112 protein-coding genes, 1 pseudogene and 2 riboswitches (2 of these 115 cut by a window edge) are annotated in these 113,737 nt (G+C 64.0%); of the genes and pseudogenes, 74 read left to right on the top strand and 39 right to left on the bottom strand.

The genetic code is table 11. From position 1 onward, the window contains the following. Window positions 1-846: the 3' portion of a D-arabinono-1,4-lactone oxidase gene (locus AC25Y4_RS00740; protein WP_488118459.1), read on the top strand. 468 nt of this gene lie to the left of the window's left edge; only the last 846 of its 1,314 coding nucleotides appear in the window; its start codon lies beyond the left edge, outside the window; its stop codon occupies window positions 844-846. After that, entirely contained in the window at window positions 843-2,351 is a 1,509-nt protein-coding gene (locus tag AC25Y4_RS00745; RefSeq protein ID WP_488118460.1) for a glycoside hydrolase family 1 protein, read from the top strand. The genes AC25Y4_RS00740 and AC25Y4_RS00745 overlap by 4 nt, the downstream gene beginning before the upstream one ends. A gap of 13 nt (window positions 2,352-2,364) precedes the next feature. On the opposite strand, the gene AC25Y4_RS00750 is transcribed toward AC25Y4_RS00745, so the two are convergent. After that, window positions 2,365-3,099, bottom strand: coding sequence for an ABC transporter permease (locus AC25Y4_RS00750; protein WP_488118461.1), 735 nt, complete (start codon window positions 3,097-3,099; stop codon window positions 2,365-2,367). Continuing rightward, window positions 3,096-3,839, bottom strand: a complete 744-nt coding sequence (locus AC25Y4_RS00755; protein ID WP_488118462.1) for an ABC transporter ATP-binding protein — start codon at window positions 3,837-3,839, stop codon at window positions 3,096-3,098. Before AC25Y4_RS00755 ends, AC25Y4_RS00750 begins: the two co-directional genes overlap by 4 nt. Before the next feature lie 205 nt (window positions 3,840-4,044). Here AC25Y4_RS00755 and AC25Y4_RS00760 point away from each other — a divergent pair, with 205 nt between their 5' ends. Beyond that, complete coding sequence (locus AC25Y4_RS00760) at window positions 4,045-4,611, top strand: LemA family protein (RefSeq protein ID WP_488118463.1); 567 nt, start codon at window positions 4,045-4,047, stop codon at window positions 4,609-4,611. Between the two features lie 12 nt (window positions 4,612-4,623). Continuing rightward, on the top strand, window positions 4,624-5,505 hold the full coding sequence (locus tag AC25Y4_RS00765) for a M48 family metalloprotease (protein ID WP_488118464.1): 882 nt from the start codon (window positions 4,624-4,626) through the stop codon (window positions 5,503-5,505). A 9-nt stretch (window positions 5,506-5,514) separates the two neighbouring features. Here the strand turns inward: AC25Y4_RS00765 and AC25Y4_RS00770 are convergent, their stop codons facing one another. After that, complete coding sequence (locus tag AC25Y4_RS00770; RefSeq protein WP_488118465.1) at window positions 5,515-6,816, bottom strand: winged helix-turn-helix domain-containing protein; 1,302 nt, start codon at window positions 6,814-6,816, stop codon at window positions 5,515-5,517. A gap of 158 nt (window positions 6,817-6,974) precedes the next feature. Here AC25Y4_RS00770 and AC25Y4_RS00775 point away from each other — a divergent pair, with 158 nt between their 5' ends. The 6 genes from AC25Y4_RS00775 (at window position 6,975) to ilvA (ending at window position 13,586) form a co-directional block, all read left to right on the top strand. Continuing rightward, window positions 6,975-8,108 carry an ABC transporter substrate-binding protein gene (locus tag AC25Y4_RS00775; RefSeq protein ID WP_488118466.1) on the top strand — a complete coding sequence of 378 codons (1,134 nt, stop codon included), beginning with the start codon at window positions 6,975-6,977 and terminating at the stop codon, window positions 8,106-8,108. Continuing rightward, window positions 8,005-8,958, top strand: coding sequence for an ABC transporter permease (locus AC25Y4_RS00780; RefSeq protein ID WP_488118467.1), 954 nt, complete (start codon window positions 8,005-8,007; stop codon window positions 8,956-8,958). Before AC25Y4_RS00775 ends, AC25Y4_RS00780 begins: the two co-directional genes overlap by 104 nt. Beyond that, entirely contained in the window at window positions 8,955-9,863 is a 909-nt protein-coding gene (locus AC25Y4_RS00785; protein WP_488118468.1) for an ABC transporter permease, read from the top strand. The genes AC25Y4_RS00780 and AC25Y4_RS00785 overlap by 4 nt, the downstream gene beginning before the upstream one ends. Window positions 9,864-9,865: 2 nt before the next feature. After that, entirely contained in the window at window positions 9,866-10,981 is a 1,116-nt protein-coding gene (locus AC25Y4_RS00790) for an ABC transporter ATP-binding protein (protein WP_488119498.1), read from the top strand. 69 nt (window positions 10,982-11,050) lie between these two features. Then, window positions 11,051-12,358 (top strand): AI-2E family transporter, encoded by a 1,308-nt coding sequence (locus tag AC25Y4_RS00795; RefSeq protein WP_488118469.1) that lies wholly within the window; start codon window positions 11,051-11,053, stop codon window positions 12,356-12,358. Beyond that, window positions 12,351-13,586: a threonine ammonia-lyase gene (gene ilvA, locus AC25Y4_RS00800; RefSeq protein ID WP_488118470.1), complete on the top strand. Its 1,236-nt coding sequence runs from the start codon at window positions 12,351-12,353 to the stop codon at window positions 13,584-13,586. Before AC25Y4_RS00795 ends, ilvA begins: the two co-directional genes overlap by 8 nt. Window positions 13,587-13,696: 110 nt before the next feature. On the opposite strand, the gene greA is transcribed toward ilvA, so the two are convergent. Both greA and AC25Y4_RS00810 read right to left on the bottom strand, forming a co-directional pair. After that, the gene (gene greA, locus AC25Y4_RS00805; RefSeq protein ID WP_488118471.1) at window positions 13,697-14,188 is read right to left on the bottom strand and encodes a transcription elongation factor GreA; all 492 of its coding nucleotides are present in this window, start codon (window positions 14,186-14,188) and stop codon (window positions 13,697-13,699) included. A 126-nt stretch (window positions 14,189-14,314) separates the two neighbouring features. Continuing rightward, window positions 14,315-14,716, bottom strand: a complete 402-nt coding sequence (locus AC25Y4_RS00810) for a DUF4307 domain-containing protein (RefSeq protein ID WP_488118472.1) — start codon at window positions 14,714-14,716, stop codon at window positions 14,315-14,317. A gap of 70 nt (window positions 14,717-14,786) precedes the next feature. Between AC25Y4_RS00810 and mca the strand changes: the two genes are divergently transcribed. Then, entirely contained in the window at window positions 14,787-15,650 is an 864-nt protein-coding gene (gene mca, locus AC25Y4_RS00815; RefSeq protein ID WP_488118473.1) for a mycothiol conjugate amidase Mca, read from the top strand. Beyond that, the gene (locus tag AC25Y4_RS00820; protein ID WP_488118474.1) at window positions 15,647-15,883 is read left to right on the top strand and encodes a hypothetical protein; all 237 of its coding nucleotides are present in this window, start codon (window positions 15,647-15,649) and stop codon (window positions 15,881-15,883) included. The genes mca and AC25Y4_RS00820 overlap by 4 nt, the downstream gene beginning before the upstream one ends. 24 nt (window positions 15,884-15,907) lie before the next feature. Here AC25Y4_RS00820 and trhA read toward each other — a convergent pair whose 3' ends face one another. After that, window positions 15,908-16,609, bottom strand: a complete 702-nt coding sequence (trhA, locus tag AC25Y4_RS00825) for a PAQR family membrane homeostasis protein TrhA (protein WP_488118475.1) — start codon at window positions 16,607-16,609, stop codon at window positions 15,908-15,910. 71 nt (window positions 16,610-16,680) lie between these two features. On the opposite strand from trhA, the gene AC25Y4_RS00830 reads away from it, so the two are divergent. The 3 genes from AC25Y4_RS00830 to phoH2 all read left to right on the top strand — a co-directional run bounded on the left by AC25Y4_RS00830 (window position 16,681) and on the right by phoH2 (window position 20,202). Further along, window positions 16,681-17,466: an isoprenyl transferase gene (locus AC25Y4_RS00830; protein WP_488118476.1), complete on the top strand. Its 786-nt coding sequence runs from the start codon at window positions 16,681-16,683 to the stop codon at window positions 17,464-17,466. A gap of 74 nt (window positions 17,467-17,540) precedes the next feature. Next, complete coding sequence (locus AC25Y4_RS00835; RefSeq protein WP_488118477.1) at window positions 17,541-18,662, top strand: aminotransferase class V-fold PLP-dependent enzyme; 1,122 nt, start codon at window positions 17,541-17,543, stop codon at window positions 18,660-18,662. Window positions 18,663-18,912: 250 nt separating this feature from the next. Further along, the gene (gene phoH2 / locus AC25Y4_RS00840) at window positions 18,913-20,202 is read left to right on the top strand and encodes an RNA 5'-3' helicase PhoH2 (RefSeq protein WP_488119499.1); all 1,290 of its coding nucleotides are present in this window, start codon (window positions 18,913-18,915) and stop codon (window positions 20,200-20,202) included. A 76-nt stretch (window positions 20,203-20,278) separates the two neighbouring features. Here phoH2 and AC25Y4_RS00845 read toward each other — a convergent pair whose 3' ends face one another. From AC25Y4_RS00845 to xseA, 5 genes are read right to left on the bottom strand one after another with little or no spacing between them, the layout of a single operon-like run. Beyond that, entirely contained in the window at window positions 20,279-21,694 is a 1,416-nt protein-coding gene (locus AC25Y4_RS00845) for a class II fumarate hydratase (protein ID WP_488118478.1), read from the bottom strand. Between the two features lie 43 nt (window positions 21,695-21,737). Next, a complete protein-coding gene (locus AC25Y4_RS00850; protein WP_488118479.1) occupies window positions 21,738-22,409 on the bottom strand; it encodes a carbonic anhydrase in 672 nt (223 codons plus the stop codon). Between the two features lie 13 nt (window positions 22,410-22,422). Further along, window positions 22,423-23,079 carry a DUF4245 domain-containing protein gene (locus tag AC25Y4_RS00855; RefSeq protein ID WP_488118480.1) on the bottom strand — a complete coding sequence of 219 codons (657 nt, stop codon included), beginning with the start codon at window positions 23,077-23,079 and terminating at the stop codon, window positions 22,423-22,425. After that, a complete protein-coding gene (locus AC25Y4_RS00860) occupies window positions 23,076-23,309 on the bottom strand; it encodes an exodeoxyribonuclease VII small subunit (protein WP_488118481.1) in 234 nt (77 codons plus the stop codon). Before AC25Y4_RS00860 ends, AC25Y4_RS00855 begins: the two co-directional genes overlap by 4 nt. A gap of 1 nt (window position 23,310) precedes the next feature. Then, complete coding sequence (xseA, locus tag AC25Y4_RS00865; protein ID WP_488118482.1) at window positions 23,311-24,513, bottom strand: exodeoxyribonuclease VII large subunit; 1,203 nt, start codon at window positions 24,511-24,513, stop codon at window positions 23,311-23,313. Between the two features lie 89 nt (window positions 24,514-24,602). Here xseA and AC25Y4_RS00870 point away from each other — a divergent pair, with 89 nt between their 5' ends. Further along, window positions 24,603-25,655: a 4-hydroxy-3-methylbut-2-enyl diphosphate reductase gene (locus tag AC25Y4_RS00870; protein ID WP_488119500.1), complete on the top strand. Its 1,053-nt coding sequence runs from the start codon at window positions 24,603-24,605 to the stop codon at window positions 25,653-25,655. Between the two features lie 93 nt (window positions 25,656-25,748). On the opposite strand, the gene AC25Y4_RS00875 is transcribed toward AC25Y4_RS00870, so the two are convergent. Next, entirely contained in the window at window positions 25,749-26,363 is a 615-nt protein-coding gene (locus AC25Y4_RS00875) for a DUF6264 family protein (RefSeq protein ID WP_488118483.1), read from the bottom strand. A gap of 9 nt (window positions 26,364-26,372) precedes the next feature. After that, window positions 26,373-27,398 carry a class II fructose-bisphosphate aldolase gene (gene fbaA, locus AC25Y4_RS00880; RefSeq protein WP_488118484.1) on the bottom strand — a complete coding sequence of 342 codons (1,026 nt, stop codon included), beginning with the start codon at window positions 27,396-27,398 and terminating at the stop codon, window positions 26,373-26,375. 141 nt (window positions 27,399-27,539) lie between these two features. Here fbaA and glpX (AC25Y4_RS00885) point away from each other — a divergent pair, with 141 nt between their 5' ends. From glpX (AC25Y4_RS00885) to AC25Y4_RS00895, 3 genes are all read left to right on the top strand, one after another. Next, entirely contained in the window at window positions 27,540-28,496 is a 957-nt protein-coding gene (gene glpX, locus AC25Y4_RS00885; RefSeq protein WP_488118485.1) for a class II fructose-bisphosphatase, read from the top strand. A 208-nt stretch (window positions 28,497-28,704) separates the two neighbouring features. Beyond that, a complete protein-coding gene (glpX, locus tag AC25Y4_RS00890) occupies window positions 28,705-29,637 on the top strand; it encodes a class II fructose-bisphosphatase (RefSeq protein WP_488119501.1) in 933 nt (310 codons plus the stop codon). A gap of 48 nt (window positions 29,638-29,685) precedes the next feature. Next, window positions 29,686-31,263 carry a helix-turn-helix domain-containing protein gene (locus tag AC25Y4_RS00895; protein WP_488118486.1) on the top strand — a complete coding sequence of 526 codons (1,578 nt, stop codon included), beginning with the start codon at window positions 29,686-29,688 and terminating at the stop codon, window positions 31,261-31,263. Here AC25Y4_RS00895 and AC25Y4_RS00900 read toward each other — a convergent pair. Further along, entirely contained in the window at window positions 31,247-31,753 is a 507-nt protein-coding gene (locus tag AC25Y4_RS00900; RefSeq protein WP_488118487.1) for a PPC domain-containing DNA-binding protein, read from the bottom strand. The genes AC25Y4_RS00895 and AC25Y4_RS00900 overlap by 17 nt on opposite strands. Before the next feature lie 453 nt (window positions 31,754-32,206). Here AC25Y4_RS00900 and AC25Y4_RS00905 point away from each other — a divergent pair, with 453 nt between their 5' ends. From AC25Y4_RS00905 to AC25Y4_RS00925, 5 genes are all read left to right on the top strand, one after another. Then, complete coding sequence (locus AC25Y4_RS00905; RefSeq protein ID WP_488118488.1) at window positions 32,207-33,424, top strand: amidohydrolase family protein; 1,218 nt, start codon at window positions 32,207-32,209, stop codon at window positions 33,422-33,424. Between the two features lie 101 nt (window positions 33,425-33,525). Further along, entirely contained in the window at window positions 33,526-35,109 is a 1,584-nt protein-coding gene (locus tag AC25Y4_RS00910; protein ID WP_488118489.1) for an ABC transporter substrate-binding protein, read from the top strand. Between the two features lie 46 nt (window positions 35,110-35,155). Continuing rightward, a complete protein-coding gene (locus AC25Y4_RS00915; protein WP_488118490.1) occupies window positions 35,156-36,214 on the top strand; it encodes an ABC transporter permease in 1,059 nt (352 codons plus the stop codon). Continuing rightward, the gene (locus tag AC25Y4_RS00920) at window positions 36,211-37,008 is read left to right on the top strand and encodes an ABC transporter permease (RefSeq protein ID WP_488118491.1); all 798 of its coding nucleotides are present in this window, start codon (window positions 36,211-36,213) and stop codon (window positions 37,006-37,008) included. The genes AC25Y4_RS00915 and AC25Y4_RS00920 overlap by 4 nt, the downstream gene beginning before the upstream one ends. After that, window positions 37,005-38,774, top strand: coding sequence for a dipeptide ABC transporter ATP-binding protein (locus tag AC25Y4_RS00925; protein ID WP_488118492.1), 1,770 nt, complete (start codon window positions 37,005-37,007; stop codon window positions 38,772-38,774). The genes AC25Y4_RS00920 and AC25Y4_RS00925 overlap by 4 nt, the downstream gene beginning before the upstream one ends. On the opposite strand, the gene AC25Y4_RS00930 is transcribed toward AC25Y4_RS00925, so the two are convergent. After that, complete coding sequence (locus AC25Y4_RS00930; protein ID WP_488118493.1) at window positions 38,745-40,142, bottom strand: DNA recombination protein RmuC; 1,398 nt, start codon at window positions 40,140-40,142, stop codon at window positions 38,745-38,747. The two genes, AC25Y4_RS00925 and AC25Y4_RS00930, sit on opposite strands and share 30 nt — an antisense overlap. Window positions 40,143-40,315: 173 nt before the next feature. Next, entirely contained in the window at window positions 40,316-40,933 is a 618-nt protein-coding gene (locus AC25Y4_RS00935) for an exonuclease domain-containing protein (protein ID WP_488118494.1), read from the bottom strand. 108 nt (window positions 40,934-41,041) lie between these two features. Between AC25Y4_RS00935 and ychF the strand changes: the two genes are divergently transcribed. From ychF to AC25Y4_RS00965, 6 genes are all read left to right on the top strand, one after another. Beyond that, window positions 41,042-42,115 (top strand): redox-regulated ATPase YchF, encoded by a 1,074-nt coding sequence (gene ychF, locus AC25Y4_RS00940; protein ID WP_488118495.1) that lies wholly within the window; start codon window positions 41,042-41,044, stop codon window positions 42,113-42,115. A 129-nt stretch (window positions 42,116-42,244) separates the two neighbouring features. Further along, window positions 42,245-42,625, top strand: coding sequence for a hypothetical protein (locus tag AC25Y4_RS00945; protein WP_488118496.1), 381 nt, complete (start codon window positions 42,245-42,247; stop codon window positions 42,623-42,625). 656 nt (window positions 42,626-43,281) lie between these two features. Next, entirely contained in the window at window positions 43,282-43,956 is a 675-nt protein-coding gene (locus tag AC25Y4_RS00950; RefSeq protein WP_488118497.1) for an SDR family NAD(P)-dependent oxidoreductase, read from the top strand. 101 nt (window positions 43,957-44,057) lie between these two features. After that, on the top strand, window positions 44,058-44,462 hold the full coding sequence (locus AC25Y4_RS00955; protein ID WP_488118498.1) for a VOC family protein: 405 nt from the start codon (window positions 44,058-44,060) through the stop codon (window positions 44,460-44,462). 152 nt (window positions 44,463-44,614) lie between these two features. Further along, window positions 44,615-45,049, top strand: coding sequence for a DUF2695 domain-containing protein (locus tag AC25Y4_RS00960; RefSeq protein ID WP_488118499.1), 435 nt, complete (start codon window positions 44,615-44,617; stop codon window positions 45,047-45,049). A 100-nt stretch (window positions 45,050-45,149) separates the two neighbouring features. Further along, window positions 45,150-45,560, top strand: coding sequence for a hypothetical protein (locus AC25Y4_RS00965; RefSeq protein WP_488118500.1), 411 nt, complete (start codon window positions 45,150-45,152; stop codon window positions 45,558-45,560). A gap of 586 nt (window positions 45,561-46,146) precedes the next feature. On the opposite strand, the gene AC25Y4_RS00970 is transcribed toward AC25Y4_RS00965, so the two are convergent. The 3 genes from AC25Y4_RS00970 to AC25Y4_RS00980 form a co-directional block, all read right to left on the bottom strand. Next, the gene (locus AC25Y4_RS00970; protein ID WP_488118501.1) at window positions 46,147-46,731 is read right to left on the bottom strand and encodes a DapH/DapD/GlmU-related protein; all 585 of its coding nucleotides are present in this window, start codon (window positions 46,729-46,731) and stop codon (window positions 46,147-46,149) included. A gap of 110 nt (window positions 46,732-46,841) precedes the next feature. Next, window positions 46,842-47,882 carry an LLM class flavin-dependent oxidoreductase gene (locus AC25Y4_RS00975; RefSeq protein ID WP_488118502.1) on the bottom strand — a complete coding sequence of 347 codons (1,041 nt, stop codon included), beginning with the start codon at window positions 47,880-47,882 and terminating at the stop codon, window positions 46,842-46,844. A 204-nt stretch (window positions 47,883-48,086) separates the two neighbouring features. After that, a complete protein-coding gene (locus tag AC25Y4_RS00980) occupies window positions 48,087-48,944 on the bottom strand; it encodes an SDR family NAD(P)-dependent oxidoreductase (protein ID WP_488118503.1) in 858 nt (285 codons plus the stop codon). A gap of 104 nt (window positions 48,945-49,048) precedes the next feature. Here AC25Y4_RS00980 and AC25Y4_RS00985 point away from each other — a divergent pair, with 104 nt between their 5' ends. Further along, on the top strand, window positions 49,049-49,675 hold the full coding sequence (locus AC25Y4_RS00985) for a TetR/AcrR family transcriptional regulator (protein WP_488118504.1): 627 nt from the start codon (window positions 49,049-49,051) through the stop codon (window positions 49,673-49,675). A gap of 22 nt (window positions 49,676-49,697) precedes the next feature. Here the strand turns inward: AC25Y4_RS00985 and AC25Y4_RS00990 are convergent, their stop codons facing one another. Both AC25Y4_RS00990 and AC25Y4_RS00995 read right to left on the bottom strand, forming a co-directional pair. Further along, on the bottom strand, window positions 49,698-50,303 hold the full coding sequence (locus AC25Y4_RS00990; protein WP_488118505.1) for a class I SAM-dependent methyltransferase: 606 nt from the start codon (window positions 50,301-50,303) through the stop codon (window positions 49,698-49,700). Window positions 50,304-50,486: 183 nt separating this feature from the next. Beyond that, complete coding sequence (locus tag AC25Y4_RS00995) at window positions 50,487-51,023, bottom strand: phenolic acid decarboxylase (RefSeq protein ID WP_488118506.1); 537 nt, start codon at window positions 51,021-51,023, stop codon at window positions 50,487-50,489. A 131-nt stretch (window positions 51,024-51,154) separates the two neighbouring features. On the opposite strand from AC25Y4_RS00995, the gene AC25Y4_RS01000 reads away from it, so the two are divergent. Then, window positions 51,155-51,691: a MarR family winged helix-turn-helix transcriptional regulator gene (locus AC25Y4_RS01000; protein WP_488118507.1), complete on the top strand. Its 537-nt coding sequence runs from the start codon at window positions 51,155-51,157 to the stop codon at window positions 51,689-51,691. 41 nt (window positions 51,692-51,732) lie between these two features. Here AC25Y4_RS01000 and AC25Y4_RS01005 read toward each other — a convergent pair whose 3' ends face one another. Beyond that, window positions 51,733-52,170, bottom strand: a complete 438-nt coding sequence (locus AC25Y4_RS01005) for a MarR family winged helix-turn-helix transcriptional regulator (protein ID WP_488118508.1) — start codon at window positions 52,168-52,170, stop codon at window positions 51,733-51,735. Between the two features lie 93 nt (window positions 52,171-52,263). On the opposite strand from AC25Y4_RS01005, the gene AC25Y4_RS01010 reads away from it, so the two are divergent. From AC25Y4_RS01010 to AC25Y4_RS01035, 6 genes are all read left to right on the top strand, one after another. Further along, complete coding sequence (locus AC25Y4_RS01010) at window positions 52,264-53,712, top strand: MFS transporter (RefSeq protein ID WP_488118509.1); 1,449 nt, start codon at window positions 52,264-52,266, stop codon at window positions 53,710-53,712. 202 nt (window positions 53,713-53,914) lie between these two features. Next, window positions 53,915-54,409, top strand: a complete 495-nt coding sequence (locus AC25Y4_RS01015) for a hypothetical protein (protein ID WP_488118510.1) — start codon at window positions 53,915-53,917, stop codon at window positions 54,407-54,409. After that, window positions 54,409-55,443, top strand: coding sequence for a DUF6545 domain-containing protein (locus AC25Y4_RS01020; protein ID WP_488118511.1), 1,035 nt, complete (start codon window positions 54,409-54,411; stop codon window positions 55,441-55,443). Before AC25Y4_RS01015 ends, AC25Y4_RS01020 begins: the two co-directional genes overlap by 1 nt. Further along, complete coding sequence (locus AC25Y4_RS01025; protein ID WP_488118512.1) at window positions 55,421-55,891, top strand: hypothetical protein; 471 nt, start codon at window positions 55,421-55,423, stop codon at window positions 55,889-55,891. Before AC25Y4_RS01020 ends, AC25Y4_RS01025 begins: the two co-directional genes overlap by 23 nt. 37 nt (window positions 55,892-55,928) lie before the next feature. Next, window positions 55,929-56,771 carry an oxygenase MpaB family protein gene (locus AC25Y4_RS01030; RefSeq protein WP_488118513.1) on the top strand — a complete coding sequence of 281 codons (843 nt, stop codon included), beginning with the start codon at window positions 55,929-55,931 and terminating at the stop codon, window positions 56,769-56,771. Window positions 56,772-56,939: 168 nt separating this feature from the next. Beyond that, window positions 56,940-57,440, top strand: coding sequence for a hypothetical protein (locus AC25Y4_RS01035; protein ID WP_488118514.1), 501 nt, complete (start codon window positions 56,940-56,942; stop codon window positions 57,438-57,440). 62 nt (window positions 57,441-57,502) lie between these two features. On the opposite strand, the gene AC25Y4_RS01040 is transcribed toward AC25Y4_RS01035, so the two are convergent. Together AC25Y4_RS01040 and AC25Y4_RS01045 are read right to left on the bottom strand one after the other, a co-directional pair. After that, window positions 57,503-59,614: an FAD-dependent oxidoreductase gene (locus AC25Y4_RS01040; protein WP_488118515.1), complete on the bottom strand. Its 2,112-nt coding sequence runs from the start codon at window positions 59,612-59,614 to the stop codon at window positions 57,503-57,505. Between the two features lie 162 nt (window positions 59,615-59,776). Next, complete coding sequence (locus tag AC25Y4_RS01045; protein WP_488118516.1) at window positions 59,777-60,634, bottom strand: alpha/beta fold hydrolase; 858 nt, start codon at window positions 60,632-60,634, stop codon at window positions 59,777-59,779. Between the two features lie 98 nt (window positions 60,635-60,732). Between AC25Y4_RS01045 and AC25Y4_RS01050 the strand changes: the two genes are divergently transcribed. The 4 genes from AC25Y4_RS01050 to AC25Y4_RS01065 all read left to right on the top strand — a co-directional run bounded on the left by AC25Y4_RS01050 (window position 60,733) and on the right by AC25Y4_RS01065 (window position 63,571). Continuing rightward, a complete protein-coding gene (locus tag AC25Y4_RS01050; RefSeq protein ID WP_488118517.1) occupies window positions 60,733-61,323 on the top strand; it encodes a TetR/AcrR family transcriptional regulator in 591 nt (196 codons plus the stop codon). 44 nt (window positions 61,324-61,367) lie between these two features. Then, entirely contained in the window at window positions 61,368-61,847 is a 480-nt protein-coding gene (locus AC25Y4_RS01055) for a DUF6194 family protein (RefSeq protein ID WP_488118518.1), read from the top strand. Window positions 61,848-62,078: 231 nt separating this feature from the next. Then, window positions 62,079-62,864 (top strand): Gmad2 immunoglobulin-like domain-containing protein, encoded by a 786-nt coding sequence (locus AC25Y4_RS01060; protein WP_488118519.1) that lies wholly within the window; start codon window positions 62,079-62,081, stop codon window positions 62,862-62,864. A gap of 44 nt (window positions 62,865-62,908) precedes the next feature. Next, window positions 62,909-63,571 (top strand): hypothetical protein, encoded by a 663-nt coding sequence (locus AC25Y4_RS01065; protein WP_488118520.1) that lies wholly within the window; start codon window positions 62,909-62,911, stop codon window positions 63,569-63,571. 31 nt (window positions 63,572-63,602) lie between these two features. Here the strand turns inward: AC25Y4_RS01065 and AC25Y4_RS01070 are convergent, their stop codons facing one another. After that, window positions 63,603-64,178, bottom strand: coding sequence for a GNAT family N-acetyltransferase (locus AC25Y4_RS01070; RefSeq protein ID WP_488118521.1), 576 nt, complete (start codon window positions 64,176-64,178; stop codon window positions 63,603-63,605). A gap of 12 nt (window positions 64,179-64,190) precedes the next feature. Then, window positions 64,191-64,625, bottom strand: a complete 435-nt coding sequence (locus AC25Y4_RS01075) for a hypothetical protein (RefSeq protein ID WP_488118522.1) — start codon at window positions 64,623-64,625, stop codon at window positions 64,191-64,193. Between the two features lie 107 nt (window positions 64,626-64,732). Between AC25Y4_RS01075 and AC25Y4_RS01080 the strand changes: the two genes are divergently transcribed. Then, window positions 64,733-65,596: a serine hydrolase gene (locus AC25Y4_RS01080; RefSeq protein ID WP_488118523.1), complete on the top strand. Its 864-nt coding sequence runs from the start codon at window positions 64,733-64,735 to the stop codon at window positions 65,594-65,596. Window positions 65,597-65,685: 89 nt separating this feature from the next. On the opposite strand, the gene AC25Y4_RS01085 is transcribed toward AC25Y4_RS01080, so the two are convergent. From AC25Y4_RS01085 to AC25Y4_RS01100, 4 genes are all read right to left on the bottom strand, one after another. Further along, window positions 65,686-67,236 (bottom strand): leucyl aminopeptidase, encoded by a 1,551-nt coding sequence (locus tag AC25Y4_RS01085; protein ID WP_488118524.1) that lies wholly within the window; start codon window positions 67,234-67,236, stop codon window positions 65,686-65,688. A gap of 4 nt (window positions 67,237-67,240) precedes the next feature. Beyond that, entirely contained in the window at window positions 67,241-67,555 is a 315-nt protein-coding gene (locus tag AC25Y4_RS01090) for an SHOCT domain-containing protein (protein WP_488118525.1), read from the bottom strand. A 79-nt stretch (window positions 67,556-67,634) separates the two neighbouring features. Next, window positions 67,635-69,191 (bottom strand): SLC13 family permease, encoded by a 1,557-nt coding sequence (locus tag AC25Y4_RS01095; protein WP_488118526.1) that lies wholly within the window; start codon window positions 69,189-69,191, stop codon window positions 67,635-67,637. Window positions 69,192-69,194: 3 nt separating this feature from the next. After that, window positions 69,195-70,886, bottom strand: coding sequence for an MFS transporter (locus AC25Y4_RS01100; protein ID WP_488118527.1), 1,692 nt, complete (start codon window positions 70,884-70,886; stop codon window positions 69,195-69,197). A gap of 135 nt (window positions 70,887-71,021) precedes the next feature. Between AC25Y4_RS01100 and AC25Y4_RS01105 the strand changes: the two genes are divergently transcribed. The 6 genes from AC25Y4_RS01105 (at window position 71,022) to AC25Y4_RS01130 (ending at window position 75,029) form a co-directional block, all read left to right on the top strand. After that, complete coding sequence (locus AC25Y4_RS01105) at window positions 71,022-71,510, top strand: helix-turn-helix transcriptional regulator (protein WP_488118528.1); 489 nt, start codon at window positions 71,022-71,024, stop codon at window positions 71,508-71,510. Between the two features lie 10 nt (window positions 71,511-71,520). After that, complete coding sequence (locus AC25Y4_RS01110; RefSeq protein ID WP_488118529.1) at window positions 71,521-71,922, top strand: VOC family protein; 402 nt, start codon at window positions 71,521-71,523, stop codon at window positions 71,920-71,922. 75 nt (window positions 71,923-71,997) lie between these two features. Beyond that, window positions 71,998-72,594 carry a helix-turn-helix domain-containing protein gene (locus AC25Y4_RS01115; RefSeq protein WP_488118530.1) on the top strand — a complete coding sequence of 199 codons (597 nt, stop codon included), beginning with the start codon at window positions 71,998-72,000 and terminating at the stop codon, window positions 72,592-72,594. Between the two features lie 7 nt (window positions 72,595-72,601). Then, entirely contained in the window at window positions 72,602-73,864 is a 1,263-nt protein-coding gene (locus AC25Y4_RS01120) for an MFS transporter (protein ID WP_488118531.1), read from the top strand. A gap of 54 nt (window positions 73,865-73,918) precedes the next feature. Then, window positions 73,919-74,425 (top strand): GNAT family N-acetyltransferase, encoded by a 507-nt coding sequence (locus tag AC25Y4_RS01125; RefSeq protein ID WP_488118532.1) that lies wholly within the window; start codon window positions 73,919-73,921, stop codon window positions 74,423-74,425. A 43-nt stretch (window positions 74,426-74,468) separates the two neighbouring features. After that, complete coding sequence (locus AC25Y4_RS01130; RefSeq protein ID WP_488118533.1) at window positions 74,469-75,029, top strand: hypothetical protein; 561 nt, start codon at window positions 74,469-74,471, stop codon at window positions 75,027-75,029. Here the strand turns inward: AC25Y4_RS01130 and AC25Y4_RS01135 are convergent. Together AC25Y4_RS01135 and AC25Y4_RS01140 are read right to left on the bottom strand one after the other, a co-directional pair. Continuing rightward, window positions 74,978-75,748, bottom strand: a complete 771-nt coding sequence (locus tag AC25Y4_RS01135) for a DUF2071 domain-containing protein (protein ID WP_488118534.1) — start codon at window positions 75,746-75,748, stop codon at window positions 74,978-74,980. The two genes, AC25Y4_RS01130 and AC25Y4_RS01135, sit on opposite strands and share 52 nt — an antisense overlap. Further along, window positions 75,745-76,077, bottom strand: a complete 333-nt coding sequence (locus tag AC25Y4_RS01140) for a metalloregulator ArsR/SmtB family transcription factor (RefSeq protein ID WP_488118535.1) — start codon at window positions 76,075-76,077, stop codon at window positions 75,745-75,747. The genes AC25Y4_RS01135 and AC25Y4_RS01140 overlap by 4 nt, the downstream gene beginning before the upstream one ends. 133 nt (window positions 76,078-76,210) lie before the next feature. Between AC25Y4_RS01140 and AC25Y4_RS01145 the strand changes: the two are divergent. Both AC25Y4_RS01145 and AC25Y4_RS01150 read left to right on the top strand, forming a co-directional pair. After that, window positions 76,211-76,693: pseudogene (locus tag AC25Y4_RS01145) on the top strand (DJ-1/PfpI family protein); the annotation flags it as partial. Window positions 76,694-76,891: 198 nt separating this feature from the next. Then, window positions 76,892-77,338 (top strand): RidA family protein, encoded by a 447-nt coding sequence (locus AC25Y4_RS01150; protein WP_488119502.1) that lies wholly within the window; start codon window positions 76,892-76,894, stop codon window positions 77,336-77,338. Window positions 77,339-77,381: 43 nt separating this feature from the next. Here AC25Y4_RS01150 and AC25Y4_RS01155 read toward each other — a convergent pair whose 3' ends face one another. Beyond that, complete coding sequence (locus AC25Y4_RS01155) at window positions 77,382-79,121, bottom strand: HNH endonuclease signature motif containing protein (RefSeq protein WP_488118536.1); 1,740 nt, start codon at window positions 79,119-79,121, stop codon at window positions 77,382-77,384. 258 nt (window positions 79,122-79,379) lie between these two features. Between AC25Y4_RS01155 and abc-f the strand changes: the two genes are divergently transcribed. Then, the gene (gene abc-f / locus AC25Y4_RS01160) at window positions 79,380-81,098 is read left to right on the top strand and encodes a ribosomal protection-like ABC-F family protein (RefSeq protein ID WP_488118537.1); all 1,719 of its coding nucleotides are present in this window, start codon (window positions 79,380-79,382) and stop codon (window positions 81,096-81,098) included. 136 nt (window positions 81,099-81,234) lie between these two features. On the opposite strand, the gene AC25Y4_RS01165 is transcribed toward abc-f, so the two are convergent. Next, complete coding sequence (locus tag AC25Y4_RS01165; RefSeq protein ID WP_488118538.1) at window positions 81,235-81,582, bottom strand: LysR family transcriptional regulator; 348 nt, start codon at window positions 81,580-81,582, stop codon at window positions 81,235-81,237. A 104-nt stretch (window positions 81,583-81,686) separates the two neighbouring features. Here AC25Y4_RS01165 and AC25Y4_RS01170 point away from each other — a divergent pair, with 104 nt between their 5' ends. The 7 genes from AC25Y4_RS01170 to gcvP all read left to right on the top strand — a co-directional run bounded on the left by AC25Y4_RS01170 (window position 81,687) and on the right by gcvP (window position 90,244). Further along, a complete protein-coding gene (locus tag AC25Y4_RS01170) occupies window positions 81,687-82,037 on the top strand; it encodes a metallopeptidase family protein (protein ID WP_488118539.1) in 351 nt (116 codons plus the stop codon). An 84-nt stretch (window positions 82,038-82,121) separates the two neighbouring features. Continuing rightward, on the top strand, window positions 82,122-83,531 hold the full coding sequence (locus AC25Y4_RS01175; RefSeq protein WP_488118540.1) for a sensor histidine kinase: 1,410 nt from the start codon (window positions 82,122-82,124) through the stop codon (window positions 83,529-83,531). After that, complete coding sequence (locus AC25Y4_RS01180) at window positions 83,528-84,169, top strand: response regulator (protein ID WP_488118541.1); 642 nt, start codon at window positions 83,528-83,530, stop codon at window positions 84,167-84,169. Before AC25Y4_RS01175 ends, AC25Y4_RS01180 begins: the two co-directional genes overlap by 4 nt. Window positions 84,170-84,313: 144 nt before the next feature. Beyond that, window positions 84,314-85,189, top strand: a complete 876-nt coding sequence (locus AC25Y4_RS01185; protein ID WP_488118542.1) for a hypothetical protein — start codon at window positions 84,314-84,316, stop codon at window positions 85,187-85,189. Window positions 85,190-85,371: 182 nt separating this feature from the next. Continuing rightward, window positions 85,372-85,469, top strand: a riboswitch (glycine riboswitch). Then, window positions 85,470-85,577: riboswitch (glycine riboswitch) on the top strand. A gap of 65 nt (window positions 85,578-85,642) precedes the next feature. Then, window positions 85,643-86,806, top strand: a complete 1,164-nt coding sequence (gene gcvT, locus AC25Y4_RS01190; RefSeq protein WP_488118543.1) for a glycine cleavage system aminomethyltransferase GcvT — start codon at window positions 85,643-85,645, stop codon at window positions 86,804-86,806. 45 nt (window positions 86,807-86,851) lie between these two features. Then, on the top strand, window positions 86,852-87,229 hold the full coding sequence (gene gcvH, locus AC25Y4_RS01195) for a glycine cleavage system protein GcvH (protein WP_488118544.1): 378 nt from the start codon (window positions 86,852-86,854) through the stop codon (window positions 87,227-87,229). An 84-nt stretch (window positions 87,230-87,313) separates the two neighbouring features. Beyond that, window positions 87,314-90,244: an aminomethyl-transferring glycine dehydrogenase gene (gene gcvP / locus AC25Y4_RS01200; RefSeq protein WP_488118545.1), complete on the top strand. Its 2,931-nt coding sequence runs from the start codon at window positions 87,314-87,316 to the stop codon at window positions 90,242-90,244. Between the two features lie 333 nt (window positions 90,245-90,577). Here gcvP and AC25Y4_RS01205 read toward each other — a convergent pair whose 3' ends face one another. Then, window positions 90,578-91,432, bottom strand: coding sequence for a CPBP family intramembrane glutamic endopeptidase (locus tag AC25Y4_RS01205; RefSeq protein ID WP_488118546.1), 855 nt, complete (start codon window positions 91,430-91,432; stop codon window positions 90,578-90,580). After that, the gene (locus tag AC25Y4_RS01210; protein ID WP_488118547.1) at window positions 91,408-91,815 is read right to left on the bottom strand and encodes a thiol-disulfide oxidoreductase DCC family protein; all 408 of its coding nucleotides are present in this window, start codon (window positions 91,813-91,815) and stop codon (window positions 91,408-91,410) included. Before AC25Y4_RS01210 ends, AC25Y4_RS01205 begins: the two co-directional genes overlap by 25 nt. Window positions 91,816-92,083: 268 nt before the next feature. Here AC25Y4_RS01210 and AC25Y4_RS01215 point away from each other — a divergent pair, with 268 nt between their 5' ends. From AC25Y4_RS01215 to AC25Y4_RS01265, 11 genes are all read left to right on the top strand, one after another. After that, window positions 92,084-93,766, top strand: a complete 1,683-nt coding sequence (locus AC25Y4_RS01215; RefSeq protein WP_488118548.1) for a peptide ABC transporter substrate-binding protein — start codon at window positions 92,084-92,086, stop codon at window positions 93,764-93,766. 203 nt (window positions 93,767-93,969) lie between these two features. Beyond that, window positions 93,970-94,899 (top strand): ABC transporter permease, encoded by a 930-nt coding sequence (locus AC25Y4_RS01220; protein WP_488118549.1) that lies wholly within the window; start codon window positions 93,970-93,972, stop codon window positions 94,897-94,899. Beyond that, window positions 94,889-95,875 carry an ABC transporter permease gene (locus AC25Y4_RS01225; protein WP_488118550.1) on the top strand — a complete coding sequence of 329 codons (987 nt, stop codon included), beginning with the start codon at window positions 94,889-94,891 and terminating at the stop codon, window positions 95,873-95,875. Before AC25Y4_RS01220 ends, AC25Y4_RS01225 begins: the two co-directional genes overlap by 11 nt. Next, window positions 95,872-97,617 carry a dipeptide ABC transporter ATP-binding protein gene (locus AC25Y4_RS01230; protein ID WP_488118551.1) on the top strand — a complete coding sequence of 582 codons (1,746 nt, stop codon included), beginning with the start codon at window positions 95,872-95,874 and terminating at the stop codon, window positions 97,615-97,617. The genes AC25Y4_RS01225 and AC25Y4_RS01230 overlap by 4 nt, the downstream gene beginning before the upstream one ends. Before the next feature lie 111 nt (window positions 97,618-97,728). Continuing rightward, window positions 97,729-98,304 carry a PH domain-containing protein gene (locus AC25Y4_RS01235; RefSeq protein WP_488118552.1) on the top strand — a complete coding sequence of 192 codons (576 nt, stop codon included), beginning with the start codon at window positions 97,729-97,731 and terminating at the stop codon, window positions 98,302-98,304. Window positions 98,305-98,690: 386 nt separating this feature from the next. Next, a complete protein-coding gene (locus tag AC25Y4_RS01240) occupies window positions 98,691-99,674 on the top strand; it encodes an ABC transporter permease (protein WP_488118553.1) in 984 nt (327 codons plus the stop codon). Window position 99,675: 1 nt separating this feature from the next. After that, window positions 99,676-100,611 carry an ABC transporter permease gene (locus tag AC25Y4_RS01245; protein ID WP_488118554.1) on the top strand — a complete coding sequence of 312 codons (936 nt, stop codon included), beginning with the start codon at window positions 99,676-99,678 and terminating at the stop codon, window positions 100,609-100,611. 13 nt (window positions 100,612-100,624) lie between these two features. Next, window positions 100,625-102,820 carry an ABC transporter ATP-binding protein gene (locus AC25Y4_RS01250; protein WP_488119503.1) on the top strand — a complete coding sequence of 732 codons (2,196 nt, stop codon included), beginning with the start codon at window positions 100,625-100,627 and terminating at the stop codon, window positions 102,818-102,820. Window positions 102,821-102,849: 29 nt separating this feature from the next. Further along, entirely contained in the window at window positions 102,850-104,532 is a 1,683-nt protein-coding gene (locus tag AC25Y4_RS01255) for an ABC transporter family substrate-binding protein (RefSeq protein ID WP_488118555.1), read from the top strand. Between the two features lie 227 nt (window positions 104,533-104,759). Further along, window positions 104,760-106,670, top strand: a complete 1,911-nt coding sequence (typA, locus tag AC25Y4_RS01260) for a translational GTPase TypA (RefSeq protein ID WP_488118556.1) — start codon at window positions 104,760-104,762, stop codon at window positions 106,668-106,670. Between the two features lie 154 nt (window positions 106,671-106,824). Further along, window positions 106,825-107,280: a hypothetical protein gene (locus tag AC25Y4_RS01265; protein WP_488118557.1), complete on the top strand. Its 456-nt coding sequence runs from the start codon at window positions 106,825-106,827 to the stop codon at window positions 107,278-107,280. A 213-nt stretch (window positions 107,281-107,493) separates the two neighbouring features. Here AC25Y4_RS01265 and efeB read toward each other — a convergent pair whose 3' ends face one another. The 3 genes from efeB to efeU form a co-directional block, all read right to left on the bottom strand. Beyond that, window positions 107,494-108,909 carry an iron uptake transporter deferrochelatase/peroxidase subunit gene (gene efeB, locus AC25Y4_RS01270; protein WP_488118558.1) on the bottom strand — a complete coding sequence of 472 codons (1,416 nt, stop codon included), beginning with the start codon at window positions 108,907-108,909 and terminating at the stop codon, window positions 107,494-107,496. Window positions 108,910-108,916: 7 nt separating this feature from the next. Then, window positions 108,917-110,098 (bottom strand): iron uptake system protein EfeO, encoded by a 1,182-nt coding sequence (gene efeO, locus AC25Y4_RS01275; protein ID WP_488118559.1) that lies wholly within the window; start codon window positions 110,096-110,098, stop codon window positions 108,917-108,919. Window positions 110,099-110,159: 61 nt separating this feature from the next. Further along, on the bottom strand, window positions 110,160-111,017 hold the full coding sequence (efeU, locus tag AC25Y4_RS01280) for an iron uptake transporter permease EfeU (RefSeq protein ID WP_488119504.1): 858 nt from the start codon (window positions 111,015-111,017) through the stop codon (window positions 110,160-110,162). Window positions 111,018-111,193: 176 nt separating this feature from the next. Here efeU and AC25Y4_RS01285 point away from each other — a divergent pair, with 176 nt between their 5' ends. From AC25Y4_RS01285 to AC25Y4_RS01300, 4 genes are all read left to right on the top strand, one after another. Then, entirely contained in the window at window positions 111,194-111,625 is a 432-nt protein-coding gene (locus AC25Y4_RS01285; RefSeq protein WP_488118560.1) for a hypothetical protein, read from the top strand. 36 nt (window positions 111,626-111,661) lie between these two features. Continuing rightward, entirely contained in the window at window positions 111,662-111,985 is a 324-nt protein-coding gene (fdxA, locus tag AC25Y4_RS01290) for a ferredoxin (protein WP_488118561.1), read from the top strand. Between the two features lie 8 nt (window positions 111,986-111,993). After that, a complete protein-coding gene (gene dapC / locus AC25Y4_RS01295; protein ID WP_488118562.1) occupies window positions 111,994-113,109 on the top strand; it encodes a succinyldiaminopimelate transaminase in 1,116 nt (371 codons plus the stop codon). A gap of 151 nt (window positions 113,110-113,260) precedes the next feature. Then, a protein-coding gene (locus AC25Y4_RS01300) for a citrate synthase (protein ID WP_488118563.1) crosses the window boundary here: on the top strand, window positions 113,261-113,737 show its 5' portion. Its footprint extends 828 nt past the window's final position; only the first 477 of its 1,305 coding nucleotides appear in the window; the start codon lies at window positions 113,261-113,263; its stop codon lies off the right edge, out of view.

Below are 113,737 nucleotides of genomic sequence, written 5' to 3' on the forward strand. Positions count from 1 at the left end.
GAGAACGCGGAACTGCTCCCGGCCGCACGCCTCGGTCTCGGCTCTCTGGGCATCATCGTCGACGTGACCATCCAGTGTGTTCCCGCCTATCTGTTGCACGCGGTGGAAGCGGCTGAACCCCTTGAGGAGACCCTGGCGTCGTTCCAGGAGCGGGTACTCGCCAACGACCACTTCGAGTTCTACTGGTTCCCGCACACCGAGACCGCGCTCACCAAGACCAATACCCGGCTGCCGATCGGCGCGCAACGCGCACCCCTTGGCCGGGTGTCGCGATGGGTTGACGACGAGGTGCTCGCCAACGGGCTCTACCGTGTCACCTGCGCCGTCGGCACCGTCGTACCGCCTCTCGTTCCCAGCTTCAGCCGCATGGCGGAGAAGCTGAGCGGCAGGCGCGAGTTCACCGACGTCTCTCCCCGGGTCTTCATCACGAATCGCACTGTGCGGTTCCGTGAGATGGAGTACGCCCTGCCCCGCGCGGTGATTCCAGACGCCCTGCGAGAGGTCAAGGCGCTGATTGAGCGTCGCGGGTGGAATGTCTCGTTCCCCATCGAGGTGCGTGCCGCTGCGGCCGATGACGTGTGGATGTCGACGGCGCACGGCAGGGAGACCGGCTACATCGCCGTGCACCGTTACTACCGGGAGGACCACACGGCGTACTTCAGGGACGTCGAGGCGATTATGCGATCGCACGGTGGTCGCCCACACTGGGGAAAGATGCACACTCAGGATGCTGACGCGTTGCGTGAGGTCTACCCCCGCTTCGACGACTTCCTGGCTGTGCGCGATCGGCTCGACCCCGAGCGCCGATTCGCAAACCCCTATTTGGAACGAGTACTCGGTCGATGACCACAACGCCACAGGCCCCAGGTCCACGCAACACGAACAACGGCAGCGTGTCGAAGCGCCAGGCGAGGGCCTGGCAGCACCGCGCGGGTGAACTCGGAGACAGGCTGCCCGCTGGTTTCGTCATGGGTACATCGACGGCGGCATTCCAGATCGAGGGCGGTGCGCGTGATGGCGGTCGGTCTGAGTCGATCTGGGACTGGTTCACCGCCCAGCCTGGTCGCGTGCTCGACGGCAGCAACGCCTCAGTGGCCACCGATCACTACCACCGGTACGCCGAAGACGTGGCGTTGCTCCGCGATCTCGGCGTCGATGCGTACCGGTTCTCGTTTGCCTGGCCTCGCCTGCAACCGGATGGCCGTGGCCGGCTGAATCAGGCCGGCATCGCCTTCTACGACCAGCTTCTCGACGGACTCCTGGCCGCCGGTATCAGCCCGATGGCCACGCTGTTCCACTGGGACACCCCGCTGGCCCTCCGTGGCGGCTGGATGAACCGTGACACGGCTATGCGCTTCGGTGACTATGCGCACAGCGTCGGTGAGGTCTTCGGCGACCGCATCGACTCCTGGATCACCATCAACGAGCCGGCCACCGTGACCCTGAACGGCTACGCACTCGGCCTGCACGCCCCCGGCGATCCGCTGCTCTTCGACGCACTGCCGAGCGCGCACCACCAGCTCCTCGGCCACGGCATTGCGGTGCAGGCGCTCCGCTCTGTCGGGGTCAGCGGCCAGATCGGCATCACCAATGTGCACTCCCCGGTGTTGCCGTACAGCGACCGCGATGAGGATGTCGTCGTCGCCGACCTGTTCGATGCGCTGCACAACCGGATCTTCGCCGACCCAGTGCTGCTTGGACGCTACCCGACCCTGCCAGAGCCGTTCGACGCACTCGGCCGTTTCCTCGATGAGGTCGACCAGGACGACCTGGCCACCATTTCCCAGCCGCTGGATTTCTACGGCCTCAACTACTACATGCCGTCCCGCGTCAAAGCGGCACACGGCAGTGCGGCACGCGGCAGCGCCAGCTCACGCAGCCTGGCGACGCCAGACGGCGAATCCGCGGCCATGGCGGCGCTGCCCTTCAGCCTCGAGCCCTTCCCCGAGTACCCGGTCACCGGATTCGGCTGGCCCATCGCGCCCGAATTCCTCGCCGTGAGCCTGGCGGAGATGAAGGAGCGGTACGGAGATTCGCTGCCCCCTGTTTACATCACAGAGGGCGGCGCAAGCTTTCCAGACGTCGTTGACATCCGGGACAACGTCGACGACCCCGCGCGCATTGACTACCTCGCAGAGCACGTGCTCGCCGCCGTGGACGCCGTGGCTCCCGGCAAGGCAGCGGATGGCGTTGACCTCCGTGGCTACTTCGTGTGGTCGCTGCTCGACAACTTCGAGTGGGCTGCCGGCTACACGCAGCGGTTCGGCCTGGTGCACGTTGACTTCGCCGACCAGAAGCGCACGCCCAAGTCGTCGTATCGCTGGCTGCAGCAGGTGCTGTCCGCGCGCTGACGCAGCGAGCAGGTCAGGGCGTCCGTCGGCGCAGGGTGATCGACCCGAGGATGACGGCGCCCACCACCCAGGCGAGAATGATGAGCAGTTCTCCCGCGATGTATCCGGCATCCTCTGAATTGGTGGCGACGGCCTGCAGCGCGTCGATGGCGTGCGACAGCGGCAGCCAGTCGCTGATCTCCTTCAGGCCAGGCGGCAGCTGGTCGCGCGGCAGAAAGATGCCGCCGAGCAGGATCTGCGGAAAGACCAGCAGCGGCATGAACTGCACAACCTGGAATTCGGTGCGGGCGAAGGCGCTGGCCAGCAGGCCGAGGGTTGTGCCGAGCAGGGCATCCGCTACGGCAACGGCGAACAGGAGCCAGATGGATCCCTCGATCTCCAAGCCGCACACCCAGGTCGCAAAGGCCACGGCAATGGCCGACTGCACGACGGCGAGCAGACCGAAGGCGAGCGTGTAGCCAAGGATCAGGTCTCCCTTGCCGAGCGGCATCGACAGGAGGCGCTCCAGGGTGCCGGTGCGCCGCTCGCGCAGCGTGGTGATGCTGGTGACCAGGAACATCACGATGAACGGGAACAGCGCGATCATCGACGGCCCGATGACCTGGAATGTGTCGGTGTCGGAAAAGATCCACGCCACGAGCCCGATGAGCAGGCTCGGCACGATAAGCAGCAACACGATCGTGCGTGGATCGTGCCTGATCTGGGTGAGGATTCGCCCCGTGGTGGCGAACGTACGCTGCAGGTTCATGACAGATCGCCTTCAGGCGGTCTCGGCCGACGACGGATGAGCGTCAGAAAAGCGCTCTCGACATCCCCTGCCCCTGTTTTCAGCAGGATGCCGGCCGGGGTGTCGTCCGCGAGGATCTCGCCGTCGCGCATCAGCAACAACTGGTCGCAGCGGGTGGCCTCATCCATGACGTGGCTGGAGACGAGGAGACTGGTGCCGGTGGCGGCCAGCCGATGGAACATCGACCACAGTTCGACGCGCAGCACTGGATCGAGTCCGACGGTGGGCTCATCGAGCACCAGCAGGTCTGGCGAACCGAGGAGGGCGCCGGCCAGCGACACCCGGCTGCGCTGCCCTCCTGACAGGGAGCCAACCAGCTGCCCGGTCACGGAGCCGAGGTCGGTCTCGGTGATCACCCGGTCGACGTCGGAGCGGGGAGCCGCGAGCACTGTGCGGAAATACGCCAGGTTCTCGCGCACCGTCAGGTCGTCGTAGATGCTGGGGGACTGCGTGACATACCCGACGCGGCCACGCCGTGACTTGCTGCCCGCTGGCCGGCCAAGCACGGTCACCGTGCCTGACTTCACCACCTGAACGCCAACGATCGCGCGCATCAGCGTCGTCTTGCCACAGCCACTCGGGCCGAGCAACCCAATCACCTGTCCGCTCGGAACGGTGAGCGTCAGACCGTCAAGAACCAGGTTCGAACCGCGTCGCACCGTCAGGTCTGTGACCACCACCGCGGCCGGTCGATCGCTCATATCTGCAGAGCCTACGTCGCCGGTCGGCGGAGAGGTAGGCGGAGAGGTAGGCGGATGCCAGCCTTGACTTAGCTTCGAGTGTGGTGGGAAGCGGATGGGAGGCTCAAGCTGCCCCGTTAGGATAGTGCTGAATACGTCGAGACCACGGTTTCGATCACCCGTTTCGCACAGTACACGTTCGCTCAATCGCAAGGAGACAGCTGCCATGGAATGGCTCATCCCGGTCATCATTGTTGTGGCACTCATCGTCATCGTCGGTATCTACCTGTGGGCGACGTACAACTCCCTGGTCACGCTCAACGTTCGCGTTGAAGAGGCGTGGAGTGACATCACGGTGCAGCTGAAGCGACGGGCTGATCTGATCCCGAACCTCATCGAGGCGGTCAAGGGCTACGCGGCTCATGAGAAGGGCGTCTTCGAAAACGTCACGAAGGCCAGGGCTGAGACCCTGTCCGCACAGGGGCCGGCCGACGCATCCGTCGCTGAGAACCACATGCAGAACGCGCTGAAGAGCATCTTCGCCGTGGCTGAGGCTTACCCGCAGCTGCAGGCGAGCCAGAACTTCCTGCACCTGCAGTCAGAGCTGGTCGACACCGAAGACAAGATCCAGGCGTCGCGCCGGTTCTACAACGGCGGCGTTCGTGAGCTCAACACCAAGATCAAGACGTTCCCGAACAACCTGTTCGCTCGCAACCTCGGCTTCACAGAGCACGACTTCTTCGAGGTCTCCGACTCTGCAGCAATCGCGGAGCCCCCGCGCGTCCAGTTCTAGCGGCGGGCGCAGATGTATAGCGCGATCGCGCGCAACAAGCGCAACACGGTCTTCATCCTGCTGTTCTTCTTCGTCCTGATCGGCGCCCTTGGCTGGCTGGCCCAGGTGGTCTACGGGCCGGGCAGCTACGGAATCATGATCTCGACGATCGTGATCGCCGCACTGTACGCGCTGTTCCAGTACTACATGGCCGGCAAGCAGGCCGTGGCGATGAGCGGCGGGATCAAGCTCGAAAGCCAGGCGGATCACCCGCGATTGTGGCGCACCGTTGAAAACCTGTCGATCACCACCGGAACGCCGATGCCGGAGATCTACATCATCAACGACCCAGCTCCCAACGCTTTTGCGACAGGGCGCGACCCTGAGCACGCCATCGTCGCAGCTACCACTGGTCTGCTCGACATCATGGACGACTCTGAGCTCCAGGGTGTCATGGCTCACGAGCTGGGCCACGTGCAGAACTACGACATCAGGGTCTCCACCATCGTGTTCGGGCTCGTGGTCGCCGTCGGCTTCATCGCCGACATGTTCATGCGCATGGCGTTCTTCGGGCGCAATAACAACAACAGCAACCCCGTGGTGCTGGTGTTCGGTCTCGCCGCGATGATCGTTGCCCCTTTGGTGGCCACGATGGTGCAGCTGGCGGTGTCCCGTCAGCGCGAGTACCTCGCCGACGCCACGAGCGCGATGACGACCAGGCACCCGGATGCACTGGCCAGCGCCCTCGCCAAGCTCGAAGCCTATGGCCGTCCGATGCAAAAGCAGAACACATCGATGTCGCACCTCTGGATCGCCGACCCGCTGAAGCCCGGCCTGGTCGACAAGCTGTTCAGCACCCACCCGCCGATTGCAGAGCGCATCGAACGCCTGCACACGATGGGCCGGAAGTTCTAGCAGCGTAATTCAGCTGCGTAATTCAGTACTGAGGGCCTCGGCCAGGTTGCCGCGCTGCACAACTTCGATATCGGCGAGTCCCTGCCAGGCTGCCGTCTCTCGAAGCACAGCAGCCAGGCGGGCCGCGGTCTCTGGCGGGGCGCCGTCTTCGGCCCAGGCTGCCTGCACGCGCAGCACGCCCGCCTGCCGATCGTTCTTGAGATCGACTCGACCGACGATGGAATCGCCGATCAGGACGGGCAGCACGTAGTAGCCGAAGACCCGCTTCGGAGCCGGGGTGTAGATCTCGATGCGATAGTGGAAGTTGAATATGCGGAGCGCCCTGGCTCGTTCCCAGACCACGGGGTCGAACGGCGAGAGCACTGCCGCGGCATCCATGCGGCGGGGGAGCCTGGCCGCGGAATGCAACCACGCCTGCACCGGCCTGTCGTTCTTTCCCCAGCCGGGCACCGTGACCGGCAGCAGCTCACCGCTGTCTTCGAGATCCCGGATCGCAGCCAGAGCCGGCACGCTCTTCAGCCGGAAGTAGTCGGCGAAGTCGGCGGCTGTTCCGATGCCGTGGGCGAGAGCCGACCTGCGAATGAGCTCGCGGTGGGCATCCGCTGCATTCACGTCCCGATTGAGGATTGCCGCAGGGAAGACCTGTTCTGGCAGGGCATAGACCCGTTCGAAGCGCGTGCGGCCGGCGCTGACGACGTCGCCCCAGCGGAACAGCACTTCCAGCCCGGTCTTGACGTCTGACCATCCCCACCACGGGCCACTGCGCTTGTTGGAGTCGTGCTCGATCTCGCTTGCACGGAGCGGACCCTTCTCCGCGAGTTCGGCACGCAGCCACTCAAGCATCGGCCGGTGTGTACTCGCCCAGGAGTCGGCGTCGACAGACCATTTGTCGCGATAGTGCTGCATCCGCCAGCGGAGGAGTGGCCAGGTGTCGAGCGGCACGAAGGACGCCTCATGCGCCCAGTACTCGGTGAATTTGGCGCCGCCTGACGACGTGCCAGTGCCATACGTGAGTCGGTCGAGCAGCGCCTTGTCGTAGGTGCCGAGTCGGCTGAACGCCGGCATATAGTGGCTGCGCTCGAAGACGTTCACAGAGTCGATTTGCAGGAGCTGCAGCCGGTTCACCAGTGCGTCGAGCTGGCGAACACCGGGCTGGCGATCACCGAGTGCAGGCGTGGTGGGTCGGCCAAAGCCCTGCGCGGCCAGCGCGATGCGCCGTGCCAGCGCGGGCGAAATGCTCTGCGTCGCCGAAATACGCTGCGTCGCCGAAATACGCTTCGTTGCGGGGCGAAACTCCGTTGTCTGTGTCATCGCTTCGAGAGTAGCGCTGACCACTGACGTTCATGTGCCGTTCAGCAGGCGGGCTCCAACTGGATGCCTGTGCTTCCTAACCTCTGATCGACCCGACAACTCGGCATCCAACAGTTCGCTCCACAGCGCGAACGGCCAGGCGTGGGTCTGGAGGAACTGTGATCACCACACGCACCCTGGTCGCGACACTCGCTGCCACTGCTGCACTCGCCCTCACGCTCACAGGATGCGCGAGTGCTACGACTGCATCGAGCGGAGACGGCGTCGATGCAGCATCCGCTACCAGCCTGAGCGCGTTCGGCGATCTGGCCGGGCTAGAGGAAGCCGCCAAAGCCGAAGGCGCACTGAACGTCATCGCATTGCCGCGCAACTGGGCGAACTACGGCGCAGTCCTCGACGCCTTCGCAGAGAAGTACCCTGAGATCACCATCACAGAGGCATCGCCAGACGGATCAAGTGCAGAGGAGATCCAGGCGGCAGAGAACCTCGCCGGCCAGGACACGGCCCCGGACGTCTTCGACCTCGGGCTTGCCGTCGCGCTGTCGAGCACGGATCACTTTGCGCCGTACCAGGTCGCGACGTGGGCCGACATCCCGGATGCCCTGAAGGAAGAGAGCGGCCTCTACGTCGGCGACTACGGCGGATACATGGCCGTTGGCTATGACCCGGATGCAGTTCCGGCACCGACCTCGCTCGATGATCTCCTGGGCGCGAAGTACAAGGGCAAGGTCTCCATCAACGGTGACCCCACCCAGGCCGGTGCGGCATTCGCCGCTGTCGGTCTTGCGACAGTGCAGAGCGGTGGCACAGTCGATGACTTCCAGGACGGTATCGACTTCTTCCAGAAGCTGAATGCGGCGGGAAACCTGGTCAAGATCGACCCGACCACCGCGACCATTGCGTCGGGTGAGACCCCCGTCGTCTTTGACTGGGATTACCTGAACGTCGGCTACGGCGCACAGCTCGATGGTCAGCGCAACTGGGAAGTAGTCGTGTTCCCCGGAACCGGTTACGCCGGGTACTACAACCAGGCCATCAACGTCGACGCCCCGCACCCGGCCGCTGCACGACTCTGGCAGGAGTTCCTCTACAGCGACGACGCGCAGAACCTGTGGCTCGAGGGCGGCGCCCGCCCGGTGCGCGCGGAGGCAATGGCCAAGGCCGGAACCATCGACGCCAAGCTCTTTGATGCTCTCCCCGCTGCTCCGGAGGAGACCGTCGTGCCAACGGCGGCACAGAGCGACGCTGCAGCAACGCTGCTCGGCAACAAGTGGGCGGCGGCTGTCCAGTAAGTCCCGCGATGCGGCAGCAGCCCTCTGGCTGCTGCCGTTCGCGGCCTACGTCGTACTCTTCCTCGCCATCCCGACGCTGATCGCGATCAGCACGGGGTTCTTCGATGCGTCCGGCGCCTTCACCTGGGACACGGTCGCCGCACTGGCCGATCCGCTGATCCTGCAGACCTTCTTCAATTCATTCTGGCTATCGGCATTGACCGCGATCGTCGGTGCGATCACCGGCGCCGTCGCCTGCTACGCCCTGCTCGGATCCGCCCCCGACGGTGCGCTCCGATCAGCTGTTGACTCGCTGAGCGGGGTACTCGCCCAGTTCGGCGGTGTCATGCTCGCGTTCGCCTTCGTGGCGACCATCGGCATCCAGGGCATGGTCACCGTGCTCCTGCGCGACACGATGGGTATCGACATCTACGCCGACGGAGTGTGGCTGTATGAACTACCGGGCCTCATCCTGCCCTACCTGTACTTCCAGGTTCCGCTGATGATCATCACCTTCATGCCGGCGCTGCACGCGTTGAAGCCGCAGTGGGCCGAAGCGAATGCCACCCTGGGCGGCAGCAGGGCCTCATACTGGCTGCGCATCGCATTCCCGGTGCTCGCACCCTCGTTCCTCGGCAGCCTGCTCCTGCTGTTCGCCAACGCGTTCTCCTCGTATGCCACCGCAGCGGCTCTCACCAGCCAGGGCTCGCAGATCGTTCCGCTGCAGATCAGGGCTGCGCTCACGAGTGAGACACTGCTCGGCAGGGAGAACCTCGCCGGGGCGCTCGCGCTCGGCATGGTTATCGTGGTGGCCGTCGTCATGTTCGGTTACTCGGTGCTGACATCACGGGCATCGAGGTGGCAGGGATGAGCCGCACTACGCCGCAGGCACGCCAGCCAGGGCTCGGTATGCGCAACGGCGTCGCGCACGCGCCGACATCGCGCACTCAACGCCTGATCCTCAGTCTGCTCGGACTGGTGTTCGTGATCCCCTTCGTGGCGATGCTCGAATTCACCCTGCGCAAGGGGCTCGGTGGCGGCTACGACTTCTCACGCTGGCAAGCCCTGTTCGGTGGTGGGCTGACGGGGGAGTACCGGCCGGTGCTCACCGCTCTCGGAAACTCCGTGGCGCTGGCCATCGGCACGGTGGCGATCATGCTGCTCATACTCGTGCCGACCATGGTGCTGGTACAGGTGCGGTTCCCTCGCCTGCGACGGGCCCTTGAGATCATCTGCGTGCTGCCGATCAGCATCCCGGCGATCGTGCTCGTGGTCGGCCTGGCGCCGGTCTACTCGGTGGTCTCACGGATGTTCGGCAGCGGTGTGTGGACGCTGGCATTCGCATACGGAATCACGGTGTTGCCGTACGCATACCGGGCGATCCAGTCGAACCTCGATGCGGTCGATGTCAGAACCCTCAGCGAGGCGGCGCAGACGCTTGGTGCAGGGCCGCGCACGGTCTTCCTCTCAGTGCTGTTGCCGAACCTGAAACGCGGCGTCCTGGCTGCGTCGTTCATCGCCGTCGCCGTCGTGCTCGGTGAATTCACAATTGCCTCGCTGCTGAACCGCACCAACCTGCAGACGGCGCTGGTCGTTGTCAGCAAGAACGACCCGTACACCGCCGTGATCCTGTCACTGCTGGCTCTGTTGTTCGCCTTCGTCCTGCTGCTCGTGATCGGACGTCTCGGCGCCATCACTCCCGGCACCAGGCGTGTGTCGCGCACGGCGCGGGTCCGGCGTGCGGCATCCGTTTTCACCATGAAAGGCACCCCATGACCATGCAACGACAGCGTGAAACGCAACACACCGAACCGCGGCGTACGGGAGCGGCCGTGCAGTTTACTGGCGTCGTGAAAGACTTCGCCGGCCACCGGGCGCTGAACGGCGTTGACCTCACGCTGCATTCCGGTGAATTCGTTGCCCTGCTCGGGCCAAGCGGGTGCGGAAAGACCACGGCCCTTCGGGTGCTGGCCGGGTTGGAATCAACGGATGCCGGCACGATCACACTCGACGGCCGCGACGTCTCTCAGCTGCCGAGCAGCAAACGCGACATGGGCATGGTCTTCCAGTCCTATTCGCTGTTCCCCCACCTGAGCGTGGTCAAGAACGTTGAGTTTGGGTTGCGGATGCGCGGGGTTGGCGCCGATGAACGACGTCAACGCGCACGGGAGGCGCTGGCCATGGTCGGTTTGGAAGCGCACGCCGATCGCTACGCCCATCAGCTCTCCGGCGGCCAGCAGCAGCGCGTTGCGCTGGCGCGCGCCCTCGTCACTGAGCCACGCGTCCTGCTGCTTGACGAACCACTGTCTGCGCTGGATGCACAGGTGCGTGTACAGCTGCGGGATGAGATCAAGCGCATCCAGTCTGATCTCGGCATCACGACCCTGTTCGTCACGCACGATCAGGACGAGGCGCTCGCCGTCGCCGACAGGGTCGCGGTGATGAAGGCGGGTGTGATCGAGCAGATCGGAAGCCCCGAGGAACTGTATGCCCGCCCAGCGACGGCTTTCGTCGCTGAATTCGTTGGGCTCAGTAACGCCATCCGCGGCTCGGTCGCACATGGCACGGCCGAGGTCTATGGCGTTCGGCTGCCGCTGTTGGATCCCTCGCAGGATGACGGTGAGTGTGCTGTCTTCGTGCGCCCTGAGGATATCGAGTTGCTGCCGGCAGACGGCGAATATGGCGACGCGGTCGTCAGTGGGGTCGTCAGCGGGATCATCAGCGGGATCGTCACCGCGTCGAGCTTTCATGGATCGCTGCGGCGCACGACTGTCGCCATGAACGACGGCCAGCACGTGCTCGTGCAACACGACGTGAGAACCGTTCCGACGGTGGGTGAGCTCGCCCACCTCCGACTTCGGGGCAACCCGGTGTCTGTGCGTCTCAGCAGCTGAACGGAGCAAGCAGCTGAACGGAGCAAGGAGCTGAACGGAGTATGGCCACCACAGTTCTAGACTGAGCACGTGACGGATTCCACGGGAACCAACGGCGGCACAGCGCGCTCCAAGGGAGAACCTGTGCCTGAGACCGTCGAGGAGTCCATGCCGAAGGGCGTGCGTCTGGCCGGCGCGTGGTCGTGGCGGCTGCTCGTTATCGCCGCCGCCATTGCCGTTTTCATCTACCTCGTCATCCAGCTGCGGCTCATTGTCATTCCCGTGCTGGTTGCCGTGCTGCTCTCTGCCCTGCTCGTTCCGCTCGTTACATTCCTGACGCGGCATAAATGGCCAAAGGGTCTCGCTGTCGCGACAGCATTGATCTTGACGATTGCCGTGGTCGCCGGTCTGATCACCCTGGCTGCCACCCAGATCGCCAGCGGATCCGTGGGGCTCACGTCCCGGCTCCAGTCCTCGTATGTGAGCCTGAGGGATGCGCTGCTTGCGCCGCCGTTCCAATTCTCCGAATCCCAGCTCAACGGTTTCGTCAGCCAAATATGGGATGCGATCCAGGCCGATAGCCAGGTCTTCATCAGTGGCGCACTGTCGGTGGGCTCGTCGCTTGGGCACTTCCTGGCCGGCTTGCTGCTCACTCTGTTCAGTCTCCTGTTCATCCTCATTGACGGTAAAGGCATTTGGGGCTGGATCGTCCGGATCTTCCCCAAGCGTGCACGAGTCGCCCTCGATGGCGCAGGGCGGGCAGGCTGGGAGACACTGGGCAACTTCGTCAGGGTGCAGATTCTCGTGGCCTCCATCGATGCCGTTGGCATCGGGGTCGGCGCCGCGCTCCTTGGTGTTCCGATGGCCATTCCGATCGGCATACTCGTCTTCCTCGGCGCTTTTATTCCGATTGTCGGTGCCGTCGCGACGGGGGCAATCGCGGTGGTCATCGCCCTTATCTTCAACAACTGGATAGTCGCGCTGGCAATGCTCGGGGTGGTACTGCTGGTGCAGCAGGTGGAGGGTCACGTGTTGCAGCCGCTCATCATGGGCACCGCCGTCAAGGTGCACCCGCTGGCGGTCGTGCTCGTCGTAGCTGCAGGGTCGTTGCTGGCCGGCATCCCAGGCGCCCTGTTCGCGGTCCCTGTCGCCGCCGTGCTGAACGTGATGATCAACTACATCGCAAGCGGGGTCTGGCGAGGCGATGCCCCCTTGTCGAGCGGACTGCCACAATCCAACCTCTGGCAAACGGTGCCGCAACAACCACCCCGGTACCGCCGCCGCGTGCTCGTGTCGAAGCCTGACCAGAAGTCACCTCCCGCCACCTCCGCTGCCACATCCCCCGATTCATCGCCCAGTGAGGGCGCCGCCGATACAGAGAGAACCACGAATGACTGAAACCCACGTCGCCGGTCCGTCACTTGCCGAGATCGAAGCCGCCCGCGACATTGTGGGCCAAGTGGCACAGGTGACGCCCATGGAAAGCTCGCGGTACCTCGAAGAGGTGCTCGGGATGCCGGTCTTCCTGAAATGCGAGAACCTGCAGCGAACGGGGTCATACAAGATTCGTGGGGCGTACAACCGGCTCTCCAAGCTCACCGCAGCCGAGCGCGCACAGGGCGTCGTGGCGGCATCAGCCGGAAACCACGCCCAGGGCGTGGCCTTCGCCGCGCGGGAGCTGGGCATCAAGGCCACGATCTTCATGCCGATCGGCGTCGCGCTGCCCAAGTTGCAGGCGACGCGTGACTACGGCGCAGACGTGATGCTGCGTGGGCACACGGTAACCGAGCCGTTGCTGGCAGCCGCTGAATTCGCCGCAGAGACCGGCGCAATCCTCATCCCACCGTTCGACCACGAGGATGTCGTCGTCGGCCAGGGCACGTTGGGCCTGGAGATCCTCGACCAGGTGCCAGACGTCGAAACAGTAATCGTGCCGATCGGTGGCGGCGGATTGATCTCCGGCGTGGCCAGCGCCGTGAAGCAACGGGCGGCCCGCGAGGGACGCGAGATTCGTGTGATTGGCGTCCAGTCGGAGCACGCTGCCCCGTATCCGGTGTCGATCGCCGCGGGGGTCTTGACGGAGATCGTCATCCAGCCGACGATCGCTGACGGTATCGCCGTTGCCAAGCCTGGCGTGCTGAACTTCGCCATCATCCGCGAGCTCGTCGATGAGATCGTCACGGTGAGTGAAGACGACATTGCGCGTGCACTGCTCGTGCTGCTCGAGCGCGCGAAGCTTGTGGTCGAACCCGCCGGCGCCGTTGGCGTTGCCGCAATCCTTGCGGGCAAGATCGCCCCGACAGGGCGGACGGTGGCCATCCTCTCTGGCGGCAACATCGACCCGTTGCTCATGCAGCGCGTGATCAGCCACGGCCTCGCTGCCTCCGACCGGTACTTGACGCTCCGCATCATGCTGCCTGACCGCCCCGGCCAGCTCGCCCGCATCTCAGAGCTGCTTGCCCAGGCGCGCGCCAATGTCATCGAGGTACTGCACACCCGTCATGGCGTCGGTATCCAGTTGAGCGAAGTTGAGATCGACATCAGCGTCGAGACCCGCGGGACAGAACATCGTGAGCAGGTCGTCGAGCTCTTGCGTTCGGCGGGCTACGACCCGCGTTTCTCCTAAATCATCACGCGTCAGCACGCTTAACCAGAACTGCGGTTGTCCTGCCTGAATGATTCAGGTGGGACAACCGCAGTGTGCGTGGTGAAGCGACGTTTTAGGCGCCTGTACTTTTAGGCGCCGGTGAAGGTCTCGACCTCAGAGATCACAACGGTGATCTCCTTGCCGTTCGGAGCCGTGTAGCTGGTGGACGCACCGACGGCGAGGCCGATGATCGCAGCGCCGAGCGGGCTCTGCTCGCTGTAGACGTCCAGGTCGCTGTTGCCGGCGATCTCACGGCTGCCCAGGAGGAAGCGGGTCTCGTCTCCGGCGATGGTGGCCGTGATGACCGTTCCTGGCTGTACGACGCCGTGGCTTTCGGGCGCGCTGCCGACCTCAGCGTTTCGCAGCAGCAGCGTGAGGGTGCGGATGCGGGCCTCGATCTTGCCCTGTTCATCCTTCGCGGCGTGGTAGCCGCTGTTCTCCTTGAGGTCGCCCTCTTCTCGCGCTGACTCGATCTTCTTCGTGATGTCATCACGTCCGGTCGTGCTGAGAGTTTCCAGTTCCGTCTCGAGACGCTTGTAGGCCTCTTCGGTGAGCCAGGTGACTGTCGTGTCGGTAGCCATGGATATTCTCCTCTGCTTCTTCGTACCAGATTGGTGCTTCGCCCCAGATTGGTTCTGCTCATGATGAACAGCGTCCAGAGATACAGTCGACGCCCCGACGATGATCGTCGAGGCGAATACAACAGTCTAGGTCAGCCAGCAGCGGTAAATCAATCCAGTGTTCGCGAGTTCGCTGGTGCGCACGACCTCGGTGAATGAGCGAGTGTAGGTGTCTGAGGGGGGAACGTCGATGATCTTCCAGCCGATGACGGTGAAGCTCTCGTTCAGAGACTGGACGGCACACGCCGTGGCCGTGCCGCTCGGCACGGAGAGCTCGAACGTGATGCTGACGGCTGAATCGTCGATGATTGTGTAGCCGATGTCGCGGGTCTCGATCTGGGGACCGGATGCGTCCAGTCCTGCCCAGACAACCCAGGCGACCAGGATGACGGCGAATACCCCGCCGACGAGCCAGTACAGGCGTCGGTCACGCTTCATCCGTTGCTTCGAGCGCCCATAGCGAGACTCGAGTTCGGCGTTCTCACTCACTCAGGACTCCACACTCATGTTCAACGATTAGGCTTGCTCTCAAGATTAGCTGGCATTCCTGAGGAGTTACGTGACACTGCGTCTATTGGCGGTGCACGCCCATCCCGACGACGAGTCGAGTAAGGGCGCTGCGACCTATGCCTCATATCGAAGCAAGGGCGCTGAAGTGCTGATTGTGAGCTGCACGGGCGGTGAACGCGGCAGCATCCTGAATGAGGCCGTCCCGAATCGGGCATTGGCCGAGCGGGATCTGCCCGGCCTTCGCCGACTCGAAATGGCCGAAGCGCAGCGCATCCTCGGAGTCGAGCACCGCTGGCTGGGCTATCAGGATTCCGGCATGAACGACGACGGCTCAGTGCCGCCCAATTCCTTCGCCGACATCCCTGTCAAGATTTCCGCCGAGCCACTGGTGCGCATCATCCGCGAGTTCAAGCCACAGGTGCTGATCACGTATGACGAGAAGGGTGGCTATCCGCACCCCGATCACATTCGCACCCACGACGTGTCGATGGCTGCCTACCGGGCGGCAGCGGATGCGACGGCCTACCCAGACGCCGGCGAACCGTGGCAGATCGACAAGTTGTACTACGACCGCATCTTCAACTTGCAGCGCGTCGACGCGATGTACCTGGAACTCAGCGCCACCGAGCCGGATTCGGAACTCCTCGAGCCGCTGGGGGAGGCCAGGGACTGGATGAAGGACTACCCGCACACTGCGACCACCCACATCCCGGTCGGCGACTTCCTGGAGGTGCGAGACGCAGCGCTGCGCGCCCACGCCAGCCAGGTCGCCCCTGACAGCGGTTTCTTCTTCTGGCCCAACTGGCTCGTTCGCAAAGCCTGGCCCTATGAAGATTTTCAACTCATCGAATCGAAAGTGACATCCATCGTGCCTGAATCAGACCTTTTCGCCGGCGTACGGGATGACGCATGAGCCCGCTTCTTGGCTTCATCGCGGCGACAACCCCTCCGCCGGAGTTCAACCCTGACACGGTCACACCGGGTCCTGGCGGCTTCTTCCTGTTCTTCTTTGTCGTTGTCGCTGTCGTGCTCCTCGCGATCGACATGATTCGCCGCATTCGCCGCACCAACTACCGCGCTGAGATTTCGGCACGCCTTGAGGCTGAGTTGGCCGAGAAGAACGCGAACAAGCCCGACAAGGGCTAGCTGTCGATTACGGCCAGCGCTCGACTAGGGATAGAGCGGGTGGGTGGCGATGATCAGGATCGCGACCCAGTGGCACAGGAACGCCAGAACCGTGAGGCTGTGGAAGATCTCATGGAACCCGAACACGCCAGGAACGGGGTTCGGCTTCTTGAGACCGTAGACGACGGCGCCAATCGTGTAGAAGAGGCCTCCGACCAGGATGAGCGTCATCATCGCGGCGTTGGCCTGGAAGAAGTCGACGATGTACATGAGCGAGCCCCAGCCAAGCAGCACGTACAGCGGAACGTAGAGCCAGCGCGGGGCGCCGATCCAGAACACGCGGAACGCGATCCCCAGGATCGCGCCGGCCCAGACCAGCGTCAGCAGCAGGGTCGACTTCTCAGGCGGCAGGGCGAGCACGGCGATGGGCGTGTACGAGCCGGCGATGAGCAGGAAGATGTTGGCGTGGTCGATCCGCTTCAGGATGAGCTTCGTCCGTGGCGACCAGTTGAAGCGGTGATACAGCGCTGAATTGCCGAACAGCAGCATCGACGTCGCGACGAAGACGGCGCTCGACCATTTCGCGGCAGGCCCATCGGCGACGATGAGCAGGATGACACCGGTGACGACTGTCACGGGGAAGGTTCCAGCGTGAATCCACCCGCGCCAGGTGGGCTTCACATCGGCCTGACTGAGGTCGTCTGCCTCGTGCAGAGGCAGTGCTGGAATATCGCGCTCTGTGCTCATAGAGCAAGACTACGACAGCAGCATCCGCCACTGTGTGCGCGGAAGGAGCCGAATGGGGCTACCGTAAATACGTGCAGAAGCGGCAAATACCTCTCGGGCGTGGTCTCCTCTACGAGGTGTACCAGCGCCGTATTCGTCGCGGCCTGACACCGGATGTCGTGCCACGGCACGTCGCCATGATCATTGACGGCAATCGACGCTGGGCCAAGCAGCTCGGCTACGATTCCGTGTCGCACGGTCATCGCGCCGGTGCCGCGAAGATGCGCGAGTTTCTGGAGTGGTGCGACGACCTCGGCATCTCCGTCGTCACGCTCTACCTGCTCTCGTACGACAACCTCTTGCAGCGCGACAGCGACGAACTGTCTGACCTGTTTGAGATCATTGCCGACCTCGCAGAAGACCTCTCCCACTATCGCAACTGGCGCGTGCAGCACGTTGGTTCGAAGAAGGGGCTGCCTGAACCGCTGGTGCAGGCACTCAACGCCGCAGAGGCCCGCACGGCAGGCAACAAGGGGCTCCACATCAACCTGGCCGTCGGGTACGGCGGTCGTGCAGAGATAACGGATGCCATGCGCAGTATCGTGGCGTCCCACCACGCAGACGGCGGCACGCTGGAAGACCTCGCGGAGACGCTCACGCCAGAGTTGATCGGCAAGCATCTCTACACGGGAGGCCAGCCGGATCCTGATCTGGTCATCCGTACGTCTGGGGAGCAGCGGCTGAGTGACTTCATGCTGTGGCAGAGCGCGCACAGCGAGTTCTACTTTGTGGAGGCACTCGGGCCTGATCTGCGCCAGGTCGACTTCCTGCGCGCACTGCGCGATTACGCGCGCAGGCACCGCCGCTACGGCGGCTAGCACCTGCGTTGGCACGGGGCTCTCTGTAAGAAAACGGGCTCTCTGTAAGAATGAGTGCGGAGAGGTTGGGCAGGATGACATCAACGCAGCAGTACATTGACGGCTTTACTGAAGAGCCGGGCTATCTCGACTACGGGCGGGTCGGCCCGCTGTCGGCTGCGGTCGTCGCTGAGGACAGAGCGCAAACCGATGTGCTTGCGCGCGCCAGGTTCGGCAGTCTCGACAATCTCTTCCGACAGAACGTGCGCCTCGAGAACGCCGTTGCGGCCGTCACCGGGTTCCGTGCAGACCAGGTCGTCGCCCAGCCCAATGCCAGCTCAGGGCTCATGCACGCCATGTTCGGTCTCACCGGCGGCGTACTGCTGTCTCTTGCTGACTTTCCCAGCGTGCCGTTCGCGGCGATGCGCGCCGCAGAATCGCTGCACGTGCTCACCCCGACCTGGCTGCAGACCGACCACGGCCGGGTCACACCGGGCGAAATTAAAGACCAGCTGGGGTCGAGCATCACCGCTGTCGCAGTGTGTTTGGTCGATTCCCGTACCGGCTATCTCGCAGACCTTGAGGGCATCAGGCAGGTCATCGGCGACCGGCTGCTGATCGTCGATGCGATCCAGGGGTTCGGCGTCGTCGACGCGCCATTCGAGCTCGCGGATGTCGTGGTGTCCGGCGGTCAGAAATGGGTCCGTTCCGGCTGGGGCACGGGGTTCCTTGCCCTCAGCGACCGCGCCACTGAGCAGCTGACACCGGTGTTCTCCGGATTCAACGCCAGCAGCGTCGAAGATCCGTGGGACGAGGTGCCGCCGCCCGCCAACGGCGCGAAGGCTTTCCAGGTCAGCAATGGCGACGCCATCGCCCAGGCACGCTTCTCCACCGCACTGGAAGAGATCGAGTCGGTCGGCGTCCAGGCGATCGCCGCTGTGATCGCTGACACGGTGACCCAGGTCATCGACCTGGCCGATGAGTTCGGGATTCCCGTTGTCTCATCGAGGGACTTGCGTGAGCGCGCCGGAATCGTAGTGCTCGAGCCGCCGGCTGAGCACCTCACGCTGCTGGTCGCCTCGCTGCACAACCATGGCATCAACGTCACGTCCCGGTTCGGCGCTGTGCGCCTCTCCGTGCACGCCGGCACGTCGCGCGAGACCCTGGAGATGCTGCGGAGCGCGCTGATGTCGTTCTCGTCGGCCGTGACCTACTAACGGTTCATGCCGTGAATGTGAATCTCTTGTTGCGGTTGGCGTGTCGCTCTCGACATTCCGGGCCCGCGGCTTTAGCGTCGTGCACATCAGGTATGGCGCCTGATCGAGACGGCCACATAAGTACGGCTCGATAACCCGCCCGTGGCCAGCTCGCCGAAGGATCCGCGCAGAGCGCGGGGTGGGAGTGGTTGTGGCCTCGAATCGAACCGACTACCAGAACGCTGACTCGTCAACAGCGGATGTTGGCACTATCGAGCGCACATACGTGCTCGACACGTCTGTCCTGCTTTCTGACCCGCAGGCGATCTTCCGATTCGCCGAACATTCAGTGGTGCTTCCCGTTGTCATAATCACCGAACTGGAGTCCAAACGGCACGACCCTGAGATCGGCTATTTCGCCAGGCAGGCGTTGCGCAATCTCGATGAACTGCGCATCAAGCATGAGCGACTCGACTTCCCGATCCCCGTCGGCGACGGCGGTAGCCTGCGGGTGGAACTGAACCACTCGAACATGTCAGTGTTGCCGTCCGGTCTGCAGCTGGGTGACAACGACTCACGCATCCTCGCGGTTGCGATGAACCTGGCCCATGACGGGCTGAACGTCACCGTGGTCTCGAAAGACCTCCCGCTGCGCGTCAAGGCAGCATCCATCGGCCTGGCGGCGGAGGAGTACCGGCATGAGCTCGCCGTTGACTCCGGCTGGACGGGCCTCGACGAGATCACGCTCGGCTCCAACCAGATCAACGAGCTGTACGACAACGAGATGATCCACACCCGGCTCGTACAGGACATGCCGATCAACACCGGCCTCGTCATCCACTCCGACCGCGGCTCTGCGCTCGGACGCGTGACGGGCAGGGGAGAGGTGAAGCTCGTTCGCGGCGACAGAGATGTCTTCGGGCTGCACGGCCGCTCCGCCGAGCAACGGCTGGCCATCGACCTGCTGCTCGACCCGGAGATCGGCATCCTGTCGCTGGGAGGAAGCGCAGGGACGGGGAAGTCCGCGCTCGCACTCTGTGCAGGACTTGAGGCCGTGCTCGAACGCCAGCAGTACAAGAAGATCATGGTGTTCCGCCCGCTCTACGCGGTGGGCGGCCAGGACCTCGGTTACCTGCCTGGGGACGCCAGCGAGAAGATGAACCCGTGGGGTCAGGCGATCTTCGACACGCTGGGCTCCGTGGTGTCTGACAACGTGCTGAACGAGGTGGTGGAGCGTGGCATTCTCGAGGTGCTGCCGCTCACGCACATCCGCGGTCGTTCCCTGCACGATGCCTTCGTGATCGTGGATGAAGCGCAATCGCTGGAGCGGAACGTCTTGCTCACGGTGCTCAGCCGCATCGGCCAGAACTCGCGGGTGGTGCTCACCCACGATGTGGCCCAGCGCGACAATCTGCGTGTCGGCCGCTTCGACGGGGTCGCCTCGGTCATCGAGGCGTTGAAGGGGCATGCGCTGTTCGCCCACATGACGCTCACCCGCTCGGAGCGGAGCGCCATTGCAGCCCTCGTCACCGAGATGCTGGAGGGCAACGAGCTGGCGTAGACCACCACACACGAATCGAGCCTGCCGACTCCCTTCCGGGATCTCGACAGGCTCGACGTGTGTGGTGCGTTGGTGACTACTTGGCCTGCGGCGGACGCGTCATGCTCAGCACGTCGAGCGCCGTGTCGAGCTGCTCGAGCGTGACCTCGCCGCGCTCGACGAAGCCGAGGTCGATGACGGCCTCACGCACGGTCAGGCCGGCGGCAACGGAGTGCTTGGCGACCTTGGCTGCAGCCTCGTAGCCGATCACGCGGTTCAGCGGCGTCACGATTGACGGCGACGACTCTGCGAGGGCACGCGCACGCTCCACGTTGGCCTCGAGGCCGTCGACAGTCTTGTCAGCCAGCACGCGGGTGGCGTTGGAGAGCAGGCGGATCGACTCGAGCAGCGCTGTACCCATCACCGGGATGGCGACGTTCAGCTCGAACGAGCCTGATGCGCCGGACCACGCGATGGTGGCGTCGTTGCCGATGACGCGGGAGGCCACCATGAGGACTGCCTCAGGGATGACCGGGTTCACCTTGCCAGGCATGATCGACGACCCAGGCTGCAGGTCGGGGATCGACAGCTCGCCGAGGCCGGTGTTCGGGCCTGAGCCCATCCAGCGGAGGTCATTGCAGATCTTCGTGAGGCTGACGGCGATGGTGCGAAGGGCACCGGATGCGTCGACGAGGCCATCGCGGTTGGCCTGCGCCTCGAAGTGGTCGCGTGCCTCGGTGATCGGCAGCTCTGTTTCGTCGCAGAGCAGCTGGATGACGAGCTGCGGGAAGCCGGCCGGAGTGTTGATTCCGGTACCGACGGCGGTGCCGCCGAGCGGAACCTCAGCGACGCGGGGGAGAGCGGTGCGCACGCGCTCAATGCCGAGCCTGATCTGCCTGGCGTAGCCGCCGAACTCCTGCCCGAGGGTCACAGGGGTGGCATCCATTAGGTGGGTGCGACCGGCCTTGACGACCTCGGCCCACAGTACGGCCTTGGCCTCGAAGGCCACAGCGAGGTGGTCGAGCGCCGGGACCAGATCGTCGATCAGTGCGGCGGTCACCGCGATGTGAACGGATGTCGGGAAGACATCGTTCGACGACTGCGAGGCGTTGACGTGGTCGTTCGGGTGAACGCTGCTGCCGAGGATGCGTGACGCCAGCGTCGCGAGCACCTCGTTCATGTTCATGTTCGAGGAGGTTCCGCTGCCGGTCTGGTAGACGTCGATCGGGAACTGGCTGTCGTAGCGGCCGGAGATGACGTCATCCGCTGCCGTTGCGATGGCGTCGGCAATGGCCGCGTCGAGCACGCCGAGACGCGCGTTGGCCTGGGCTGCAGCCTTCTTGATGCGAGCCAGGGCCGCGATCTGGGCTGATTCAAGCACCGATCCGGAGATCGGGAAGTTCTCGACGGCACGCTGCGTCTGGGCGCCGTACAGCGCGTCGACGGGAACACGCACCTCGCCCATCGTGTCGTGCTCGATCCGGTATCCGGCTTGTGAGGAGTTGTCCACCACGGTGTGATTTCCCTTTCGGTTGTAGCGCGTTTTGTAGGCGGCGCTAGCGCGCCTGGATATCGCCGATGACGATGTCTGTGTCGGCACGTCCTTCGACGAGTCGGTAGTTCGCGCCGACGATAGCCAATGTACCTTCTGCGATCGCGGCGCTGATGAGCTCTGATTTCTCCAGCAGCTCGGCGACGGTGTCGCGCAGGTGTTCGCGGCCCACTGCTGAGGCGTCGACCGTGGCTGCATCGATGTGCACGGTGTCGGTTGCACCCGTCACCCGTCGAACGGCCGGCACGATCTTCTCGATGATGGTGCCGATGTGCACGGGCAGTTGAGGGGCATCCGCTGCCTGCGAGTCGATGGCGGCACGCACCGCACCGCATTCGTCGTGGCCGAGCACCACGATGAGGGGAACCTGAAGCACACCGACGGCGTATTCGAGCGAGCCGAGTACGGAGTCTGAAATGACCTGGCCGGCGTTGCGCACGACGAACAGGTCGCCGAGGCCCTTGTCGAAGATGATCTCTGCAGCTAGTCGCGAGTCGCTGCAGCCGAACAGCGCGGCATGGGGGGCCTGGAAGTGGCCGAGCTCTTCGCGGCGGTCGACGTCCTGGCGCGGATGGCGCGGCTCGCCGGCAACGAAGCGCTCGTTGCCACGACGCATCTCCTCCCACACCTGGGCGGGAGTTCGTTGCGGAGTGGAGGTCTCTTCCTGATCAGGCATTGCTCTCTCTCAATTATTCGGCCGCGGCAATGTCGGCGGTGAGTGAACTCGCCAGCACGGCGAACTCCTCTTCGACGGCGGTGCCGATCAGCAGGTAGGTGGTGGTGCCGGCCTGGGTCACCAGGGCGTAGTCGAAATTGCCGCGGTCTTTCGCCGGAACCGTGTTGCGGTAAACGTCCCAGGTGATGCCGTCGATGACGGTTGTCTCGACAGCGGCCTGGCGCTGCAGCTGGTCGGCGATCCAGCTGGGGTCGGCGTCGAACGCCTGGGTCAGCCCGATGAACTGGTCGGTCGGGGTGAGGAAGCCAATGTTCCACGACTCGACGCCGCCTGAACCGGATGCCGTGCGCCAGTCTGCCGAGTTGGCTCGCCATCCGTCTGGCAGGGTCGGATCGGCGATGGGCTCTTCGACACCGGGCTGCAGCTGGGACGCGGTGGCCGAGTAATCGACGTCGCGGTCGATCGGGGTGTCGCTGCGGGGAACGGCGAGCACGATGATGAACACCATGCCGACAGTGACCAGCAGCGACAGGACCAGATTGTTGATCGTCTTGTGTGCGCGGTACTTGCGCGAGTTCTCTGTCAGGCGCGCTGCGGTTTCGTCCGGCGTCTCAGGTCGACCGAGTTCTGCAACAACGCGAGGAGGCTTGGGTGCTTTCACCGTGCTCATTCCGCTGCGGCCGCCTGGCCGGCGCGCGCGGCGTCGAGACGGGCCTTGGCGCCGATCAGCCATTCCTCGCAGCGGCTGGCCAGTGCCTCGCCGCGTTCCCACAGGGCCAGCGACTGCTCAAGTGTCGAAGAGCCCTGTTCCAGCTCGTTGACCACGCGGACCAGTTCGTCACGCGCCTGCTCGTAGCTCAGGGCGGTGATGTCGTCTGCAGGCTTACTCATGGGATCCATTCTATTTCGACGTAGCTGTAAGGGTTCCCGCAGCGAGGGTGAGCCGGAGGTCTGTGCCACTCGGCGCCTCTGCGGGGTCTTGCAACACATGGCCGCTCGGCAGCTGCACGATCGCGTAGCCGCGATCCAGCGTTCCCTGCGGTGACAACGCGCGCAGCTGCGACCTGAGCTCAACGATCTGGGTGCCTGCGCGGTCGATGATGCGTTCGACCAGCTCGGTTCCGCGGGCCACCGTGCGGGTGAGCTCTTCGGAGCGCGAGTCAACGATCCACGTGGTGTTGCTCAGTACGGGGCGGCTCCGTAGCTGCGAGATGCGATCGATCTCCGACGACAGGAAGCTGGTGAGCCGGTTGGACAGACGTGCCTTCGCCTGCTGCACGCGGTTGAGCTCGTCTGAGACGTCTGGAACGACGCGCTTGGCGGCATCCGTTGGCGTGGATGCACGCAAATCGGCGACATCGTCGAGCAGAGGGCGGTCGGCTTCGTGTCCGATTGCGCTGACGATGGGTGTCGTGCAGGCCGCAGCGGCACGCACCAGGGTCTCGTCGCTGAAGCCAAGCAGATTCTGGAAGTCGCCGCCACCGCGGGCGATGATGATGACGTCAACCTCGGGGTCTGCATCCAATTGACGGATGGCGGTGGTCACTTCGCCGACCGTGCGGTCACCCTGCACAGCGGCGTGCACCACCCGGAAGTTCACGGCAGGCCAGCGCAGTTGGGCGTTGCGGATGACGTCTTTCTCCGCGTCGGAATCCTTGCCGGTGATGAGGCCGATGCAGTGCGGCAGGAACGGCAGCGGCTGCTTGCGCGACGCGTCGAACAGGCCCTCGCTCTTCAGCTGTGCCCTGAGGCGTTCGAGTCGCTCGAGCAGGTCACCGAGGCCGACATGCCTCAGCTCGAACACCTGCATGGTGAGCGATCCGCCCTTGACCCAGTAGTTGGGCTTGACGAGGGCGATGACCCTGTCGCCCTGCTTGAAGTTCTCAGAGAGCTTCGCCTTGACCGACGACCAGATGGTGAAGCTCACCGTCGCATCTTCGTTCAGGTCTTTGAGCTTGCCGTAGACGTTGCCGCCGCTCACGCCCCACTGGGTGACTTCACCCTCCACCCACGCGGTGCCGAGGCGGTCGATGTAGCCGCGAATCTTGTTGGAGAGGAGCGCGACCGGCCATGGCGCATCGAGGGTGGGTGGTGCGTCTGTCATACGGTCTTCCTCCCACGGGCTGTTCAGGCGTGCCCGCATAGACTGGGGTTGTGAGCATCAGTACAAATTCGCCAGTGATCGGCCTTGGCATGCCCCGAATTATGAGCGCGCCAGGCAGACTCAAGGATACCCCGGTCGTCGGACACAAGCGGGTGCTGCTCGCAGCGCCCCGCGGTTACTGCGCCGGCGTCGACCGCGCGGTCATTGCCGTCGAGAAGGCCCTTGAGCACTATGGCTCGCCCGTCTACGTGCGCAAACAGATTGTGCACAACATCCACGTGGTGACCGAACTGGAGAAGCAGGGCGCGATCTTCGTCGACGAGGTCGATGAGGTGCCCGCCGGCTCCCACATCGTTTTCAGCGCGCACGGGGTGTCGCCCGCCGTGGTCAATGCTGCTGCAGACCGCGGCCTGCAGGCCATCGACGCCACCTGCCCGCTGGTCACCAAGGTGCACCGCGAAGCCGTGCGCTTCGCCCGTGACGACTTCGAGATCCTGCTCATCGGCCACGAAGGCCATGAAGAGGTCGAGGGTACCGCCGGTGAAGCCCCCGAACACACGACGCTCGTCGGCAGCCCGGACGAAGCAGACACCATTGTCGTGCGCGACCCGAACAGGGTCGTCTGGCTGTCACAGACCACCCTCAGCGTCGACGAGACCATGGAGACGGTTCGCCGGCTGCGCGCCAGGTTCCCGAACCTGCAGGACCCGCCGAGCGATGACATCTGCTACGCCACCCAGAACCGTCAGGTTGCCATCAAGAAGGTCGCGAAGGATGCCGATCTGGTGATCGTCGTTGGGTCGGCCAACTCGTCGAACTCCGTGCGCCTCGTTGAGGTTGCACTCGAGTACGGTGCGAAGGCCGCATACCGCGTTGACTACTCCAGCGAGGTCAAGCAGGAATGGCTCGACGGCGTTGAGACTGTCGGTGTGACCAGCGGGGCATCCGTGCCAGACGAACTGGTGCAGGAACTGCTGCGCGACCTCGTGGACGCCGGCTACGGCGACGTACAGGAAGTCAAGACCGCAGAGGAAGACCTGATCTTCTCGCTCCCCAAGGAACTGCGGAAGACGCGCAGCGGCGCAACGGATGAGCGTGCTCTCGGTGGCCGCACCAGCAGCGCTCCTGGCTGCAACGACTAGCGGTCACCGGGTCTCGAGACGGCCGTGAACGGCCTCCTCGACCAACGGGTCTCCGTTGGTTGAGGAGGCCGCCAGGCCGTCTCGAAACCAGATCTACAGCTGGCCGTAGAAGTCCAGCAGCGTCGAATCCGTGGTCAGCACAAACGTGAGGAACACGAAGATGGCGATGAACGACACCACCCCGCCGATCAGCGGAATGTAGAACGCCCGTCGGCGACGCAGCGTGACCAGTACTGACACCACAGCAGTGACGACCCAGAGGGCGCCCTGTGTGATGACGCCGGCCAGGATCAGAGTCGCGACGGATGCCGCAGCTGTGTATGTGCCGAGGCCTTCCTGCGTGTACAGCATCTGCAACGCCTGCGGAATGGAATTCAGCACCGCGACGGTGAAGAAGGTGCCGAACAGTCCGAGTACCAGGAGCGCCAGCGTGACCGGCCGATCCCAGGCTGGTGCAGCGGGCTTTGCGGCCTGGACGCCGCCGAACGGTGCGGCGTGAGACGCCACACCGTTCGGCGCGCTCGGCGCTGACACGGGAACCCGATCCGGGTGCGCCGAAGAGGGCGCATCCGTGGCATCCGCTGCCGGAGCGGCGGGCGCCGGTGGCTGCCAGGTCCACCCTTCTGGTGCGAGCTCGCCGTAGCGTGGTTGCGGGCGGGAATCTGCCGGGGGCTTGTCTGGCCCTGACGATCCTGGGTTCTGTGTCATAGTCATCCGTTAGCTGTTTGAGTGCCCGGCAGAGCCGAGCTGGCGTGTCGATTCGACGACGCGAGCGGCCATGGCCGATTCTGCGACCTTGCCCCAGGCGCGCGGGTCGTACAACTTCTTGTTGCCGACCTCGCCGTCGACCTTCAGTACGCCATCGTAGTTCTTGAACATGTAGTCAGCGATGGAGCGAGTGAAGGCGTACTGGGTGTCGGTGTCGACGTTCATCTTCACGACGCCGTTGGCGACTGCTTCGGCGATCTCGGCATCCGTTGAGCCTGATCCACCGTGGAAAACGAGGTCGAGCGGCTTGGCAGCTGTGCCGTACTTGGCCTGGATGCCGTCCTGGATGCCCTTCAGCAGCTCTGGGCGCAGCTTCACGTTGCCCGGCTTGTACACACCGTGCACGTTGCCGAAGGTGAGGGCTGCCATGTAGCGGCCCTTCTCGCCGAGGCCGAGCGCCTCGACCATGGCGATGGCGTCGTCAAGGGTTGTGTAGAGCTTGTCGTTGATGTCGTGGCTGACACCGTCTTCTTCGCCGCCGACGACACCGATCTCAACCTCGAGGATGGCGTTGATCGCCTGGGTGCGCTTGATCATCTGCTCAGCGATTTCCAGGTTCTCAGCCAGCGGCACGGAGGACCCGTCCCACATGTGCGACTGGAAGATCGGGTTGCGACCGGCCTTGACCTCTTCTTCTGAGGCGGCGATGAGCGGAAGCACGAAGTCGTCGAGCGCGCCCTTCGGGCAGTGGTCGGTGTGCAGCGCGACGGTGATGGGGTAGTTGTCGGCAACGGAGTGCACGAAACGAGCGAATGCCAGCGCGCCTGATGCGCGGTTCTTCACGGTGTGGCCCGCGAAGTAGTCAGCGCCACCTGTCGTGACCTGGATGATGCCGTCTGAGCCGGCTTCGGTGAGTCCCTGCAGCACGGCGTTGATCGACTGCGACGACGAGACGTTGAAGGCGGGGTATGCAAAGCCCTTGTCCTTGGCCTTGTTCAGCATTTCTGCGTACTGGTCGGGGGTTGCGATGGGCATTGCTTCTCCTCTGAAGTGCGAACGTGCGCTGTTATCACGCGCTTTTATAGTGCCTACTTTTCAAATTCTATTGATCGTGGAAGCCTTACGCCTGCCGAAAGGCCGAGTAGCGGGAATGATAGGACTGTGCCAGAGCTGACGATGCCAAATGAACTCCTGCTGCAGGTGCTTGCCGTGACGGAGGCCGCAGCGATAGCGGCGACCCCCTTTGTCGGTGGCGGCGACAAGAACGCGGTTGACGGCGCGGCCGTTGCTGCCATGCGACTCGCCTTCGAATCGGTGCCCATCGACGGTGTGATCGTGGTGGGAGAGGGGGAGAAGGACGAGGCGCCGATGCTGTTCACGGGCGACCGTGTCGGAACGAAGGCCGGGCCGCTCGTCGATATCGCTGTTGATCCCGTCGATGGCACCGCGCTGGCCGCCTACGAACAGACAGGGGCAATCGCCGTCATGTCGCTGGCGCCACGCGGAACGCTCTTCGACCCAGGCCCCGTCTTCTACCTGGAGAAGTTGATCAGCTCACGCGACACCCATTCGCTGACACTGGATGTGCCGCTCACCGAGACACTGCAGATGATGGCGGTTCAACTGGACCGGCCGCTCACTTCGCTCCGCGTCGCGATCCAGGAACGGGCACGGAACAAGCCCTATGCGGATGCCGTGCGTTCCGTCGGCGCGCACGTCGTCACCTTCCGTGACGGTGACGTGGTCACCGCGCTGCGCGCTGCGCAACCGGATGGCGGCATCGATCTCCAGGTGGGCATCGGCGGTGCGCCGGAGGGAGTGCTGACCGCTGTCGCCGTTCGTGCGCTCGGCGGTCAGATGGAAGGCAGGCTCGCGCCGCAATCCGAGGAGGAGACGCGGCTGGCCACCGAACGCGGGTTCGACATCGGCCGGGTGCTCCGACTCGACGACCTCGTGTCGGCCGACGGGTACTTCTTCCTTACTGCTGTCACAGAGACGACGGGGATCACCCCGGGCATTGACCTGCGGGAGGTGCGCCTGCACGGCGAGCGTGCGCATACAGAATCTGTGATGATCTCGCCGGGTGGCGGCATCCGTTTGGTCTCACGGCAGCGGATGGGATCGTCGCTCTGAACTCTCGATACCTGCACGCATGTGCACGGTTTGATTCCAGTCGGGGCCCCGAGAGGGCGGGCGAGTAGGCTGATCCTGGCGGCACTGAGAGCTCAGCGCCGGCCCAACGAAGGGCTCCGCCACATCACACGACTCGTCCGGGAAGGACCATTTAGTGACCAGCTCAGACTCCGCCACGCTCTTCGAGCACCCCGACCGCAACCTTGCGATGGAATTGGTGCGTGCCACAGAGGCCGCAGCCATTCGCGCAGTGCCATTCATCGGCCGTGGCGACAAGAACGCCGCTGACGGCGCTGCCGTCGACGCCATGCGCAAGTTCCTCGGCACCGTCAACTTCGACGGCGTCATCGTCATCGGCGAGGGCGAAAAAGACAAGGCGCCGATGCTCTACAACGGCGAGCACGTCGGCAACGGCCGCGGCCCGTCCTGCGATATCGCTGTCGACCCGATCGACGGCACCAGCTTGACCGCCGCCGGTCGACAGAACGCCCTCTCGGTGATCGCCGTCTCTGACCGCGGCACCATGCTTGACGCGTCATCCGTCTTCTACATGGACAAGATCGCCACCGGTTCCATCGGCCGTGGCGTCGTGAGCCTCGACCAATCGGTGGGCGACAACATCCGCGAGTTCGCCAAGGCCGCTGGAAAGCCGGTCGGTGAGATTGTCGTTGCTGTGCTCGACCGTCCGCGTCACATGGGCCTGATCGACGAGATCCGCTCTGCCGGCGCCGGCACGCTGCTGATGCTCGACGGCGATGTGGCCGGTGGCATCAACGCCGCCCGCTACGAGAGCCGCATCGACATGTGCATCGGTATCGGTGGCAGCCCTGAGGGCATCACCACCGCCTGCGCTCTGAAGGCCATGGGCGGATACATGCAGGCGCGTCTGGCGCCGGGCACCGACATCGAGCGTGCCAACGCCAAGGCTGCAGGGCTCGACGTCGACAAGCTGCTCGAGATCAACGACATGGTCAGTGGAGACAACACCTTCTTCGTCGCCACCGGCGTCACGGACGGCGCCCTGGTCGAGGGTGTTCGCCGCGTCGGCCCGATGATTCGCACCGAGAGCATCGTGCTGCGTTCGCGTTCAGGCACACAGCGTCGCGTTATCGCGGAGCACCTCGCAGAGAAGTGGCTGTAACCCCAGAATGACCGGAGGCGGGAACCGGCCTGAGATGAGTGCGAGCCGGTGAACGTCTCCGATCTCCTGGAGCAAGCAGAGCTGGGGTTGAGCCTGATCTGGGCGACCCCAGACCTGCTCGCGCTGTCGGTCGACGGCGCGTACATCGTCGACCTGCCGAGCCCCGGGAACTTCCTGTCAGCAGGAGATCTCGTGCTCACCGGCGCGCTGTGGGCGCAGGGACCGGAGAGCGCAGAGCTCTTCATCTCAGAGTTGGCTGGCAAGAAGGTACCGGCCGTCGTCGTCGGACGCATCGTGATCGGTGAGGTGCCCGAGTACGTCGAGAGCGCCTGCCGTCGCTGGGGTGTGGCCTTGCTGACGGTCTCGAAGACCGTGTCGTTCAAATCGATCGCCCAGTTCATCGAATCCTCGGTGGCCACCGGGCACTGGCCGGAATTCTCCCGCGGTGTTGGCTTCGACCGGAAACTGCTCGACACGCTCGCGTCTGGCCCAGGCGCCCAGGGGGCACTGGACCTCTTCTACCAGGATTTCGCTGTCGGATGCTGGGTGCTGGAGGCCGGTGGCGCCATCACGGCTGTCGTCGGCGCTGATCCCAGCGTTGAGTGGCGGGCCGCGGTCTGGAACCGGATGCTCGGATCTGGCAGGGGAGTCGCCGTCGTCCCCGACGAGGAGGGTCGTCCGTCCTCCGTCTGGCCGATCATCGCCGACGGCGATCACCCGGCCGGGTACCTGGTCTGTTCTGGCGATCATCGTGAGTGGCCTGCCGACCTGGAGCGCGTCATCCGCACCCTGATTGCCGTGGTGCGCGTTGAACTGGAGCTGGCCAACTACCGCCGCTCCATCGAACTCGAGCAGGTCGGCGAGCTCGTCTCGATGCTCATCGACGACACAGTATCGCCAGGGGAGGCCTCTGCCCGCCTCCGGCTGCTCGGCATCGACCCGTCGAACCCGATGGTCGTGGTCGCCGCGACTATCGACGACCGCTTCTCTTCGCCCCGCGCCGTGCTCGGGGCGGCCACAGCCCTGGTCGCCGATGAGACGCACACCCTGCTCGGCGCAGAGCGCGGTTCGGAGGCGATCGCACTGATCAGTGGAGATGATGCGACTCCGGAAGGGCTGATCCAGCTCGCTGACACACGCACAGGCGAGCAGAGCGTGATGCTCGGCTCGCGTCGGATGCGTCTCGGAGTGAGCGAGCAGGTCACATCGATCGACCAGCTGGCCTTGGCTGTGTCAACGGCCAGGGGGCGGATGCTGTCGGTCACCGGAACGGGAACCATCACCTGGGGTACCGGCTCGACGCCACCGTCGCATGAAGCGTTGCTCGCCATGCTCCCCGAACGGGCCAGGCGCTCGTTCGCCGAGAGCCTGCTGGCCCCGCTCTTGGACTACGACACCAGCCACGGCTCAGACTTCGTGCTGACGTTGCGCGTGTTCCTCGACTCAGGGGGAGCCTGGCAACAGGCCGCAGGACTGCTGCACGTGCACGTGAACACGTTGCGGTACCGCATCGGGCGCATCGAGGCGCTGACCGATCGCGACCTCGCGACCATGCGAGATCGCGTCGACCTCTACCTCGCCCTATCGATCCTGAACCCAGAGTCCGTCGCTACGCCTGAAAGCTGAGATTCGGGATGCCCCGCGCTGCGGGGTCTGGCACACGGCTGAATCGCGGTGCCGTGACCTCTTCGATGATGACCTCGGTGACGTACTGCACCGTTGCGGCCAGCAGGTGACCCGCATAGGCGGTCGCGGAGTACGACTTGAGGCCAACGGCCACATGCAGGTGCGGAAGCACGCGCCCTGCATCGGCATCCCAGGCGATGGTGCCAGAGCCGATTCCCTCGACGTTGCCGAGATCGACCGCCTTCGGCATCGGTTCGAACTCGTCCTCGACGTGCTCGCAGGTGCCGATCATCGACAGCTCGCTGAACGCGCCGAGGAAGACCGGAAGATAGCCCTGCTCCACATCGTTGTCGCGGCAGAACCGCCCCAGGCAGTCCATCACGTCGTCTCCGGGCTGCAGTACAACGGCAAATCGGCGGCCGGTCGTGATCTCAGCGCTGAACATCAGCGACCAGCAGGGGGTGGATCGACGGGACGGGCGGGGTGACACGGTGCGACACGGTGCTGATTCCTCTTGATGATTGACATTGACGAGTGCGGATGACTGCCCGGCACATCAGCGTCGATGAGGCATTGTTCCGAGCTAATCACAGGCGCATGCAGCGGTACACGGATGATCCGCCAAGGTTCGACGCTCATCGGGTGTGTCCGCGCTGGCGAATCCGACAAAGGACAAGACGTCGGCCAGAGTTTGAAACAATAGAGAAGGGCCTTTCGGATGATCCACCAAACCAACGGGGCATCCGGCCCCCATTCTTCGTAGGTGCTGTCGTAGAGATTGACACCCGCGACGGCTTTACTGAAAGAGCGGCCCAAGGCCGACACCATTTTCCTTTTTCGCGGCAGGGTCGCCGTACCAGTTCTCACACTGAGTCAGCAACAACCGCGGAGGTTCCCCCATGCTCTCGAACACGCCACTCGTGCACGCCCCCGGCCGCCTGTCGTGAGCGTGCTGAGCGAACTCGACGGCATCCAGGTCTGGGATGGCCACACCGCATTGGGAGCCAGCGCGCTCCGCTGGAGTGGCGACAGCATTGTCTCGGTCGAACCTGCAGAGGCTCTGCCGGAGTTCAGCGAGTACAGCGTCATTCCCGGCCTCGTTGACACGCACGTTCACCTCGGCGCGTACGCCGGTGAGCGCACCGTCGACTGGTCGAGCTGGCCGCTGATCACGCCCAGTGAAGAGCGGGTCTTCCACATTGCCGCCAATGCGCAGCGTGCAGCCCGTGCCGGGGTCACCACCCTGCGCGACCTGGCCGGAGACCAGCACCAGATGGCGGTCGCCCGGGTGTTCAACGAGGGAATCCAGCAGGGTCCCCGCGTTGTCGTACACGGCCAGGTCGGCATGACAGCAGGGCACGGCGACCTGTTCATTCCGCGCCACTACCCGCACCGCGACCCTGTCGCAGACAGCCCTGACGAATGCCGCAAGCGCGTGCGTGAATTGGCCAGATCCGGCGCCGATGGCGTGAAGATCTACACCAGCGGCGGCGTCCTCTCCATGGGCGACAAGGTGGGCTGGCGCAACCAGACCGACGCGGAGATCAGCACCACTGTCGACGAGGCACATGCCCTCGGAATGCTGGTCGCAGCGCACACGCACACCGAGATCGGCGTCGAGATCGCGTTGAACCACGGCGTCGACTCTCTCGAGCACGGCACCGGCATCGTTGAAGCGCACTGGGCACGCCTGCTGGAGCGCAACATCCCCGTCGCCCCGACCTTGATGATCAACGATGTCATCGCAGAGGGCCGCGTCGCCGTCACCGCTGAAGCGCAGGAGAAGGCCACCGACGTTGTCGCAGAGCGCAACCGCAACTTCACCGCTGCGGGGCAGGCCGGAGTGCGCTTTGTTCTCGGCACCGACGCCAACGGTGTCTTCGTGCAGTTCGGCGACCAGCTCGAAGAGGTGCGGTTGATGAAGGAGATGTTCGGCTGGAGCGCTGAGCGCGCGCTCGTCTCCGCCACGTCAGATGCAGCGGATGCGATTCGAATGGGCGACACGGTCGGCACCATCGCGCCGTCCTTCGGCGCCGATTTCGTCGTCATCGCCGGACGCCCCTGGGAAGATCTCGACACTCTTCGTCCCGAGAACATCGTGGCCGTCGTTTCCCGCGGCGTCGTCATCTCCGGCGCATTGCCGACGCGACGCGCGTCCTGATCCAGCGCGACCCACGGAGCGCCACACAGTGCGTGTCGCCTCGCATTCCCCACCAATCACGCATCACACGTCACACATCCAGTCCCTCGGAGGGAACCATAGTGAGTAGCAAGACCAACCGAATCATGCGTTTGACGGCCGCCCCGATTGGCGCACTGGTGGCTGTCAGCCTCCTCGCGTCGTGCAGCGCCGGCATCGAGTCGTCCAAGGACAACGTCATCTTCGCCCTCAAGGAAGACCCCACCTGCCTCGACCCGCAGCAGACGACGGTGACGACGGCGCTCAACATCGGCCGTCAGGTGGTCGACTCCCTCGTCGACCAGGACGTGGAGACGGGCGAGATCGTGCCATGGCTCGCGGAGAGCTTCGAATCCAACTCTGACCTCACGGCATTCACCTTCACGCTGAAGGACGGTGTCACGTTCAGCGATGACACCGCGCTGACCAGCGGCGTGGTCAAGGCGAACCTGGACGCCCTGTACGACATGGGCTCAGCGGCATCGCTGGCCTCGCAGTACCTCTCGGGCTATGACAGCGTCGACGTGACCGACGACAAGACCTTCACCGTCTTGTTCTCGCAGCCGAACGCGCAGTTCCTGCAGGGTGCATCGACCATGACACTTGGCCTGGTCTCAGAGGCGACCACGGAAATGACGCCCGAAGAGCGCTGCCAGACCGTGACCGGCGCAGGCCCGTTCGTTTACCAGTCGTACGTGCCGAACGACTCCGTCGTGATCGAGAAGCGCGTCGGCTACGACTGGGCATCGAGCCTGCGCGAGCACACCGGCGAAGCTCTGGTCAACACCATCGAATTCCCGATCATCGTCGAGAACGGCGTGCGTACCGGTGGACTGGACTCCGGCGAGTTCGACATCATCCAGGACCTCCCGTACGCCGATGAGGCTCGCTTCACGACCGACGACTTCAACGTGTACTCGAAGGCCAACCCCGGCATCCCGAACAGCCTCATTCCGAACACGTCACGTCCGATCGTTTCCGACATCGCTGTTCGTACCGCGATGCTGCTCGGCACCGACCGTGCAGAGATCAACGAGGTGGCCGGCTCGACCAGCGGCGTGGCACCGACGAGCGCGCTGACCTCGACGACGCCGGGATTTGCCAGCCAGGCGGATGCCATGGAGTACGACCCGAAGAAGGCCGAGGCCGTGCTCGAGGCGGCCGGCTGGACGATGGGGACCGACGGCATCCGTGAAAAGGACGGCACCAAGCTCTCCGTCGCGGTGACCGCCTTCTACGCGCAGGACGTGCTGGAGGCGACCCAGATGCAGCTCAAGAAGATCGGCATCGACCTGCAGCTGAACATGGTGACCGCTGGAGACTTCTTCGGTGCGATCGCATCGGGCGACTACGACTTCCTCGGTGCAGCCCTCACCCGCACCGACCCCGATGCGCTGCGTGTGCTGTTCTCCGCTGACTCGCAGGCCCGCTGGGCGATTGTCGACGACGCCGAACTGGAATCCGTGCTCGCCGAGCAGGCGACGACGGCTGACACCGACGCGCGCTCGAAGCTCGTCGCCCAGGCGCAGAAGATCATCGTGGACAACGCGTACCTCATCCCGACCCTTGAGACCGTGCAGCTGCACGCCTCGCGGGCCAATGTCGAAGGCCTCACGTTCGACTCCGCCTCCCGCGTGCTGCTCTACGACGTCCGCGTCGCTGAGTAACGCCGCACCCCTTCGGTAACTCATGGAATCAGTAGGAACGTCACCCGTGCAGAGAATTCTGGCGGTGCTGCGATACGTGGCGCCCAAGCTCGTTCAATTCGCCTTCGTGATTTGGGCGACATACACGGTGACGTTCCTGCTGATCCATCTCCTGCCAGGAGACCCGTTGCTCGCCGCGCTGTCGGTGAAGGGCGGGGACGGGACAACCACCGACCCAGCGACACTCGCCGTGCTGCGCGAGAAATTCGGCCTCGACGGCACGCTCTGGGACCAGTACATCGGAAACTTGCTGTCCGCTCTCCGTGGCGACCTCGGCACGTCCATCGCCACCGGTCAGCCGGTTGACCAGATGATCGCCAGGGCGCTCCCCAACACGGCATCCGTTGCCGTGCTCGCGTTGATCTTCGGCGTGGTCACCTCCGTGGTGCTCACCTTCCTGGCCTTCCTCACACCGTCGCGCTGGCTGCGCCAGACGCTGCTGCAGATTCCGCCGCTCGGTGTGGCGATTCCCGCGTTCCTCAGCGGACTCATCCTGGTCAGCGTGTTCTCGTTCTGGCTGGGGTGGTTGCCGGCCTCAGGCACGCGCAACCCAACAGCGGTGATCCTGCCCGCGATCACCCTCGCCCTTCCCATTGGCGCCATCTTCTTCCAGGTGTTCTCCGCCGCGGTCCTCGACGCGATGAGAAGTCCCTATGTCTTCACGGCAGTGACCAAGGGGGTCTCGCCGCGCAACATCTTCCTGCGCCACGTGCTGCGTAACTCCCTACTGCCGTCGATCACCATCCTCGGCCTGTTGATCGGTTACCTCGCCGGCGGCACCGCGGTCGTCGAGACCGTGTTCTCCCGAGATGGAATCGGTCGCCTCACCGTTGACGCCGTGCTTGCTCGCGACGCGACGGTGATCCAGGGGGTCGTCATCGTCGTCGCGCTCGTCTACTCGGTCGTGAACCTGATCGTCGACGTGTCGTACGGCATCATCGACCCGCGCACGCGTGGTGCGCTCGGTCGCCGCACGGCTGCTCCTGCTGCTCCTGCTGCTCCTTCTGCACCTGCACCAGCATCCGCCACTGAAACCGCTCGCGCCCAGGCGGGGATTGAGTCATGAGAAATCTGCAGAAGCCCGGCGTCATCATCGCCGCCCTGGTGATCCTGGCTGCCCTGGCTGCCATGTTCTTCCCGTCGTTGATCGCCACCCAGGATCCGTTCGAGGGTGTCGCCGCCGACAAGCTGCTTCCCCCGAGTTCGACGTACCTGTTCGGAACCGACCACCTCGGCCGTGACGTCTTCTCCCGCGTGGTGCATGGCGCATTCCTCTCACTCTCGTCGGCGGGTGCCGCCGTTCTCGTGGGTGTGACTATTGGAGCGGTCGTCGGCCTGATCTCCGGCTTCATCGGCGGCAAGCTCGACTTCGTCGTCATGCGTTTCGTCGATGTTCTCATCGCCGTCCCCGGCGTGCTGCTCGCCCTCATCGTGGTGGCCGGCCTCGGCTTCGGCCCCTGGTCGGTGGCGCTCGGCGTCGGGCTCGGCGCTGCAGGATCGTTCACCCGCATCATGCGTTCGCAAGTTGTGCGCATTCGCAACGAAGAATACGTCGAGGCGGCGCGCACCCTCGGCGTGCGGTGGCCGTCCATCGTGTTCGAACACGTACTGCCGAACTCGGCGAAGCCGGTCATCGCACTGGCAGCCCTCGAACTCGGCACAGCAATCCTCTCGGTGTCCGCGTTGAGCTTCCTCGGTTTCGGCGCCCAACCGCCGACGCCGGAGTGGGGTGCGCTCGTCTCATCGGGCCGTGACTACGTCGCGACGGCATGGTGGCTGAGCCTGATCCCAGGCGCTGTGATTTTGGTCGTTGTCCTCGCCGTCAATCGGCTGGCGCGTTTGATCGGAGAAGAACGATGATCGTGCAGAAGAGTGATGCCACCGGTTCCCCGTTGCTTCGGGTCAGTGGCCTCCAGATCGAATACTCGAACGGCCGCACCATCACGCAGGCCGTGCGTGGCCTCGACTTCACGGTGGCCAGGGGCTCGATTGTCGCGATCGTCGGTGAATCGGGTTCAGGAAAGAGCACCCTGTCGCAGGCATTGGTACGTCGCCTTCCTGAGGGCGGGCGCATCGTTTCAGGGTCGATCGAATTCGACGGACACGACCTGACGGAGATGCCAGAGCGGATGCTGCGTCGCATCCGCGGGGCCGAGATCGGGTTCGTTCCCCAGGACCCGAGCAACTCGCTGAACCCCCTGCTCAAAGTGGGGGAGCAGATCGCAGAGACCCTGCGTTTGCACCTGAAGCTGAGCAAGCAGGATGCCGCAGCAGAGGCGGTGCGGATCCTTGACCAGGTCGGAATCCAGGACGCCGAAAGCCGGGCGGGGCAGTACCCGCATGAGCTCTCAGGCGGAATGAAGCAGCGCGTTCTCATCGGCATCGCCTGGGCGTGCACGCCACGCCTCGTCATCGCCGACGAGCCGACGAGTGCTCTCGACGTGACGGTGCAGCGGCAGGTTCTCGACCGAATCGAGACGCTCGCCCGCGACCACGGCACCGCCGTGATCCTGGTCACGCACGACCTGGCCGTTGCCGCAGACCGCGCCGACCACATCATCGTGATGCAGCAGGGTCGCATCGTCGAACAGGGCACCCCGGCCGATGTGCTCGGGTCGCCGAGCCACAGCTACACCAGGGAACTGGTGGCCGCAGCGCCCGGGCTCTCGAGTAAGCGCCTGGTTCCGACTGTCATCGACGGCAACGACGTCGCAGCCAACGCAGCACGCACCGGGCTCACCCTCGGCTTCCGGGCTGCCGCACCGACGGCATCCGTTGTGTCGGCTTCGGAGAACATTCTCGTCGTCGACAAACTGACCAAGACATACACGCTGCGCCCCAGTGGAGCGCCTGCCTCGACGTTGACGGCCGTGGATGCAGTGTCGTTCGCCGTGCCGCGCGGCAGCACATTCTCGATCGTGGGGGAGTCCGGCTCAGGTAAGACCACGACCGCGCGGATCGCTGCCCGCATCATCTCGCCCGATTCCGGCACCATCCACTTCGACGGTGTCGACATCAGCGGATTGCGCGGCGAGGAGCTGCGCCAGCTGCGTCGCCGCGTGCAGGTCGTCTACCAGAACCCGTTCGGTTCGCTTGATCCGAGAATGTCGGTCGAGCGCATCATCGCAGAGCCCCTGCGCGCATTCGGAATTGGTACCCGCGCTGAGCGTGCTGAGACAGTTCGAGCGCTGCTGCACGCGGTACGCCTCGACCCGGCACTGGCCGAGCGCAAGCCGGTTCAGCTCTCTGGCGGACAGCGCCAGCGCATCGCCATCGCCAGGGCATTGGCCCTCGGGCCGGAACTGCTGGTTCTGGACGAACCGGTGTCGGCTCTTGACGTGTCGGTGCAGGAGCAGATCCTGCAGTTGCTCGTCGACCTGCAGGTCGAATTCGGGCTCAGCTATCTCTTCATCTCGCACGACCTCGGCGTGATCCGGCAGGTCTCTGATCAGATTGCCGTCATGAAGTTCGGCAAGCTGATCGAGCTGGGCAGCGCCGACCAGATTCTGTCGAATCCGGTCGAGCAGTACACGCGTGAGTTGCTGGACGCGATCCCCGGACGGCGGGTGCGCGACGAGACGCTTTTGCCAGGAGAATTACTCGGCGGCCGCCACCGCTACCGGTAGGTAGTCGTTCTCCGTCCCGTTCTCGGCCCCGAGCTCAGTCCCGAGCTCTGCCACGAACTCTGTCCCGAGTTCGGCCACGAACTCATAGGCGACCATCTCGCGTGGTGTTTCTTCGATGCCGACGAGGGGAGCCAGCACCTTCGACTCGTCGAGAGCGTTGAGCTTGCGGGCGGTTGGCAGCACCTGGCGTTCCATGGACCCGACGAAGCCGTTGTAGTCCTTCACCGTGCGTTCGATCGAGCGACCCAGCTTCTCAATGTGGGTGGCCGTGGTGGCCAGCCGTGAGTAGAGCTCGCGGCTGAGGTCGAACAAGACCTGCGCGTCCTGGGTGAGTACATCCTGCTGCCAGCTGAAGGCGACGGTCTTCAGCACCGACCACAGCGTGACGGGGGAGGACAGCGCGACGCGCTTGCTGAAGGCGAACTCCATGATGGACGGGTCGGCCTCGAGGGCCGACGACACCAGTGACTCGCTGGGGATGAAGGCGATGACCAATTCAGGGGACGCGTCGAGGCCCTGCCAGTACGCCTTACTGCCGAGCGCGGTGATGTGGTCGCGCACGGCCTTGACGTGAGCTTTCATGAGCACCGCGCGCTGGGCGCCCTCCACACCGGTGGCCGTGGCCGGAATCTGGCTGGCTTCGAGGTATGCCGTGAACGGAACCTTCGCATCGACTGCGATGTTCTTGCCGCCGGGGAGATGGACAACCATGTCTGGACGCCCGGCGCCGGCATCCGAGGTGATGCTGGACTGCAGGTCGAAGTCGACCCGTTCGATGAGCCCGGCCGCTTCAACGACGCTGCGCAGCTGGGTCTCGCCCCAGACCCCACGCGTGCTGTTTGCGCGGAGGGCTGACGCCAACGACTCCGCCGTGCTACGCAGTCGTTCCTCTGACTCTGTGGCAGAGCGCAGCTGCTGGCTGAGCTCGCCGTGCTGCAAGCTGCGCTGCGCCTCGAGGTCGGTGACCTTCTTCTGCATGTCGTGCAGACTCTCGCGAACGGGTGCGAGTGCCTGCAGCACGCGGCTCTCCTGCTCGCCCTGTGCGGCGGCTTTCTCCTGCTCGGCGCGCTGGCGTTCGATCAGTTCCCTGTACTGCTGCTGCGCGGCGATGACCTGGCTGCGGAGACCGTCTGAGGTGGCCTGGATGGCCGCGAGTTCTTCGCGCAGCAGCGAGGCCACGGCGGCCTCATTGGAACGCACCGCTGCCAGCTCGAGCTGGTGCCGGGCCTCGACGACGGCGGGAGCCTCGCCGGCGCCAGCACCGTGCGCACCTGAGCTGTGCCGGCGCTGCACGATCACGACGGTGAGCAGCGCGCCGACGAGCGCGCCGATGACCAGGCCGAGGAGAAGACTGAGTACGGGATCCATGGTTCTATCCTCGCAGCGACCACCGACAGAGCCGCGCGGGCAGCACGACCAGCCGCGAATTCAGCCACGCGGGTCGAACGCAGCTACGCGGGTGTTGAAGCTACCGCGCAGCTGCGTTCATGGCGCGCAGCGCGTAGCGCGCAGGGCTTCGAGGAACCTCGGGGAGCAGGGCGTTATCCCAGAGCCATGGGGCCGTGCGTCGAGGCGTGCTCCTTGGTGGCGACCGGGCCGATGGCGCCGATCTTCACGCGGGTGATGTGGGCCAGCTGCTCGATGGTGTCGACCTCATGGCGCTGAGCCGCGTGGATCATGATCGCGGCACAGGCCTCAGAGTCGGCGAGAGCGTCGTGGTGCGCGAAGTCTTCGAATCCGGCGGCCATGGCGGCGACGGGCAGTCGGTAGGAGTCCAGGTGGTACGTGCGGCGTGCGACCTGCAGGCTGCAGACGTAGTTGAAGTCGGGCACGGTGAGTCCAGCGACGGTGGATGCCTTCGAGATCACGCCGAGGTCGAAGCCGGCATTGTGAGCGACAAGGTGATCGCCGTCGGCGAAGGCGACCAAGTCGGGGAGCTGGTCGCCCCAGGTGGCTGCGCCGACGACATCCGCTGGGGTGATGCCATGAATCTTGATATTCCATTCCAAGAATGCGTCGTGCCCTGGTGCGGGTTGAATGAACCACGACGCCCGATCGACGACTTTGCCGTCGTGAACCTTCACGAGCCCGACGGAGCAGGCAGAAGCACTTGAGGAGTTGGCGGTTTCGAAATCGATTGCAGTGAAGTTCAGTGGCACCCTTTCATGCTCTCATGCGGCACTGACAGTCCCGTTCAGGCAGGAAGCGCGCCGTGCGGGTGGTGGCGTTCAGCGCTCCCTCACTCTCAGCCGGTACGATGGACCCTCGTGGCTCTTACTATTGCAATCGTCGGTCTGCCCAATGTTGGCAAGTCCACCCTCTTTAACGCACTCACCAAGAACAACGTGCTCGCAGCGAACTACCCGTTCGCCACGATCGAGCCCAACGTCGGTGTGGTCAACCTGCCTGACAAGCGTCTCGCCGCGCTGGCCGAAGTCTTCGGCAGCGAACGCCTGCTGCCCGCACCGGTGTCGTTCGTCGACATCGCCGGCATCGTGCGCGGTGCGAGCGAGGGAGAGGGCCTCGGCAACAAGTTCCTGGCCAACATCCGTGAAGCGGATGCCATCGCCCAGGTCATCCGTGGATTCGAAGACCCGGATGTCGTGCACGTCGACGGAGCCGTGAACCCGGCCAGCGACATGGAGACCATCAACACCGAGCTGATCCTTGCCGACCTGCAGACCCTCGAGAAGGCCGTCGCGCGCTTCGAGAAAGAGGTCAAGGGTCGCAAGGCCGAGCCGATCGTGCTCGAGACCGCCAAGAAGGCGCAGGAATTCCTCGACGCCGGCAAGCCGCTGTCGGCCTCAAACATCGACCTGGAGCCCATCAAGGAGCTCGGTCTGCTGACGGTCAAGCCGTTCATCTACGTTTTCAACGTCGACGAGTCAGTGCTGCAGGATGCCGGCAAGCTGAAGACCCTGGCCGACCTCGTTGCCCCAGCGCACGCTGTCTTCCTCGACGCGAAGCTCGAGTCCGAGCTGGCAGAACTCGACGACGAGGATGCCGCTGAGATGCTGGCATCCACCGGCCAGACGGAGAGCGGCCTCGACCAGCTCGCCCGCATCGGCTTCGACACGCTTGGCCTGCAGACCTACCTGACGGCCGGCCCGAAGGAAACTCGCGCCTGGACGATCCCGAAGGGTGCCACGGCGCCGCAGGCTGCCGGCGTCATCCACACCGACTTCCAGAAGGGCTTCATCAAGGCCGAGATCGTCTCGTTCGATGACCTGATCGAGACCGGTTCCGTTGCCGAGGCCCGTGCCAAGGGCAAGGCCCGCATGGAAGGCAAAGAGTACGTCATGCAGGATGGCGACGTCGTGGAGTTTAGATTCAACGTGTAGCTCGCTCTTGATCAAGGATTTGTTTTGGCTTGCTCGGCCTGACTTCAGTCATTAGTCCGTGGAGTAGACAAGCTTTGGAGCGCGGTGGTGCTCCGCCTTTCGGCTCACAAGCCATGGTTGTATTGCAGTGTGATCGATGAGAATGACTTTGGCGAGCGTCTAGCCAAGCGCGTAGCGCTCGCGGTCATGGCCCGCTATCCGGCTGCCGCGGTCGAGTTCGTTCCGTGGGCGAGTGGTCGGTGGTTCACCACGGCGACATTCACACCTCCCAATAGTGACGGCGTAATAGTGTCGCTGTGCGCTAACTCCGACTGGTCATTCGACCTTCAGGTCGGGCGTTTCCGCGTTTATGACATGGAGCCTATGGCCGGTACGGAAGATGACCAGGTTTCGCGAATCGTTGAAGCAATTATTCAGCTTGCGCGCGACGGGCTGACTCGCACATGGCTTGATCGTTTGATTGGTGGCGGCAGAGACCGCGTGGCCGGATGGCTGCCCGGAGTTCCGTGAGTCTTGAGCGCAGTTCAAGGCCGCGATCTTGATCTAGTTCTCCAGTGCCCAGAACGTCGCAGCGTTTGAGTTCACTCGGCTAAGTCGGAGTGGGGTGACGGACCTGCGTTGTTCGCCATCACCCGGAACGTGGTGGAGTTCCGCTTCAACGTCTAACTCGTGAGCTCTCAGGACGGCCCCGCCTGCGTTGGCAGGCAGGCAGGGCCGTTTCTGTGTGCGCGCCTAGTTGCTCGTGGGGTGGACGACAGCGCCCGTTGAGCTCGGCCGTGATGCGTAGCGACTCTTGGCTCGCGGCATGCATCGCCGCGTGGTGTGGCGAACCTCCGGGGATTGTCTCCCCGGAGTTCAATGCCGTGAGAAGCGCGTCGAGTCCGGGAATTCCAACCATGTACCCACGGTACCTCGCCGTGATGGCACTGGAGCTGCACACCAGATATATCTCCGTAGTGCAGTCATGTCTCGAATCATCATCCGTTTCCGTAACGAAAACGGGTGGAGTTCCGCTTCAACGTGTAGTCACGCGCACTTCGGAGACGGCCTCTTCTGCTTCGGCAGGCGGGGCCGTTTCTGCGCGCCCGCTACGCTCGCCAAATCGCGTCCCGGTAGGCTTTCGAATGGCGTACCCGCCGGCATCATCGACTGTAAGGAAGCTCACAATGCCAGTCATCGCAATCATCGGAGCTGGACCGGGTCTCGGAGCAGCGGTCGCTCGTAAGTTCGGGCGCGAGGGCTTCTCTGTTGCGCTGATTTCGAGGGACCAGTTGAAGCTCGACGCTTTGGCAGCAGAACTTGAAGCGGATGGTGTGACGGCTCGCGGTTACGCCGCGGACGTGCTGGAGCCGGCGGCGCTCGAAGTCGCGCTCGCGCGTGCCGCCGCCGAATTGGGTCCAGTCGCCACGCTGCAGTACAGCCCACTCCCGTCGCCCGACTACCTGAAGCCGGTTCTTGACTTGACTCCCGAGCTGGCGATGGAAGCGCTGCAGTTCTCAGCGCTCGGTCTCATTCGTGCGGTACGCACAGTGTTGCCGTCAATGCGTGAGACAGGTGACGGCAGCATCATCCTGATCAACGGCGGCACCTCGGTGAAAGCACGCGCCGGCTTCGCGGGAACATCGGTGGCCTTTCCTGCTGAGAGCGCCTACGGCGAGATGCTTCACGACGCGCTCGAGGACGAGGGCATCCGTGTCCGTCAGCTCGTCATCCCGGGAGGCATTCCCAAGCTTCAGCTGCCCAACGGCATCGACGACGTCGCCTCTCGCATCTGGGATCTCCACGCCGCCGCGGGGCCGTTCCGCACCATGCTCATCCCGCTCGAGGACGGCAGGGAGTAGAGGTCCGGTGCGCACCGCGTGATGAACTCCCACTGTTGAGTCAATCAGCTCGCCAGATGGGGTTCCTGATCCCAGGCGGATGCATCCGATAGCGTGTGACCATGGCCATTTTTGATCATCTCGGCATCACGGTCGACGACGTCCCGCGGGCGGTCAGGCAGTTCGATCCCGTGCTGGCGGCGCTCGGCTTCGCCCGGCACGACGCCAACGGGTCGGTCTCCTGGAACCTTGACGGTGAGCCGGAGCTCATCCTGCTGCCGGCTCGGGATTCGGGTACCGGGCCGCACCGTCACGGTCGAGTCGGGTGGCAGCACCTGGCGTTCGCCGTCGACTCACGCGAGGAGGTGGACCGCCTGCATCGGATCGCGACGGACACCGGGTGGACGGTCGTGCGTGACCCGAAGGAGTACCCCCGGTTCACGGACCGGTACTACGCCTCCTTCGTCGAGGATGACAACGGCATCCGGATTGAGTTCATGCACAACCCACCGCGCGAGGCCGGCTGAGTTTGTCGTAGGGGTTGTTTGGCGACTGAACGTGGTGGAATTTGGAATTTGGATTTAGCGTTTAGCCCTTGGGCGGCAGCATTTCCGCCTGCTCAGCGGAACCGCACGCGCCAATCTGAAACGATGTCTGTGGTTCGTGGCACGGTGGCGACATGGAACGCGCAGCGATCACCGAACGGGCAGAGCGGATTCTTCAGGATGCCGCCACGATGCTCATGACTCCCAAGGCCGGCGAATGTCTCGTCTGCTTCGTGGCTCGCCAACTCGACGAGTTCGGGTGCGACGGCACCCACCGATTCGCATTGCACTATCGAGACAGCGTTGCACCTCGCGCGACGGCACTGCTCCGGCACCTCTCCGCGATGGGCGCGTGTTGTTGCGACTGCGAAATGTTCATGAACAGCTTCAAGCCCGTCAAGAAGATGTGGGCACAGGCACAGGAACAGGTGGCCGTCGACGGGGATGGAATTGACGAGTGGGTGGGACCGGAGTCACCCGACACGATGCCCCTATGCGGGACGACGCGACGGGGCTCGACCCAACCGTGTGCTAATTGGAAACGCATCTCCCGCTCGCGGTATCGCTGATTTCGGCGATTAAGTCGCTAAACGCCTGATCCTTGCGGATCTACGATAGTGGGATGTCATTCCAGCCACCGTCGATGTCGATGTCGCTTAGGCCGGCGCGATGATCGCCCTGCTCATCGGAGAGCTGAGCGCATTTGTCGGCGGTCTTTTCGCAGAATTGGTATTCGGACGCACACGAGGCGAGGTCGTGCGACGCGGCGTCTTCCTTGGCGGGCTGCGTGTCGTGTCCGGGCGTCAGCCTGGTCTCAGCACTGAGTGGCTCGTCGGGGAATGGCGCATTCGTCCCGGTCGCCTGAGGATGGAGAAGCTGGTCGTTCCGATCGTGGAGACCGTGGCTGGCTCACGTCGGCCAGCGAAGCTGAACGAGATCGTCGGTGTAGATGACACAATCATCGTCACGGTCCGAACGGAGACTGCCGTGCTGGAGTGGTCGATGCTGCGTCGGTTCGACGGACTCGCCCTGCGTGCTCTCGGAGTGCCGGAATCGAGCGACGCCCCTTCGGATGCCTGAGCGCGCCCTTCTTGAACGGTTCCAGTCTGAACATGATCACTGAGTATGCGGGTAGGCGGTTTCTCCACGATGCGGACTTGGCTGACCTACGATGAGGGTCATGAGCGACTGACCGGTCGATCTTGCGTTCGATATTCAGTGTGTTCGCTCGCGGACTCGGATTGGCCACGTGGATTGGGGGTGACGCATGAGGCCTCAGCTCTATTGGGCAACGGCATTGGTGCTGCTTACCATCCGCGGCGTTCTTCTGTGGATTGTCATGCCCGTTGGATTTGTCGCGTGGTTGTTTTTCCACTCATGGACTCAGAGGGCGGCGCTGGGCGAGTGTCTCGCCTGGTACGACGTGAACCTGATCGCTTTCCTTCAACGCGTGCTATTGCGCCCGTTCATTACGGAACCGACTGTCGCGTGGGTTCCCACACGGGGCATGACGGATGTCACGCATTGAGTCAATCCGCGACGTCTATTGAAGGGTCCACGGCCCCGCCTGCGTCGGCAGGCAGGGCTATTTCTGTGTGTGTGTGTGTGCTAGTTGCTCGTGGGGCGGATGACAGGGCCCGTCTGGGTAGGGTGTCCCTGCCGGCAATCACTCCTCCGGAACTGTACTTACCTGCTTCGCCGGTACTCCAACGACCACTGCCCGCGCCGGAATGTCCTTCGTGACGACCGCCCCCGCGCCCACCACGGCCCCGTCGCCGATCGTCACGCCGGGCAAGACCGTCACGTTGGCCCCAAGCCACACGCCCTGGCCGATCACGACGCGGGCCGGGTGCATATCGGCCCGTCGGCTCGGCACCATGTCGTGGTTCAGCGTCGTGATGACGGCGTTGTGGCCGATGAGGGATCCATCGCCGATCTCGATCCCACCCTGGTCCTGGAATCGGCAGCCGCTGTTCACGAAAACGCTCTCGCCGAAATGGATGTTCTTACCGAAGTCGGCGGTGAACGGCGGGAAGAGTTGTAAAGAGTCGGGGACGTCTCGCCCGGTCAGCTCACTCAGCAGTGCCCGCACTTCATCGGGGGAGTTGTAGCGCCCGTTGAGCTCGGCTGCAATACGCAGCGACTCCTGGCTCGCAGCGTGCATCGCCTTGTGGTGCGGCGATTCGCCCGGGATCGTCTCCCCGGCGTTCAGGGCAGTCAGGAGGTCGTCGAGTCCTTGGATTTCGGCCATGCGCCAATGGTAGGCCGCTCTGAACCACGATTAAGTATCCGTCCACACGACGGCGCGGACCTTCCGATCCACGGGTCTGCACGCGACGGCCGCGCGCCGATGGGCGACGCCTAGCCGACCTGTGCCCATCCCAGCGCTGGCCCCAATCTGGTGGCGATGTCGGTGAGGATCTGCACGTAGTCCTCATGGTCGAAGCTGAAGGGCAACGCGAACGCCACTTCATCGACCTCCTGAAACCCGGCATGTGCGTAGAGCTGTTCGGCGATCTGGTCGCTGGTGCCGATGAGATCCGGGGCGAACAGCATCCGTTTCGGCCCCTGTGGTGACGTGGTACGGGGTGTTCGTTCATCGACGTACCGCTGGTACTTTTCCTGCTGTTTCGCTGAGGCCGAATCTGTCGGAATTACCACCAGGCCTTGTGAGACCCGGGCGGGTCCGCGCGCGTGAGCGGATGTCGCGGCGGCTTCACGGAAGGCACGAATCTGCGATTGCTGGATTTCGGCAAACGACGGCTCCTGATCCACTTCGGGGAAGACCACGCTGCTGGAGAGCAGATTGAATCCGTTTGCGCCGGCCCAGATGGCCGATTTCTTGCTTGCCGCTCCGTACCAGAGGCGTTCGCGCAGCCCGGACGAATGCGGCTCGACGCGGTTGGAAAACTCCTCCACGACACCCTGCTTGCCGGAAAATTCCCGGACCGGTTCCCCTGCAATCAAACGGGCAAGCCGGGCTACGCGTTCGTAGCTGAAATCCTCCAGCTCGGCGGAATCGGGGTACAGCTCGTGCTGCACGGTGTCGTAGTGCATTGGTTCGCCCACGCTCACTCCCGGATTGATTCGTCCGCCGGCGAGCAGATCTACGGTGGCCAGGTCTTCGGCCAGCCGCAGCGGGTTTTCCCAGCCCATCGGGGTTACCGCGGTTCCTAGCTCGATCCGGGATGTGCGCTGGCTGGCCGCGGCCATGACAGCAACGGGGGAGGAGATCCCGAACTGCAGATGGCGGTGGCGCAGCCAGGCGCTGTCGAACCCAAGTCGTTCGCCCAGTTCGATGACCTGCAACGTGGATTCGTGACCCACGGCTGGGTCCGCCGGATCGAACATGCCAATAGTGAGGAATCCGAGCTTGCGCAGTGGACGTGAAGAGTCGGGCATGGCTTCCTTCATTGGTCTGAGTACGGCCGAACTCATGATGTGCGAGGAACCACGAGCTCCTGAGAATGCTGTTGCCCTCAACGCCGTTGACTTGGGAACGTGGGTAACTCGCCCCAGAGTACCCAATGAACACCAGGCACTATCGGGTTCGGCATCCGTTATTCGACCGGCCCTGTGACGATCATGGGCGCAGGATCGGGTCGGTCACGACGGCCAGTTGAAGTCTCTGCCTGTGCCGTAGGAATCTCGGCGGGAGGTGTAGGCAAGGGCCGCGTGCTCTCGTGCATCGTCACCGATTAGCACCCGCAGCGGGCGGTTGGCGTCTGAGAGGTGTGCGACCAGTGCGTCGGCCGCAGCGCGCGGATCTCCATCCGACGACGGCGCATCGGGGTCGACGGTCGGCCAAGGTATCTCCGCAGTGCCGAACATGGCAGTGCGTAGATCGTCATACTCCGGTTTCGGGGTCGCGAATGACATGCTTGACCCTGCCCAGTCGGTTGCGAATCCGCCCAATTGGGCGATTGTTACGTGGATATTGAACTGTGCAACCTCGGCAGACAGTGCTTCGCTGAACCCTTCGAGTGCCCACTTACCCGCGTTGTACAGGCCAAATGTCGGCATCGAGCCGATGGCACCAACCGTCGAAATCTGCACAATATCGCCACCACCACGGGCCCGCAGGTGGGGGATCGCAGCCTGACAGACCCAGATCACGCCGAACACATTCAGGTCGAGATGATCGCGGGCCTGCTGTTCGTCAAGCTCTTCGATAGCCCCGACGAGCCCGCCGCCCGCGTTATTCACGACGATGTCGATGCCGCCGAAGGCCTGCGCGGCGTTATCGACAGCAGTGGCGACTGCGGCGGCGTCGCGGACATCGAGCAGGATCTCCCGCACCGCGTTCGGGTGATCACGTTGCAGATCCGCCATCGCTCCGGGGCGGCGAACGGTTCCTACGACGCGATCTCCTAGTTTCAGGGCGGCCTGCGCGAATGCCCGGCCGAGCCCGCGGCCGGCTCCGGTGATGAGCCATGTGCGAGTAGGGCGTGATGATTCGGTCATGGTGCAGATCCCTTCAGCGATACGGTGCGTCTCGTCAGGCTATCTGTGGCCAATCGCGCTGTCAAGACGGTGCGTCTCGTCTCGCCGAGATGTAACATGTCTCCATGACTTCCACTCCTTCGGGCTCCGCGCGTTCCGATGCGCCGGGCCCCGATGCCGCCCGGCGAAGCGATCGAGCCCGTCGGGCGATTCTCGTCGCTGCGCGCGACCTCGTTGGGGAGGTGGGATACACCAGGCTGACCATCGAGGGAATCGCCGCCGCAGCGGGTGTGGGCAAGCAAACGATCTATCGATGGTGGCGATCCAAGGCTGCCGTGCTCTTCGACGCAATTCTGGATGCCAACTCACAAGGGGAGGGCGCGGTCGCGCTGCCGGATACCGGAGATTTCGAATCCGACCTGCGGCTGATGCTGCGGGAAACCGTCGCCGCGCTGACCGAGCCGGCCAACGACCGCCTTCAACGCGCGATCACCGCAGAGATCCAGACCGATGTCGTCGTCGCCGAAGAACTGGTGCAACGGTTGCTTCGCCCGCAGCTCGATGCGACCGCCGCACGGATCGCGGCCGGTATCCGGGCCGGCCAGGTCGACGAGTCCGTGGATCCGGGGCTTGCGGCTGAATTGCTGTTCGGACCGGTTTTCCACCGTTGGCTATTACGCACCGGTGAACTGGACGACAAATTCGCCGATGGCGTGCTCGCCATGGTCCTGACGGGACTACGGCCACGCTAGACGCGTCGTCAGTGTCGCTGCCCTACTGCGGCTTCCGTGCGGCGGTAATGAATCCGTGCGTCCGCACTCCGGGATCGGTGCGTCTATCCATCCCGGTGATGGTGAATCCGCACGCTTCGACGCGCGCGGACAAGAGTTCCAGCGGCCAGTAATACGCCGTCGTCACGGCGTGGTCGAACGGTTTGAGTTCAGGCCCCTCGAAGAAGCCGAGCGCCAGGCTGCCGCCCGGGCGCAGGCAACGCGCGAACTCGGTCAGGGCGGAGTCGATGAGCTCTGGATCCGTGTGAATGAGGGAGTACCACGAGAGGATGCCGCCGAGACTTTGGCCATCGATGTCGAGGTGCTCGGCTTCCCCGATTCGGAAGCGGATGTCTGGATATCGACGCTGTGCGGCGGCGACGAACTCCGGGGTGGGATCGATGCCCTCGATCTCGAGATTGTGCTCGGACAGAAAGTGCGTCCATTGCCCCGGACCGCAGCCGACATCAATGATCGGTCCGGTGAGTCCACGCGCCCAGGTGAGAACAGCGTTCCGGTCTGCTTCGGCGGCGGCGTCGATCGTGCCGAACAGCTCGATGTACTCCGCCGATCGCGCACCGTACGCGTGACTCACTTCTGAAACGTTCATGATGAGCATCCTAGATTCTCGGCGCTTGCGCCGGTCGGTGGAGGAATTCGTGATGACCGGGCCCAGAGTGTGTGCCCCGAGTGTGTTCTGTGCGGGAACGTCGTGGAGTTTAGGTTCAACGTTCAACCAGAGACGAGCTGCCCGCAATCGCAGGGCAGCTCGTTCGCTCAATGGGCAGTCCGATCAGTTTGCGCGGTCGGCGAATCCCGATGGCAGTTCGTTCGGTCCAACTTCAACAACGCTCTCGTTGTTTTCACCGACGTTTTCGAAGAGCGTGATGCGAGCGAACTCCGGAACGACGTAGATCGGGTAGGTCGGGCCAGCATCGCGGTAGGCCCGCATTTCGTCCAAGTGATCATTCTGGAAGAGAACGGTCTTGCTGCCGTCCTGCTCGATCCACTGCGGGAAGAAGATGGTGCCGTGCAGGACGCGTCGTCCTGGCAAGACGTTGACGACGACCGAGGTGCCGGTCGGCTCGTTCCAGGAGACCTTGTAGACGTCGTCGGCAAGCTGAACCAGATCGACCGTTTGGTCTCGCACCCAGCGGCCTCCGACCATTCCGGTGTGGATGCGGTAGTCCATGGTGGTGGCGTTCTTCAGGTACATCTCGTACTGCCAGCCGTTGGCGTAGGTGTAGATGAACCGGTGTCCGACGATTCCAGAGAGATCCTGCGGAGGAACTGGATTCTCAATGGTCGTAGCGGCGTTCTCGGTGGTCATGGTGAAGCTCCTTGCTGAGATCAAACAGTGTTTGCCCGCCTCGGACGGGGCGAGTCAATCACTGTCACAAAAATAGTACGTCACAAAATAGCTTTGAGACAAAAGTCTTTTGATAGGTTTACACTGAAGCCATGAACAACGCGGGCAAGGTCGGGTCGGATGAGGCATCCAGAAAGACGACTTCCGCTCGGGTTGCTGCGGGACTCGGCGGATTGCTGGGTCCTTTGCGGCGAGCAGTGCTTCGATCGACCCGCAACGCGGAGGGCCTGCCGGACTTGCCGGAGGCGCAGATCGAACTCCTCAGGGCGCTCTCCACTTCTGCCGATGGGCTCAGCCCAAGTTCTGCGGCTGCCCTCATACGGGTTGCGCCGTCCACGGTGAGCAACCTCGCCAGGACGATGTCCGCTGCGCGCCTGGTGGAACGGATTCGCCCCGAACACGATCAGCGCACGGTGGTACTCACGGCTTCAGCAGAAGCGCTGCAGCTGCTGAAGCGTTACGACCGGGCCAGTTCGGCTGCTCTGACCAGTGTCGTTGAAGAGCTTTCTGACGCCGACCGTATTGCGCTTGAAGAATCGCTGCCGGCTTTGGGGCGACTGGTTGCAGCGCTGGAGGCCGCTGACGGTGTCACTGCGGAGAACCGGCCGGTGAGTTCGCTGCCCGGATAGATCTCGGCGCCCGGCACCGATTGGTCGCAGCGAGCGCGCTGCTACGGGGCCCGTGTTTCCCGGAACTCCTCGATCGAGACGTTGAACTTGTGCATCAAGTCAGCGAAGGCGTTGACGTCATCAGTAGGCCAGTCGGCCAGAATTCTGTCGAGGGCGTGCACAGAGCGTCCGCGTGCCTCTGCCAGCCGCGCTCTCCCCAGGTCGCTCAGTGTGAATTTTCGCGCTGCGCTGCCGGCCGGATCGAGGATCCGTTCAAGCAAACCCTCACGCACCGCCACGGTCGTCTGGCGCTGCAAGGTCGAGACATCGAGACGAAAGGCCGTGCTCAGCTCGCCGATCGACATGGGTCCCTCCCCATCGATCCGGCTCATCAGGAGATAGACGCTCCGGTCAAGCCCGTCCTCGGCGCGATGCTGGGCGATCGTATAGCGGCTGAGCAGTGTCTGCTCGTATTCAATGTCAGCGATGCGACGTTCCATTAAATGGATTCCTCCCTCGGCCCTTAACATCCTACTTCACGCGTGTATGATGAACATTTTGTGCACTCTGCACATTCGTTCTGAAGGGCCAACTTGTCCAAGAAAACCTCTGCCGGCGTCCCCGGCTCAGGAGTAGTCGTTGGCATCCTCGCCAGTGCCGGTATCGCCTCGTCTATTACCCAGACCATGGTCACGCCGCTCATCCCTCAGCTGCCTGCCATCTTCAACACCCCGGCAACAAACACGGCATGGATCATCACGGCCACGCTTCTCGCGGCAGCGGTGGCAGTGCCCATTTCAGGCCGCTTGGGTGACCTGTTCGGCAAACGCCGCATGATCCTGATCTTGGCTATGCCGCTGATGCTCGGCGCCATTGTGTGTGCCATCGCCCCCACGGTGGAAGTCATGATCGTTGGACGTGCCATGCAGGGCCTGGGTTCGGGAATGGTGCCGCTCGGCATCGCCATGCTGCGTGATCTTGTGCCGAAGGAGCGACTCTCCGCGGCGATTGCCACGGTGAGTGCCACGCTGGGTGTTGGTGGTGCGCTCGGCATGCCGATCTCAGCGGCAGTCGTTGAATTCGCAGACTGGCGGGCGCTGTTCTTCGGTAGCGCGGTCGTCACGCTGCTCGTTGTGGTGGCAATTTGGAAGTTCATTCCGGTGCTGCCCGCGGGTGCGGCTGGACAGCGCTTCGACTGGTTGGGTGCCATCGGTCTGACCATCGGTCTGGTCTCGCTCATCCTCGCTGTTTCCAAGGGGTCATCCTGGGGGTGGGCTTCGCCATTGACCCTGGGTCTGCTGGGCATCTCGGTGGTCGCTCTGCTGCTGTGGGGAATCTGGGAAACACGTACCAAGGATCCACTGGTTGACCTGCGCACCGCAGTAATCCCGCGCGTGCTGCTGACAAATATCGCTTCAATCTTCGTTGGTTTCGGAATGTACGCGAGCATGCTGGTCATGCCGCAGCTCCTGCAGCTGCCCGCGGAGACCGGCTACGGTCTGGGCCAGTCGATCCTCGCCGCCGGTCTCTGGATGGCCCCTGCGGGCTTGATGATGTTGGTGCTCGCTCCTGTGGGTGGCCGACTCACCGACGCGCGCGGTCCCAAGTTCACCCTGGTGTTGGGCGTTGCGGTTATTGCGCTCGGCTATGGTGTCAGCCTGCTGGGCATGGGGAGCACGTGGGGTCTGATGGCCTCGGGTCTCGTCGTCAATGGTGGCGTGGCTCTGGCGTACGGCGCCATGCCAGCCATCATCATGGGTGCAGTTCCGCTCAGCGAAACCGCTGCCGCCAACGGGTTCAACACGCTGATGCGCTCGCTGGGTACCACCACGGGCGCCGCCGTCATCGGGTTGGTACTGGCGCAGATGACCATCGACTTCGGCGGGGTTTCTGTCCCGTCTGAAGCCGGATTCCAGGTTGCCCTGATTCTGGGCGCTGGGATCTCTGTCATCGCCGCAATCCTGGCCGCATGCATTCCCGCAGCCGCTAAGCGGATGCCGGTCAAAACTGATGCGCAACCGGAATTGGTTTCGGCCAAGTAGGACGCGACAGGGGCGGACGGCTCACCCCGAAACCGCACGCAGAATCTGGCGGCGGTGACCGGCACATGTGCCGGTCACCGCCTTTTTTGGCTATCATGGGCACCTTGAAGAATCACATGCTGACGGCAGTCAGATATGTCGCAGGTGCGCTGGATCCGGTTATGGGGGACGCAGCGGATCGCCACGAAAATCGGATTCATACGTGAACTACGCAGCACGGCAGCAACGCGCTCAACAACTGGTTCAGGAGATCGGCCTTCCGCGCCCCCTGACCTCAGAGACTTTGCACCACCACATGGAGCAGGTTCGCAAGAAAAAGATCGTCATCATGCAGGCGCCCCCTGGGATGGTCGACAGCGGAATCTGCGCGCTCTGGCTTGAGGTGGCAGGTGAAGGGTTCGAGCGGATCCACTACGCCCCAACAGACTCCGCTGTACACCGCCAGCAGTTCGTGAACCATGAATTCGGCCACATGATCCTCAACCACAAGAAGGTGACGATGCCGGCCGAGAGGATCGCGCTTCTTGCGCCCCTCATCCCGATGAACGCCATCGTCTCAGCGCTCTCCAGAAGCAGCTTCACCGATGAGGAAGAAGCGCTGGCTGAGGCCATTGGAGACGAACTCGCGATGATCCTGCGGAAGGACGCGTCACTCAGCAGGCGTGGAGTCGAAACCGGATTTGGGCAGGTGCTCTGATGTTCGCGCTTATTGAATACGCGGTGCTCGCGGCTCTCTGGGGCACGACCCTTCTCCTGGTGCCCAGCGCGCTCCGCGGCACACGGCGTCTGCTCTTCTGGTTCATGTTGGCTTTCGCCGTCACGATAACGCTGATCAGCGACGGCCCATATGCATTCGTCGACCAGCTCCTGGGGGGAGTCGACCTCACGTACTTCATCTTCCATGCAACGGCGATCATCTGCGTGGCCCTGTTCGACGGCCTCATCCAGACGGCTGTCTCCAAGGTCGGGTTGACCCAGACCAGGAAGCGGGTTGCCTTCTGGGGCTCGACCGGACTCATCCTTGTTCAGGCTGCACTCTTCTTCACCAGCGGCTGGGAAATCGACAACATCCAGTTCATCGGTCCTGGCGACTGGAGTCAGCTGGTCTACAGCTTCACGACCTGGGTTGCTCTGATCGTTCTTGCGATCTCGACAATCGTCGCGTGCGCATCAGACTTCACACGCCAGCGGGACGGAACGATCAAGGCAGCGCTCGTGATCATCTCCCTCGGTTGGGTTGTCATCTCCCTCTACGTTGTAGTGCAGATGGGTGTGGCGATCGCCAGGGTAACGGGTGACACCTACGTGAGCCCGACAGTTGATTTCCTGTCGGTGACGTGCCCGCTCGTCGCATCCGTTCTCTTGGCAGTTGGCCTCGGCCTCCGCTTGCTGGTTGGAGTCGTCAAGAACCTGATCGACGCAGCCAGGAGCCGACGACTGTTGTGGCAGCTCACCCCGCTCTGGGAGCGGCTGCTTGCTGACGTGCCTGAGCTCAGTATGGAAGCACCGACATCACGGGTAAACCTCTACTTCCGCAGGAACCACACTCACCACCTCCACCGTCGTTACGTCGAGGTTCGTGACAGCCTTCTTCTCCATCCAGAGCAGCCGCTCTCCGATCGCGAAGCCAGACTCATCCGCAGGGTAGAAGCGCATATTCAACACGCATCAGATACACGAACTGGGACCACAAGCGATTCGAGGATCAATGAGTACCAAGACGCCCGATGACGCTGCCGGGGCCGGAACTCCGCAGGCCACGCCACAACAAGAACTCGCGCGCAAGCTGAACCTGCTGCTCGACGTCGTCGTGGCCGAGGGAAACACCCCGTACACCTATCGCGAGATCGCCGCCGGCCTCAAAGCCAAGAAGGTTTCGCTGTCGCGTGCCCGATGGCAGTACATGGTCAGGGGCGAAGGCCCACTGGTCAGTGACGTCGTACTTCTCACCGAGATCGCCAACTTCTTTGGGATTGCACCCGAGTACCTGCTCGGGTCTGACGACGACCTGCCGGAGCGCATCGACTCGCAGTTGGAGCTGGTGCGCATGATCCGCGTCAAACGAGTGATCAACTTCGCAGCCCGAACCCTCGGCGACACCTCCCCAGATGCTCTTCGAGAGATCACGAAGCTTCTCGAGGGCGGGCTGCCAGACAGCTTAGGCCAGACAGGCGAGTAGCGCCATTCACCGCACACGCACCCAGCAACTCCACGAGGTGCGACACGCCTCACCAGAGGACTGGGAGGCGACGTTCCGTGGCTTGGCCCTCGTCCACTTCGACTCCGAGATGAGGGTGGGGTTCCTCCTCGCCTACTACCGCAGCTTCGGTGTCCCGCACATCTCGGATGTCCTGGTCGGCTCGGGGGAAGTGACAGGCCGTCCACAGAAGCGGGCTTCAGACACCGGCATCGTCATCTACGAGATCATCGCGAACGGGATGGAGAGCGAACGCGGTGAACGGATGATCGGACTTCTGCGACGAGTTCATCGCACAGTTCCGGGAACCGGCGACGACTTCCTCTACATTCTGATCTCCTTGCTCGTTCTGCCGGTTCGTTGGATGATGACGAACGGATGGCGCCAGCTGGAACCGGCTGAGGTGCGCGCTGCACACCGGTTCTACCAGGAGCTCGGACAGCGGATGGGCCTGACGAATATTCCGCCCACCTACGATGCAGCTGCCGAATTCTTCGACCGCTACGAAGCAGCAAACGTGCGCCCGGCACCGGCGAACCAGACGTTGATGGCTGCAGCAACAGAGCTCACCGCGGTGCGGCTGCCGGCATCACTTCGGCCCCTCGTCCCCAGCATCCTCAGCGGCCTCATCGACGACCGCCGGTTCTGTGACGCTGTCGGGCTGCCGAAACCCAGCAGGGTCATGACGACTCTGGTGAGAGGGACCGTCCGACTGCGTGCCGCGCGAGCAGCCAGAAGGCCGCTGCCCGTCACCGCACGGTTCGTGCCAGGTGCTGCCGGTTCATCGTCGTCGTACCCCCACGGGTACGAACTCTCAGAGATCGGTCCAGAAGCTGCGAGCACAAAGTCGAGCAGAGGGTAGACGATGTGATTATTTTCGCTTAATAGCACTAGGCTTAGACATGTCCAAGGGGGGATAAGGACGGAAGTGCGCCGGAAACCGGGGAACATATGTGGGGGGCCGGCGCGCTTCTTCTTTAACACGTTTGAGGCGGATCACCCGCCAGGCCTGCTGTTATGGTTGGCCGGCATGGGGAAGATTCGATCGTTCGGTCTTGTGGCCGTACTGCTCTCGGGGTTGGTTGTCACGGGATGTTCGCTCCCTGAGTTCGCCTGCCCCGCCATCGGGTGGAACAACATCGTCAACATTCACCTCGACGGAGATGCCGGCGCCGTAGCCGTCATCGAGGTGTGTGAAGACGGTGCCTGTTCGTCGTCGGCATCCGTTCAACAGGCATCAAATGAGCCGCTGAAGCTCGCGACGCTGACCCCCGAAGAGCCAGAGCCGTCGACGTCCTCGACGTCATCCGCTGTTCCCTTTCCATTCTTCATTTCACGCGTCGACGACAGCAGCTGGACGGTCTCGGTGGGGATGACGACTCCGGATGTGCTCACGATTCGTGCGCTGTCGTCGGACGGTGAGCTGCTCGCCGAACGAGAGGTCGCGCTCGAATGGCACCGCGTGGGCGGCAGCGAGGAATGTGGCGGACCCGGTGAAGCTGGCCCAGTTCGTCTCAGCATTCCGTCGTGAGAGCACAACGCCGCCCGGTCAAGTAGACCGGGCGGCGTCGTCGTGTCAGCTGACTGAGCGGCTTAAAGCTCGGTCGTGACCTCCCATGACGAGTGGATGGCGCCATGGATGTAGTTGACCTCCTTGGCGTCGCCGATCACATCCACGGTGAGACCGGCTTCGCGAAGCCCGTCGGCGAGGGGCGCCGCTGCCGTGGTGCCGTCTGCGTAGACCACCATGGCGGCGGGGGCAGAGAAGTTCTCCTCACCCTCTGTCCACTCGACGCTCTTCGGCGTGATGCGCGTGATCGCGACGTTGCGGTGGATCTTGACACCGTGAGCCAGGGAATCCTTGACCGCAGTCCAGCGTCGCGGCATGGCCAGCGGCAGGCCGAGCTGCTGCTTCTCGTGCAGCAGGGTGACGTGGCGGCCGCGCTCGGCGAGGAACTCCGCGAGCTCCAGGCCCACCAGCGACCCACCGATCACCACGACGTCCTTGCCCATCGGCAGCCAGAACTTCGTGAACTGGCGCACGAACTCTGGGCTCTTGGTGACGCCGGAGAGGCGACCAGCCTTCCCGAGGGTGCTCAGCACCAGGCCGGCCTCGTCAGCCGTTGCAGTGCCGAGCATCATCGCGCGCAGGGTGTCGCCGGTCTGCACGTTGGGCAGGTCGCCGCCGGGGAAGTCCGGCTTGGGGCGCACAGCTCCCGTGGCCACGATGACGTGGTCGGGGCGCAGGGCCTGAATCGATTCGACGGTCGCCGGGGTGTTGAGCTTGACGGCGATGCGCAGTCGCTTGATCTCCGACTTGAACCAGCGCAACAGGCGCTCGTTGTCTGGGGTGGTCATGGTGGAGAACCACATCGTCCCCCCAAGGCGGTCGGACTTGTCGATCACGGTGACGCGGTGACCGCGCTCGGTGAGCACCCTGGCGCTCTCCAGGCCGGCGGGGCCTGCACCGATGACCACCACATGCTTGGATGCCGACGCCGGCTTGAGTGGCAGCACCGCTTCATTACCCAGCGCGGGGTTCACCGCACAGAAGGGGGTGTCGTCGAAGAAGTTCTCTGCGACACACAGGTAGCAGTTGATGCACGGGCGCACCTGGTCGAACTTGCCGTCGCGGAGCTTGTTCGGCAGGTCAGGGTCGGCGAGCAGCTGACGTCCCATGGCGGCGAAGTCAATCTGGCCGGCCGCGAGGGCCTTCTCCGAGACCTCAGGAAGCATGCGACCAACCGCGATGACCGGGATGCTGACGTGCTTCTTGATCTCGGCGGCGTTTGAGATGTAGGCGCCCACCTTGCTGGGGAGCGGGCCATCCGTGAAGTTGTCGAAGGGGTTGCGTCCCCAACCGGTGACGTGGATCGCGTCGGCGCCAGCCTTTTCGAACAGCGCCGAGGCTTCGATCGATTCTTCGAGCGTGAGACCGCCCTCTTGTCCGTACTCTTCGCCGGATACCCGCACGAGGATGGCGAGGCGGTCGCCCACCCGCTGCTTCACAGCGCTGATGACCTCGCAAGCCAGGCGTGCCCGGTTGGCCAGGGTGCCGCCATACTCGTCGGTGCGCTTGTTGTCACGCTGGTTCAGGAACACGCCGAGGATGTAGCCGTGGGCGACGTGGATCTCGATGGCGTCGGCGTCGGCCTTGGCGACGCGCTCCGCGGCATCCGCCCAGGTGTCGATCAGCCAGGTGATGTCCTCGGACGTCATCTCGTGGTACGAAGTCTGCTTGCCGGCGGTGGCCGCGCCCATCCTGCGCAGCTCGTCGGGGGTGCTGTCGGCCAGGGCCGACATGTTGTAGCTGTAGTCCGGCGTGTTGGGCGCCAGAACCGCGCGGTCGTTGGCGGTGTCGACGCGGGCGACCTTGCCGTGGTGCGTGGACTGGACGCAGAGCTTGCTGCCCGCTGCGTGGATGGCGTCGGCCAATGCCTTCAGTCCGGGGATGAACTTGTCTTCTGACAGCCCCGGCTCCTTCATGGATGCTGCACCGTAGGGGAAGGCAATGGCGCACGCGCCCGTGATGATCAGGCCAGCCCCGCCCGCAGCGCGCGCCACGTAATGGTCGATCTCGGTCTGTTCGATCTCGCCATGCTCTGAGACGTTCATGTCCATAGCCGGGAGGACGATGCGGTTGGGTGTCTGCATGGACCCGATGCGTCCGGGGCTCATCAGATGCGGGAATGTCTTGGTGCTCATAGCTTAAGAATACTTGCCCCGCGACACTATTCTTCACTATCGCAACGCCGCAACGCCGCAACGCCGCAACGCCGCAACGCCGCAACGCCGCAGCGCTCCAGAGATCAACGATCCCTGGAGCGCTGCGGTGAGTGGGTGCGGTGGGTGAGCAGCCTGGGCAGGTTAGATGCTGACGCTCGTCTTGCTGGCGAAGGACAGCAGGGCCGCGTTCACCTCGTCGGCGTGGGTCCACAGCAGGCCGTGAGGTGCGCCTTCGACCTCGACATACTCGGCCTCTGGCAGGGCGTTGTGGAATCGACGGGCCGTTGCATCGATGGGCAGGATGTTGTCGGCCGTGCCGTGCAGGATGAGTGCCGGCTTCCCGCTTGCGCGGACAGCCTCGACATCGTCACGGAAGTCCTCAATCCACGCCGGTACGACGGCGTACGCGGCGACAGGTGCGCTCGCGGCAGCGGTGTTCCAGCTCGCTGTCACGGCCTCCTCGCTGATGCGCGAGCCGAGTGTGTCGTCGAGGTTGTAGAAGTCGGAGAAGAAGTTCGTAAACCATGCGAAGCGGTCGCCCTTGGCCTGCGCGGCAATGCCGTCGAAAACCTCCTGCGGAACACCATCGGGGTTGTCATCACGTGCCACAAGGAAGGGTTCGAGCGAAGCGAGGAACGCGAGCTTCGCCACGCGCTCGTGGCCATAGTTGGATACGTACCGCGCGAGCTCGCCGGTTCCCATGGAGAACCCAACGAGGATCACGTCGCGCAGGTCAAGCGTCTCGAGAACCGTGTTCAGGTCGGCAGCGAATGTGTTGTAGTCATAGCCGGCGGCGGTCTTGCTTGACTGGCCGAAACCGCGGCGGTCGTATGTGATGACGCGGTAGCCGGCGGCGAGCAGTTCACGTGTCTGGCGTTCCCAGCTGCGTCCGTCGAGCGGGTAGCCGTGGATCAGCACGACGGGCTGCCCCTCGCCCTGGTCTTCGTAGTAGAGCTCGATCGATGTGCTGTTCTCGTTGCCAACAGTGATGAATCCCATGATTCTGTCCTTTCGAAGCCCCAGTGAGAACGGTCGTTCTCGCTGGTGATATCTACAATCTAGAGAACGTTCGTTCTCATGTCAAGTACACTCGAGGAATGACGAAAGATGACGCTCGCGAACGCGTAATCGCCGCAGCAGAGAGCCTGTACTACAGCAAGGGATACGCAGCCGTTGGCATGGACGAATTGCGCACAGCTGCTGGCGTGTCACTTCGACGCCTGTACTCGCTGTTCCCCTCGAAAGACGACATCGTCGTGGCCGTGCTGCGCCACAAGCATGACGAATGGGAATCAGGACTCACGGAGCGCGTTGCCGCAGCGGGCGAGAGCCCTCGGAGTCGGCTGCTCGCCGTCTACGACTTCCTTCAGGACTGGTTCTGCACGGGCGACTTTCGGGGGTGCGCGTTCATCAATGCGTTCGGAGAGCTTGGCGGAACACATCCTGAAGTCGCAACGCTCGTGCGTGAGCACAAGAAATCGTTCCAACGCTTCATGACCGGCATGGTGAGCGAACTCGGCGCATCCGAGACGCTTGGTGCGCAGCTGTCGATCCTCGCCGAGGGTGCACAGACCACGGCCGCGATCTCGTCGGATCCCAGCGTCGCCATGCAAGCGCGGGCCGCGGCCGAGGTTCTCATCGATGCTGGGCTCCGCCTGCCCTCAATGCCGGATCCGATTGAGCACTAGCCCAAACGGGGTCACACTTGCCCAAACGGGGTCACACTTGAACCATGAGCATGGAACAGGTTCTCGACGAAATCAGGTCTTTCGACGGTGTGCTGGAGCTGGCTCCTGGCGAAGGAAGTGAGTTTCCGCAGATCGCGTGGGGCGACCATTTCTTCTATTACGCCCCAGATGGCACGATCCCAGAGAACACCCAGCCGTACGCGACGATCGTGACGAAAGACTATCCAGACGACACCCTGTCCAACCTTGATTCTGCTGACCGGTGGCGGCTGAACATCCATGTCGGTTCTGCGGAATTCACGCACCTCATCGGCGAAAGTCCACGTGACTTTGCCTCCAGGGACTTTGCATCCCGTGACTTCAGCGGGGTCGATGAAATCATGCCGCATCCGGTCTATGGGGCACTCGGCTGGGTAGCCATTGTGAACCCAGGCAACCACACCATGTCGACGGCTTTGACGCTCCTTCGTGAGGCCCACGACGACGAACGGCGACGCGCAGAGCGCCGGGCAAGCGAGCGTTGAACACGCGTGATCCTCACCACCCGCGCTCGTGGCGTGGCGATCGCAGACGCATATTTCCCGTAGCCACAACCCGACCGGGGCAAGTTTGCCAGGGCTTCAATCGATCGCCGGTGGTAAAATTGGCACAGCGGTTGGGAGATGAGTTCAGCCATGATCGCTCGGCGTTTTCTTGCTTGTGCGGCCTTGTTCAGTGTGGTCGGCCTTCTGGCCGGATGCTCGACGGGGAATGGCGTGAGCCCAGCCACCTCGTCAACAGCGACGAGTTCGCAGGCACCCACCCAAGCACCGTCACAATCACCCACGCAGGCACCCACCCAGGTACCCACCGAAACGCCCTCGCAGGCGCCTGGCCAAACGCCTCCCCAGTCGCCCACCCAGTCGCCCACAGGGGATGCGACCCCACTCATCACGTTCGACAGCCCGGGCGATGGAGCAACCGTCTCGGTGCCATTTCTCGTTGCGGGCACAGCCAACACCTTCGAGGCGGCGCTGACCGTCGATGCGCTGGATGCCGGCGGCGACCAGCTCTGTGTGCGCGACATTCAGGCCACATCCGGCACGGGAACTCCCGGTACGTGGAAGGGGTCGCTTGCCTTTCCTCCACCGGATGCCGCGGAGCCCGTGACGCTGCGCGCCTACGCCCACAGCCCGAAGGATGGAAGCATGACCGACCTCGTCGAACGGTCGATCACGGTGTCGGCGGAGCGTCCGGATATCTTTCTGACCACGCCAGCGTGCGGTGACGTCGTTGCCCCCGGCCAACCCCTCGCGGTCACAGGTCGGGCGGCCCTCTTCGAAGCCGCGCTCACGCTCGAGTTGCGCGACGCATCGGGCACGGCAGTGCTCACACAAAACATCGTGGCCGATGCCTGCTGTGTGGAGTCCAATTTCAGTGCCATGCTCGTCGTTCCAGCCGGTCTTGCAGCCGGGATGTATGACCTCGTGGCGTTCAATACCAGCGCGGTGGATGGCAGCATCCAGAACGAATTCGCGGTGCAGATTCAGGTGCAGTCATAGTTCCGACTAGGCTCACGTGAACGAAGCCGTTGGGGGTAGACCGGATGTTCGACCGCGTACTGAAGCACAAGCGCTTGCCCGTCACTGTCACCGTCGCTGCCGCAACCTGTGTGTTGCTGCTGTCGGCATGTGCGAGTCAACCGGCGGAATCGCCGACAGTGGCGCCGAGCCCAACTCAGACCAGTTCCGGTGATCCGACCGACGCCGCGATCGATCAGACGCCGGCGCCGACCGACGTCGACCTGAACGACCCGAGTTCGTGGATCATCGACTTCGACAGCATCGGCCCCCTTGAGCTCAATGGCGAGATCAGCGCGACGGAGCAGTCAATGGCTGCATTCACCCGCACCGTTTACGACGGATGCCCGTCGGTTGTGTCCTTCGACAAGTCAGGGTTCCCGAGTGTTGTCATTCCCGACAGATTGGGAACAGGCCTCGTTGAGCAGATCGTTTTGCAGGGAGGCGCGACGTCTGCAGAGGTCAGCTCCGATTCGCCGCGAACGCAGAGCGGCATTGGAATCGGCGCCACACTCGACGAGCTCACAGCCGCGTATCCCGACATCACGTTTCAGGATGACCACAGCACCCCGCACTACGCATTGCCGGATGGCACCGGCAACTGGATCAACTTCTCAATTTACGAGGGCCTGGTCAACGACATCGTCGTACGCGACAGCCCCGTCGTGTCCAAGGAGTACTGCAGTTAGCCTCGCGACGATCGCGTGATGGAGCGCTCGATCAGCTCAGCATCCGCCGCATCAGGATTCGCGGAATGCCTCCTGAAACGGATGTCGTGTCAGCGGCTTTCGTGAAGCCTGCCTTTTCGAACATGCCGCGGGTGCCCACGAACGCCATCGTCTGGTCGACCCGCTGCCCTGCATTGTCGACCGGGTAGCTTTCGACCGCCGGGGCGCCGGAGGCCCGTGCGTAGTCGATGGCTCCGTCGATGAGCGCGTGTGTGACGCCCCGTTTGCGAAAGCCAGGGCGCACGCGGATGCACCAGATCGACCAGACCGGGAGATCATCGATACGTGGGATCTTCCGTGAGTTCTCGATGGGGTGCAGTTCGGAACGCGGGGCCACGCCCGCCCAGCCAACGACGTCCCCGTCGAGATAGGCGAGCACGCCCGGCGCGAGTGGACGCGAACACAGCTCCCGCACTGTGTCGGCACGATCGCTTCCCGTAAGCGCCCGGTTCTCCTTCGAACTCAGCCGCCACGAGAGGCACCAGCACACCGACGACTCCGGGTTCTTCGGACCGAACATCGTCGTCATGTCGTCGAAGTCGTGTGCGGGCTTAATCGTGATCGTCATCGCGAGTGCTCCCTACCGATCCGCTGTTGGCTGCGTGTTGAAAAGACGCGCCCAGAGCTGATTCAGGGTAGTCAGCTCCGTTCTGCCGTCGTCGTAGGCGGCGACGAATCGGACGATGTCTGGCGGAGTCGCGTTCTGGTACGAGAGGTAGCGCGCCACGTCGCCGCTCGTCGCAATGCCGACAAGCTTGTGGCCGAGAGCAATTCCCGGAGCGGTTGCATTGTACGCAAAGTTCGCAGCATCACCCGGATGACGTGTGATGGCCGACTGAATGACTTCCGTTGGAATGTCGCGGTGGAGGTCTGCGGTCATCGTTCGTACATCGTCATTGGGGTCATCGAGGAGCTGCTCGATCTGCGCGAGCGTCAGGTCCCCGCGCAGCGCGGCATGGGCGCGAATCTGCCAGACATCGCTGGCAAGCATTGCGTCGATATCTGGATCGTTCACGGAGCATCCGTTCTAGTGCCATCCGGTGTCGGCAGGCCGTTAGGCCGACGCGGCCGACCGCCGGTGCTAACCTCGCCGAGTACGTCGACGATACGCCCCGGAGGACCATGAACGCTTCAGCGACAGACACCCGCGCCGAACATCCGCTCGAACGGACTCTCGGGAACGCACCGATCACCGCCGTTCGGTGGTCCGCCGCGATTGTTGACGCCGACACGGGGGAGACGCTGTGGGCGCACGCCCCGACGGTGACGCTGAAGACCGCGAGCGTCGGCAAACTGTTCTTGCTGGTGGAGATCGCGCGGCAGGCCGAGCTCGGTGAGCTTGATCTTGACGAGCCCGTCACCCGCACGGCGTCGGAAATGGTGGCTGACTCCGGGATCTGGCACGTGCTGTCTGCAGACACGCTGAGCATCAGGGATGCCTGTGCCCTCATTGGAGCGGTGAGCGACAACCTCGCCACCAACGTCCTCCTTCGGCGCATCGGACTTGACCGGGTCAAGGAGACCACTGAGTCCCTCGGCTTCGTCGATTCTGCGCTGCTCGACCGCATACGAGATGAACGCCTGCCTGAACATCCGCCGACCCTGTCGGAAGGTAACGCCGGAGAGCTCGTACAGCTGATGGCACGCCTGCACGCCGGCGACATTGTCTCGTCAGTGGTCTCCCGGCGAGTACTCGGCTGGCTCGCTCTCAACACCGACCTCTCGATGGTGGCCGCTGCATTTGCGCTTGACCCGCTGGCGCACGCCGAGGTCGACCGTGGCATCCGTCTGTGGAACAAGACCGGCACCATCAGCACGGCGCGAATCGACGTCGGGGTGGCAGCTGGGGCGACCGGTCGCACGCTCGCGTGGGCCGTGCTCGCGAACTGGGACGACGCTGGGGCTGGCGATGACCCCCGCGATGCCGTTCTGGAGCGGATGGCCGCAATCGGAACCTGGGTGCGAACGGAACTCGAACGCGGCTGACCTCGCTGGCGTCCTGAATGCCCTAGGTCACAGAAGCGGCGCCCGAAAGGTGAGTCTCGGGCGCCGCTTCAATCCGTGCAGACGCGTGACTAGCTCGCCGTCGCCGGTGCCTCCGGCGTGAAGTTCAGCGCCAGGTCGACGAGGAGGCGTGTGCCGAACCCCGTCGCACCCTGGGTGCGCCAGGAGTCGTCGGCATCCGCTTGCATGGTGCCCGCGATGTCGAGGTGCACCCACGGGATGTCGCCCACGAAGTCGTTCAGGAACAATGCGGCCGTCGTCGCCCCCGCATACTTGCCCGCCATGTTCGCGATGTCGGCGATATCTGACTTCAGCTGCGGACGGTAGCGGTGCTCAAGCGGCAGCTGCCAGATCGACTCGTCGGTGTTGCGTGACGCAGCCGTCGCCTGATCAACCAAGGCCTGGTTGTTGCCGAGCACGGCGGCGGTGTGCGTGCCGAGCGCCATCATGGCCGCTCCGGTGAGGGTGGCGATGTCGACGATGGCATCCGGTGATTCCTCAACGGCCATCACCAACGCGTCAGACATGACGAGGCGACCCTCGGCATCCGTGTTCTTGACCTCGACGGTGGTGCCGCCACGAATGGTGAGCACATCGCCGAGTTTCATAGCCGAGCCGGACGGCATGTTATCCGTGCACATCAGGTAAGCAGAGACCGCGGTCTCGCATCCCAGCTCTGCGAGGGCCGTCATGCTGCCGAGCACCGCGGCGGCACCGGCCATATCCATCTTCATGGCCAGGTGCATGGGGTCAGACGGCTTCAGCGAGATTCCGCCGGAGTCGTACATGATGCCCTTGCCCACCAGGAAGAGGTGGGGAGCGGATGCCGCGGCGTCGTCGGCCGGCGTCGGGGTGTACGTCAGCTTGATGATGCGGGGTTCTTCGACAGATCCGGCGTTGACGCCGAGCAGTCCGCCACAGCCCATGTCAATGATCTGGGCTTTGTCGAAGACCTCGACGCCGAAACCGTACTGGTCGCCCAACTGCAGGGAGACATTGCCCAGGTCGGTTGCCGTGAGGTGCCCTGGCGGGGTGTTGGCCAGGTCTCGGGCGAGGTTGGCCGCGCGGGCGAGGATCTCGCCGGCCTGGACGCCCTCAGTGACCGAGGCAACCAGTTCAGGGGCAACCAAGATATCGAGAGCGGCGAGTGGAACGTGCTTCGACGTCTTCTGCAATTCGACGTAGCGGTACCGGGCGAGCAGAACGCCCTCCGTGATCAGCTGGCCGAGGTCTTCTGCCGGCAACGCGAAGGTGTCGCCGAGGGTGATGCCGATCTGTGTGTAGCGGTGCGCGGCGCGAGCGAACGCGGCGGCAACGTCGCGCAGGCCGGCCGGCGTCTGCTTGGCCACAGGGCCGGCGCCGACGACGAAGAAAGCCGGCCCTGACGGCTGCGGGAGCAGGAGTGTCTGGCCGGGTTCTGCGTCAAACCCGGCGCGGCTGAGTGCCGCCCGATCGACGTTCAGGCTCTCTGGCAGGTCGCCATCCTGGCCGAGGACGAATCCGAAGGCGTCCAGCTCGGCGGAGAGTTCGCTGACGACCTGGATGCCGACCGAAAGGTCCGGCGACTGTGACGGGATTGCGGTGAAGGACGCGGGGATGAGTTTGTAGCTGTTGTCTGTCATGGTGTTACGCAATCGCCTGTGCCTTGAGCAACGCGAACTCGGCATCGGTAAGGGCACCGGATGTGTGGAGTGCGGCCAGTCGCTCAAGCTTGGCGATCAGCTCTTCCGTGGTCTGCGGCGCTGCAGGCGCTACTGCGACAGGAGCTACAGGAGCTGCTGCGACAAGCGCCACAGGAGCTACTGCGACAGGCTGGGCTACGGCCTGATTCTGGGCCGCGCGTCCGTGTACGGCGTTGGCCGTTGCCGCTGCGGTTCCCGTGATTACCGCGGTGCGCGCCGCGGTCCTCGCGAGGCTGCGGGTTCGTCGTCCGAAAGCCATGTTGTTCTCCTTCTGTGGTGGGTGCTGAGCCTGTGGGCTGAGCCTGAGTTCTGTACGGGTATGAAGTGGCGGGTCGTTCCTAGAACGACCAGAAAATGGGGACGACGAATGTCGCGACGGCCAGGAAGAGCACAACGAGGGGAAGACCGAGCTTCCAGTAGTCGCCGAACGCGTAGCCGCCTGGGCCCATCACCATCGTGTTGGCTGGCGTGGCGACCGGCGTGAGGAATGAGGCGGCCGCGGCGACGGTGACCGCCATCAGCAGCGGGAGGGGCGAGATGCCGGTCTCCGTCGCGATGGCGATGGCGATCGGCGCGACGATGAGCGCGGTGGCCATGTTGCTGATGAGCTGGCCGAGGATCACGGTGACCACCGCGATACCGAACACGAGCAGGTACGGACTGGAGTTGCCCACGAACGAGACCAGGCCGTTGGCGATCAGGTCAGCCGTTCCGCTGACCTGGATGGCCGTTGACAGCGGGATCATGCCGCCGACCAGGATGAGGGTGGTCCAGGAGATAGAGCGGTGCGCCTGATTCACGGACAGCACGCGCAAAAGCACCATCGCGCAGGCGGCCAGGAGGGCCGCGATGGCCGGCGGAACGACGCCGGTCGCCAGCAGGATGACCATGCCGGCCAGCACGCCGATTGCAGATTTTGCCCGTGGGCCCATCGGCACAGCCTGGCGCCGAATGCTCTGCGGAGCGTCGACGACGACCACGTTCGGGTCGATGGTTCGCGCATCGAGCGCCTCCCAGGTGCCACGGAGGAGCATGACGTCACCCTCGGCGAGAACCGTTTCGGTGAGGTCTTCTCCAGAACGCTGGATGGCGATGACCACGAGGTCGCCGCTGTCGGTCACCATGCCGGTGAACACGTTCTCGCCGATGAATGACGAACGTGGCGGCACCACGACCTCTGTGACACCCTTCTCCTTGCTGAGGAGAGTGCCATCATCGAACAGCGAATACTGCTGGGCGAGCGTGTCGGCGTGCGCGCTCAGGTCGCGGGGCGCGACCTTGGCGTTCCGCTTCGGCAACAGGCGTGGGCCGAGGAACACCGTGATCAGGATGGTGCCGATCACCAGGGGAATGCCGACGAGTCCGAAAGCGAAGAACCCAATCGGCCGTCCAGTGGCGTCAGTGGCGAGTTCGGAGATCAGCACGTTCACCGGGGTGCCGGTGAGAACCAGCAACGACCCTGCATGGGCCCCGAAGGCGAGGGGCATCAGCATTTGCGACGGCGGTTGCTTGATGCGGATGGCGAGCACAACGACCATCGGCACGAGCGCGGCCACGGCGCCGTTCACGCTGATAAGCGCCGTCACAACGGCCACCAGCATCATGACCAGGGTGACCAGTCGGCGCTTGTTGTCGCCGGCTCCTGCCACCAGCTTCTGGCCGGCCCACGTGGTGACACCCGTGGCATCGAGGCCTTCGCTGACCACGAACAGGGCCGCAATGAAGACGATGACAGGGTCGCCAAAACCGGCAAGGGTCTGTTGGAACGTCAGGATTCCCGTCGCGTACAGCGCGAGCGCAACGCCGATAGCGACAATGCCCACCGGGATCTTGTTCCAGACAAAGGCAGCGATGGCCAGCGCCAGGATGACCAGTGTGACGACGATGGGGTTCATGGGCTACAGAACCTTTTCCGGCTCCGTGTCTTCCCTGTCGGCATCCGCTTCATCGTCGTCTGGCTTGCCAGAGGACAGCTCAACAGGGATGTCGCCCGGACGGTAGTTCGGCATGCGTCCGGCGGGGATGATGGCGAGCAGGGCAACTCCGGCGAGAGCGAGGAGCGAGACGTTCAGTGCTCGCAGGCGCGCGTCTTCGTTGATCGCGACGGCGGCATCCACCTGCGCTGCGGTGGCATCCGTCTGCGACAGCACATCCTTCAGATGGTCATTTGTCACGAAGTTGGCGTTGTCAAGCGGGACCTGTTCGATGAGGGAAGCTGGAATCTCGGGGTGGGCGTCGGCCTCTGTGGCAATGATGGAGCCCAGGAGACTTACCGCGAAGACGCTGGCGACTGCGATTCCGATGCTGCCCGAAATGTTGTGCACGAGACCGCGCCAGGCGCCGACGTCGCCGGCCAGCTTTTTCGGAGCGGCGGAGAGCAGGGTGTTGAACACCAGTGCGACGATGGCACCCTGACCGAGGCCGAGGATGATCAGTCCGGCAATGACGAAGATCTGCTCCCACTCGTTGCGAATGGTGAACGCCAGAATGACGAGGCCGAGGGCAACAATCACGAAGCCGACGCGCGCAATCTGCCGCGGGGGGAATCGCTTGTACAGGTTGGCCACGACGGAACTCGCCACGAAGATCGAGAGGGTGTACGGGATAACGGCGATTGACGTTTCGAAGCTCGTGCGGCCCTGAACGATCTGGATGTAGAGCGGGATCAGGAAGTTCGCCGCGGTTCCGACGAAGAGCATCGCGGCCATGGCGAACGTCGTGGCCTTCTCTGAGCCTGATTTGAGCACGGCGAGATCGAAGATCTGCGGCTTGCCCTGCGCCTTGCGCTTCCGCAGCCAGACGAAGAAGGCCTGGCCGCCGATGATGCCCAGCACGATGAGAACCGGGGCGGGGGAGAGGCCGAGGATCTCGAACGGCGCGTTCGGTGTTGCGAGAACGACGCCCCACGAGTTGAGTCCGCTGAAGCCGAAGCTGAGCAGGATGATCGAGCCGGCAGCAAGCAAAGCTCCCACCCAGTCGATCACGACGTCGGACTGCGGTGGAACCACCTTGAGCTTGAAGCTCAGCGCAAGGTTCACAATGGCGAGCACGACGATGAGTGCGAAGGAGTAGCGCCAGCCGATCGTTGAGGCGAAGGTGCCTGCGATGAGCAGGGCGAGCACGCCGGCGGCAGGAATGGCGGCGGCGAGGAAGCCGATGGACTTCGCCTGCTGTTCGCCCTTGAAGTTGGCGGCGATGAACACCACGAGCGCAGGGGCGATGAGGGCGATCACCGCTCCGGATGCTGCCTGGGCGATGAAGAGCATCGCGGGGCTGACGCTGAGCGCGACACCGGCCATGGCCAGGCCATGCACAGAGACGGCGATCTGGAAGACCCGGCGGGAGCCGAACTTTGCGCCGACCTTCGCGCCGAGCAGGATGAACGCGGCCATGGCGAATGTGCCGGCGGTGATGGCCGTGCCAACGCTGGTCGCCGGGGTGTTGAGGTCGGTGGTGATGCCCTCCATCGAGACCGTCAACGCGTTCACCGCGAAGGATGCCTGGATCTGCGTGAGGACGACGACAATCAAGGGAAGCCAGGATGCGTTGGCCACTTTCGTTGCTGCATCCTTTGAAACGCTCTGTGACATCGTTCTGCTCCCCGGTCGTTGTGCTGTGATTAAGAGTCAGGTTACGGGAGCGGGCCTCAACTTCTGAAACCATTAACGAAGTGTTTTGCAAAGTGTCTACGAGACATGAAAATTCCTCCGGTGTAGCCTCGAATTATGACGCCTGAGAAGCTGGCGAATCTGGTGCAGTTGCGCCGGGCGCGAGACCTGATCGATCGTGAGTATGCGCGTCCGCTCGACGTGCCGACCATGGCCAGGCGCGCGCTCATGTCGCCAGCGCATTTCTCGCGGCAGTTCAAGGCCGCCTACGGCGAAACGCCGTACAGCTACCTCATGACGCGTCGGATCGAGCGGGCCATGCAGCTGCTTCGGGCGGGAATGAGTGTGACGGATGCCTGCATGGCGGTCGGCAGCACATCCCTCGGTTCGTTCAGCTCACGGTTCTCCGAGCTCGTGGGGGAGTCGCCGAGCGCGTACAGCCTGCGTGAGCACAGCGCAGTGGAAGCGATGCCCGCCTGTGTTGCGAAGACGCACACGAGGCCGGCGAGGGCGGCACGGCCAGCAGAGTCGGCACCGGCAGCAGAGTCGGCACCGGTCGGCGAATCGAGCAGGATTCGAGAAGCCACAGGGACCGCGGCTGCCTAGCGTTGGTGCTATGACAATCGCACTCCAGTACTCACACATCACCGTCAATGACACAGACGAATCGCTGCCGTTCTATCGCGACGCTCTCGGGCTCGAGGTTCGGAACGACGTTGCGTCTGGTGGGTTTCGATGGGTCACGCTCGGCAGCCCAACCCAGCCGGGTGTGGAGATCGTGCTCTCCGAACCGCACGCCGGTCGGTCGCAGGCCGACGGCGATGCCCTGCAGGAACTCCTGACCAAGGGATCGCTGCCGAACATCGTGTTCCGCACCGATGATCTCGACGCTACGTTCGAGCGCATCCGCTCAAGTGGCGCAGAGGTGCTGCAGGAACCCATCGATCAGCCGTGGGGTCCACGGGACTCTGCGTTCCGCGATCCGTCGGGGAATATGGTTCGGATCCTGCAGGCATAACCGACCGTCAAGCTTCGTGCATATTTCTTGTGCATAGATATTGTGCATAGTCGCGGCGCCTGACACTATGGTGCCGTGACGGATGACGATCAGGCCTATGTAGGGATGCGACTCGACGAGCGAGCGGTGCGTGTTCTCGCGCATCCGCTGCGGTCGAGGATCTTGAGCGAGCTGCGCCTGCATGGTCCGGCAACGGCGACCATGCTTGCCGCAGCCCTCAGCACGAACACCGGGGCGACGAGCTACCACCTTCGCTCGCTGGAATCCGTCGGACTCGTGGCTGATACGGGAGAGGGCGTCGGCAAGCGACGCGAATGGCGTGCGGCGACGGACTACCACTCCTGGACGACCTCTGACTTTGCTGGCGATGAGGACGCGCAAACGGCTCTCGGGTGGCTGCGACGTGACTACGTGCGGCAGTTCGCGGCGCGTGCAGAGCACTGGCTCGATGTCGAGAGCGAGTGGCCGGCGGAGTGGGTGGACCACGTTGGGCTGAGCGACAGCCTCGTGGTGGTCACCCCTGAGCAGGCGAAGTCTCTGGCGGCTGACCTCGATGCCGTCCTGAACCGCTACCGAGGCGCCGGCAACGATGACCCGCGCGCGAAGCGGCTGCTCGTTGTGACTCACCTGAGTCCCGCCGAGCCTGACGAACTGCCGCAGCCAGGCGAGTGAGTCGGCGGTGATAACGCAACTGTCCGTCAGGGAAGCCGAGCATCGACTGCTGCTCCTGACGCTGACGCGCTGGCTTCCGGTCGGGATGGTTTTCGGGCTGACCGTGCTGTTGCCGCTGGAGCGAGGGTTGACCCTGGTGCAGGTGGGGTTACTGCTGTCAGTGCAGGGATTCGTTGTGCTTGGACTCGAGCTGCCGACCGGCGGACTGGGCGATGCGAGGGGCCGGCGGCCAGTGCTCATCGCATCCGGGGTGCTGGCGGTGGTGTCCACGGCATTGTTCCTCGCCGCTGACTCGTTCTGGTTGTTCGCTGTGGCAATCGTTCTGCAGGGCGTCTTCCGTGCGCTGGACTCCGGCAGCCTCGAGGCCTGGTTCGTCGATGTCGCCGAAGCCGTGGATGCGACTGCGCCGATCAGCCGCGCGCTGAGTCGCGCTACGGCGCTGCTCGGTGTCGGGATCGCGGTCGGCGCCGTTATGGGTGGAGGTCTGGTGGCGTGGCATCCGTTTCAGGGGATGTCGGCCCTCGCGCTGCCGTTCATCGTGGCCACCGCGCTGTTCGTCGTTCATACGGTTCTGCTCGCTGCGCTCGTGAAGGAGCCGCGGCGCATGCGTGCTGCGGGGCGGACCAGCGGCTTCGGGCTTGGCGCGCTCCGTGATGTTCCTGGCGTCGTCCGGGCTGGGGTGAAGCTGGTGCGGGACTCGCCCGTACTGCGCTGTCTCGTGCTCGTTGAAGTGTTCTGGAGCGTCGCGATGGTTGCGTTCGAGACGCTGGCGCCGGTGAAGCTGGCAGATGTTCTGGGGAGCGAGCAGTCGGCTGGCGTGATTTTCGGACCGGTCTCGGCCGTGGCCTGGGGGCTGTTTGCGGCCGGGTCTGTGCTCGCCGGCTTCGCCAGTCGGACGATCGGTGTGGCGTGGGCGGCGATCCTGGCTCGAATCTTCAACGGGCTGTTCGTGGTCGCGATGGGAATCGCCGGCGGGGTGGTCGGCCTGGTCGCAGGCTACTGGCTCGCGTACGTGACGCATGGCGCAGCTGGCCCGATGCACAACACGTTGCTGCATCGGCAGGCGACATCCGCTAATCGAGGCACCGTTCTCTCGATCAACTCCATGGTGGGCGGAGGCGCGTATAGTCTCGGATTGCTCGCCTTGACCGGGCTGGCCGACGCGACAACTGCCGGTATCGCCGTCATCGTTGCCGGCGCGTTCAGCATCATCGGCGCCGCTCTCTACCTTCCCGCCCTGCGACAGGAGCGGGAGACGCGCGCCTCCTGAACGTCTGCCCGTCAGACCCTCCTGGCATGAATTGCGTACCACTAGAGTCGAGCGATGGGGACCTCACACTTCGAAATTCGAGCGACGACCGAAGACGACTGGCAGAACGTCAGGGCGCTTCGGCTTGAGATGATCGCTGACACGCCGCACGCCTATGCCGAAACGCTGGCGGACGCGCTTGGTCACGATGAGGCAGAGTGGCGGATGCGGGGTCGTCGGGGAACGGATGGCCGAGGCACCGCGCTCGCGGCAATCGACGAATCGGGTCGCTGGATCGGCGCTATGGGCGGCTACTCAACGGCGGTGACGGGCCCGATGCTGGTCGGCGTCTACGTCACTCCGGAGTTTCGCGGGCGGCACGCCGGCGTGACGGATGCTCTCCTCGCCGGCATCGAGGACTGGGCGCGAACGGAAAGCGATCGGCTGACCCTGCATGTGCACGAAGACAATGTGCGGGCCCGTACCGCGTATGAGCACAGGGGCTTCGTGGCGACCGGAGCGGTGATTCCGTACGTGCTGGATGCCACGCAGAGCGAGCTGGAAATGATCAAGCCGCTCTAGCGCTGCGCCTGAGACGACGCCTGCACATGGACGACACCTGCACATGAATAACGCTGCTGAGCCCCCTGGCGACGGCGGCCAAAGCGACGAGCAGTTGGCAGCCGGCATCCGCCAGAGCCTGGATCAGGCTGTCGACGCGCTGACCCGTGCCGGCGCACGCGATGAATGGCATGCCACCTTTGTCGCGCCGCGCAAGGTGTTGTTGTTCACCAAGGCTGCGGCGTTGGTGCCGAACGGTCGCGTCTGGCGCCTCGGTGTCTTTCTGCTTGGTCATGACGGCGCCCTGTTTGCAACGGGCGCAACGACCAGGGCGGTGGAGCCGGGCCGGGCCGGCTACCAGTCGAACTCGGCCGAGGAGCGTCGCGGCTATCGCGCGGCCGCGATGAGGGGACCGTTCGGGAAGGGAGAGACGGTCAACTTCGACACCGCAGAGATCGTGGTGGATGCCGACCACCTTCGTTCCTCGACGGGCCCGCTGTTTCTCGCGGACGGCCGCGCACTGGTGCGCTGGAACAGCGCGGCAGACGACTCGACGGCCATCGACTTTGACAGCTATCTCTCCGAACGCGTGAGCTTCCTGCTCGACCCGCCCGGCGGCGCCTGAGCGGGAGCCGCTGCTGACGCAGCCTCTGGGGCCCGCCACTCGACAGGCACGTTCCGCATCACCAGAACGCTGTCGAGTGCTGCTGACCCAGCAGGCAATGCGGAGAAGAACGTGGAATCGACGGTGACGGGGCGGCCGGCCTCCACGCGCCACTGTGTCGTCGCCAGTTGAAGCCCCTCGAGCGTGCGCCCGTCGCGGGACGGAGACCAACCGACGGCGCCATTCTGGAAGAAGGCTGAGGCATCCGCCAGGGTGTCAAAGAGTGAACTTGACCACCTGTCGGTGATCTCAACATCGGCCAGGACGCTCGTCTGGGCGGCGGTCATGGCGACCTGCACTCGGTTGTCTGTTTCGGAGCCGGTGAACCGCGCGTGCCTGTGCACGCCGGGAAAGAGTCGGCCGCCGGCGGCAACAGGCAGCCAGGATGCGCTGTGGCGCTCTGGGATGTAGACGCCGGCGTGGGTGCCGGATTCGTCGTCCCATTCGACGGCGATGCGATGCGCCGCGTTCTCGGCGCGCCACCCGATTTCGGGGCGGACCCATGTTGGGCGTACGGCACCTAGTCGGATCAGGCAGATTCCAGCAACAGCGCTTCCGTCGACGAGTTGCGGACGAAGCGAATCGGGCAGGAGCGACTGGGCGACGCTCGGATCGACGCGATAGTTGACGAGCAACCGGCGCTCGATCGTGGCGGCAAGTTGGGGCGTGGGAACTCTCATGCGTGGGACTCGCTCTCTGCCTGGGGTGCGTTCTTACGGATGCCGCGCAGCACTATTTGTTCCGGGCAGACGGTGGAGAGGAAGTCGCCGACCGACAGGGCAAGTCGGTCGCCGACGAGGGAGTACAGGATGCGGTTCGAGTCGCGACGCTCTGTCACCAGGCCGGCAGCCCTGAGCACGCCGAGGTGTCGGGAGATGGTGGGACCAGAACTGGGAAAGCGAGCCGCAATCTCGCCAGCGGCCATCTCGCCGTCCTTCAGATCCTGCAGGATCTGCCGCCGGGTGGGGTGGGCCAGCGCGGTGAATACGTCCGTCGAGGTGTCCTGCATATTAGCAATTTAGCACTAGTGCTAAATTGCGCAAGAGGCAATTGTCATGGGGCTTCGGGGGTAGGTCGGTGAGCCAGCAGCGAAGGGGCTCAAGATCGTCGTGCCTTCCGCGCGGCCCCGCTAGGCTCTGGCCATGGTTGCCACACCACTCCGAATTGTCTGTCTGCTCTTTCCGAACGTGACCCAACTCGACCTGACGGGTCCTGCCCAGGTGTTGGCGCGCATCCCGAATGCCGAGGTGCATCTCGTCTGGCACGATCTCGCCCCGGTCGCGACCGACTGCGGCTGGAGCATCGTGCCGACCACAACATTTGATGATGCGCCTCAAGCCGATGTGCTGTTCGTGCCGGGGGGAGACGGCGCATTCGAGTGCTTCGACGATGCCGTTGTACTCGACTTCCTGCGGCGGCAGGCAGCAGGTGCCCAGTGGGTCACCTCGGTTTGTACCGGTTCGTTTGCTCTTGCCGCGGCGGGACTTCTGACGGGCAAGCGGGCGACGAGTCATTGGGCATCGCTGTCGATGCTGAGCGAATTCGGCGCGATTCCGGTGCGGGAACGAGTCGTCGTAGACGGCAACCTCATGACCGGGGCTGGGGTCACATCCGGCATTGATTTTGCGTTCACGCTCGCCGGGCTCATCGCAGGCGAGGAGGAAGCACGGCGCATTCAACTCGCGCTCGAGTATGACCCTGCGCCCCCTTTCAACGCCGGATCTCCTGACGACGCAGACCAGTCCGTTGTCGACTCCTTCAGGGCAGCGGTTGCCAAGAAGCGGATGCCGCGTGTGGCAGCTGCGGTCGCCCGCCTCAACCAGATCAGTGGGCGCGAGACGTCGGCTGCACCGAAAAGAACGGATGACAGCGTGGTGACCCTCATCCGCTCGGCGCTGTTATCCGATCGGGCCGAGTATGCGTATGCGGCGACCGCGCCCGCGGATGCGCGAATTGTTTATCTTGCCGGTGCTTGTCCTCTGGGCAGTGATGGCAGCACCGCCGGTGTAGGTGACTATGCGGCGCAGGCACGAAAGGCCGTGGAGAACATGCTTATTGCGCTGGATGCGGCGGGCGCCGGAATCGACGATGTCATCAGCACCCGGGTGCTTGTCGCGTCTTCTCATCAGTCCGATCTGGGAACCGCCTGGAACGTGGTTCGTGCGGCGTTTGGCGACCATGACGTGCCGAGCACTCTGCTGGGTGTGACGGTTTTGGGTTACGACGATCAGCTCGTTGAGATTGAGTGTGTCGCGGTCGTCAGGGACTGAGCTGGAGCATTCGCGCTAGTCCAGAACGCTGATGCGGCGCGGGTCAGAACGGTGGCGGGTCGTTCTCGTCCGGCTGTTGGATAACGGAAACGGTTCCAGCGGATGGTTGGGGCTGCGGCGGTTGTGGCTGCGATGGCGGTGGTTGCCACGATGACTCGTGGCGGCCGTCGATGGGCAGAGTCATCCCCACATCGCGATTGTCAGGCCTGGTGGTGTGCAGTGTGCCGGTCGGGGATCGCCATTCCAGGACTCCGCCGGCGTTTTGGGTGACGGTCCAAGTGGTGGCGTGTTTCATGCGGTGGCAGCGTTTGCACAGGCAGGCGAGGTTTTGGGGTGTGCTGAGTCCGGCTGGCCATTCTTTGGTGTGGTCAGCCTCGGTGTGGGTGGAGGGCCTGTCGCAGCCGGGACTGCGGCAGGTTCCGTCGCGAATTTGCAGCCAGGTACGGAGGTCTTTACCGATCTTGTACTTGTGTTGATTCATCGACAGGTATTCACCGGTGTCCGGATCGGTGAGTACCCGGAGGAATGACGGCGCCCGCAGGGTGAGTTCTCTGGCGGTGTCTGGATCGATGGGGCCGTAGCCCTGCAGGAAGCCGGGTTCGTCGCTGTGGCCGAGGAGCGTCATGGCGGGAACGGTGACGATGACGGTGGGGCGGATGCCCCAGTTCGGCGCGCCCTTCCTGTGGCGCAGTGTCATGCGACCGGTGGGAAGCGGTGCCGCGGCACCGGCATTCTTCCCGGTGCGCGTGGACTTGCCGGTGCGCGTGGACTTGCCGGTGCGTGCGGACTTACCCGTGCGCCTCGAGCGTTCCTCCCACGGCACGATTTCCATGTCGTCGAGCACGACGCCCTCGAGTAGCAGGGCGGCTGCCACGTCGGCGCGGAGTTGGGTGAGGGTGCGGGTTTCACCGTCGCCTTGTTCGGCGGCGGCCAGGTCGGTGAGACGGTCGAAGATGCCCTTCGCTTTCGGGGTGGGTAGGTAGGCGTGCAGCCAGGCCATCCCGTCGAGGTCGGGCTCGAACACGATGCGCCGCGTGGACCGGGCGTCGACGGTGCGGGTCACGATGGATTCCGGGTGCAGGCGTTCCCTGGCCTGGATGACTTTCTTTCGGAATATGTGCACGGGCATGTGGGGTGCCAGGGGCAGTACGGCGAGTTCGAAGGCGGCTCTGGCCGAGGCGGGCAGGGTGCCGACCTGGTTGATGATCACCGCGGCATGCCTATAGGAGATGGTCGTGCTTTCCAATGCGGCGAGTGTGGCCGGCAGGTCGTTGACGAGGGTCTGGCTTTCGGAGATGAGTTTCCCGGCGGCAATCTGTGACACATTCTCTTGCGCGGCGACGAGCGAGGTGAACACGGTGGCGATCCAGCTGTTGCGTTCTCCGTCTGACATCTTCGGGTTTTTGAGGACGAAATCGTCGGAGAGCTCTGACCAGGCGCGGGCGATCTCCACGTGTCGGGCACGCCGCGCGAGGAGCAACGTGATTTCGGCGTTGTCCTGCGCGACGTCGTCAAGGTAAAGCTGGGTGCGATCGGCGTAGCCGGGCGGGAGCTCCTCGGCGGACGTCGGCAGCGTCGGGTAGAGATGGCCGTGCAGGAATTCCGGGTCGTCGTATCCGTCGGCGGCGAAGGCTGCGAGCACGTCGGCGTCGGTCATGCCCTCAAGCGGGGTGCCGTGCGAGTAGTGCAGCGACGCACGTTCGGCGAGGGTGAACCGTGAGAGATCGACCTCAAGATCGACGTCGCTGTCGGTCTCGGTGGTGATGAACGGTGCCTGGTTCATAGGTCTAAGTCAACACCCGACCACTGACATTCTTACCGGGGCGACCCATGCCCTGCACGGGCTCGATGTTGGCCGGTCCGGAGACGGTCCGGAGACGGTTTCGAGACTGGTTTCGAGACGACGGCTCCTTCGTCGCTGTCTCGTCAACCAGCGGGTTGCTTGTTTGCTGCTGTCTCCCTCGCGTCATGCGCACCCGCGACTATGCCTGGGCGTTTGAGGCGGTGCCGCATCGCCTCGCGCCGTCGCTAACCTTGATGGATGACCGCAACACTCGTAGCCCAGGGCCTCGCCGGCGGCTACGCCCACCGCACACTGTTCGAATCGCTCGATCTCACCGTCGCCCCCGGTGACGTGGTTGGGGTGGTCGGCGTCAACGGCGCCGGCAAGTCGACCCTGCTGAAGATCCTCGCGGGTGTCGAGCAGCCGCAGGCTGGCACGGTCACACTCTCACCAACGGATGCCTTCGTCGGCTGGCTTCCCCAGGAACACGAGCGCGTTCCCGGTGAGACCATCGCGGGCTATCTCGCCCGCCGCACCGGCTGCGCAGAGGCGACCCGCGAGATGGACGAGGCTGCTGCCGCACTCGGCGACCCGAATCCGGCGCCGCGGCCAGACGGTCTCGACACAGCGGATGCCTACTCCCTCGCCCTCGACCGCTGGCTCGCGAGCGGGGCGGCCGACCTCGATGAACGGCTCCCCATCGTGCTGGCCGAGCTCGGGCTGCGCCTGGACGCGAGCGCAGCCGACAGCGCAACAATCGCAAGCGGTGCAACCAGCACTTCCGGGCTCTCCGAAGACACCCTGATGACGTCGCTCTCTGGGGGACAGGCCGCCAGGGTGGGGCTGGCCGCGCTGCTGCTGTCCCGCTTCGACATCGTGTTGCTCGACGAGCCGACCAACGACCTCGACCTCGATGGCCTCGACAGGCTGGAGTCGTTCGTGCAGGGACTTCGCGGCGGAGTGGTGCTGGTCAGCCACGACCGCGAATTCCTGGCGCGCTGCGTCACCCGCGTGCTTGAGCTCGACCTCGCCCAGGGCGCCAACCGGGTCTTCGGCGGCGGTTACGACGCGTACCTCGAAGAACGCGAAACGGCGAGGCGCCACAAGCGTGAGAAGTACGACGAGTTCGCCGACAAGAAGGCAGACCTGGTCGGTCGTGCACGCACCCAGCGCGAATGGTCGAGCCAGGGTGTGCGAAACGCCATGAAGAAGGCGCCGGACAACGACAAGATCAGGCGCAAGGCATCCGCTGAGTCAAGCGAGAAGCAGGCGCAGAAGGTGCGCCAGATGGAAAGCCGCATCGCCAGGCTCGATGAGGTGGAGGAACCGCGCAAGGAATGGCAGCTCGAGTTCACCATCGGCTCAGCTCCGCGCTCGAGCACCGTGGTGTCGACGCTCAGCAATGCGGAGTTCCGGCAGGGTGATTTCACGCTCGGGCCCGTCTCGCTGCAGGTGAACGCTGGAGAGCGCATCGGGATCACGGGGCCGAACGGTGCAGGAAAGTCCACGCTGCTGCGCGCACTGCTCGACAGGCAGGCGCCAGACAGCGGCACCGCGAGCCTCGGCACCAGCGTGCGCATCGGCGAGATCGACCAGGCCAGGTCGCTGCTCGCCGGTGAGCGCCCGCTCGCGCTGAGCTTCGAGGAACTCGTGCCAGACCTGGCCAGCGGAGAGGTGCGCACGCTGCTGGCCAAGTTCGGGCTGAAGGCCGACCACGTGAACCGTCCGGTCGATGAGCTCTCGCCGGGCGAGCGAACCCGCGCCGGCCTCGCGCTGCTGCAGGCGCGCGGCATCAACCTGCTCGTACTCGACGAGCCCACCAACCACCTCGACCTGGCCGCCATCGAGCAGCTGGAGCAGGCGCTCGAGTCCTACGAGGGCACCCTGCTGCTCGTGACACACGACAGACGGATGCTCGAAAACGTGCACACAGACCGGCACTGGCGGGTGGAGGCCGGGCAGGTCACCGAGCTGTAGGCGCCCTGACCCGCCGTCATCCGCTGCCATTCGCCGTGCGTTCAAGCGGAGTAATTGCGAAACGCCGTGTGAACGTGGCGTTTTCAGTCGGCGAGTTGCAAAATCTCCGCTTGGAGGGGAGCGCTTGGAGGGGAGGTTAGCGGCCCTGACGCTTCTTGAACGGCTTCGGCTGGCCCTTGACCGCCGGGGTGCGGCCCTTGCCCTTTGACGCCTTGGCCTTGCCACCTGCCGGGACCTTCGGCGGCTTGACCGGCTCCGGCGCCGAAGCGATCTCTTGCTTCGCCTCCGCGAGGAAGAGCGAGCCGACCTTGGTCAGCTTCGTGCCCTCGGCCGTACGCGTGAAGAGCGGATGCCCGACCTCGGTCTCGAGCTTCTCAATCGATGAGTACAGCGAGGCAAGCGGAATGTTCAGTCTGTCTGCGGCCCTTGGAAAGTGCAGCTCCTCGGCGACGGCGACGAATTGCCGCAGCAGGGTGATGTTCACGAGGGAGCCTTTCGTTCGACCCGCGCAGTTCGCGGCCCGCTTCTAGGTTACGCGTCCGCACCGCGTCCGCTGCACCCCACAGAACACAGTGGCAGGATGACCCCATGGTCGAGATATCGGATGAAGACTTCGAGAACCTGGTTGGTGATGTCTTCGACTCGCTGCCTGATGACATGGTGGGCGATCTCCAGAACGTGGGGATCGTGGTGGCCAACCAGCCGCCGGGGGAGCGGCCGCGTCTGTTCGGACTGTACGTCGGGCATCCGCTGACGACACGGGGCATGTACGGGTTCGGCGAGCTGCCAGACCGCATCACCCTGTACAAGAACAACATGCAGGAGCACTGCAATACCCTCGATGAGCTGCGTGCCCGCGTGCGGATCACCCTCGTGCACGAGATCGGTCACTACTACGGCCTCGACGACGCACGGCTGCACGAGCTCGGCTGGGCATAGCCGCCGCAGTGAGGAGTGAGATGGGGTTTCGCGGAGTTCACGGCGGTCCGCAGCGCTAGGCTCTCCAATCGCGAGGGGAGCGATGTGAACGATGTCGGTGTGACGGAAGTGGGCGCCAGGCCCGATTGGGTGGTGTTGACCGAGGCGCGCACGGCCCACGGCGCCCGGCCAGGGCCTCCATGGCGGGTCTTCGTCGAAGTCGGCATCATCTCTGTCCTCGTGATCATCGCGGTCGCTGTTGCGGCGGTGTTCGCTGCGAGCCGCCTCGCAGAGGACGAAGCCGTCCGCGAAGCCTCACGCACAACCACTGTGCTGGCCGATGGAATAGTCCAGCCGGTCCTGACCGACGGACTGCTCACCGGTGATCCCGCGGCCATTGCCACACTCGACAGCGCCATCAGGAACTCTGTTTTCAGTGACTCCGACCTCAGCGAGTCGGTCGTGCGGGTCAAGCTGTGGGATGCGACAGGTCGCGTGCTGTACTCCGACGAGCCTCGGCTCATCGGATCAACCTTCGCACTCGGGGATGAAGACCGTGAGGCACTTGAATCCAGCAGAACGGATGCGGAGGTCTCCGACGTGCAGGCCCCAGAGAACCGCTACGAGGCCGACTCCGGCAAGTTGCTTGAGGTCTACCGCGCGGTCGAGACGCCATCAGGTGAAGCCCTGCTGTTCGAGGTCTACTTTCGGTACGACACGGTCACCGCGCGTGGCTGGGATCTCTGGCGGAACTTCGCGGTCGTGACGACCGCGAGCATCCTGCTGCTTCTCGCACTGCTGATTCCTGTGCTGGTGCGGCTGCTGAGGGTTCTCCGTGCCTCACAGGCGCACCGCGAGGCACTCCTTCAGCACGCACTCGACGCATCAGGGGACGAACGCCGTCGCATTGCCGGCGCCCTGCACGACGGTGTCGTTCAGGAACTGGCCGCCACCTCATATTCGATCGCCGGCTCGGCCCTGCGAGCGTCACAGCTGGGCGACTCCGCCCTGTCGGCCGACCTGCACCTCGCGGAGTCGACCGTGCGCGGAAGTATCGGCGGCCTCCGGTCGCTACTCGTGGACATCTACCCGCCGAGCCTCGCCGCCGATGGTCTCCCTGCGGCTCTCGATGACCTCGCCGCGAGCATCCGTGCCAGGGGCATCGTTGTGGTTGTCGACCTCGATGATTACCTCGACAGCGGAAAGCCGCTGGGTACCGAGCACGAGCGACTCATCTTCCGGGTCGCACAGGAGTGCCTCCGCAACGCCGCGAAGCACTCCGCGGCAACGCGGGTCTTCCTGCGCCTCACCCGCTCAGGCGGCGACGGCGTTGCGTTGGTCATCGAGGATGATGGCACGGGTTTCGACGCCGCGGCGAAGCTCGCACGCCCAGAGGACGGTCATTTTGGATTGCGAGTGCTCGCCGACGCGGTAGCGGATGCCGGTGGCCGGCTGGAGCTTCGCACCGCACCGGGTCACGGCACGACGTGGCGGCTGACGGTGGCATCGACATGACGTCAGTGCTGATTGTCGACGACCACCCGCTGGTTCGGGCGGGGCTCGGCGTTCTCATCGGCGCGACCACGGACTTGAGCGTGGTCGCGGAGGCCTCTGGCGGCGCACAGGCGGTGGAGCTGGCCGTTGAACACCATCCAGACGTGGTGCTGATGGATCTCTCCATGCCGCTCATGGACGGAGTCGAGGCAACCCGCAGACTCCTCGCTGCACGGCCGGGAACGCCGGTCGTGATTCTCACCAGCTTCCAGGACCGTGATCACGTCGAAGACGCCCTGCGCGCCGGCGCCATCGGTTACCAGCTGAAAGACGGAGAGCCCGCCATGCTGTTGGCCGCAATCCGCTCAGCTGCTCGGGGGGAGGCTCCGTTCGACCCGCGAGCGGCCCTGGCGTTGCTGCCCGCTCCGGCGCTGACCCAACGAGAGATCGTGAGCACACGGGAAGAGCAAGTGCTCCGGCTGATCACCCGCGGGCTGTCGAACAAGCAGATTGGCGTGGAGCTCGGAATCGCAGAGCGCACGGTCAAGGTGCATGTCGGTCACCTGTTCCGCCGCATCGGGGTAGGTGATCGCACGAGCGCGGCGATGTGGGCGAGGGACAACCTGCCCGATAAGCGCTCGGCGGGAGACTCCGCTTAGCCAGCACGCGATGGTACTAGTCCCATGGTCTGATTGCCGGCGATCCAGGTGTCGCTGAGAGTGGAAGTGGGCACTCACCGGGTGCCCGTCCAGAGCTGCTCACCTCAGCTCGTCCCCGCGCATCCCACCCAGGAGGACCTCGTTATGTCCCGCACGCGTTCACAATTCAGCATCGGACGGGCGAGCATTCTCATCGCCGCCGTCGCAATCACTGGCTCGCTCGCCATCGCCGCTCCGGCATCCGCCTCAGGTAAAACCTCAACGGGCGGTGACTTCGGCGTGACTGTCAACGGCCAGTCATACAACCCCGCCGTGGGGAAGTCGGTCGACCTCAAAGACCTCGTGGCCAGCGGCACGATTGCTGTGCGCGGCCGCCACGTGGGCTTTGATATCAATCCGTCGACGTTGGGCGTCTACAACTACACGCTCACCGGTGCCCCTGACGCGCAGCGCATGGTCACCGCGCCCACCGTGATCTTCGCGTCGAAGGTGCCGACGTTGACTCCCGCACAGCTCTCCGGCGCGAGGATCGCCGAGCTCGAGATCAAGGACGACACGCTCACGGTGAAGTTCACCACCTCGCAGGGCAAGTTCAAGATCCAGGCGAAGGACGGTGCGCAGGGCGGTATCTTCCAGATGGAGACTGAATTCGCCGGACCGGTCGAGTTCACCCACACCCTCGGCGCCGGCCTGTTCTACTTCGTGAACAGCTTTACCGGGAAGATCAACTTCGGCTCTGGCGTCGACGCAGTGACCACGGCGCAAGACCCGGCGAACGCCCATCAGATGCTGCTCGGCAAGGACAGCCCGCAGGTGGCGACGAAAACCTTGCAGACCGGCACCGTCACCAAGTGGGTCGTGCAGCCCGGTGGTCGGCTGGGCGGCGTGCTCGGTGAGGACGCGATCGAGCTCTCACAGGGTGCAGTGAACTGCACCAGCCAGTGCCAGGCGCAGAATCAGATCCGTGGTTCGGTCGAGGTGCCACCGAACCCGGTCGACCCCACGCCGATCGGACGCTGACCCGCAGTATCCGGCCACAGCGAGAATCGCCGACCTGTCACACAGGTCGGCGATTCTGGGTGACAGGTCTGCATACACGACGAGTTTCGGGTCGCGGGCTGCCGAGCCGCTAGGCTGTGATCGCACAGGGTTTTCGCGCACTCAGAGAACCGGTTGCACCCATAACTGAACAACTGGCCATCATGGTCGATGCGGGAGAATTCGACGTCGCAAGACGAGCGAACACCGAAGGAGCAATCCTCCCCGACAATCTCTCAGGTACGCGTACCGCATCGAATTGGCCACTCTGAAAAGTAGTTGCGGCACCAACGCGACTCGCCCACGGTGAAAGTCACGCCCCAGCAATGGGTGTGGCGAAGCTCTCAGGCCTGACGACAGAGGGGGAGTTCCCACCGGGTTCAATCGAACCCGCGACTCTCGCCATCCTCGCGGCTGGTGACGACCGGAGAACTCATGACCTCTGCATCAGAAAACCAGACCGACGAGCGGCTCTCGCCCCTGCACGACGCTCACGTCGCCGCCGGCGCCAGCTTCACTGACTTCGCCGGCTGGCAGATGCCGGTGCGCTACACCAGCGACCTCGCAGAGCACCACGCCGTGCGCAGCAATGCCGGCCTGTTCGACCTGTCGCACATGGCAGAGATCCTGGTCGACGGCCCCGACGCCCCAGCCTTCCTCGACTACGCGCTCGCCGGAAAGATCTCGGCCACCGTGTACGGCCAGGCGAAGTACAGCCTGCTCCTGAACGAGGCCGGCGGCATCATCGACGACCTCGTCGTCTACCGCCTCGGCGACACCACCTTCCTCATCGTCGCCAACGCCGGTAACCGTTTCCCCGCCGCTGAAGCGCTCAGCGCCCGTGCAGACGGCTTCGACGTGACCGTCACCGACCAGAGCGACGACATCGCCCTCATCGCCGTGCAGGGTCCCGCCGCCCGCGCCATCCTCGAGGCAACGGCAGGCATCGCCGATCTCGGCATCCCGCTCGACGAACTCAAGTACTACTGGTCAACGGATGCCACCTTCGCCGGCCTCCCACTCCTGGTCGCCCGCACCGGCTACACCGGCGAAGACGGCTTCGAGCTCTATATCCAAGCGGATGCCGCCCGCGCCCTCTGGGACGCCATCGTCGTCGCCGGCGCAGATCACAACCTGGTCCCAGCAGGACTTGCCAGCCGCGACACGCTGCGCCTGGAGGCCGGAATGCCGCTGTACGGCCACGAACTCGGCCTGGACACCTTCCCCGCCCAGGCAGGACTCGGCCGCGTCGTCGCTCTGGCCAAGGAGAACGACTTCGTCGGGCGTGCCGCCAGCGAAGCCGGTCCTGCTGCGGACGCCCGCGTGCTGGTCGGCCTGGTCTCAGAGGGCAAGCGCGCCGGCCGCGCCGACTACCCGGTGTTCGCATCGGCAGACGCAGCAGCCGACGCAGCGGCATCCGCTGAGCCGGTGGGCATCGTCACCAGCGGCGCCCTCTCACCGACCCTCGGACACCCGGTCATGATGGCCTACGTCAGCCCTGACCTGGCCGACGTCGGCACCGAGCTGTTCGTCGACGTGCGCGGAACGCGCATCCCGGCATCCGTCACAAAGCTCCCGTTCTACAAGCGCCAGAAGTAACTCGCTCACTCCCCGCCAGCACACCCCACTACCTCAGAGGACACCATGACTGACACGACAGCACTCCAGTACACCGCAGAGCACGAGTGGCTCCGCATTGGTGCAGAGGCGAAGACCGCGACCGTCGGCATCACCGCCTACGCCGCTGACAAGCTCGGAGACGTCGTCTTCGTCGAGCTGCCGGCCGTCGGATCCAGCGTTGCCAACGGCACCGTCGTCGGCGAGATCGAATCGACGAAGTCGGTCGGCGAACTCTTCGCACCGGTCAACGGCACCGTCGTCGAGATCAACGACGCCGTCGTGGCCAGCCCGGAGCTCGTCAACAGCGACCCGTTCGGCGAAGGCTGGCTCATCAAGGTCAGCTTCACCGAGCTGCCGACGCTGCTGAGCTTCGACGAGTACTCAGCCCTCGTCGGCGAGTAGCGCGCTCAGCACACCGCACTCAGCCACCAGCACCCCTCCCCAAACCAGTTCTACACACCAGGAACGCGCAGGTTTAGTACACACATGTCTCAGGCTTTTGCAGGGCGTCACATCGGTACGGATGCCGCAGCCCAATCACACATGCTCGCCTCACTCGGCTATGACTCTGTCGATGCGCTGGTCGAAGCAGCTATTCCGGCGTCGATCCACGTTGACCAGTTCCGCGTCGACGGCGACAGCACGCTGCCGCCCGCCGCGACTGAGCGTGAGGCCATCACCGAGCTGCGGGAGCTGGCAAACCGCAACACGGTGAAGCGCAGCATGATCGGACTCGGCTACTACGACACGATCACGCCAGCTGTGATCAAGCGCAACGTGCTCGAGAACCCGAGCTGGTACACGGCATACACGCCGTACCAGCCCGAGATCTCGCAGGGCCGCCTCGAGGCACTGATCAACTTCCAGACCATGGTCACCGACCTCACTGGCCTCGCCACCGCCAACGCCTCGATGCTCGACGAGGGCACCGCCGTCGTTGAGGGCATGATGCTGGCCCGTCGCGCGTCCAAGCTCACGTCGCCGCGCTTCATCGTCGACGCAGACGCACTGCCACAGACCAAGGCCCTGCTCGTCAACCGCGCAGCGGCCGTCGGCATCGAGCTCGTCGAGCTGGATCTCGCCGCGCTGGGTGAGTCAGTCGAAGCCGCTCTCGGCGACCACTTCGGCATCTTCGTGCAGTACCCGGGCGCATCCGGCCGTGTCTGGAACCCGCAGGCACTCATCGCGGCGACCCAGGCGCAGGGCGGCCTCGCCGTCGTCGCAGCCGACCTGCTCGCGCTCACCCTCATCGCCTCACCTGGCGACCTCGGAGCGGATGTCGCGGTCGGCACCAGCCAGCGCTTCGGCGTTCCCATGGGCTTCGGTGGCCCGCACGCCGGCTACATGGCCGTGCGCAAGGGACTGGAGCGTCAGCTGCCAGGCCGCCTCGTCGGCGTGAGCGTCGACGCCGCCGGCCACCCGGCATACCGACTGTCCCTGCAGGTGCGCGAGCAGCACATCCGCCGCGACAAGGCCACCTCGAACATCTGTACAGCCCAGGTGCTGCTCGCCGTCATGGCCGGTATGTACGCGGTTTACCACGGGCCAGCTGGCCTGAAGGCGATCGCAACCCAGGTGCACGAGAGCGCGAGCGAACTCGTGGCCGCACTCAGCGCATCCGGTGTGAGCGTCGAGAGTGACACCTACTTCGACACCGTTCGCGTGTCTGTTCCCGGGCGCGCGGCGGAGATCGTCTCCCGCGCAGCGGTCGACGGCGTCAACCTCTACCTCGTTGACGGCGACACCGTCGGCATCTCGGTGGACGAGACCACGACGCGCTCAGACCTCACCCGCGTCATCGGCGCATTCGGCGGGCGCAACGCGTTCGGGGCCGTTGACTTCGACGCCCTCGAGGGCGCGGCAGCCACGAGCGCAGCGACCAGCATTCCCACCACGCTGGAGCGCACCAGCGACTTCCTCACGCACGCCGTGTTCAACACGCACCGCTCAGAGACCAGCATGATGCGCTACCTTAAGCGCCTCGCCGACTACGACTACGCACTCGACCGCGGCATGATCCCGCTGGGTTCCTGCACCATGAAGCTGAACGCCGCCACCGAGATGGAGGCCGTCACCTGGCCAGAGTTCGGCGGCATCCACCCGTTCGCCCCGAAGGACGACGTGGCCGGCTACCTCGAACTGGTCAGCCAGCTCGAAACCTGGCTGACGGATGTCACGGGCTACGCATCCGTCTCGCTGCAGCCGAACGCCGGCAGCCAGGGCGAACTCGCCGGGCTCCTCGCCATCCGCGGCTACCACCTGTCGCAGGGCAACACGCACCGCACGGTGTGCCTGATCCCGTCGAGCGCGCACGGCACGAACGCGGCCTCAGCTGTGCTCGCCGGCATGCGCGTCGTCGTTGTCGCCTGCGATGACCTCGGCAACGTCGACCTCGACGACCTCAAGGCCAAGATCGCAGAGCACGCAGAGAACCTCGCAGCGCTCATGATCACCTACCCCTCGACCCACGGCGTGTACGAGCACGAGGTGCCGGCCATTACGCAGGCCGTGCACGATGCCGGTGGCCAGGTCTACGTTGACGGCGCAAACCTCAACGCGCTGCTCGGATTCGCCCGCTTCGGCGACTTCGGCGGCGACGTGTCGCACCTCAACCTGCACAAGACGTTCTGCATCCCGCACGGCGGTGGCGGTCCAGGCGTCGGCCCGGTCGCAGCGAAGGCGCACCTCGCTCCCTTCCTGCCAGGCCACCCGCTCGCGCAGTCGAGTGAGCACTACCTGCTGGACGCAGACTCGTCAGCAAGTACCGTCGAACACGCGGGCGGACCGGTGTCGGCAGCGCCATATGGCAGCCCGAGCATCCTGCCGATCTCGTGGGCCTATGTGCGCATGATGGGAGCCGACGGACTCAAGCAGGCGACGGCATCCGCTGTACTTGCCGCCAACTACGTGGCGACGCGCCTGTCCGCACATTTCCCCGTGCTCTACGCCGGTGACAACGGACTCGTCGCGCACGAGTGCATCCTCGACCTGCGCCCGCTCACCGAGGCAACCGGTGTCACCGTTGACGATGTGGCCAAGCGCCTCATCGACTACGGTTTCCACTCGCCGACCATGAGCTTCCCGGTCGCCGGTACCCTGATGGTCGAGCCCACAGAGAGCGAAGACCTCGGCGAGATCGACCGTTTCATCGACGCGATGATCGCCATCAAGGGTGAAGCGGATGCCGTCGCAGCCGGCACCTGGCCCGCCGACGACAACCCGTTGCACAACGCTCCGCACACCGCGCAGTCAGTGATCGAGGGGGAGTGGGCACACGCCTACGACCGCGAGACAGCTGTCTACCCGGTGCGTGCGCTGATCCGCAACAAGTACTGGCCGCCGGTGCGTCGCATCGACCAGGCATACGGCGACCGCAACCTGGTGTGCGCCTGCCCGCCGCCGGAGGCGTTCGAGTAACCTCGCACCCGCACCACGCAGCCCTGCCGCGAAAGCGCACAATTGGTCGCTTCAGCTCTTCGCTGAACGACACATTGTGCGCTTTCGCGTTTCCCGGTGATTGAGGAGCGCCCGACGCAGTCGGCCGCGTCTCGAAATCCGGCGAGCCGATCTACGGATCGGACCCAAGGCCCAGCCCACAACGCGTCGCGCTCATCGAACGCAGCAATGCGCACACTGCAGTTACCGCGCAGCTGCGCCTGGACCGCGCAGCTCGACGCAGCTGGCCCGCGTGGGTCTCGAAACGGCCGTGAACGGCCTCCTCGACCAACGGAAGGCGCTACTCGGCGAATGCTAGCTAGCTGGCGCCAGGAGGTCCGGCCACCACGCCAATGCCAGCGGGTAGCCCACGAACGAGACGATGTCCAGGATCCAGTGCGCGATCACCAGCGGCATCACTCTGCCCCAGCGGGCGTAGCACCAACCGAACACCACTCCCATGGCCACGTTGCCGAAGAACGGTCCGATGCCCTGGTACAGGTGATAGCTCCCGCGCAGCAACGCCGAACTGATGATGATGCTCCACCGTGACCAGCCAAGCTCGGCCAACCGGGTGAAGAGGTAGCCAACCACGATGATTTCCTCGCTCAGTGCAGAACGCAGCGCAGAGAAGATCAGAACCGGAATCGTCCACCAGAACGTATCAAGGGGAGAGGGCACAACGGCCACGGTGAAGCCGAGTGCCCGCCCGGCCAGGTAGAGCGCGAGGCCAGGGATTCCGATCACGAGCAGCAGGCCGACACCGGATGCCAGATCCCGACCTGGGCGGGTGAAATCGAACCCCAGCCGGGTGAACGAGCTCTGCGCTGGACGCCACAGCAGATACAGCACCAGGGCGACGGGGAACAGGGCGAAGAAGATCCCCAGGAATTGATACGTGAAGTCGAGCCATTCCCTCGTCGACTGCGAGGCATTGAGCGTCGCAGACTGATCGGAGAGTGGAACCTTCTTCGTGAGCATGGCGATGATCGACACGATCGAATAGACAGCGGATGCCCCGAGCGACAGTCCGAGGACAATCGCGATCTCCCACCACAGCCGGATGCGCGCAGCACGGGGCAGCGGGGGAGCGCTTGCCGTGCCCGCCGTGCCTGCCGTGCCTCCGGCGGCGGTCACCGGCTCGCTCACGATGCGCTCGGCATGCGACATGCCGGAGTGCCGCCGGGGAGGCGATAGCGATATTTTGCCACGAGTGCATACGCCACATCGGCCAGATTTGCCCAGAGCGGGGCGATCGCCAGCCAGCCCAGAAAACGGAGGACCCCAATCGGTTGCTGCCGCAGTATCGCCGCGACGGCACCGGCGCCCGAGTACTGCCTGTTGGCACTCGCCAGCCACACCCGCGACTGCGCGTCGGCGAGACTGAGGCCATAAGAGTCCAGATCAGCCCACTGAAACGGAACCGCTTCCGGCATGACGGACAGCGATCGTTTCATCCACTCAACGGCCGTGGTACAGAATCCGCAATCGCCATCGAAGATGAGCACGGCGCCAATCGGGGCAGGCCGAGAGGGCGGAGTGAAGGCTGACATGACTCAATCATGACAGGCGATGGGGACGTACACAGGGATGGCTTGCGTATCACATTTTTGACCGAGGACGCTCCAAACCGTCGCTTTCGCGCAAATGAGCGCAATTTTCTTGTGTAAAAGCCGAAATTGCCTCGTTTGCGTTACTTCTATGTAACGTTTCCTCGCTCAATTTGGTGCATGCAGGCGTGCAGTTTTAGTCTCATTGATAACTAGCGCGTCGGCCAGGTTCGTACCGTGCTGCCTCGCAACCCTTTGCACTGGAGGAAAATTGAAAATCAAGAAGCTTGGCATCACAGCCATTGCTTTGGCTGCGGTAGGAGCGCTCACGCTCTCCGGCTGCACCGCTGGGGATGACTCCTCATCGGGCGCCACAGGCAACGCCACCATCGTCTCGGCTAACGGCTCTGAGCCGCAGAACCCGCTGATCCCGACCAACACCAACGAAGTTGGCGGCGGAAAGATCATCGACCTCGTCTTCGCTGGCCTCGTCTATTACGACGGAGAGGGCGCAGCCCACAACGACGTCGCAGAGTCGATCACGACCGAAGACAACATCAACTTCACCATCAAGATCAAGCCCGACCTGACGTTCACCAACGGTGAAGCCGTCGACGCCGCGAGCTTTGTCGACGCATGGAACTACGGCGCATACCTGCCGAATGGTCAGCTTTCGAGCTACTTCTTCGAGAACATCGAAGGCTTCTCTGACGTGCAGAACACAAAGGACGACCCGACTGGGGCGCTCGACGAAGCGGGTGAACCTCTGCAGGTGCCCGATCCTCTCGCGGAGTCGATGTCAGGGTTGAACGTCGTTGACGACACCACGTTCACCGTGAAGCTCACATCGGCACTCGCTGACTTCCCGTTGCGCCTCGGCTACTCAGCCTTCCTCCCGCTCCCTGCTTCGGCATTCGACGACATGGCCGCATTTGGTGAGAGCCCAGTTGGCAACGGGCCGTACAAGCTCGCCAGCGAAAAAGCCTGGAAGCACAACGAAAAGATCGACCTCGACGTCAACGAGGACTATAACGGTGGCCGCAAGGCGAAAAACGGTGGCATTTCGATCGTATTTTACGCAACCACGGATGCGGCATACGCTGACCTCCTCGGCGGCAACCTCGACGTTCTTGACGCCATTCCTGACGCTCAGTACGCCAACTTCGAGGGCGACCTCGGCGAACGCGCCGTGAACCAGCCTGCTGCTGTGTTCCAGTCGTTCACGATCCCGGCACGCCTCGCACACTTCAGTGGCGAAGAAGGCGAGCTGCGTCGTCAGGCCATCTCCATGGCCATCAACCGTGAAGAGATCACCGACGTGATCTTCGAAGGAACCCGCACGCCGGCCTCCGACTTCACGTCGCCGGTCATCGACGGCTGGTCAGACTCCCTGAAGGGCGCCGATGTCCTGGCGTTCAACGAGAAGAAGGCCAAGGAACTGTGGGCTAAGGCCGACAAGATCTCCCCGTGGTCCGGTACCTTCCAGATTGCGTACAACGCAGATGGTGGACACCAGGGCTGGGTTGACGCAGTCACCAACAGCGTGAAGAACGTTCTCGGTATCGACGCATCGGGTGCTCCGTACCCGACGTTCGCTGAGGCACGTACCCTCATCACCAACCGCACCATCGAGACCGCCTTCCGTACCGGATGGCAGGCCGACTACCCGGGTCTGTTCAACTTCCTCGGCCCGCTATACGCGACCGGTGCTGGCTCGAACGACGGTGACTACTCGAACGCTGACTTCGACGCCCTCCTTGACTCAGGTTCGACGGCAGCTGACGTCGAGTCTGCGAACAAGGACTTCCAGGCAGCACAGGAGATCCTCCTGACGGAACTGCCGGCGATCCCGCTGTGGTACGCCAACGTAACCGGCGGCTTCGGCGAAGACGTCGACAACGTCACGTTCGGCTGGAACTCCGTTCCGCTCTACAACGAAATCACCAAGGGCTAATTTCAGCTCATTTGCGACCGGGGGTGGTGACAACAGTCATCATCCCCGTTCGTCGGTCAGGGGCGCCCATCAGTGCCTGCCTGGGCTCATGTAAAAAACAATGCATTAGCGCAGGTAACCTGTATGGGTGTTGGTTACCCGATAACAGTTAGGTTTCATTTCTCGCATGCCCACTTACCCCACTCCGCAGGCATAGCCGCCTCATGACCGGATACATTTTCCGCCGCGTCTTGCAGGCAATTCCAGTGTTCTTCGGCACTACCTTCCTCATCTACTTCATGGTCTTCGCCATGCCGGGTGACCCGATCCTCGCCTTGTTCGGCGACAAGACTCCCAACCCGGCGGTAGTTGCCCAGCTTCGTGCCCAGTATCACCTCGATCAGCCGTTCATCGTGCAGTACTTCATCTACATCGGTGGAATCTTCCGCGGCGACTTCGGCGTCTCCTTCTCCGGAGAGCCGGTCACCGAGATTCTCGCTCGCACGTTCCCCGTCACGATCCGTCTTGCCGTTCTCGCACTGTTCTTCGAGACAGTCTTCGGCATCCTGGTCGGCCTCATCTCCGGTATCCGCAAGGGCAAGTTTTTCGATGGCAGCTCGCTCGCCGTCAGCCTCGTGCTGATCTCGCTTCCGATCTTCGTCATTGCCTTCGTTGCGCAGTACGTTTTCGGCGTGTGGCTCGGGTGGGCCAGAACCACGGTGGGCAGTGGTGCGCCGATCCAGGACCTGATCATGCCGGCCCTCGTGCTTGCAAGCATCAGCTTCGCGCAGATCGTTCGATTGACGCGCGCGTCTGTCATCGAGACCTCTGGTGCGGACTTCGTGCGTACCGCGTACAGCAAGGGCCTCAGCCGCAAGCGGATCATCCCTGTGCACATCCTGCGTAACTCGCTGATCCCGGTCGTGACGTACCTCGCCACCGACTTCGGTGTGCTGCTCGTGGGTGCCACCGTCACAGAGGGCATCTTCAACGTGCCCGGTGTCGGAAACACGCTGTATCAGGCGATCATCCGCGGTGAAGGACCGACCGTGGTTTCCTTCGTCACCGTCATGGTCCTGATCTACCTCGTCGTCAACCTCGTCGTTGACCTGCTCTATGGTCTGCTCGACCCAAGGATTCGCTATGTCAAGTAACTTCACGGAAGGAACGATCGACGACAAGCCGATCTACGTTCCTTCGCCTACCCACTTCGTTGCTCCGCTGGAGGAAACTCCTCTCGTCAGCATCGATGCCGTCAAGGTTGCTGAGAAGCCCAGCAACCTCTGGATCGACGCCTGGCGCGACCTCAGGGGTCGTCCGCTGTTCTGGATCTCCGCAGCCTTGATTCTGCTGGTCGTCGTGGTTGCGTTGCTTCCTGGCCTCTTCACGCAGACCTTGCCGAACAACAACTGCTTCCTGAGCAACAGCAACGGGGCACCGACTGCCGGACACCCGCTCGGCTTCAACAAGCAGGGCTGTGACGTCTACTCGCGGATCATCCACGGTACGTCAACGTCCGTGGCCGTCGGCATCATCGTGATCGTTCTCACCACGGTGCTTGGCATTGTGTTCGGAGCATTCGCCGGTTTCTACGGTGGATGGGTCGACGCGACGCTCTCACGCATCGGTGACATCTTCTTCTCGATTCCCTACATCCTCGCTGCCGTCGTCATCATGTCGGTGCTGTCCCAGTACCGGAGCGTGTGGTCGATTTCATTGGCCATCGGTATCTTCGCGTGGCCGTCTACAGCGCGAGTGTTGCGGGCCGAGATCCTGAGGGTCAAGAATGCCGATTACGTCATGGCGTCGACCGCTCTCGGACTCTCCCGGTTCAAGATTCTCCTGAAGCACGTGCTGCCGAACTCGATCGCTCCCGTGATCGTGATCACGACCATCTCGCTGGCCGCAGCGATCGTGGCAGAGGCGACCCTGTCGTTCCTCGGTGTTGGCCTCGGTGGCGACGTCATGTCGTGGGGTAACGACATCAGCCAGGCCCAGAAGGACCTGCGCACCGCGCCGCAGACGCTGATCTACCCGTCGATCGCCCTGTCCATTACCGTTTTCGCTTTCATCTCGCTCGGCGAGGTTGTTCGCGACGCACTTGACCCGAAGGCGAGGGCACTGCGATGAGCCAGACGCCAGACGCAGCAGTAAACGGGCAGCAGCCGCTGCTCGAGATTAAGAACCTGCAGGTTGGGTTCCAGACGCAGAACGGCCTCGTTCCAGCGGTCAACGGCGTGAACATCACGATGATGCCTGGCGACACCCTCGCCATCGTCGGAGAGTCGGGCTCGGGCAAGTCGACGACCGCGCACGGCATCATCAACCTGCTCCCCGGCTCCGGCCGGATCACGGGTGGCGAGATCCTGTTCGAGGGGCGCGACCTCACGAAGCTCTCCGAAAAGGAGATGGAAGAGGTACGCGGCCGCCAGATCGGTTTCGTACCCCAGGACCCGATGTCGAACCTCAACCCGGTGTGGAGCATCGGCTTCCAGGTCGAGGAGGCAATCCGTGCGAACGGTATTGCCAAGGGCAAGGACGTCAAGAAGCGCGCTATCGAGGTGCTGAAGGAAGCCGGCCTGTCCGACGCCGACAAGCGCATGCGCCAGTTCCCCCACCAGTTCTCCGGTGGAATGCGCCAGCGCGTGCTCATCGGTATGGGCCTGTCGTCGAACCCGCGCCTGCTGATCGCCGATGAGCCGACATCCGCTCTCGACGTCACGGTGCAGCGCGTGATCCTCGACCACATGGCGACGTTGACCCGCGACCTCGGCACCGCTGTGCTGTTCATCACGCACGACCTCGGCCTCGCTGCCGAGCGTGCTGAGAAGCTCGTCGTGATGTACAAGGGTCGCGTCGTCGAGTCAGGGCCGTCGAAGGAAATCCTGCAGAACCCGCAGCACCCGTATACGCAGCGCCTGGTCGCTGCGGCGCCGAGCCTTGCGTCTCGTCGCATCCAGTCGACGCACACGCCGCTGGCCAAGCTGAACTACACGGCGCCCAGCGTCGTCGAGACGGTTGACCTCATTGAGAACGCGGAAGTTCGTGCTGAGAAGCTCGCACTGAGCGTTCCCCGCGACACCGCCATCGAGGTTGTTTCGCTCGTCAAGGAATACAAGATCCGTGGGGAGAAGGGCGAGAGCCGTAACTTCAGGGCCGTCGACGATGTGTCATTCTCTGTCGAACGTGGCACGACGATGGCGCTGGTTGGTGAGTCCGGCTCCGGCAAGTCCACCGTTGCGAAGCTGTTGCTCCAGCTTGAAGGCATCACCGCAGGCCACGTCAAGATCGGCGGTGTCGACTCGTCGACGCTGAACCGTCGCCAGCTGTTGTCACTGCGCCGCACCATGCAGCCGGTGTTCCAGGACCCGTACGGCTCCCTCGACCCGCTGCGCAACATCGGCAACACGATCGCAGAGCCGCTCAACGTGCACAAGGTCGGCGACAGGGCATCACGTCGCGCCCGTGTGAACGAGCTGCTCGACCAGGTATCGCTGCCGACATCGCTCGCCACGCGCTACCCGAACGAGCTCTCAGGTGGCCAGCGCCAGCGCGTTGCCATCGCACGTGCACTGGCGTTGAAGCCCGAGATCGTGATCCTCGACGAGGCCGTGTCGGCTCTCGATGTGCTCGTTCAGGCCCAGATTCTGCGGTTGCTGTCTGACCTGCAGGCTGAGCTGGGGCTGACCTACCTCTTCATCACACACGACCTCGCCGTCGTCCGCGTGATCGCCGACCAGGTGTGCGTGATGCAGCGGGGCAAGATCGTCGAAAAGGCGTCTGTCGACGACGTCTTCGACAACCCGCAGCAGGACTACACGCGGGCATTGCTCGACGCAATCCCGGGTGCGAACATCATGCTCGGCGTATAGCAGCCGACGCAGTACCACGCGGAAACGGGTGGGAGGGGCTGATGCTCTTCCCGCCCGTTTTCCATATCAGTCACGCCAGCAGCAACGCCGGCTCTCGACAGGGGAATTTCGATGGAATCCGACGATTCACAGGCAATGGCATCCGCTGACAAGCCGGTGGTGTTGAAGTCGACCACGGCGCAGCTCTCGTTCTACGTTCTCGCGGTCGTCTGCGCTGTGCTGCTCGGCGATTCGCTCGTCAGGGGGAGGCTCGATGTGGCCTTCGCCGCGTTGCCCACTTTGGCGCTCATCGTCTGGATCGGCGTTGTGGTGTTCCTGCGGCCATCCGTTCGGCTTGACGCCTCAGGAATCACCGTGGTGAACATCCTGCGCACCGCGCACATCGCGTGGGACCAGGTAGCGGATGTCACCACTCGCTACCAGCTCGTCGTCGAGACGCGAGATGGCCGGCTGATCAAGAGCTGGGGCGCGCCAGTGGCCAAGCCTGGCCGCGGCCGCCCGCAGCAGAGCAGCACGAAGCGTGACTCGGTCGCCGTGCAGGACGTCGTCGACGGATTCATGGCGCGATACCCGGTCGGTGCTGCCGACGTGGAACCCATCGAATGGCACCCGCAATGGACGGCCATCGTGACCGGCGTGGTGATTGTCGTCATCCTGGCCATCCAGTCGGCCATCGGCGGGCTGTAACGCCGTTCGCGCGGAGGGCGGAACACGCGTGCGTTTCTTCGAATCCTCAATATCTGTTCAAATTCTCAGAAAATGACGCAAGAGTGTTGCGTCCCTGTGCTCATGAGCGCCAGATGTGTAACGGTTGTGAGTCGATTATGTTACGCCACCTAACCAGGGGTAGACGACGAGTTTTTCGGCCATAGAATCACAGTCACGTGCGAAGAAGTTACACGACTGCACGGTTTTGTTCGCCGACGTTCCGTACGCGGAATGCAAAGGAGACTCCTGTGTCGCTTGCCCCATGTGGAACTGTCCGACGTGGTTCGTCTGTCGAGGTTGTTCGCGTGGCGCCACCGAATCTGGAAGTCAGAACCGGCAGGATGATTCGAATCTCGTAGCCGTTCGTGCTCCTCTACATCTCCAAACGGTTCGTCAACTACGTCATCCTCTCGGCGTTAGCGACCTGCCTGGCCTACATCGTGTCGAGTATCGCGCTGGATCCGGCAGCCAAGTACTACGGCCGGAACCCGCGACCGAGCGAGCAGTCGATCACCAACACCCTGAACAGCCTGGGTGTCAATCCTGATGTTCCGGTGTTGCAGCGCCTCTGGGACTGGGTGACCAACATCATCCTGCACGGGTCGCTCGGCACCTCTGTGGCCGGCAAGCCTGTCATCGATGAAATGATCTCCCGCTCAGGGGTGAGCCTGCGGCTCCTTCTCATCGGCTCGCTCCTCGGCGCCATCCTCGGCGTGGTGCTCGGCGTCTGGGGAGCGGTCAAGCAGTACAGCCTCAGCGACCAGCTCGTGACGTATTCCTCTTACCTGATTTTCGCCATGCCGACTTTTGTGATCGGCGTGCTGCTCATGATCGGCGCGACGCTGGTCAATCAGGTCGGTGGTGTGCAACTGATCAACTTCACGGGGGAGTACACCGCCGGATTGACGGGACCGTGGTGGGTACTGGCATCCGACAGGGCAGGGCACCTGCTGCTCCCAACCATCGCGCTCACCCTCATGGGCGCTGCAAGCTACTCGCGATATCAGCGCAGCGTGATGCTCGATGTGTTGTCTGCTGACTACATCCGCACGGCACGGGCCAAGGGACGATCCCGCAACTCAGCGCTCGTGCGCCACGGCGTGCGCGTTGCCCTTATCCCGATGTCGACGTTCTTTGCCTACAGTTTCGGCACGCTGATTGCCGGCTCGATCATGCTCGAGATCGTCTTCTCGTTCCACGGCATGGGCGAATTCACCCTGCAGTCCATCACCCAGAACGACATCAACGGCGTCGCGGGCTCAACGCTCTTCTTAGCGGTGCTTGTGCTCTTCTCGTCGACGCTGTCCGAAATTCTTTACGCCGCACTCGACCCACGGGTAAGGGGCTGACATGTCACTGTTGGAAGAAACCAGCGCAACGCTGCCAGGGCCAGCTCCGGCCACCCCCACAGAGGTGGTGCAATCCCGCAAGCCGCTCTCCCGGTCACGCCTCGTCTGGCAGCGGCTGTCCCACACGCCACGATTCTGGGTCGGTGCTATCGCTATCGCCCTGATCTGCCTGTGGGCGATCCTTGGCCCACTGTTCTACCCGTTCGATGTCTCTGGGCGCGATCCGCTGAACATGGGAATGGGACCGACCCAGTTGCACTGGTTCGGCACGAACAACATCGGCCAGGATCTCTACGCACAAACGTTGAATGGCCTGCAGAAGTCGCTCATCATCGGGCTGATCGCCGGCCCGCTTGGGACGCTGATCGCGGCCGTCGTCGGGTCGATCGCCGGCTACGTCGGCGGCGCGGTTGACAGCGTGCTTGTGTGGTGCATCAACCTGCTGCTCGTGCTCCCGTCCTTCATCCTGCTCGTCATTCTGAGCCCGCTGTTCACCTCGCTGTCGTGGGTCTTCCTGACGCTGTTCATTGCTGGCTTCAGCTGGATGGTGATGGCGCAGGTTGTCAGGTCGCAGACCAAGTCGCTTCGTGACAGGGACTTCGTGAAGGCGGCCAGGTACATGGGCGTTCCGACGCGCACCATCCTGGGCCGTCACATCATCCCCAACATCGCCTCGCTGTTGATCATCGACGCCACCCTCGGCATTGTGGCCTCGATCATGGCTGAGACGAGCCTCAGCTACTTCGGATTCGGAGTTCGAGCCCCCGATGTCTCGCTGGGCACGCTGCTCGCAGAGGGCACGTCAGCAGCGGTGACCCGTCCATGGCTGTTCGTGTTCCCTGCCGGTGTGCTTGTGCTGACCCTGTTCGCGGTGAGCCTCGTTGGCGATGCCCTGCGCGATGCCGTCGACCCGACCTCTGGAGTCAACCGTGACTAATCTCGATCGTGATCTGGGCCAGCGCCCGGCCGGGCTGCTGCGTCCCTCGAAGCGGATTCTTGAGGTCGAGAACCTCTCGGTCAGCTTCCCGCAGCGCGGAGGGCCTGCGGTCAACGCGGTTCGCGGCATCAGTTATCACGTCAATGAGGGGGAGTTCCTCGGCATTGTCGGCGAATCCGGATCGGGCAAGTCGGTGTCTTCCCTCGCTGTCATGGGGCTGCTCCCGAGCTCGGCCGAGGTAACAGGTTCGATCTCGTTCGACGGGCGATCGCTGCTGGAGCTGGACGACAAAGCCTTGTCAGGCATCCGCGGTCGTGACATCTCGATGGTCTTCCAGGACCCGCTGTCTGCGCTCACGCCGGTATACACGGTCGGCGCCCAGATTGCGGAGGCCCTGCTCCTGCACGATTCGGCGCTCAGTAAGCGTGCCGCGCACGTTCGCGCCGTCGAGCTGCTCGGGGTAGTCGGGATTCCGTCGCCAGAACGACGGGCGATGTCGTATCCGTTCGAGTTCTCCGGCGGCATGCGACAGCGAGCCATGATCGCGATGGCGATCGCGAACGACCCGCGCCTGATCATCGCCGACGAACCGACCACCGCGCTCGACGTCACCATTCAGGCGCAGATCCTTGAGGTGCTGGAGAAGGCCAAGGAGCTGACGGGTGCCGCTGTCGTCCTGATCACCCACGACCTCGGTGTCGTGGCAGGTCACGCCGATCGCATTGGCGTCATGTATGCCGGGCGGCTCGTCGAGTACGGGACAACGGCTGATGTCTTCAGTGCAGCGCACATGCCGTACAGCATTGGACTGCTCCGCTCCGTCCCGAACATGCAGACTGCAGGCACGCAGCGGCTGGTACCGCTCGAAGGCCGGCCGCCGTCGCTGACCGCGCTCGCTCCCGGCTGCCCGTTCGCGCCGCGGTGCCCGATCGCACTCCCGGTGTGCCACACCGATGAGCCGCCGCTTGCGGTGCACGCGACGGAGGACACCCTCGAACGTGAGCTGCGTCCGATGCTTCCCTTGCTCCCCGTAGCAGTGCCGCACGCAGCCGCCTGCCACCGCGCGGGCGAGATCGCCGACGGCAGCCTGGCTCGGGCAGAGGTGTTCCCGCGCCCAGAACCACTCGCCGCCCCTGCGCCAAACGCGAAAGAGCTCGATGTGCCGGTGCTCGCCGTCACTGATCTCATCCGGCACTACCCGGTCAGTCAGGGTGGGATCTTCCGCCGGCAGGTCGGTACAGTGCGAGCGGTCGACGGGGTGTCGTTCTCGATCCAGCCAGGCCAGACGCTGGGGCTCGTCGGCGAATCCGGCTGCGGCAAGTCGACGACCATCCTCGAGATCATGGAGATGGCGACCCCACAGGGCGGCCAGATCCTGGTCAACGGGGCCGATGTCGCCACGATGACCAAGGCCGAACGCCTGAAGCTGCGCACCGATGTGCAAATCGTCTTCCAAGACCCGATGGCAGCGATCGACCCCCGGCTTCCGATCGGTGATGTGATCGGTGAGCCGCTCACCGTGCACGGCACCAAGCCGGACGCCAGGCGCGCTCGCGTCGCAGAGCTGCTCGACCTCGTCGGCATGGATCCGGTGATGGCCGACCGCTACCCGCACGAGTTCTCCGGCGGCCAGCGCCAGCGCATCGGCATCGCCCGCGCCCTGGCAACCAATCCCAAACTGGTGATCCTCGACGAGCCGGTGTCTGCGCTTGACGTCTCCATCCAGGCCGGTGTCATCAACCTGCTGGAAGACCTCAAGGAGCAACTCGGTCTGTCCTACCTGTTCGTCGCCCACGACCTGGCCATCATCCGCCAGATCGCCGACACGGTTGCGGTCATGTATCTCGGCCGGATCGTGGAGTACGGGCCGGTGGCCGAGGTATTTGCCAACCCACGGCATCCGTATACCCAGGCCCTGATCTCGGCGGCGCCGATCCCTGACCCTGAGATCGAACGCAACCGAAAGCGCGTCCTGCTCGAGGGCGAACTCCCGAGCCCGAGCGCGGTGATTGACGGCTGCAATTTCCGCAGCCGGTGCCCGCTCTACGCGTTGCTCGATGCCACGGCCCAGCAGCGCTGCGCGAGCGTTGACCCAGAGTTGGCTCACCACGGCGACGTCACCGTCGCCTGCCACCACGTTGAACGGAACGAGATTGACGTGTCCGTGGCCCAGACGGCACAGCTCCCCACAGCTTCCCCCGACCTGTAGAAGTTCCAACCAAGAGATGGAGAACCACTATGCGACGACGTAATACCGTTCTTGCGACAGTGACAATACTGAGCGCAGCTGCGCTCGTGCTGTCGGCATGTGCGCCGGGCAATACCGAAAAGACAGAAACGTCGACGGGCGGTGACCTTCCATCCACAGCATGGGTGAGGGCAGACGCCGCAGACGTGCAGGATGGCGGCACCCTCAACCTCGCCATCGGTTCGATGCCGTCCAACTTGAACATCATGCAGGTCGACGGCAACGAGGTTGATACGAACAACACCGTCCAGTTGACCTACGGCGGGCCGATCAAGATCGCCGAGGACGGCACTTCCGTCGTCGATCCCAACTACGCGACATCGGCTGAGGTGGTCAGCAGCGACCCGCAGGTTGTCGAGATCAAGCTCAACCCCAAGGCCGTCTGGGAAGACGGCACCCCCATCACGTATAAGGATTACGTGGCGACCTGGCAGGCCCTGAACGGCAGCAACGAAGCGTACTCACCGGCGTCGACCGCCATCTATGAAGACATCTCCGCCATCGAGCCCGCCGGCGACAGCGAATTCGACTTCACCGTCACATTCAGCAAGGCAAGCGCCGACTGGCAGTCGATCTTTGGCCTCGTCCTGCCGGTTTCCGTCGCAGCCACCCCTGACGCGTTCAACACCGGCTATGTCTCGACCCCGGTGCCGTCGTCCGGCCCGTTCAAGATCTCGGACATTGACCAGACCGGGCAGGTCATCACGCTCGTACGAAACCCGGCCTGGTGGGGTGAAACTCCGAAGCTCGACACGGTGATCGTGAAGGTCGTCAGCGGTGAATCGCAGGCCACCTCGTTCGGCAACTCCGAGACCGATGTTCTGTCCATCACGTCGAACGCCGACGCGTACCAGACGGCCAAGAAGCGCAAGGACGCCGAAATTCAGGCGTCAGGCGGACTCACGTGGACCCACCTCACCATGAACGGCTCTAAGGGCCCCCTGGCTGATGTCAAGGTTCGCCAGGCCATCGGACACGCACTCAACCGCGAGCTCTTCTCTGAATCGGCGAATACCCCGGTCGGTGTCGACGCCACAACCCAGGGCAGCTACATCTTCATGCCGGGCCAGAAGGGCTACGAAGACAACGTCGACGCAGCAATCGGGTACGACGTCGATGCCGCCAAGAAGCTCTTCGATGAGGCTGGATACACGGAAGGCGACAAGGGGCTTCGCGAGAAGGACGGCGAACCGTTGACCCTCACGATCACCGTTCCAGCCGAAACGCCGACGAACAAGCAGCGTGCGGTCCAGGTGCAGGCCGACCTCAAGGAGGTGGGCGTCACCGTCAAGCTCGACGAGGTGCCGTCTGCGAAGTACTTCTCCGACTACATCATCCCTGGCGACTACGAGATGACCAGTTTCTCCTGGCAGGGTACGGCCTACCCGATTTCCTCGTCCGAGGCGCTCTTCCACCCCGTCGACTCTGAGTCGAACTTCACCGGCATCACCGACGAGTCCCTCGGCGACCTGTACGACGAGGTCAACGCGGAGCTCGACCCGGCCAAGCGCCTCGTGATCGCCGACAAGATCGACAAGGTCCTTGCCGCTTACGTGCCCATCGTGCCGATCGCACCGCTGCCGAACGTGTACGCGGTCAAGTCCGGCCTCGTGAACTACGGCGCCACCCAGTTCGAGACCATCGACTGGGCACTCGTCGGCTGGGCTAAATAGCTCGTTGATCAACGCACAACTCACGCTCTAAGCACGTAAGAATCGGGATGGCGCCAGCAGGCGTCATCCCGATTCTGTTTCCGCCGAGAGTGCGGCTACTATGTCTCGGCGCGAATGCACAGATTGAGTGCGGTAAGATATTCCGTTGGGTCAAGTTCTGACCACACTTCCATTCTTCGTCGCATGCGACATTTTGCGGCAGCCATTCTTTTGTAAGGATTTCTTCTATGGCGATTGCCACGCGCAATAATCTTCGAAACGTAGCTATTGTTGCCCACGTTGACCACGGTAAGACCACCCTGGTCGACGCCATGCTCAACCAGACAAACTCTTTCGCGGACCACTCGCACGTCGATGAGCGCGCCATGGACTCGAACGAGCTCGAGCGCGAAAAGGGCATCACGATCCTCGCCAAGAACACGGCGATCTCGTACAAGGGCAAGCACGCCACTGATGGCCCCATCACGATCAACGTGATCGACACCCCCGGCCACGCCGACTTCGGTGGCGAGGTCGAGCGCGGCCTGTCCATGGTCGACGGCGTCGTCCTGCTGGTTGACGCCAGCGAGGGCCCGCTCCCGCAGACCCGTTTCGTGCTCCGTAAGGCGCTCGAGGCCAAGCTTCCCGTCATCCTGTTGGTCAACAAGACCGACCGCCCTGACGCACGTATCGACGAGGTCGTTGCAGAGAGCCAGGACCTCCTCCTCGGTCTCGCCAGCGACATGGCCGATGACGTCCCAGACCTCGACCTCGACGCGATCCTCGACGTTCCCGTCGTCTACGCATCCGGTCGTAACGGTGCAGCCAGCCTGAACAAGCCCGAAAACGGCACCCTGCCGGACAACGATGACCTCGAGCCGCTCTTCGAAGCGATCCTCGAGCACATCCCCGCTCCCGTCTACGACGACGAGCACCCGCTGCAGGCCTGGGTCACCAACCTCGACTCCTCGCCGTTCCTCGGCCGCCTCGCGCTGCTCCGCATCTTCCAGGGCAACATCAAGAAGGGCCAGACCGTCGCGTGGATCAAGCACGATGGTTCTGTGCACAACGTGCGCGTGACCGAGCTCATGATCACAAAGGCACTCGACCGTTACCCCGCAGAGAGCGCCGGTCCCGGTGACATCGTCGCCGTCGCCGGATTCCCGGACATCACCATTGGTGAGACGCTGGCCGACCCGGACGACCCCCGTCCGCTGCCGACCATCACGGTTGACGACCCCGCCATCTCGATGACGATCGGTACCAACACCTCGCCGCTCATCGGCAAGGTCAAGGGCCACAAGCTCACCGCTCGTATGGTCAAGGACCGTCTCGACAAGGAGCTCGTCGGTAACGTCTCGCTCAAGGTCGTTGACATCGGACGCCCGGACGCCTGGGAAGTTCAGGGTCGTGGCGAGCTCGCTCTCGCCATCCTGGTCGAGCAGATGCGTCGTGAGGGCTTCGAGCTCACCGTCGGCAAGCCGCAGGTAGTCGTCAAGAAGATCGACGGCAAGGTTCACGAGCCGTTCGAGCACCTGACCATCGACGCGCCTGAGGAATACCTCGGTGGCATCACCCAGCTGCTCGCCGCGCGCAAGGGTCGCATGGAGAACATGGCGAACCACGGCACCGGCTGGGTTCGCATGGAGTTCATCGTTCCGTCACGTGGCCTCATCGGCTTCCGTACCGAGTTCCTCACCACCACGCGTGGTACCGGTATCGCCAACGCCATCTCACACGGCTACGAGCCCTGGGCCGGCACCATCAACACGCGCAACAACGGCTCGATCGTTGCTGACCGTTCAGGTGTTGTCACCCCGTTCGCCATCATCGCCCTGCAGGAGCGCATGACCTTCTTCGTGAACCCCACCGAAGAGGTCTACGAGGGCATGGTCATCGGTGAGAACTCACGTGCAGACGACATGGACGTGAACATCACGAAGGAAAAGAAGCTGACCAACATGCGTCAGTCGACTTCTGACACCTTCGAGTCGATGACCCCGTCACGCCAGTTGACCCTCGAGCAGTGCCTCGAATTCGCTCGTGAAGACGAGTGTGTTGAGGTCACCCCTGAGATCGTGCGCATCCGCAAGGTTGAGCTCGCAGCGCAGGCTCGTGCACGCAACACCTCACGCCTGAAGAAGCAGGACCAGGCGTAAATCAGTAACTAGCATCGGCTGAACGCGGCCGTTCCGGTGAGACTCGATCTCGCTGGGGCGGTCGCGTTCACTCGTTAAGCTGGGTGTACGCATGTGCCCCATCATGCAGGTGCCAGAGGAACGCAGACCAATGAGGACACAGATGAGTACACGGATGACCAGAACACAGACCACTCGTCACCGCGGAGCTAGCGTCGCCATTGCCGCCGTCCTTGCGTGTGCCGGTCTCGGCGCACTGACGGGCTGTGGGGCGGATGTCGGTGGACTCGTCAACGGTGTCGTCCAGGATGCGTCAGGGGGAGAGGTCAGCCTCGGCGGCTCACTGCCCAGCGGCTGGCCGGCTGAGGTGCCCGTCATCGACGGCGAACTGATGTTCGGCGCAGGAGCGAAAGCCGATGCGTCACCAGGGTGGGTCGTCACGGTGAAGTCGAGCGCCACCGATCCGCTCACCGACGCGCGCACGCAACTGGAGGACGCCGGCTTCACGGTTGACGTTGCCGCCCAGGGCGCTGAGGCCGGAGTTCTCACCACAAGCAACGGGAACTACACCGTGGTGGTGGCTGGCACCGCGGACGGCTTGCTCTACACGGTGGCTGAGGGCGACAAGTAGCCCCAGCGACGGGCGAGGCCGTCGGCGCGCGCCACACCCACCCCGCCGCATCACCGCCCTGCCGCATCACAGGCGAATCCTGGCGCGCGGTTTCCCCGTGGGCGCGCGTTTTATCGCGCGCCTGGGGCGTTTTCGCGCGCCCAGCTGTGTGCGGGTGGTTTCGAGGCGACAGTTGAGCGGATGCCCGTCCGCGGGCCCGACAGGGAACTCGGCCTAGGCGAAGAGTTCAGCCCCGATGAACGAGCCTTCCGCCGCGCCGGCTGGCACCGCGAAGATGCCGGAGCCCACGTGGCGCACATACTCGTTCATGGCGTCGTTGGCCGCCAGCCGCGTCTGGATCGGAATGAACTGCGTGCGCGGATCGCGCTGGAACGCAATGAAGAACAGTCCGGCATTCAACCGACCGAGGTCGTCGTTGCCGTCGACGAAGTTGTAGCCGCGACGCAGCAGCACCGCCCCGTCATTCTGATCGGGGTGGGAGAGCGCGACGTGGGAGTCGACCGGGATGATCGGGGCGTCGCCGCGCCCGACCATCGCGAAGTCCGGCTCGCTGAACTCTGTGCCGCCAGAGAGCGGCTCGCCCTCACCCTTGGTGCGCCCGACGATGTTCTCCTGGTCACGCAGCGAGGTGCGATCCCAGGTCTCGATCGTCATGCGGATGCGACGGGCAACGAGATACGAGCCACCGGCCATCCACGCTGCACCGTCAGAACCGCTGGCCCAGATGTGTTCGTCGACCACCGCGGTGTCCTCCGACTTCACGTTCGCCGTGCCGTCCTTGAACCCGAAGAGGTTGCGAGCAGTGACCTGCGATCGGCTCGTCGATGACGTGCGCCCGAACCCCAGCTGCGACCAGCGAATGGATGCCCGGCCGAACGCGATTCGCGACAGGTTCCTGATGGCGTGCACGGCCACCTGGGGGTCGTCGCTGCAGGCCTGGATGCACAGGTCGCCGCCCGTTTGGGCAGGGACAAGCGCATCGGCCTGGAAGTGCGGCAGGTCGACCAGGGCGGCGGGCCGCCTGGAGGCCAGGCCGAAGCGGTCGACGCCATCCGCTGTGGCGAACAGGCCAGGGCCGAACCCGAACGTGATGGTGAGACCGGATGCCGGCAGGTCGAGCGCCTCGCCCGTGTCGTCCGGCGGGGCGTCGTATGGGCCGGTGGCCGGGCCGTATGTGCCCGCAGAGCCGCCCGTCGTCATGCGTGCGGCGGCAACGGTCCAGTCCGTGAGGAGTTCGATGAGCTCATCTCGGCTGATGTTGCCGACGTCGTAGCTGGCGAAATGCAGGCGGTCCTGGGCCGGCGTGACGATGCCGGCCTGGTGCGCACCGTAGAACGGATAGACCGTTGACCCGTTCGGGGCGCTGGTCGCCGCGATGACCGCCCTGTCGCCGGCCACACCTGCGGCAGCGCCGACCAGGCCGGCGCCGACGCCGATCCCGGCAAGCCCGAACAGACCGCGTCGCGACAGGCCGCGGTTCTGCGTGTTGTGGCCCTGCCGGGCGGGGGAGTGCGGCTGATCAGCTGCTGCAGTCGAATCCGCTGACGCTGACGCCGACGCTGACGCTGACGCCTCAGTGCCAACATGCGGAGATGTCGGCTCTGGGGCGTCGGTCGTGTCGTCGGTCATCTCACGCCTAGCCAACCAGAACGGCGGTGAGCGTGCTGAGCGGTTCGCTCAGGGCGTTCACACCGTCGGCGAGGTCCTTCACCTGCGTGGCGGACAATTCGTCGTAGTACGTGAAACCGCCCTCGAGGCTGCCGTAGGCGGCGAGCTGCGTCTCGAGGCTGTCGAACCGGCTGTCGAGGGTGCTGACGAGGTCTGCGTCCTTCGCCTTCACGATGTCGCGAACGCCTTCATATGCGACCCGGGCGCCTTCGAGGTTGGCCTGGAAGTCCCAGAGGTCAGTGTGCGACCAGATCTCTTCTTCGCCGGTGATCTTGCCGCTTGCGACCTCTTCGAGGAGGCCGATCGCGCCGTTGGAGATCGAGTCGATCGTCACGCTGTAGTCGGTGGCGTGCACGGCGTCGTAGAGCTCCTGCGTGTTGGCGGTGAGCTTGTCTGCGTAGTAGCTGCGTTCCTCTGGCGTGAGGGCGACGTACTCTGCGCCACCGTTCTCGGCGGCTGTCGGCGGGAAGAGGTCCTTCTCGATGCGGTGCCAACCGGTCCATTCGTCGCCTTCTGCGACGTCGGCCTCACGGAAGTCGATCTGCGGGTCGAGGTCGCCGAATGACTCTGCGACCGGTTCGATGCGCTCGTAGCTGGCCCGCGTCGTCGGGTACAGGGCGCGTGCCGTCTCGTCATCCCCAGCCAGGTAGGCGTCGAGGAACGTCTGGGTGCCTGGCACCAGCTGGCCGACCTGGTCCTTGATGTACGCGACGTAGTTGACCGCTGCGGCGTCGATCTGCTCCTGCTCGTCGCCTGCGAGTGACACGTCAGACCCGGTCACCGTGAACGCTGCCTTGCCGACGCCATCGCCAACCATGCCCGGCTTGCAGACCGTGAAGTAGTCGCCGGGCTGCGCTCGCACGACGAGGTTCCGCGTGACGCCTGGGCCCACGTTCTCGACCTCGCCGACAATGCGAAGACCGTCGTCAGCCAGCAGATAGAACTCGCTGACCTCATCCGTTTCATTCGACACGCTGAACGACACCGTTCCGCTGGCGGCGGTGTTCGCAGACACGGCGCAGTCGCTCGCCGTCGATGACACCGTGAGACTCGAGCCTTCGCCCTCTGCTGTGGCGTTCTTGACGCAGCCGGATAGCAGCAGTGTCGCCGCTGCAAGCGGTGCAACGAACAAAATGGCGCGATTTCTCAAGGGATTCTCCTGCTGGTTGTGGCTGAAGCACGCGGCATGCGGTGGCGCGTGGGAACGATTTTCAGACGGATGCCGGAACTCTCAGTTCCGGCGTGGCCGACTGGCGCGGCACGGGACCGCCTGAGCGGCTCTTCACGATGAAGATGGTCAGGGTGGGGACCAGGTACAGCGTCCACACGATCAGTTCGAGCCAGGTGGTGGCCGGTGAGAAGTTGACGGTGCCCTTCAGCAGGGTTCCGTACCAGCTGCCAGGCGGGATGGCGCCGCTCACGTCAAAGGCGAGGCTGTTCAGGCCGGGAAGGACGCCTGCTTCCTGCAGGTCGTGCACGCCGTACGAGAGCACACCGGCGGCCACGATGATGAGGAAGACACCGGTCCAGGTGAAGAAGCGGGACAGGTTGATGCGCAGCATGCCCTTGTAGACGAACCAGCCGAGTACGACGGCGGTCAGGATGCCGAGGCCTGCGCCAAGGAGGGGGAGCGTGGTCTCGCCGGTCGCCTGCACGGCGGCCCAGATGAAGAGTGCTGTCTCGATGCCCTCGCGGCCAACGGCGAGGAACGCCACCAGGACGAGTCCGAGCCCAGACCCGACGATGTGCTTGTCGATGCTGCCGTGCAGGTGACCCTTGAGGTCGCGAGCCGTGCGCAGCATCCAGAAGACCATCCAGGTCACCAGGCCCGTGGCGATGATCGACAGCAGCCCGCCGATCGTCTCCTGCGCCTCAAAAGTCAGACCGTAGGTGCCGAAGGTGAGAAGCGCCCCGAGGCCGAGGGCGAGCAAAACCGCAAGCCCGATGCCTGCCCAGATGCGCGGCAACACGTCTCGGCGGTCGATCTTCACGATGTACGCGATAAGAATCGTTACGACGAGTGCGGCTTCAAGACCTTCACGCAGGCCGATCAGGTAATTTGCGAGCACGGGAGCTTTCAGGTTTGGCGACAAGAAGAATGGTAAGGCTATCCTAAGCGGATTCGACTCTAGCCCGTGATGCCCGGGGTGTCCAGCTAAGATTTTCCCTAGGAAGAGCCGCGCCGCGGTGGCACACCACCGCGAGCCCGCCAGGGAACAGCGCGTCAGGAAACAGAGGAACACAGATGGTCGACCAAGGCACTTTCGACGTTGAGCCGCCGACGGTCACCAGCAGACTGGTCTCTGCTGCCATCGTGCTCCTCGTCGGCATCGTCTACGGCGTCCTCGGCACCATCGCGCACCAGACAACGGTGTCGATTGCGGGCGTGGCGTTCCCGATCGGGTTGATCCTGGCCGTCCTTGGGGCCTCTGCGCTGTTGATCGGGCTGCGCCTGATCCAGGTGGGGCGTCTCCTGCTCGGCCTGTGTGCCCTCGGGATGCTGCTCACCATCTTCGTTCTGTCGCTCAAGAGTGCGGGCGGTTCGGTGCTCGTTCCCGCCGGTGTGCCAGGCACGATATGGACCATCGTGCCGACGCTGGTTGCAGCCATCACGCTGGCCTGGCCGAATCTGCCGCCGCGAGCCGACAGGGCCGCCACGCATTCAGAGAAGGCTTAGACTGGTTATCCAGCTCGTGAAGGGAACCACACCACTGTGACGTACGTCATCGCTCTTCCTTGTGTCGATGTCAAAGACCGTGCCTGCATCGACGAATGCCCGGTTGACTGCATCTACGAGGGCGAGCGTTCCCTCTACATCCACCCAGACGAATGCGTCGACTGCGGTGCCTGCGAACCCGTCTGCCCCGTCGAGGCCATCTACTACGAAGATGACCTGCCAGAGCAGTGGGCCGACTACTACAAGGCCAACGTCGAGTTCTTCGACGACGTTGGATCCCCGGGTGGAGCCGCCAAAGTTGGCGTCATTCCGAAGGACCACCCGGTCATCGCGGTTCTGCCGCCCCAGGTCCAGCACTAAAGCACGACGTGCTCGCCGCTCTTCCTGACTACCCGTGGGACCAGATGGTTCCGTTTGCCACGCGCGCACGCGCCCACGCCGACGGCATCGTCGATCTCTCGATCGGGTCCCCAGTCGACGCGACGCCAGAGCTCATCCGTCGCTCGCTTGCCGAGGCAACGGATGCCCACGCCTACCCGCAGACGGCGGGAACCCCGCAGCTGCAGCAGGCGATTATCGACTGGTACGCCCGCCGCAGGGGAGTGACGGGGCTCACCGAGAAGAACGTGCTGCCGACCATCGGCTCAAAGGAGCTCGTGGCGCTGCTGCCGTTCATGCTCGGCATCGGCCAGGGCGACACGATCGTGCACCCGAAGGCCGCCTATCCCACCTACGCGATCGGTGCCGCAATCGCTGGGGCGGATGCCCTGGCCTCAGACGACCCTGCTGAGTGGCCGGCATCCACTGCCCTGATCTGGTTGAACAGCCCAGGCAACCCCGATGGTCGCGTGCTCACCGTCGACTACCTGCGCGCGGCTGTCAGGCGCGCCCGCGAACTCGACGCCGTGATCGTGAGCGACGAGTGCTACGCAGAGCTCGGCTGGGACGGCCAGTGGGCCAGCGAGCCGATCCCGAGCATCCTCGATCCTCGCGTGATCGAGGGCAGCCGTCACAACGTGCTGGCGATCTACTCGCTGAGCAAGCAGTCGAACCTCGCCGGCTACCGCGCTGCTTTCGCGGCCGGCTGCAGCCAGGTGCTGCAGCGTGTGTTGACCGTTCGCAAGCACGCCGGCCTCATGCTCCCAGCGCCTCTCCAGCACGCCATGGTGACGGCGCTCGGCGACGACGTGCATGTGGCAGAGCAGAAGGAGCGCTACCGCGCCCGCAGGGACGTGTTGCGCCCCGCGCTCATCGACGCCGGCTTCCGCATCGATGACAGTGAGGCTGGCCTCTATCTGTGGGCGACGGCAGGGGTCGACGCCTGGGAGTCGATCGCTCGGCTGGCGGAACTCGGCATATTGGCTGGCCCTGGCCCGTTTTACGGTGACTACTATCCCCAGCACGTGCGATTCTCGCTCACAGCAACGGATGAGCGGATTGCTGCCGCGGCAGAGAGGCTGCGCGCCTCTGTAGACAACGTCTAACGATGCGGCCCCGCTGTTAGCGGGTGCAACAGTAGGCGACCAAGCGGATTAGGCTGTAGAAGGTTGACGTTGCCCAGCACCAGAAGTGTTCTGCGGCGGTCCGCCACCGATACCAGGCACAAGCAGCCAGCTTAAAGATTCAGGAGGCGCCGTGAGCGACGTCGCAACACCGTCCAACGATCCGCAGAAGGCAACACTCACCTACCCGGGAGGAACCGCAGAGTTCCCCATCCTGCGGAGTGTTGACGGGGCGTCGAGTCTCGACATTTCGACGCTGACCCGCCAGACAGGTCTCACCACACTCGACTACGGCTTCGTGAACACCGCGGCCACGCGCTCGGCGATTACCTTCATCGATGGTGAAGAAGGCATCCTGCGCTACCGCGGTTACCCGATCGAGCAAATCGCGAAGAACTCGAGCTACCTCGAGACCGCGTGGCTGCTCATCTACGGTGAGCTGCCGACCGAGAGCGAGCTGTCCGACTTCGACCACCGCATCCGTCGCCACACGCTGCTGCACGAAGACCTCAAGCATTTCTTCAGCGCCCTGCCGCACAACGCGCACCCCATGTCGGTGCTGTCGAGTGGCGTGTCTGCGCTGTCGACGTACTACCAGGACTCGCTGAAC

The sequence above is a fragment of the Leifsonia sp. Y878 genome, assembly GCF_057669685.1.

Excerpts from the sequence above, each read along its gene's own strand:
- AC25Y4_RS00750 (WP_488118461.1), bottom strand. The coding sequence starts at position 3,099 with ATGAACCTGCAGCGTACGTTCGCCACCACGGGGCGAATCCTCACCCAG.
- gcvH (WP_488118544.1), top strand. The coding sequence starts at position 86,852 with ATGACTGACACGACAGCACTCCAGTACACCGCAGAGCACGAGTGGCTC.
- gcvT (WP_488118543.1), top strand. The coding sequence starts at position 85,643 with ATGACCTCTGCATCAGAAAACCAGACCGACGAGCGGCTCTCGCCCCTG.
- AC25Y4_RS00980 (WP_488118503.1), bottom strand. The coding sequence starts at position 48,944 with ATGACCGAATCATCACGCCCTACTCGCACATGGCTCATCACCGGAGCC.
- AC25Y4_RS00950 (WP_488118497.1), top strand. The coding sequence starts at position 43,282 with ATGCCAGTCATCGCAATCATCGGAGCTGGACCGGGTCTCGGAGCAGCG.
- AC25Y4_RS01155 (WP_488118536.1), bottom strand. The coding sequence starts at position 79,121 with ATGAACCAGGCACCGTTCATCACCACCGAGACCGACAGCGACGTCGAT.
- AC25Y4_RS01220 (WP_488118549.1), top strand. The coding sequence starts at position 93,970 with ATGACCGGATACATTTTCCGCCGCGTCTTGCAGGCAATTCCAGTGTTC.
- AC25Y4_RS01225 (WP_488118550.1), top strand. The coding sequence starts at position 94,889 with ATGTCAAGTAACTTCACGGAAGGAACGATCGACGACAAGCCGATCTAC.
- xseA (WP_488118482.1), bottom strand. The coding sequence starts at position 24,513 with ATGACAGACGCACCACCCACCCTCGATGCGCCATGGCCGGTCGCGCTC.
- AC25Y4_RS00970 (WP_488118501.1), bottom strand. The coding sequence starts at position 46,731 with ATGGCCGAAATCCAAGGACTCGACGACCTCCTGACTGCCCTGAACGCC.
- AC25Y4_RS00975 (WP_488118502.1), bottom strand. The coding sequence starts at position 47,882 with ATGCCCGACTCTTCACGTCCACTGCGCAAGCTCGGATTCCTCACTATT.
- AC25Y4_RS00755 (WP_488118462.1), bottom strand. The coding sequence starts at position 3,839 with ATGAGCGATCGACCGGCCGCGGTGGTGGTCACAGACCTGACGGTGCGA.
- AC25Y4_RS00930 (WP_488118493.1), bottom strand. The coding sequence starts at position 40,142 with ATGGATCCCGTACTCAGTCTTCTCCTCGGCCTGGTCATCGGCGCGCTC.
- AC25Y4_RS00985 (WP_488118504.1), top strand. The coding sequence starts at position 49,049 with ATGACTTCCACTCCTTCGGGCTCCGCGCGTTCCGATGCGCCGGGCCCC.
- AC25Y4_RS01135 (WP_488118534.1), bottom strand. The coding sequence starts at position 75,748 with ATGAGAGTTCCCACGCCCCAACTTGCCGCCACGATCGAGCGCCGGTTG.
- AC25Y4_RS00960 (WP_488118499.1), top strand. The coding sequence starts at position 44,615 with ATGGAACGCGCAGCGATCACCGAACGGGCAGAGCGGATTCTTCAGGAT.
- AC25Y4_RS01040 (WP_488118515.1), bottom strand. The coding sequence starts at position 59,614 with ATGAGCACCAAGACATTCCCGCATCTGATGAGCCCCGGACGCATCGGG.
- AC25Y4_RS01210 (WP_488118547.1), bottom strand. The coding sequence starts at position 91,815 with ATGTCAGCCTTCACTCCGCCCTCTCGGCCTGCCCCGATTGGCGCCGTG.
- AC25Y4_RS00765 (WP_488118464.1), top strand. The coding sequence starts at position 4,624 with ATGTATAGCGCGATCGCGCGCAACAAGCGCAACACGGTCTTCATCCTG.
- AC25Y4_RS01185 (WP_488118542.1), top strand. The coding sequence starts at position 84,314 with ATGTCCCGCACGCGTTCACAATTCAGCATCGGACGGGCGAGCATTCTC.
- AC25Y4_RS01170 (WP_488118539.1), top strand. The coding sequence starts at position 81,687 with ATGGTCGAGATATCGGATGAAGACTTCGAGAACCTGGTTGGTGATGTC.
- AC25Y4_RS00745 (WP_488118460.1), top strand. The coding sequence starts at position 843 with ATGACCACAACGCCACAGGCCCCAGGTCCACGCAACACGAACAACGGC.
- fbaA (WP_488118484.1), bottom strand. The coding sequence starts at position 27,398 with ATGCCCATCGCAACCCCCGACCAGTACGCAGAAATGCTGAACAAGGCC.
- AC25Y4_RS00925 (WP_488118492.1), top strand. The coding sequence starts at position 37,005 with ATGATCGTGCAGAAGAGTGATGCCACCGGTTCCCCGTTGCTTCGGGTC.
- AC25Y4_RS01090 (WP_488118525.1), bottom strand. The coding sequence starts at position 67,555 with ATGGCTTTCGGACGACGAACCCGCAGCCTCGCGAGGACCGCGGCGCGC.
- AC25Y4_RS00790 (WP_488119498.1), top strand. The coding sequence starts at position 9,866 with ATGCAACGACAGCGTGAAACGCAACACACCGAACCGCGGCGTACGGGA.
- AC25Y4_RS00850 (WP_488118479.1), bottom strand. The coding sequence starts at position 22,409 with ATGCCTGATCAGGAAGAGACCTCCACTCCGCAACGAACTCCCGCCCAG.
- AC25Y4_RS00820 (WP_488118474.1), top strand. The coding sequence starts at position 15,647 with ATGAGCCCGCTTCTTGGCTTCATCGCGGCGACAACCCCTCCGCCGGAG.
- abc-f (WP_488118537.1), top strand. The coding sequence starts at position 79,380 with ATGACCGCAACACTCGTAGCCCAGGGCCTCGCCGGCGGCTACGCCCAC.
- AC25Y4_RS01110 (WP_488118529.1), top strand. The coding sequence starts at position 71,521 with ATGACAATCGCACTCCAGTACTCACACATCACCGTCAATGACACAGAC.
- AC25Y4_RS01025 (WP_488118512.1), top strand. The coding sequence starts at position 55,421 with ATGAGTACCAAGACGCCCGATGACGCTGCCGGGGCCGGAACTCCGCAG.
- AC25Y4_RS01095 (WP_488118526.1), bottom strand. The coding sequence starts at position 69,191 with ATGAACCCCATCGTCGTCACACTGGTCATCCTGGCGCTGGCCATCGCT.
- AC25Y4_RS00770 (WP_488118465.1), bottom strand. The coding sequence starts at position 6,816 with ATGACACAGACAACGGAGTTTCGCCCCGCAACGAAGCGTATTTCGGCG.
- AC25Y4_RS01055 (WP_488118518.1), top strand. The coding sequence starts at position 61,368 with ATGAGCATGGAACAGGTTCTCGACGAAATCAGGTCTTTCGACGGTGTG.
- AC25Y4_RS00920 (WP_488118491.1), top strand. The coding sequence starts at position 36,211 with ATGAGAAATCTGCAGAAGCCCGGCGTCATCATCGCCGCCCTGGTGATC.
- AC25Y4_RS01045 (WP_488118516.1), bottom strand. The coding sequence starts at position 60,634 with ATGGGATTCATCACTGTTGGCAACGAGAACAGCACATCGATCGAGCTC.
- AC25Y4_RS01050 (WP_488118517.1), top strand. The coding sequence starts at position 60,733 with ATGACGAAAGATGACGCTCGCGAACGCGTAATCGCCGCAGCAGAGAGC.
- AC25Y4_RS01100 (WP_488118527.1), bottom strand. The coding sequence starts at position 70,886 with ATGTCACAGAGCGTTTCAAAGGATGCAGCAACGAAAGTGGCCAACGCA.
- AC25Y4_RS01265 (WP_488118557.1), top strand. The coding sequence starts at position 106,825 with ATGACCAGAACACAGACCACTCGTCACCGCGGAGCTAGCGTCGCCATT.
- AC25Y4_RS01035 (WP_488118514.1), top strand. The coding sequence starts at position 56,940 with ATGGGGAAGATTCGATCGTTCGGTCTTGTGGCCGTACTGCTCTCGGGG.
- AC25Y4_RS01020 (WP_488118511.1), top strand. The coding sequence starts at position 54,409 with ATGTTCGCGCTTATTGAATACGCGGTGCTCGCGGCTCTCTGGGGCACG.
- AC25Y4_RS01125 (WP_488118532.1), top strand. The coding sequence starts at position 73,919 with ATGGGGACCTCACACTTCGAAATTCGAGCGACGACCGAAGACGACTGG.
- AC25Y4_RS01000 (WP_488118507.1), top strand. The coding sequence starts at position 51,155 with ATGAACAACGCGGGCAAGGTCGGGTCGGATGAGGCATCCAGAAAGACG.
- AC25Y4_RS01085 (WP_488118524.1), bottom strand. The coding sequence starts at position 67,236 with ATGACAGACAACAGCTACAAACTCATCCCCGCGTCCTTCACCGCAATC.
- AC25Y4_RS01065 (WP_488118520.1), top strand. The coding sequence starts at position 62,909 with ATGTTCGACCGCGTACTGAAGCACAAGCGCTTGCCCGTCACTGTCACC.
- AC25Y4_RS01255 (WP_488118555.1), top strand. The coding sequence starts at position 102,850 with ATGCGACGACGTAATACCGTTCTTGCGACAGTGACAATACTGAGCGCA.
- efeB (WP_488118558.1), bottom strand. The coding sequence starts at position 108,909 with ATGACCGACGACACGACCGACGCCCCAGAGCCGACATCTCCGCATGTT.
- gcvP (WP_488118545.1), top strand. The coding sequence starts at position 87,314 with ATGTCTCAGGCTTTTGCAGGGCGTCACATCGGTACGGATGCCGCAGCC.
- trhA (WP_488118475.1), bottom strand. The coding sequence starts at position 16,609 with ATGAGCACAGAGCGCGATATTCCAGCACTGCCTCTGCACGAGGCAGAC.
- AC25Y4_RS00760 (WP_488118463.1), top strand. The coding sequence starts at position 4,045 with ATGGAATGGCTCATCCCGGTCATCATTGTTGTGGCACTCATCGTCATC.
- greA (WP_488118471.1), bottom strand. The coding sequence starts at position 14,188 with ATGGCTACCGACACGACAGTCACCTGGCTCACCGAAGAGGCCTACAAG.
- AC25Y4_RS01230 (WP_488118551.1), top strand. The coding sequence starts at position 95,872 with ATGAGCCAGACGCCAGACGCAGCAGTAAACGGGCAGCAGCCGCTGCTC.
- AC25Y4_RS01005 (WP_488118508.1), bottom strand. The coding sequence starts at position 52,170 with ATGGAACGTCGCATCGCTGACATTGAATACGAGCAGACACTGCTCAGC.
- AC25Y4_RS00785 (WP_488118468.1), top strand. The coding sequence starts at position 8,955 with ATGAGCCGCACTACGCCGCAGGCACGCCAGCCAGGGCTCGGTATGCGC.
- glpX (WP_488118485.1), top strand. The coding sequence starts at position 27,540 with ATGCCAAATGAACTCCTGCTGCAGGTGCTTGCCGTGACGGAGGCCGCA.
- AC25Y4_RS01130 (WP_488118533.1), top strand. The coding sequence starts at position 74,469 with ATGAATAACGCTGCTGAGCCCCCTGGCGACGGCGGCCAAAGCGACGAG.
- AC25Y4_RS00995 (WP_488118506.1), bottom strand. The coding sequence starts at position 51,023 with ATGACCACCGAGAACGCCGCTACGACCATTGAGAATCCAGTTCCTCCG.
- AC25Y4_RS00860 (WP_488118481.1), bottom strand. The coding sequence starts at position 23,309 with ATGGATCCCATGAGTAAGCCTGCAGACGACATCACCGCCCTGAGCTAC.
- AC25Y4_RS01080 (WP_488118523.1), top strand. The coding sequence starts at position 64,733 with ATGAACGCTTCAGCGACAGACACCCGCGCCGAACATCCGCTCGAACGG.
- AC25Y4_RS00990 (WP_488118505.1), bottom strand. The coding sequence starts at position 50,303 with ATGAACGTTTCAGAAGTGAGTCACGCGTACGGTGCGCGATCGGCGGAG.
- AC25Y4_RS00835 (WP_488118477.1), top strand. The coding sequence starts at position 17,541 with ATGACATCAACGCAGCAGTACATTGACGGCTTTACTGAAGAGCCGGGC.
- AC25Y4_RS01180 (WP_488118541.1), top strand. The coding sequence starts at position 83,528 with ATGACGTCAGTGCTGATTGTCGACGACCACCCGCTGGTTCGGGCGGGG.
- AC25Y4_RS00875 (WP_488118483.1), bottom strand. The coding sequence starts at position 26,363 with ATGACACAGAACCCAGGATCGTCAGGGCCAGACAAGCCCCCGGCAGAT.
- AC25Y4_RS00780 (WP_488118467.1), top strand. The coding sequence starts at position 8,005 with ATGCTCTCCCCGCTGCTCCGGAGGAGACCGTCGTGCCAACGGCGGCAC.
- AC25Y4_RS00965 (WP_488118500.1), top strand. The coding sequence starts at position 45,150 with ATGATCGCCCTGCTCATCGGAGAGCTGAGCGCATTTGTCGGCGGTCTT.
- AC25Y4_RS01285 (WP_488118560.1), top strand. The coding sequence starts at position 111,194 with ATGGTCGACCAAGGCACTTTCGACGTTGAGCCGCCGACGGTCACCAGC.
- AC25Y4_RS01235 (WP_488118552.1), top strand. The coding sequence starts at position 97,729 with ATGGAATCCGACGATTCACAGGCAATGGCATCCGCTGACAAGCCGGTG.
- AC25Y4_RS01245 (WP_488118554.1), top strand. The coding sequence starts at position 99,676 with ATGTCACTGTTGGAAGAAACCAGCGCAACGCTGCCAGGGCCAGCTCCG.
- typA (WP_488118556.1), top strand. The coding sequence starts at position 104,760 with ATGGCGATTGCCACGCGCAATAATCTTCGAAACGTAGCTATTGTTGCC.
- AC25Y4_RS00870 (WP_488119500.1), top strand. The coding sequence starts at position 24,603 with ATGCCCCGAATTATGAGCGCGCCAGGCAGACTCAAGGATACCCCGGTC.
- AC25Y4_RS01105 (WP_488118528.1), top strand. The coding sequence starts at position 71,022 with ATGACGCCTGAGAAGCTGGCGAATCTGGTGCAGTTGCGCCGGGCGCGA.
- AC25Y4_RS00855 (WP_488118480.1), bottom strand. The coding sequence starts at position 23,079 with ATGAGCACGGTGAAAGCACCCAAGCCTCCTCGCGTTGTTGCAGAACTC.
- AC25Y4_RS01140 (WP_488118535.1), bottom strand. The coding sequence starts at position 76,077 with ATGCAGGACACCTCGACGGACGTATTCACCGCGCTGGCCCACCCCACC.
- AC25Y4_RS01205 (WP_488118546.1), bottom strand. The coding sequence starts at position 91,432 with ATGTCGCATGCCGAGCGCATCGTGAGCGAGCCGGTGACCGCCGCCGGA.
- ilvA (WP_488118470.1), top strand. The coding sequence starts at position 12,351 with ATGACTGAAACCCACGTCGCCGGTCCGTCACTTGCCGAGATCGAAGCC.
- AC25Y4_RS00955 (WP_488118498.1), top strand. The coding sequence starts at position 44,058 with ATGGCCATTTTTGATCATCTCGGCATCACGGTCGACGACGTCCCGCGG.
- glpX (WP_488119501.1), top strand. The coding sequence starts at position 28,705 with ATGGAATTGGTGCGTGCCACAGAGGCCGCAGCCATTCGCGCAGTGCCA.
- AC25Y4_RS01070 (WP_488118521.1), bottom strand. The coding sequence starts at position 64,178 with ATGACGATCACGATTAAGCCCGCACACGACTTCGACGACATGACGACG.